Origin of the sequence: Streptomyces sp. NPDC088400, from assembly GCF_044753355.1 — a bacterium.
Lineage (GTDB): Bacteria > Actinomycetota > Actinomycetes > Streptomycetales > Streptomycetaceae > Streptomyces.
Window position 1 is genome coordinate 418,220 of the sequence record NZ_JBIVMZ010000005.1, and the last position, 114,724, is coordinate 532,943.

Here is a 114,724-nt window from a genome sequence, read left to right on the forward strand (position 1 = left end):
GCCCAGGCCCGCGCGGTCGAGAACCAGGCGTACGTCCTGGCCTGTTCCACCGCCGGTTCCCACGCGGGCGTGGAGCAGTCGGGACACAGCATCGTCGTCGATCCCTGGGGCGAGGTGCTCGCCGAGGCGGGGACGGACGAGGAAGTCCTCACGGTCGAACTCGACCCGGGGAAGGTCGCGGCGACGCGCGAGCAGTTCCCGGCGCTGAAGGACCGGCTGCTGGGGCTGGCGCCGCCGCCCGCCCGGTGACCATGCGGCACGGCTGTGAGGACCTGCCGGGAGTGGACCTGCCGGGAGTGGACCTGCCGGGAGTGGACCTGCCGGGAGTGGCCCCGCTGTGAGCGGACCTGCTGTGAGCGGACCTGCTGAGAGCGGCGTCGCTGTGATCCGTCCGCGTAGCTCCGGGCCGCCCCGCGTCACCGGACCGGGCGGATCCGGCCCGCATCAGTCGTCGTCCCGTTCCTTCTCCGCCATCCTGATCACGCACACCGCCACCGCGATCAGCAGCGCGTATTCGATGGCGGTACGGGCTTATGTGTACGCCTTCGGGTGCTGTGCGCGGCGCCGAGGATGGCACCCTTGAACCATGAACGACGCGACCCCCGCCCCCTCCCCCGAACCATCCCCGGCCTCGCCCCGCCGCGCCCGCGTCCGGGCTCCCGAGCTGGTCGGCAAGGGCGGCTGGCTCAATACGGGCGGCACCTCGTACACCCTCGCCGACCTGCGGGGACGCATCGTCATTCTCGATTTTTGGACATTTTGCTGCATCAACTGTCTGCATGTCCTCGACGAGCTGCGGGAGTTGGAGGAGAAGCACCGGGACACGGTGGTGATCATCGGCGTCCACTCGCCGAAGTTCGTGCACGAGGCCGAGCACCAGGCGGTGGTCGACGCCGTCGAGCGCTATGAGGTGCACCACCCCGTGCTCGACGATCCCGAGCTGGCGACCTGGAAGCAGTACGCCGTACGGGCCTGGCCCACGCTCGTCGTCATCGACCCCGAGGGGTACATCGTCGCCCAGCACGCGGGCGAGGGGCACGCGCACGCCATCGCGACGCTGGTCGGGGAGCTGGAGGCCGAGCACGCCGCGAAGGGGACGCTGCGGCGCGGGGACGGGCCGTACGTTCCGCCGGAGCCGGTCGCGACCGACCTGCGGTTCCCGGGCAAGGCGTTGGTGCTGCCCGGCGGGCACCTTCTCGTCTCGGACTCCACCCGCCATCAGCTGGTCGAGCTGGAGGCGGACGGCGAGAGCGTCGTGCGGCGGATCGGTTCCGGGGAGCGCGGGTTCGGGCCCGACTCGTTCAGCGAACCGCAGGGGCTCGCGCTGCTGCCCGACGGCACGGTGATCGTCGCGGACACCGTGAACCACGCGCTGCGGACGTACGACCCGGTCAGCGGCGCGATCGAGACCGTCGCCGGGACCGGCAGGCAGTGGTGGCAGGGTTCGCCGGCCTCGGGTCCCGCGCTGGAGGTGGATCTCTCCTCGCCGTGGGACGTCGCCTGGTGGGCGGACCGGGTGTGGATCGCGATGGCCGGTGTCCACCAGCTGTGGACGTACGACCCGGCCACCGGGACCGTCCAGGTCGCGGCCGGCACCACCAACGAGGGGCTGGTGGACGGGCCCGCCGCCGAGGCGTGGTTCGCCCAGCCGTCCGGGCTCGCGGCGGCCGGGGACCGGCTGTGGGTCGCCGATTCGGAGACCAGCGCGCTGCGGTACGTCGAGCGGGACGCCGAGGGGAACGGGGAGGGGTTCGTCGTCCGTACCGCCGTCGGAACCGGCCTCTTCGACTTCGGGCACCGCGACGGGGCGGCCGAACAGGCCCTGCTCCAGCACCCGTTGGGCGTCACCGCGCTGCCCGACGGCTCGGTCGCCGTCTGCGACACGTACAACCACGCCCTGCGCCGGTTCACTCCGCCGGTTCAGGAGGGCGGGAGCGGTGAAGTGACCACGCTCGCCACGGATCTGCGGGAGCCGAGCGACGCCGTGCTCGTCGGGGAGGACATCGTCGTGGTCGAGTCGGCGCGGCACCGGCTGACCCGGCTGCGGCTGCCCGACGAGGCGGTACGGGTCGAGGCCGTCGCCCACCGTACGCGGCGGGCCGCGACCGAGGTCGCCCCGGGCGCGCTGCGGCTGGACATCGTCTTCACGGCGCCGAGCGGCCAGAAGCTCGACACCCGATACGGCCCCTCGACCCGGCTGCTCGTTTCCGCCACCCCGCCCGGACTGCTGGCGGACGGCGGCGGATCCGGTACGGATCTGAGCCGTGATCTGGTGCTGGCCGACGGTGTCACGGAGGGCGTGCTGCACGTCTCCGCGATGGCGGCCTCGTGCGACGACGATCCTGCCAACGAGTACCCGGCCTGCCATGTCCATCAGCAGGACTGGGGCGTACCCGTCAGCGTGAGCGAGGAGGGGACGTCGAGGCTCGGTCTCGTACTCGCCGGGCTCGACGCGTAGGCCGCGCCGGTCGCGGCGTGTGGGGGGCGCCGGTCGCGGCGTGTACGTCGGGGTCGTCGAGTCGCGTACGCCGGACCTGAACAGGCATGCGGATGGCGGGAGTTCCGTACGTCCGGCCCTTCCCGGAGCGCTCAGCCCTTCCTGGAGCGGCCCGGCCCTTCCTGGGCGCTCAGCCCTCCAGGAAGGCCACCAGCGCGTTTGCCAGCAGGTACGGGTCGTCCGCGCCGCACAGTTCGCGCGCGCTGTGCATCGACAGGATCGCCACGCCGATGTCGACGGTCTGGATCCCGTGCCGGGCGGCGGTGATCGGGCCGATCGTCGTGCCGCAGGGCATCGCGTTGTTGGAGACGAATGTCTGCCAGGGCACGCCCGCCTTCTCGCAGGCCGTCGCGAACACGGCCCGGCCGCTGCCGTCCGTCGCGTACCGCATGTTGACGTTGACCTTGAGGATCGGGCCGCCGTTGGCGCGGGGGCGGTGCGTGGGGTCGTGGCGGTCGCTGTAGTTCGGGTGCACGGCGTGGCCGGTGTCGGACGACAGGCAGACCGTGCCGGCGAAGGCCCGCGCCCGGTCCTCGTACGTACCGCCGCGGGAGAGCACCGAGCGCTCCAGCACCGTACCGAGCAGAGGACCGTCCGCGCCGGTGTCCGACTGGGAGCCGTTCTCCTCGTGGTCGAAGGCGGCCAGCACCGGGATGTACGGGAGGGGTCTGGCCGCGACGGCCGCCAGCGCGGCCGTACCCGCGTGCACGGAGATGAGGTTGTCCATCCGGGGCCCGGCCACCAGCTCGCGGTCACGGCCGAGGTAGGCGGGCGGCTCGATGGCGTGCGGCATCAGGTCCCAGCCGGTGATGTCATCGGCCCGGACGCCCGCCTCCTCGGCGACGAAGCGGATCAGATCGCCCTCCTGGGGCTCTCCGAGGCCCCAGATCGGCTGCATGTGCCGCTGCCGGTCCAGCTTGAGACCGTCCGTGTTGACCGAGCGGTCCAGGTGCACGGCCAGCTGGGGGACGCGCAGCAGCGCGCGGTCGGCGTTGACCAGCCGGTGGGTGCCGTCGCGCAGGGTGATGCGGCCCGCGAGGCCGAGGTCGCGGTCGAGCCAGGTGTTGAGCAGCGTCCCGCCGTAGATCTCGACGGCGATCTGCCGCCACCCGTACGAACCGGTGTCCGGCAGCGGTTTCACCCGCAGGTTGGGGGAGTCCGTGTGCGCGCCGACGATCCGGAACGGGGTGTGCGGATCGGCACCTTCCGGCACGTACCAGGCGATGATCGCCCCGCCGCGCAGCACGAACCGCCCGCCCGCCGCCCCGTCCCAGGCGTCCGTCTCGCGCACCTGCCGGAAGCCCGCCTTCTCCAGGCGCTCGGCGGCATTCGCCACGGCGTGGTACGGCGACGGGCTGGCCGCGAGGAAGGACATCAGGTCGTCGGTGTGGCCGCGGTCGAAGCGGGCGGAAGTGCTCATGGGGTTCACCATAACGACGGGCCCCGCCCCCGGGCCCGGCACCGGTTGTCAGGCCGCGCGCCGGGGCGGGACAAGCTCCGCACATGGGTAGAACAGGCGCGGAAATCCGGGCGGAGAGTGGGGAGATGAAGGGGAGAGGGCGGTGGAGATCCGATGAGGAGCGGGTGAGAGCGCGGACGGGAGGAGGGCGTCGGCGGGGCTGAGACAGGCGGACGGAAAGCGGGCGGGAAGCGGGCGCCGAACGGGCCGATACGGGCCGACGCGGGCCGCCGGAGGGTCCGGCCAGGGTGTGGCTCCCGACGGACAGGACCGGACGGGACGGGACTGGACCGGACAGGACACGACCGGACTGGACAGGACGGGACTGGCTGGACAGGACACGACAGGGACGGGACCGGACAAGTCTGGACAGGGAGACACGGGGCGACGGAATGACAGGGTGACGGCATGACGTCGAAAAAGGCTCAGACAACGGTCCACGGCGCGGTCCACAGCGCCGTCCTCGGTGCGATCCACGGCGCGGTCCTCGGTGTCGACATCGGTACGTCGAGCAGCAAGGGCGTACTCGTCGACCCCGCCGACGGCACGGTGCTCGCGACCGCCGTCCGCCGGCACCCCGTCTCCCGGCCCGCGCCCGGGCACGCCGAGATGGACCCGGAGCTGTGGTGGGAGGAGTTCACCGGCATCACCGCCGAGCTGCTCTCCGGCCGTCCGGGCCCCGTGGCGGCGGTCGGCGTCAGCGGGATGGGCCCCTGCGTCGCGCTGACGGACGCCGACGACCTGCCCGTACGCCCGGCGATCCTGTACGGCGTCGATACGCGCGCCACCGACCAGATCGCCCGGATCGGCGCCGAGTTGGGCGTCGAGGAGATCCTGCGGCGGTGCGGCTCCGTCCTGTCGACGCAGGCCGTCGGGCCGAAGATCGCGTGGGTCGCCGAGCACGAGAGCGACGTCCGCGCGCGGGCCCGGCGGCTCTACATGCCCAGCTCGTGGCTGGTCAGGAAGCTGACCGGGGCGTACGTACTCGACCACCACTCGGCCAGTCAGTCGGCGCCGCTCTACGACTCGGCGGCCCAGGAGTGGTACGGCCCCTGGGCGGACCGGGTCGCGCCGGGCATCGAACTGCCGCCGCTGCGCTGGCCGGGAGAGATCGCCGGACGGGTGACGGCCGAGGCCGCCGCCGCGACCGGCCTGACCGCCGGGACCCCCGTGATCACGGGCACGGTCGACGCGTGGACCGAGGCGGTGAGCGTCGGCGCGCAGAACACCGGCGACCTCATGCTCATGTACGGCACCACCATGTTCCTGATCAACACGGTCGAACGGCGGCTGCTGGAACCGAGCCTGTGGAGCACCGTCGGGGCCTTCCCCGGCACCCGTAACCTCGCGGGCGGAATGGCCACGTCCGGGGCCGTCACCGAGTGGCTGCGCGCGCTCTTCGGCTCCCCGGGCCACGCCGAGCTGCTCGCCGAGGCCGACGCCTCCGGTCCGGGCGCCCAAGGGCTGCTGATGCTGCCGTACTTCGCCGGGGAGCGGACCCCGGTGGCCGATCCCCGGGCCCGTGGGGTGATCGCCGGCCTGACCGTCGAGCACACCCGTGGTGACCTCTACCGCGCCGCGCTGGAGGCGACCGCGTTCGGCGTGCGCCACAACGTCGCCGCGATGCGGGCCGCCGGTGGTGACGTCCGCCGGATCGTCGCCGTCGGCGGGGGCACCCAGGGCGAGTTGTGGACGCGGATCGTCTCCGATGTGACCGGGCTCGAACAGGAGATCCCGACCGTCACGATCGGAGCGTCCTACGGAGCGGCCTTCCTGGCGGCGAGTTCCGTCGGCGCCGCAAGCATCGAGGAGTGGAACCCGGTGCTGGAACGGCGAGTTCCGGACCCGGCGAACACCGCGCGTTACGACGAGCTGTACGGGCTCTACCGCGATCTCTACCCGGCCACCGCGAGGATCGCGCACACGCTCACGGACGCGCACACGCTCCGGGACGCGCACACGCTCCCGGACGCGGACGCGAACGGGCCACGGCGGCCGGGTTCCTGAACACCTGGTCGCCGTGGCCCTGTCCCTGCCCCGCCCCTTCAGGACGCCGCTGGAACGCCGCTGAACGCCGCTAGAACGCCGCTTCGTCCAGCTCCATCAGCGAGTTGTCGACCGTCTCCGCGAGCGCGCGCTGCGCCGAGACGTCCGGCAGTACGTTCGTGGCGAAGAACTTCGCGGCCGCGATCTTGCCCTGGTAGAACGCCACGTCCTTCGACGCGGCCGTCTCCAGCTTCTCGGCGGCCACGGCGGCGCCGCGCAGCAGCAGGTAGCCGACCACCACGTCGCCCGAAGCCATCAGCAGCCGCGTGGTGTTGAGGCCGACCTTGTAGATGTTCTTGACGTCCTCGCCGGTGGAGGTCAGGTCGGTCAGCATCTGTCCGACGATCGCCTCCAGGTCGACGGCCGCCTTGGCGAGCGCGTCGCGGGCCGGGGCCAGCTCCGTACCGCCGGTGCCGACCGCGAGGAACGTCTTGATCTCCTCGGCGAGCGTGTTCAGCGCCTGGCCCTGGTCACGGACGATCTTCCGGAAGAAGAAGTCCTGGCCCTGGATCGCCGTGGTGCCCTCGTAGAGGGTGTCGATCTTGGCGTCCCGGATGTACTGCTCGATCGGGTACTCCTGGAGATACCCGGAGCCGCCGAACGTCTGCAGGGACTGCGACAGTTGCTCGTACGACCGCTCCGAGCCGTAGCCCTTCACGATCGGCAGCAGCAGGTCGTTCAGCCCGTGCAGCGGCTTGGCGTTCTCGCCCTCCGCCTCCTTGACGGCTATGTCGTCCTGGACCGAGGCGGTGTACATGACGAGGGCGCGCATGCCCTCCGCGTACGCCTTCTGCGTCATCAGCGCGCGGCGCACATCGGGGTGGTGCGTGATGGTGACCTTGGGCGCGGCCTTGTCCATGAACTGCGCCAGATCCGGGCCCTGGACGCGCTCCTTGGCGTACTCCAGCGCGTTCAGATAACCGGTGGAGAGCGTGGCGATGGCCTTCGTGCCGACCATCATCCGGGCGAACTCGATGATCCGGAACATCTGCCGGATGCCCTCGTGCTTGTCACCGATCAGCCAGCCCTTGGCCGGGTGGCGGTCGCCGAAGGTCATCTCGCAGGTGTTGGAGGCCTTGAGGCCCATCTTGTGCTCGACGTTCGTGGCGTAGGCGCCGTTGCGCTCGCCCAACTCGCCGGTCTCCCAGTCGAACTCGTACTTCGGTACGAGGAAGAGGGACAGGCCCTTGGTGCCGGGGCCGGCACCCTCGGGGCGGGCGAGGACGTAGTGAAGGATGTTCTCCGACATGTCGTGCTCACCGGACGTGATGAAGCGCTTCACGCCCTCGATGTGCCAGCTGCCGTCCTCCTGCTCGACGGCCTTCGTGCGGCCCGCGCCGACGTCCGAGCCGGCGTCCGGCTCGGTGAGGACCATCGTGGAGCCCCACTGCTTCTCCACGGCGATCTCGGCGACCTTCTTCTGCGCCTCGTTGCCCTCCTCGAAGAGGATGCCGGCGAAGGCCGGGCCCGACGCGTACATCCACACGGCCGGGTTCGAGCCGAGCAGCAGCTCCGCGTACGCCCAGATCAGGGAGCGGGGCGAGGTCGTGCCGCCGATCTCCTCGGGCACGCCCAGACGCCAGTACTCGGAGTCCATGTAGGCCTGGTAGCTCTTCTTGAAGGCTTCGGGCACCGGTGCCGTGTTGGTCACGGGATCGAACACCGGGGGGTTGCGGTCGGCTTCCGCGAACGACTCCGCGAGGTCCGTCTCGGCGAGGCGCGTGACCTCTTCGAGGATGCTCTTGGCGGTCTCCACGTCCATCTCCGCGAATGGACCCGTGCCGTACAGCTTGTCGCGCCCGAGGACCTCGAAGAGGTTGAACTCGATGTCGCGGAGATTCGACTTGTAGTGCCCCATGGCGACGGCTCCGTAAGAATCGGGGAGGCAGATTCCTCATGTACTTACCAGCTGGTAGCTCCGATGATGCTACCCATCGGTAATAAGGCGCAACCCCCTGCTCGCATGTGTGACGAGGCTCCCCCGGGGCACTTTCCTCAGTACTCTTGCGGGCATGTACGGCTACGACCAGAATCCGGGCGCTCAGCAGCAGTACGCGCACCCGCCTCAGCCGCCGATGGGTGGCGCCGGCCCCGGCGGGTACGGCGAGCAGCCGCTGTATCCGGAACCGTCGCCCCCATCGCTCGGCGACGCCGTACGAGCGTTCACGACGGGGTCGCTGTCGGCCGAGGACTTCCAGCAGGTCTTCGCCACGTCGAAGGTCTACTGCCCCCGGGGCGACAACCCCGGTTTTCTGGCGCTGCACAACACGCAGCAGCCGGTGATCCCCATGTTCAGCACGCTCAAGGAGCTGCGCCGGTACGCGGGCAAGGAGTCCAAGTACTTCGTGATCACGGGCGCGGAGGTGATCGACCTGCTGCCGACGGGGTACGGCTTCGTGCTCGACATGGAGGGTGACCACCGGATGGTGTTCGACGCGAAGGCGGTCGAGCAGATGGTGGACTTCGCGATGCGCCGCATGTACGGCTGACCGCACGACGCCGCATGCGCGGCTGATCGCACGACTTCGCTGCCGCTGGGGCCCGTACCGGGATCGGTACGGGCCCCGTTTCTGTGCCCTGCTCCGGGCTTTCCGGGGCCCGGGAATGAAGGACGCCTTGCGAGATGTTCACTGTTCAACTAAATTGAACGTTGAAGAATCAAGGAGGTTCTCCCATGCCGGCTGTGACCGTCGAAAATCCGCTGACCCTGCCCCGAGTGGCGGCTCCGGCCGACGCCGTGGCCCGTCCCGTGCTCGCCGTCACGACCGCGCCCAGCGGTTTCGAGGGCGAGGGCTTCCCCGTTCGCCGAGCGTTCGCGGGGATCAACTACCAGCACCTCGACCCGTTCATCATGATGGATCAGATGGGCGAGGTGGACTACGCGCCGGGTGAGCCGAAGGGCACCCCCTGGCACCCGCACCGCGGCTTCGAGACCGTCACGTACCTGATCGACGGCAGCTTCATCCACCAGGACAGCAACGGTGGCGGCGGCACCATCCAGAACGGTGACACCCAGTGGATGACGGCGGGCTCCGGCCTGCTGCACATCGAGGCCCCGCCGGAGGCGCTGGTCATGTCCGGCGGCCTCTTCCACGGCCTCCAGCTGTGGGTGAACCTCCCGGCCGCCGACAAGATGATGAACCCCCGCTACCAGGACATCCGCGGCGGCCAGGTGCAGCTCCTGACGTCGCCGGACGGCGGTGCGCTGCTGCGGGTGATCGCGGGCGAGCTGGACGGGCACGAGGGCCCGGGCGTCACGCACACCCCGATCACGATGATCCACGCGACGCTGCGGCCGGGTGCGGAGGTGACGCTGCCGTGGCGCGAGGACTTCAACGGTCTCGCGTACGTACTGGCCGGGCGCGGCGCGGTCGGCACGGACCGGCGGCCGGTCCGCACGGGCCAGACCGCGGTGTTCGGCGCGGGCGGAACGCTGACGGTCCGCGCGGACGAGACCCAGGACTCGAACACGCCTGACCTGGAGATCGTCCTGCTGGGCGGGCGCCCGATCCGGGAGCCGATGGCGCACTACGGGCCGTTCGTGATGAACAGTCAGGCAGAGCTCAAGCAGGCGTTCGACGACTTCCAGGCGGGGCGTCTGGGGACGGCGCCGGTGGCCCACACGTAATCGACGCCGTCCGGGGGCGGGTGGGCTTTGTGGTGGGTGCGGGTGCCGGGGCCTCCGGAGGCGCATGTCCGGACTGCATGATTTACGCCGCGTGCGGGTTCGTTGTTCGGGTGCGGGTTCGTGAGCGGCACAAATCACGCTTTACGTCCGGCCACGTCACCTCCTGCGACCCCGACCCCCTCCCGCCGGTTCCCCGTCCGCGGCCCGGTGGGGGTACCCGCTCCGGCGCGCGCGGGTGGTCTGTGGCGGGCGGTGAAGGGGGTCGCGCAGGGGTCGTGTCCGGAACGTAAAGCGTGATTTGTGGCGCACGACAACCAGTACGCCGGGATCCGGTCCGCACGTGCCGTAAATCATGCAGTGCAGGACATGACCCCGGAGCGGCACCCGGCAACAACCCGCACCCGAGAACCGCCCCCCGCCCCAACGGCGCACAACGACCGCCCCCGCCGGACGGCACACCGCCGGACGGCGCACCCCGGGGGACACCCCCCGGCTCCCGTGGTCCGCTGGATCCGTGCAGATGTCCCCGGCTCCCCTCCTGCCCGAGAGCGCCCGCCGCCTCGCCGCCTGGTGTGGTGTGCTGCTGGTGGTCGCCGGGGTCGGGGCCGTCGCCGTCTGGCTGGTCGTCACCTTCAAGAGCGCCGTCACCCCCGTACTGCTCGCCGTCCTCGGTACCGCGCTGCTCGGGCCCCTGTACCGGCGGCTCGTCGCGATGAAGGTGAATCGGTCCCTCGCCGCCGCGCTGACCTGCGTCGCGGTCGTCGCCGTGGTCGGCGGGGCGGGATACATCGTCGTCAGCGCGCTGTTCCACACCGGCGACCAGATCGTCTCGTCCCTGCGGCAGGCGGCGAAGGACGTGACCGACCACTTCGGCGCCGCCGGGACCTCGCTGGACGATCTGCTGACGAACGCCAAGAAGCTGGTGGGGAAGTTCGGCGGCACCGCCGCGTCCGGTGTGCTCACCGGGATCGGCGTCGTCGGCGAGCTGATCGCCACCGCCGTGCTCGCGCTGCTGCTGATGTTCTTCTTCCTGCGGGACTCCGACAAGGCGCCCGGCGCGCTCAGGGCGATCGTGCCGCGAGCGGCCGGGGAGACCGTCGAGGCCATGGCCCGCCGGGCGTTCGAGGCGGTCGAGGGGTTTATGCGCGGAACGTCCGTCATCGCGCTGATCGACGCGGTCTGTATCACCGTCGGCCTGCTGATCCTGCGGGTGCCCGGCGCGGTCGGGCTCGGGGCGCTGGTGCTCGTCGGCGCGTACATCCCGTACCTCGGCGCCTTCATCTCCGGCGCCGTCGCCGTACTGGTCGCGCTCGCCGACCGTGGCTGGGTGATCGGTCTCTGGACGCTCGGGGTGGTCCTCGCCGTACAGGTGCTGGAGGGGCATGTGCTCCAGCCGATGATCCAGAGCCGTACGGTCCAGATGCACCCGGCCGTGGTGATGCTGGCGATCGCGGCGGGCGCCAGTGTCGCCGGGATTCTCGGCATGCTGCTGGCCGTGCCGCTGACGGCGGCGGCGTTCGGGGTGCTGTCCGAGCTGCGGGGCCGGCTTGCGCACCACGGCGCCGACGGCTCGGGGGACGGCCCCGGCCCTGGCTGAGCGGGGTGCTCAGCGGGCGAAGCGGCGCGCGATGCCCAGCGCGGCGAAGTCGACGATGGCGCCCGCGAGGCGGGCGCGGATGAGGACGCCGATGGTCCGCACGGTGATCATGGCCAGGACCATGAGGACGAACGCGGTGCCGTAGGTGGCGGCCGGGACCTGGTGCTGGATCGAGAACGTCGCCAGGTCATGGGTGAACCAGTGGGTCGAGCCGTAGGCGAAGCCCATGCGCAGGGCCATCGCGACCGTCCACAGTGCGGCGTAGGGCCAGCCCGCGACGGTGACCAGGCGGGAGTCGGCCGGGTCGCGGTGGACCTGGATCAGGGCGATCGAGGCCAGGCCGAACAGCAGGCCGGCCGCGAGCCCGGCCGCTTCGATCAGGTGGGCTGTGCTCCCGGACGGGATTTCCTTGAGGTACTTGAAGCCGACGCCCGCGACGATCGCGACGGGCAGTAGCAATCGCCTGGCGTCCGGGCGTCGTGTGCCGAGCTGGGTGGCGAGGATCGCGATGAACACGCCGGTGTAGAGCAGGTAGTCGCTGAGGCTCATGGTGTTTCTCCAGGTGGGTTCGGGCTTGCCGCCCGTCGACACCTCCAAGATGCATCTGTCTGGATGCATAATGAGAGATGTATCTTGGAGGGATGGAGATGAGTGACCTGTACCAGCTCGGCCGCCGCCTGGCCGAGATCGCGCTCGAGGACATGGGTGCCGGCGCACCCGATATCGCCCCCGGCGAGTTCCTGGTCCTTCAAGACCTCTTCCTGAACGGCCGCAGCGCCGTAGGCGACATCGCCAAGCGCACCGGCCTGGCCCAGAGTCGCGTCTCCACCGGCGTGCGGGCCCTGGCCGGCCGTAACTGGGTCGCCACCGCGGCCGACCCCGCCGACGGCCGCAAGACCCTGGTCGACCTCACCGAGGCCATCCGCGCCGCCAGTGAACAGCGCCGCGCCGGACGCGCCGACAAGGCCCTGACCGACGCTCTGGCCGGGGTGGACGACGAAGAGCGAGGCGCCCTCATCGCCGCACTCGCCCGGCTCCACCAACTCCTGGTCGCAGACCACGCCCCGCGTCGGTTCCCGGACACAGCCGCACCCCGAGCTGTCCGGTAGCCCCCATGGGCTGAGCCTCCATGGGCTGAGGAATTGGCCTGCGTCGCGATCGCGGCCAGGAGTCCCCGGTGCGCACTGTCCTACTTTGTGAATATGTGGTGACCTGTCGCCACCGGGAGTGCCGCCGGGGCTGGGCGGTAACCTGTTGTGTCGTACGGCTTGTGTCGTATGACTTGTGTCGTACGGCGCAACCGTTCCGACCTTCGGCCCCGGCCAACCCCGACTTGCTAAGACTGGATGAACGACGATGCATCGGTACAGGTCCCACACCTGCGGCGAGCTCCGCGCCTCTGACGTCGGTGCCGACGTCCGGCTGAGCGGCTGGCTGCACAATCGCCGAGACCTGGGCGGCATCCTCTTCATCGATCTGCGCGATCACTACGGTCTGGTCCAGCTGGTCGCCCGCCCCGGCACCGCCGCCAACGAGGAGCTGTCCAAGGTCACGAAGGAGACCGTCGTCCGTATCGACGGGACGGTCTCCGCGCGCGGTGCGGACAACGTGAACCCGGAGCTGCCGACCGGCGAGATCGAGATCGAGGTCTCGGAGGTCGAGATCCTGGGCGCGGCGGGTCCGCTGCCGTTCACGATCAACACCGAGGACGGCGTGAACGAGGAGCGGCGCCTGGAGTACCGCTTCCTCGACCTGCGCCGCGAGCGCATGCACCGCAACATCATGCTGCGTACGGCGGTCGTCTCCGCCATCCGGCACAAGATGACGGCGCTCGGCTTCAACGAGATGACCACCCCGATCCTCACCGCGACCTCCCCCGAGGGCGCCCGTGACTTCGTGGTCCCGTCCCGGCTGAACCCCGGCAAGTTCTACGCGCTGCCGCAGGCCCCGCAGCAGTTCAAGCAGCTGCTGATGATCTCGGGCTTCGACCGCTACTTCCAGATCGCGCCGTGCTTCCGCGACGAGGACGCCCGCGCCGACCGCTCGCCCGGCGAGTTCTACCAGCTCGACGTCGAGATGAGCTTCGTCGAGCAGGAGGATGTCTTCCGGCCGATCGAGAAGCTGATGACCGAGCTGTTCGAGGAGTTCGGCGGCGGCCGTCATGTCACCTCCCCCTTCCCTCGGATCCCGTTCCGCGAGTCGATGCTGAAGTACGGCAACGACAAGCCGGACCTGCGGGCCAAGCTGGAACTGGCCGACATCTCGGACGTCTTCGAGGGCTCCGAGTTCAAGGCGTTCGCCGGAAAGCACGTCCGCGCCCTGCCGGTGCCGGACACGGCGGGCCAGCCGCGCAAGTTCTTCGACGGGCTCGGGGACTTCGCCGTCGAGCAGGGCGCGAAGGGCCTGGCCTGGGTGCGGGTCGGCGAGGACGGGACGCTGAGCGGCCCGATCGCCAAGTTCCTCACCGAGGAGAACGTCAAGGTCCTCACCGAGCGCCTCGCGCTGGCCCCCGGCCACGCCATCTTCTTCGGCGCGGGCGAGTACGACGAGGTCTCCAAGATCATGAGCGCGGTCCGCGTCGAGGCCGCCAAGCGCGCCGGGCACTTCGAGGAGGGCGTCTTCCGGTTCTGCTGGATCGTCGACTTCCCGATGTACGAGAAGGACGAGGAGACCGGGAAGATCGACTTCTCGCACAACCCGTTCTCGATGCCCCAGGGCGGTCTGGAGGACCTGGAGTCCAAGGACCCGCTGGATATTCTGGCCTGGCAGTACGACATTGTCTGCAACGGCATCGAGCTGTCCTCGGGCGCGATCCGTAACCACGAGCCCGAGCTGATGCTCAAGGCGTTCGAGATCGCCGGGTACGACCGGGAGACCGTCGAGCACGAATTCGCGGGCATGCTGCGCGCGTTCCGCCTGGGCGCCCCGCCGCACGGTGGTATCGCGCCGGGCGTCGACCGCATCGTGATGCTGCTGGCCGACGAGCCGAACATCCGCGAGACGATCGCCTTCCCGCTCAACGGCAACGCGCAGGACCTGATGATGGGCGCGCCGACCGAGCTGGACGAGACGCGGCTGCGGGAGCTGAACATCGCGCTGCGCAAGCCGGTGGCCACCAAGTCGTCGACCGAGAAGTCGGGCGAGAAGTCCGGCGAATAGTCCGGCGGGTAGAGCGAAGCTCGTACTACGCGCGTCTGGGTCCGGAACCGCATGGTTCCGGGCCCAGACGCGTTTCCGTATGTGGCCGGTTTTCGGTCAACGGCCTTGAGTACAGGGGGAGTTCGGCACACGCGTTTCGCGAGTTCCCTGGCTTCCCGCCGATCACGCATGACAACCTTCGTTTGAACTTGATCGAATGTGATCGACTCTTGGAAGGGCTTCGCGCGTGATCCCTCTTCTGGCCGCCCGGCACAGACCCCGGCACAGACCCCCGCATGCGTCCACCTGGACGGCCGTGGCCATCGCCGCCGCCGTCACCGCCGGTCTGCTCGCCGCCGCGCCCTCGGCGAGTGCCGCTCCCGGCGCCGACCTCACGGACAACGGCGGGACCATCACCGCCCAGTACGAAGGCGGCAGCACCGCCGAGAACTATCCCAAGCTCATAGACAACGATGTCAGTACCAAGTACTTCACCGGCCGTCCCACCGGCTGGGTGCAGTACCGTTCCGCCGCGCCGGCCGTCGTCGACCGCTACACCATCACGTCGGCGAACGACGCCACCGACCGTGATCCGAAGGACTGGACGCTCCAGGGCTCGTCCGACGGCACGACCTGGACGACGCTGGACACCCGTACGGACCAGACGTTCGCCGGGCGCGGCAGGACGCGGGGGTTCGCGGTCGCGGGCGGCACCGCGTACAGCTACTACCGGCTGGCCGTCTCCAAGAACAACGGTGCCGGGCAACTCCAGTTCGCTGAGTGGGAGTTGTGGGCCGGGGGCGACGGGGTGCCGCAGGCGCCGAGCGGCCTCAGCGCGTCCGCCGTGAGCGCGAACGAGGTCGACCTGGCCTGGAGCGACAACTCCGGTGTCGACACCGGGTACACCGAGACCGGCTTCCGTATCGAGCGCTCCACCGACGGCACCACCTTCCGCCAGGTGGCCACCGCCGGAGCCGATGCCACCACGTACACGGACAGCGGGCTGACCGCCGGGACCACGTACCACTACCGGGTACGTGCGGCCGGAGCGGGCGAGGCCGTATCGGCCTGGTCCAACACCGCCAAGGCGGTGACCGCGGCCTCCGCCGATCCGATCGACATCACCGACCTGGCGGGCACGGTCACCGACAAGAACAACGTCTCCGGCGACGAGGGCCGGGACAAGGCGGTGGACAACACCCTCTACACGAAGTACCTGACCTACGACACCACCACCTGGCTCCAGTACGCGGCGGCGGCCCGGTCGACGGTCACCGGCTACACCCTCACCTCCGCCAACGACTCGGCCGCGCGTGATCCGAAGAACTGGACGCTTCAGGGCTCGTCCGACGGCACGGCCTGGACGACGCTGGACTCACGGACGGGCGAGACCTTCTCCGCCCGCTTCCAGAAGAAGGCGTACACCTTCACCAACAGCACCGCGTACCGCTACTTCCGCCTGAACATCACGGCCAACGCCGGGGACAGCCGGACCCAGCTCGCCGAGTGGCAGATCCTCGGCACCGGCTCCCTGGGCAGCACCCCGGCGCCCGAGGCGCCGACCGCCCTGACCGCGAAGGCGGTCACCGGCGACCAGACCGAGCTGTCCTGGAGCGACAACTCCCGCTGGGAGACGGCGTACCGCGTCGAGCGCTCGACCGACGGCACCACCTGGGGCTGGTCGCGGACCCTGCCGGCCGGCACGACCCGGTACCAGGATCTCGGGCTCACCGGCAGGACGACGTACCAGTACCGCGTACGCGCCGAGAACGGCACCGGCTCCTCCGCGTACACGAGCACCGCGAGCGCGACCACCGGCGACCCGGACCTGCCCGCCGTCTGGCAGGAACACTGGCTGGAGCACACCCAGTCGCTCAGCCGCGTGTACTACGACGGCGATGTCGGCATCTACTTCGACCCGGACGTCGACAAGTCGAAGACCTGGGTCCACGACTACGTCGCGAAGCTGTGGCGGTACACCAAGCAGAACTACGGAAGCTTCAGCAACCCGCGGCTGGCCGCGATCTTCCACCAGGGCAAGTACGGCGGCGGACACCCGGCGACCGTCTTCGACGCGGGCCACGACAACCGCAATGTGATCGACGTCGGCCTGGGGAGCTGGAACGAGAACGACGCCCAGGCCCGCGACATGACCGCGCACGAGATCGGGCATGTCGTGGAGTTCTCCGCGAAGGGCGTGAACGGTTCGCCGTCGTTCCCGCTCTGGGGCGACAGCAAGTGGGCCGAGATCTACCAGTACGACGCCTACCTGGGCACGGGCCTGACCGCCGACGCCGAGCGCTGGCACACCAGGATGCTGGCCAACAGGGACAACTTCCCCCGGGCCGACACGGCCTGGTACAAGGACTGGTTCTACCCGATCTGGCGCGACCACGGTAAGGGCGCCGTGCTGTCGAAGTACTTCCAGGTGCTGGCGGACAGCTACCAGAAGCACAACGGGAAGTACGCCCGGGACATGAACTACGGCGAGTTCGTGCACTTCTGGAGCGGCGCGGCGGGAGTGAACCTGAAGGCGCGGGCGACCACCGCGTTCGGCTGGCCGGCGGAGTACGAGCAGCAGTTCAAGCAGGCGCAGATCGACTTCCCGGACGTCACGTACCCGCGTACCTGACGCTCGCGGAGGCGGAAGCAGGGGAGGGCCCGCAGCACGTGCGCACATGCTGCGGGCCCTTCGCCGTGAGCGCTCCGCCGTCATGCGTCCCGTTCGCTCGTCAGGCATGGGCGACCTTCACCGCCGGGGTGAAGCACTCCACCTGAACGGGAATGCCCGTCCTGTGGCGCAGCCGGTGCGGGCCACCGCCTTTGCTTCCTTTCCGGATGCCTTTCGCAGTGTCCGCAGCGCTTCCCTCAACTGTGCCTTGTTCACTCTCCGTACGTGGCCCACCAGTTGGTGAAGGGTTCGGCTTCCGCCAGTGCGATGTCGCGATACGCGACGAAGTCCTGCGCTCGCTCGGCGTCCAGGACGTCGGAGCCGAGGAATCCGCCGGCCTCGTCGTAGCCCATGACCGCTGCCGCCGCCGAATCGAAGAGCCAGAAATCGGGTGCGGCCGGGAGGGGGTTGGGGCGGTCTGTCGTGTCGAGAATGAAGAACTCCTCCCCGCCGGTCATGTTTTTCCGGTAGCCCCAGCCGAGTTCGAACCGCAGATAGGGGCTCGCGGTCGGGACAGGACATGCACCCGGTACACGCGCTTTCCCGTGGACGTATGCGAGCGGAGTTCGTTCACCCAGGCGGTGTTGTAGTCGTTCGGCTGCTGCTTACCGGCCAGGAAGTCCTGATAGGCGGCAGCGTTCCCGGACCTGCTGTAGTCGCTCAGGGTCTCCAGGCGGAAGGCCTCCTGCTCGAAGGAGTCGAAGAGTTCTCCCAACGTCTTGGATGAGCTGCTCACGCATCACCTTTCGGATGCGTTCCATCGGAGTCTCCACGAGGGTTTCGTGGGCCGGGGTCTGGAGCCCGTGATCGGTCGGGGTTTCCTCTTGTGCCAACAACGTGTCCCGGTCGGTGGCGTACAGCGCCGGCCTGTGGAAGTCGGTCACATCACCGCGTCGGTCTGTAGTGGTCCTGCGGTGATGCGCAGTTCGCGGACGCGGATCTCCTCCTCGTCGGCGAGGTAGAAGATGTGCATGAACGGGGCGCGGACCACGCGGTCGGGTTCGGTCTTCTTGGCCATGGTGGCCTCTCCGCGCAGCAGGCGGACACCGTCGCCCGCGGCCCAGAATTCCAGGACCTCGTGGGCGATGATCAGCGGCTCGTCGATCTTGACGAAGAATGCCTTGATGGCTTCGACGCCGTGGATGTGTGCGGTGCCGAAGAACATGTCGGTGTCCTCGGTCAGCGGCGCGAAACCCTCATCGAACTCCAACGTGTCGATGGCGTCCATGAACTTCAGGACCCACTCGGGCGGGGGCGTCGCTTGTGCTGTGTGCGTCATGAGCTGTCCTCTCCATAGCCAGATACTAGTAGCGTACTGCTACTAGTTTCATATTGCTACGAGGGGTGTCGGGTCGCCCAGGATGAGAGCTCAGGGAGGTTACGGGCCCGGCTCCCGCGCACTGCGGAAGTCTTCTTGTGCCACTTCAGTCGTTCGCTGCGGTCTCATGGCCGACGCCGTCCCCCTGTGCGGGCATGGGGCGGAGTGTCGGGGCGTCGATCCGCTCGCGGCAGCTACTGCATGCGAGGTATGGATCGGTCGGGTTGCCGCACACCGTGTGGATCAGTGGGTGACGCGTGATGTCTCCGTCAGTCGCGTGGGTCTCGGCCCAGCGGGTGATCGCCGCGATGGCGGGGACGGCGAGTTCACGGGCGCTGTCGGTGAGCTGGTACTCGTACCACGGTTTGTCGGCCCGATAGGGGTGCTTGGAGAGTAGGCCCAGGTCCGTCAGGCTGGTCAGTCGTGCGGTGAGAATGTTCGCCGAGATGCCAAGCGTTCGCTTCAGCTCTCCGAATCGGCTGACCCCGAAGAAGACCTCCCGCAGGATCTGGTAGTTCCAGCGCTCTGAGATCGCACTCAAGAACTCCTGGCCATGCTGGAAGGTGACGTGGTCCGCGCGGTCGGACACGGCCTCTCCTCTCCGGTAGCTAATGGTTCAAAAACAGAAGTAGTTGCAACATGTTACCGATACCGCCGAGCAGGCCCGCTCCCGGTCAGGGCTGAGTGAAGGCCGTCTGGAGGAGGTCGGCGAGGAGGGCCGCGCAGGAGCCGTCCGGGTCGAGATCGGGGTCGTAGATGGTGAGGTTCAGGCCCACGCAGCGTTCCGAGCGCACCAAGGTCCGTAGCAGCGGGGCGAGTTCATCGGGCAGGAGGCCGTCGGGGTCGGGGCTGTCGACGGCGGGCATGACGGACGGGTCCAGCACGTCCGCGTCCAGATGTACCCAGAATCCCTCGGTCACGGGTGCTTCAAGAGTCCGTAGAACCGCGTGCGACAGCTTCTCTGCGCCCCACTCCCGGATCTCCCCGACCGTCGCGTTCGTGATCTTCAACTCGGTGAGTTCGGCCCGCTCTTCGTCGTAGTCGCGGATGCCGAGGACCCGTACGTCCTCGTCCCTGATGTACGGCCGCAGCCCTTCGAGGTCTGTCAGGTCCGCCTGGCCGCGGCCGGTGGCGATGGCCAGCTCTTCACCGCCCGCGGCACCGATACGGTCCGAGTTCCCGGGGTGCCGGAAGTCCGCGGACCCGTCGATGACGGCGAGTCCGTACCGTCCGATGCGGCGGAGGGCGAGTGAGGCACCGAGCTGGATGGAACAGTCCCCGCCCAGGACGACCGGGAAGTCCCCCGCCCGGACGTGGTGCTCGATGCGGTCGGCGAGCTTGGGGGTGTACGTGGCGATCGCCTCGGCGTTGAACACACCGTCGCCCTCACTCCAGCCACCGCGGTCGTAGCGGGGCGGTACGACGACTCCGCCCTCGTACGCTCCGAGCCGCCGCACCAGCCGCTGTTCACGCAGCGCGCCCGCCAGCTTGTAGCACCCGGGCACCGTGCCTTCGACGGGCGGCCGGAGGCCGAGGTTGGACGGGGCGTCAATGACGACGATGCGGCGCATCCGGCCATTCTGACCATGCGCGGCGGCGCGGGCCATGGTGTTTCGCCACCCGCAGAAGCGGAGCGGCCCATGGTGCGCGCGACGGACGCGCCTCGGGGCCGACCGGGTGCCCGCCGTGAGTGGCGCCGGACCGGGGTGTGGCACAAGGGTGACGCGGTGACGGCCCCGGTCCGGCTCGGCTCGTTCAGGTCGGCCGGGAAAGCGAAGGGGTGGGCCTCACTTGCGCAGCAGCAGCGTGACCCCCGCCAGCACCAGGCCGAGTACCAGGGCCGCGACGCCGTACGCGAGGCGGTGGGCCTTGACCCAGGGCAGGAAGCGGTCCGCCGCGATGCGGCCCGGGCCGGTGAGGGTGAGGGCCGCCGCGCCGGCGGTCAGGAGGAGTTCGTACTCGATCCCGGTCGGCGCGAAGAAGGCGCCGAACCCCTTCACCGCGAGGACGTTGACCATGGTGCCGACCAGCGCGGCGCCCGCGAGCGGGGTGAGGAGGCCGATGGCCAGGCCCAGGCCGCCGAGGGTCTCGGTGAGTCCGGCCACCACGGCCAGGGCCTTGCCGGACGGGTAGCCGCTCATGGTGAAGAACTCGCCCGTGCCGTCGAGGCCACCGCCGCCGAACCAGCCGAACAGCTTCTGGCTGCCGTGTGCGGCCATCGTCAGCCCGAGCGCGAGGCGCAACAGCAGCAGTCCGACGTCGTAGGCCTGCGGCGGGGCGGCGTGGTGTGTGCCGGTGCCGGAGGAGAGGGGAGCGAGGGAGCTGACGGAGGTGGAGGTGCTGGTGGGGGAGGGCATGAGCGCGTTCTCTCCTGGGTGAGGGGATGGAAGGTACGAGGGGCGTGGGGCCCACATGGTTGAAAGTTGAAGTATGGCTCGGTAGTGACCGTACACAGTGTTTCGAATTTGAACAACCGCACTCTAGGATGGCCGCCATGGATGAACCCCGGTGGTTGGACGAGGACGAGATGACCGCCTGGCGAAGCTTCATCGTGACGAGCACCCTCCTCGAACGCTGCCTCGACCAGCAGCTGAAGGAGGCAGCGGGACTCTCCCATCCCCAGTACGAGATATTGGCCCGCCTCTCCGACGCCCCCTGCGGCGAGCTGCGCATGAGCGACCTGGCCGATCTGCTCCTCACCTCCAAGAGCGGGCTGACGTACCAGATCGGCCGGCTGGAGAAGGCCGGGCTGGTCAGCCGCCGCACCTGTGACTCCGACGTACGCGGTGTCGTCGCCGCCCTCACCGACACCGGGCGCGAGCGGCTGCGCGGTGCGGCCCCCGGCCATGTCGCCCTGGTCCGCGAGCTGCTCATCGATGTGCTCGACCGCGACCAACTCGCCTCCCTGGCAGCCGGACTCGGGCAGGTCGGCAAGCGCCTGCGCCAGGATCTCCACGAGACGTCCGGTGCCGCGACCGGCGCTGAAATCCAGCTGCCGGAGGCAACCTGATCGGCACCCCATCGCGTTCCACAGTCGTGGGAGACCTAACGGAATGGCGAGGACAGGACAATGGACTCGGCGGATGGCGACTTCGAGGCATTCGTCGCCGCGCGGGGTCCGCGGCTGCTGCGCGTGGCCTGGCTGCTGACCGGCGACGCGCATCTGGCGGAGGACCTGCTGCAGAGCACCCTGGCGAAGGTGTGGCCGAAGTGGTCGCGCATCTCCGGGGGACATCCGGAAGCGTACGTACGCAAGACGCTGGTGCATCAGCACGCCTCCTGGTGGCGGCGGCGCTGGCGCGGGGAACTGCCGCACGGCGACGTCCCGGACGTGGTGGGTTCGGTCGACGCGTACGCGAGTGTGGACCTGGAGCAGTCGCTGGCCGCGGCCGTACGCTCCCTGCCGGTGCGGCAGCGCGCGGTGGTCGTCCTGCGCTACTTCGAGGACCTGAGCGTCGAGGACACCGCGGCCACGCTCGGCTGCTCCACCGGCACCGTCAAGAGCCAGTCCTCGCGGGCGCTGCGCACCCTGCGGGCCGCGCTGCCCGCGTCCGTGGGAGGTGGTGACCGCCTTGTGTGACCAGGGTGACCAGCGGTCGGTGGATGAGGGGCGGGAGCCGGAGAATCAGGACGCGCGGGAGGAGCAGGAGCTGCGTGTCCTGCTGGAACGGGCCGTGCCCCGGCTGCCCGCACCTGAGGGACGCCTGCTCCGGGTACGGGAACGGGCCGGCCGGATCCGCCGCCGGCGCCGGGCGACGGGGGCCGCCGCCCTGACCGTGACCGGACTCGTGCTGGCCGGTACGTTCCTTCCCGGCGCGCTGCGCGGCAGCGGACCGGATTCGGAACCCGTACTGCCCGCCGCTCCCGTGCCGTCGACCAGCTCGCGGGCTGTCGCGCACGACGGCCTGGTCCAGTTCCGGAATGTGGCGGGCCTGGTCCTGCGACTGCCGGAGGGGTGGCAGGCGCTGGAGGCGCCGCCCGGCTTCGGGTACGACGAGGCACCCGAAAGCGTCATTCCGCCGGACGCGTCGACGGCACCACCGGACGAGGCGACGACGGCTCCTCCGGACAAGGAGCAGGCTCCCCCCGGCGCGGTGAAGACGGCTCCCCCGGGCGGGACGACGGTGGCTCCCTCTGACGGGGCGAGCTCCGCCGGCGGGGCGCGGACGCGGGACTCCGATGCCGCCTACCGGGCGACCGCCCGCGGCTTCGCCTCCTCACAGAGCCTCACCTCGAACGCTCAGGACTGCGCCGAGAAGAGCGGGAGCACGTGCCTGCCGGTGAAGGAGCTCCGGCGCGGCGCGGCGCTGCTCGTCCTCGACCCGCAGACCGAGCGCGGCGCGTTTGGCAAGATCAAGGATCCGCCGGCGCTGTACGAGGCGGACGCCCCCTCGGTGACCTGCGAAGGCATCCGGGGCACCAGGGAGTACAACGGCCTGGTGGGTGGGGCCCCCGCCCCCTTTACGGCTGTCGCCGTGAGCCTCTGCGTATCCGGCGACGCGCCGTGGACCGTCGAGGCCGTCCGCTCGATGATCGCCGGAGCAGACTTCGACAAGGACCCCGGCGAGGACTCCCGCAAGGGAGCCGAACCGGTGCCCGTTCCCGCCGCCGAGCACCTGCGGAACAAGAAATGAGAGGCCCGCATATGTCGTCCGTCCGCTCTCTCCTCCCCGTCCGCAGGGGCCCCCGGCGCCCCCGGCTGGTTGCCGCGCTGCTGGCCACCGGCCTGCTGCTCACCGGCTGCGCGGGCGCCGAGGACACCGCGGACAACGTGGGATCCGCACCGGGCGGCCCGAAGGCGAGCGGCGCGGATTCCGGTGCCGGGAGGGCGGATTCCGGTGCCGGGAGGGCGGCCTCGGGTGGTTCGGACTCCGGTGGTCCGCGTTCCGGCGGTGCGGAGTCCGGCGGCGGGAGGTCGGGCAAGCCGGTCCTGGAGGCGCAGACCGTCGAGCCCGAGGAGATCCCCGGCCTCGGCCCGGCGACCCGCGCCAAGATCTCCGACGAGACCACCCAGGCCGTGGTGGTGACCGGTTCCGGCCGGGAGTCCGACCGCTCCACCGTCATGGTCCACGAGCGCGACCCGGTCACCGGCTGGCAGCCCGCCTCCGGCGTATGGCCCGCGCACAACGCCGTACGCGGCTGGACCGACGACCACGTCCAGGGTGACCTGCGTTCGCCCATTGGGGTGTTCGGTCTCACCGACGCGGGCGGCAAGCTGCCCGATCCGGGCTCGAAGCTCCCGTACGACCGCGGGCCGGCCTTCGAGGCGACGGGCGACGGCGTCGAGGGTGAGCCGCTCGAAGGGTCCTTCGACTATGTGGTCGCGATCAACTACAACCGCATGGCCGGTACCTCGCCCCTCGACTGGACCCGCCCGCTCGGCGACGAGAAGGGCGGCGGCATCTGGCTCCATGTGGACCACGGCGGCCCCACCCAGGGCTGTGTCTCGCTGCCGCGCGGGCAGATGAAGGAACTGCTGCGCGCGCTGGACCCGCGGAAGCGGCCGGTCGTGGTGATGGGCGACGCGGACTCGCTGAGCCGCTGATCCGGTACGGGACGGCGGACTCGCCGAGCGGCTGATCGGACACGGGACGGCGGACCCGCCGAGCGGCTGATCCGGTACGGGACGCAGGCGGTCCTTGACCTGATTCACAGCAATGCACAGCTTGCACTCACGCCCCTGCCAGCTTCGGACCCTACGCTCCCCTCTCATGACAGGGACTCAGGAACCTTTAGCCGAACGGGACATGACCCGCAGAAGGGCCCTCATCGCGGGCGGCGCGGTGGTCGCCGCCGCAGGTATAGGGGCCGCCGCCGTGACCTCCGCGGCGGCCGACGAGGACACGGGCGCGACGGCTGCCACCGACGCGCGCGCAGAGGAGTGCTACCAGCTCACCTCGACGTACACCGAGGGTCCGTACTACATCGACGCCGACAAGATCCGCGCGGACATCACCGAGGACCGCGAGGGCATCCCGATGACCCTCAAGCTCAAGGTGATCGACTCGGTCACCTGTGAGCCGCTGCGCTTCGCGTGCGTCGACATCTGGCACTGCGACGCCGGAGGCGTCTACTCCGGCTACGAGGACGCGGGATCCGGCGATGGCGGTGGCGGTACCCCGCCGCCCACCGACGCCCCCACCGGAGCCCCGACCGGCTCACCCCCGCCCGGCGGTGGCGGCGGCCACCAGGAGCCCACCGACGACGAGCGCTACCTGCGGGGTACGCAGCTCACCGACAAGAAGGGGTTCGTCACCTTCAAGACGATCTTCCCCGGCTGGTACCAGGGCCGTGCCCTGCACATCCACACCAAGGTGCACGTCGACGGCGAGATGACCGACTCCGGCTACGAGGGGGGCACCACCTGCCACACCGGCCAGTTCTTCTTCGACGAGGTCGCGGCCGTCGAGTCGGAGAAGGTCGAGCCGTACGCGTCCAACACGGCGACGCGGACGACCCTCACCGAGGACGGCATCTACGACCAGAGCGGCGTCCAGGGCGGGCTGCTCAAGCTCAAGTACGCCCCGGGGCACATCGCGCGCGGTGTCACCGGCTCCATCACCATGGGCGTCGACCCGGACGCGGTCGAAAGCTGACGGTCGAAGTCGACAGCTGACGGCCGAAAGCTGAGGCCAACAGGCCTACAGGCCAAGGGAAGCGGCCCGGGACCATCGGAGACCCACAAGGTCTCATCAGGTCCCGGGCCGCTTCCTGCGCGTCGTACGGACAGTGGCTTCGTACGGTGCTTCGTGCCGTACGGCGGGCGGTGCCTTACGCGGCCGTCTCCTCGCCGCCGAAGCGCTCCCGGTACGCCGCCAGGTCCTCTTCGGTGATCTTCGCGAACAGCACCGGCGGAACCGTGAAGGCCGTGCCCGCCGGGACCGCTGCCAGCGCCTTCGCCTCGTCGGCAGTGACCCACCGCGCCGTGTCGTCGGCCAGCGCGAACGCCGCCCGCATGGCCTTGGCCGAGGCCGGGATGAACGGCTCGGAGATCACCGCGTAGAGGTGGATGAGGTTCATCGCCGTCCGCAGGGTCAGCGCCGCACCCTCCTCGTCGGTCTTGATCTCCAGCCAGGGGGCCTTCTCCTCCAGGTAGGAGTTGCCCGCCGACCACAGGGCGCGCAGCGCGGCCGCCGCCTTGCGGAACTGGAGCGTCTCCATGTGGCCCTCGTACTCCGCGAGAAGCTCCGCGATCTGCGCGCCGAGCTTCTCCTCCGCCTCCCCGGCCGGCCGGCCCGCCGGTACGGCGTCGCCGAAGCGCTTGCGCGAGAAGGACAGGACGCGGTTGACGAAGTTGCCGAGAGTGTCGGCGAGGTCCTTGTTGACCGTCGCCGTGAAGTGCTCCCAGGAGAAGGACGTGTCGTCCGACTCCGGCGCGTTCGCCATCAGGAAGTAGCGCCAGTAGTCGGCGGGGAGCAACTCCAGCGCGGCGTCGGTGAAGACGCCCCGCTTCTGGGACGTGGAGAACTTGCCGCCGTAGTAGTTCAGCCAGTTGAAGGCCTTGACGTAGTCGACCTTCTTCCACGGCTCGCGGGTGCCGAGCTGGGTGGCCGGGAACATCACCGTGTGGAACGGGACGTTGTCCTTGGCCATGAACTCGGTGTAGCGGACGGTGTCGTCGGCCTCGTACCACCACGACTTCCAGTCGCGGTTCGCCGGATCGGCGTCCGCCCACTCCTTGGTCGCGCCGATGTACTCGATCGGTGCGTCGAACCAGACGTAGAAGACCTTGCCCTCGGCCGCCAACTCCGGCCATGTGTCGGCCGGGACCGGCACGCCCCAGTCCAGGTCGCGGGTGATCGCCCGGTCGTGCAGGCCCTCGGTCAGCCACTTGCGGGCGATGGAGGAGGCGAGCTGCGGCCACTCCGTGCCGACCGCGTCGATCCAGGTCTCCACCTCGCCGGCCAGCTTCGACTGGAGGAGGAAGAGGTGCTTGGTCTCGCGGACCTCCAGCTCGCTGCTGCCGCTGATCGCGGAGCGCGCGTCGATCAGGTCGGTGGGGTCCAGGACACGGGTGCAGTTCTCGCACTGGTCGCCGCGCGCCTTGTCGTAACCGCAGTGCGGGCAGGTGCCGACGATGTAGCGGTCCGGGAGGAAGCGGTCGTCGGCGATCGAGAAGACCTGGCGGATCGCCCGCTCCTCGATGAAGCCGTTTTCCTTCAGCCGGCGCGCGAAGTGCTGGGTGATCTCGCGGTTCTCGGCGGAGGAACTGCGGCCGAAGTAGTCGAAGGCCAGCTCGAAGCCGTCGTAGATCGCCTTCTGCGCGTCGTGCTGCTCGGCGCAGAAGGCGTCGACCGGTACGCCCGCTTCCTTGGCGGCGAGCTCGGCGGGGGTGCCGTGCTCGTCGGTGGCGCAGATGTACAGGACGTCGTGGTCGCGCTGGCGGAGGTACCGGGCGTACACGTCCGCCGGGAGCATGGACCCCACCATGTTGCCCAGGTGCTTGATCCCGTTGATGTACGGAAGGGCGCTGGTGATGAGGTGTCGAGCCATTGCAGGCTGCTCCCAAGTCGCTACGCGGAGTGACCAATTGGTCTACGGATTGTCAATATCGTATCCGACCGATCGAGTGCGAGTCGCCCGCGTTTGTGGGGGGTGGTGGAGGTTGCAGGCGAGGGGGCGCACAGGGCGTGAGCAGGGGCGCGCGGGGAGAGCTTTGCGAAACACCCATTGCGGTAGACATGCCCATCCTGGGAGGGAAAGGGCATCATGTACGAGGCGGGACAGGGGCAGGGCCGGGGGACGGGACAGGGCCAGGGACAGGCGCGGGGGACCGGACACGAGGCGGAGTACGGGGCGACGTACCGGGCACGGAGCGGTGCACGGACCGGAGCGCGGGCCGGTGCCGGGGACGGGACAGGGGACGGGAGCATGCGGGTACTGGTCGCCGAGGACGAGCAGGTCCTGGCCGAGCTGGTCGCCACCGGGCTGCGGCGCGCGGGGTTCGCCGTCGACACCGTGTACAGCGGTGACGCCGCCCTCGCCTATCTGGGACTGCACGATTACGACGTCGTCGTCCTCGACCGCGATCTGCCACGGGTCCACGGCGACGAGGTGGCACGCAAGTTGGTCGCCGATTCGTCCCGTACGCGCATCCTGATGCTCACCGCGTCCGCCTCCATGGAGGACCGCGTCGAGGGCCTCGACCTGGGCGCCGACGACTATCTGGGCAAGCCCTTCGACTTCCCCGAGCTGGTCTCCCGGGTGCGCGCCCTGCGCCGGCGCAGCGCCAGGCCCGTACCGCCGCAGCTGGAGCGGCACGGCGTACGGCTCGACTCCGTACGGCGTGCCGCGTCGAGGGACGGGCGCGAGCTGGACCTCTCGCCCAAGGAGTTCTCGGTGCTCCAGATCCTGCTGGAGGCCGACGGGGCGCCGGTCTCGGCGGAGGAACTGCTGGAACGGGCGTGGGACGCGCACGCGGATCCGTTCACCGGCGCGGTCCGGGTGTGCCTGAGCAAGCTGCGGGCGAAGCTGGGTGATCCACCGCTGATCCGTACGGTGCAGGGCGTGGGATACGCGCTGTGAGCAGGCCTCGGATACCGCTCGCGGTGCGTCGTTCGGTGCGAAGGGGCACGAGCCTGGTGAGCCGGGAGGGCTGGGGCAGAGGTTTTTCCTGGGGCGCCGGCTCCATCTCCACCATCCGTACGCGCCTCGCACTCGTCTACGGCTGTGTCTTCCTCGTGCTCGGCGGCTGTCTGCTCGCCGTCGTGAACCTGCTCTCCAGCGCCGCCACGGAGAACGAGGCCCAGGAGATCGCGGCCCGCGTCGCGCCGGCCCAGGTGATGCCGACGCCCACGTCGGTGCGCGGGCTGATCGGCGAGCAGCAGATCGATCCGGTCAGCCCCTACCAGCTCACCGACACCGTTACGGATGTGGCCTCCGACGAGATGATGTTCTGGTCGGTCGTCGCGCTGCTGGTCATGGCGTTGTGCGCGGTGGGCGTCGGCTGGTGGACGGCGGGGCGGGTGCTGCGGCCGGTCCACGCGATGACGGCGAAGGCGCGCCGGCTCTCCGAGCGCAACCTCCACGAGCGGATCGGGGCGGACGGCCCCGACGACGAGCTGAAGGAGCTGAGCGACACCCTGGACGCGCTGCTGGGGCGGCTTCAGAAGGCCTTCGACAGCCAGCGCCGGTTCATCGCGAACGCCTCGCACGAGCTGCGGACACCGCTGGCGACCCAGCGGACCGCGATCCAGGTCGGGCTGGACGAGCCTTGCTCGCCGGACCAGTTGGCCCGTACGAAGGAGACCCTGCTCGACAACAACCGGCGCAGCGAGCGGCTCATCGAGGGGCTGCTGGTCCTGGCGCGCAGCGAGCGGGAGGTCGAGGACCAGGACCTGGTCGATCTGGGGGAGGCGGTGACCGAGGAGGCGGTACGGCACGGCCTGGACAGGTCCGTGTCCGTCGTGGACTCCGAGGTGGTGTGCGGAAACCAGTTGCTGCTCGGGCAGTTGGTGGGAAACCTGCTGGCCAACGCGGTGACGTACAACGTGCCCGGCGGGACGGTGGACATCGAGGTCTACGGCTGTGTGCTGGTGGTACGGAACACCGGCCCGGTCATAGCGGCGGCGGACGTTCCCGCGCTGTTCGAACCGTTCCGGCGGGGGGAGGGCCGCGACCGGATGGGCCGAGGCGCGGGCCTGGGCCTTTCCATCGTCCGCTCGATCGCGGTGGCGCACCGGGGGACGGTCACGGCGGAGCCGGGCGGGGACGGCGGGGGGCTGGTGGTGACGGTGACGCTGCCGCCTGCGGGGGCGCGCGTTGAGCGGGAGTGGGAGTGGGAGCGAGGGTGAGGGCCGGGGCGCCGGTGAGGGTAGGGGTGCGGGTGAGGGCCGGGGCGCCGGTGAGGGTGCGGGTGAGGGGTGCGTACGCCGCTCGGACGTCCTCGGAAACGCCGACTGCCGCCGGCCCGGGCGCGAGTGGCGCGGGTCGGCGGCAGTGGACGGTTCGGACGGTTCGGACGGGTCAGCTCTCGGAGGCGTCCTTCTGGCGCGGCTGCCAGGCGGCGAGCAGCTCGCGGTAGAACTCCGCGGCGGCCAGACCGCGCGGAGCCGGGCCCGCGTGGAAGAAGCCGACGTGGGCGGCGGACGGGTCGGCGCCGAGCTTCCGTACGAAGTCGAAGCCCTTGGCGTCCTCCTCACCGAACGCCACGAACTGCCAGAACAGCGGCAGGTTCGCGACGTCGGCCAGCGCCTTCTCGGCGGCCCGTACGGCGCTGGGCGCGCCGTCCGTCTGGAAGATCACCAGCGCGGGCCCGGTGGCCCCGGACTTCTCGTGGAGCGCCACGACCTCTTCGACGGCGAGGTGGTAGTTCGTACGCCCCATGCGCCCGGCGGACGCGTGCAGTTCGTCGATCTTCCCGTTGTACTCGGCGAGTTGAAGCTCGCCGGTCCCGTCGATCTCCGTGGAGAAGAGCACGACGGACACGGCCGCGCGCTCGTCCAGGTGCGCGGAGAGCGCGAGCACCTGCTCGCCGAGGTGCTGGGCGCTGCCGTCCTTGTAGTACGGACGCATCGAGGCGGACCGGTCGAGGACCAGGTAGACGGTGGCCCGCTCGCCGGTGAGCCCGTGCTTCCGGAGGGCGGCGCCGGCGGCCTTGTAGTGCTCGGCGAGCCCGGGGGCACGGGACTTGAGGCGGGCGGGGGAGAAGGCGGGCTTCCCGGTGGTGCTGGTGGCGGGTGCGGCGGTTGTGGGCTCGGGCTCGGCCTCGGCTGCGGCCTTGTGCTCGGTCAGGGCGACGAGCGTGTGCGTGGGCATAGGCGCGGGGGTGGGCGAGGGCGCGGGGGTGGGCGTGGGATCAGCCACGGCTTCCGGCTCCGGCTTCGGCTCGGGTTCCGGTTCGGCCTCGGCCTTGGGTTCGGGCTCCGGCTCGGGCGACGCCTCGGGCTCGGCCTTGACCTCGACTTCGGGCTCGGGCGTGACCTCGGCCTTGACCTCCGCCTCGGGCTCGGGCTTGGACTCGGGCTCGACCTCCGCCTCCGGCGCGGGCGTTGCCTCGGCCGCCGGAGCGACGGGGGCCATGACGGACGCGGGGACGACCGGATCGGCCACGGCCTGCGGGTCGTTCAAGGGCTCGGCGCTGAGCTCGTCGGCAACCGGCTTCTCCGGATCCGGAGTTGAAGCAGTCGCGTGCTCGGTCTCGACCGTGACTTCGGTCTCGACCGTGACTTCGGTCTCGGCCTTGACTGCGGTCTCGTCCTTCACCCTGGGCTCGGGCTTGATCTCCCGCTCCGCCGAGGCCTGCGCCGGGACCGTGGCCGTGACCTGGGCCTTGGCGGCCGACGGCTCCTCGTCCGTACGCTTCCGCGACGCCTGGGGCGGCACGCTGCGGTCGGAACGTTCCGACCGGTCCGACTCGGACGGGCGGGCCTTGTCGAACGCGGCGGCCACCAGGTCCGCCGCCCCCTCCGACTCGGGCGAGGTCCGGGCCTTCGGCGGCGCGGTCGTGCCCGTACCCGCCGGCTCCTCGGCGGCGACCCTCGAATCCCTGGACTCCCCCGACTCCGCAGATACCGCGGAATCCTTAGAGCTCTCAGATACCTCAGATGTCTCAGAGGACTTGGACTCCTTGAATTCCTTCGAATCCTTGGTGTCGGACCGGGCCTCCGCCCTGCCCGAGTCCTGAGTCTCTTTCTCTTCGTTCTTCTCGTTCTTCTCGTTCTCGATCTTGCTTTTGTCCTCGGCCGCGGTCGTCGGCTCCGCCGATTCCGTACGGGCGACCTGGGCCGGCACCGAGGCTGCCGCCGGCTCGTTGCGCTCCTCCGCACGATCGCGTCCGAACACCTTGCGCAGCAAGCTCCGAATGCCCATGGGCGAGGCCTTTCAGATGAGTTGGGTGCGGTGTCCGCCGCCGGGGAAACGCAGCATCCCTGGCCAGGGCGGATACGTAAGGTTAGCGGCCATTCGGAGTGATCCAGGGCAGGGGCGGTCACTGCGAGGTCAGGGTGGTACAGGACCGACGACCGCTCCGGTCTCCCGACCGTGACCACTCCGGTCCGGGGGCCCGCGACCACTCCGGTCTCCCGACTTCTCCCGACCGCGACCACTCCGGTCCGGGGGCCCGCGACCACTCCGGCCCCCGCCCGCTCTCAGGGGTTCTTACGGCACAGCCGCCCGGCATTCATGGTCCGTTCACCTTCACGCCGCCGTCCTGCTGGCATGCCCACCTAGCGTCGCGGCCGAGACATCCCGACACCCTGTCGGCGCGGGGCGCGCCGAATACCGCATCACCGGAGGCGAAAGTGCGCAACCTGCTGCCGCTGCTCAACACCCATCCTGGCGGACGTTCGGCCCTGACCTGTCGTTACCGCTGTGGCGACGCCTGTTTCCACGAGGTGCCCAACAAGAGCGACAACGAGTACGTCGGTGACGTCATCGCGGGCGCCATCTCCCGGCGTTCCATGGTGCGCGCCGCCGCCGTCGTGACGGTCGCCACCGCCGCCGGCAGCGCGATCGCCTTCGGCCCCGGCGGCTCCTCCGCCGTCGCCGGGCCGGTGAGCGGCGACGCCAACGGCCTCGGAAACGGCAGCGGCTCCAAGACGGACGGCGCCCGTGGCCTCCGTTTCACCCCCGTCGCCTCCAACACCGACGACCAGGTGACCATCCCCGCCGGCTACAGCCAGAACGTGGTCATCCGCTGGGGCGAGCCCATCCTGCGCGGTGCGCCGGCGTTCGACGAGGACAAGCAGACCGCCAAGGCGCAGGCCGGCCAGTTCGGTTACAACAACGACTTCCTGAGCCTGCTGCCCCTGAAGGGCGAGCGCGGCCGGCAGGTCCTCGTGGCCAACCACGAGTACACCGACGAAGTCCTCATGTTCAAGGGGTACAACCCCGAGAAGCCGACCCGCGAGCAGGTGGAGATCGCCTGGGCCGCCCACGGCTTCTCCGTCGTCGTGGTCGAGGAGGACCGCGGGCGCGGGCACGGGAGCGGCAAGCTCACCGCCGTCACCCGTCACCAGCTCAACCGCCGCATCACCGTCACCAGCGAGTTCCGCCTCACCGGCCCGGCCGCCGGCAGCGAGCTGCTGCGCACCTCGGCGGACCGTACGGGCACCAAGGTCTTCGGCACGCTCAACAACTGCGCCGGCGGCACCACCCCCTGGGGCACCACGCTGCACGGCGAGGAGAACTTCAACCAGTACTTCGCCAACGCGTCGAGCGACAAGGACCTGCGCTACGGCATCGGTACGGGCGCCACCGAGCGCAAGTGGGAGCTGTTCGACAAGCGCTTCGACGTGAAGCAGGAGCCCAACGAGTCGCACCGCTTCGGCTGGGTCGTCGAGCTGGACCCGTACGACCCGGACTCCACGCCCCGTAAGCGCACCGCCCTCGGCCGCTTCAAGCACGAGGCCGCGCAGCCGCGCCTCACCGCCGACGGCCGTCCCGTCGTCTACATGGGCGACGACGAGAAGTTCGACTACCTCTACAAGTTCGTCTCCTCGAAGCGGATGAAGAAGGGCGGCGGTCGCGCGGCCCACGAGCACAACCTCACGCTCCTCGACGAGGGCACGCTGTACGTCGCCAAGCTGACGGGCGACAGCCCGGCCGACGAGATCGACGGCAAGGGCACGCTGCCGAACGACGGTGAGTTCGACGGTTCCGGCCGCTGGATCCCGCTCGCCACCGGCGATGTCTCGCACGTTCCCGGCATGAGCGCCGACGAGGTGTACGTCTTCACGCGGCTCGCGGGCGACAAGGTCGGCGCCACCAAGATGGACCGCCCCGAGGACGTCGAGCCGTCGCCGCGCACCGGCCGCGTCTACGTCGCGCTGACGAACAACACCGACCGTGGCAAGGCGGGCAAGGCGGGCGCCGACGAGGCCAACCCCCGTAACGCCAACAAGCACGGCCACATCCTGGAGCTGGCGGAGCGCGGGGACGACCCGGCGGGCGACCGCTTCGCCTGGCGGCTCTTCCTGGTCGCGGGTGACCCCAAGGACCCCGCCACCTACTTCGCGGGCTTCCCGAAGGACAAGGTCAGCCCGATCTCCTGCCCGGACAACGTCGCCTTCGACCCGCACGGCAACCTGTGGATCTCGACGGACGGCAACGCGCTCGGCGTGCACGACGGCCTGTTCGGCGTCGCGACGCAGGGCGACCGGCGCGGTGAGCTGAAGCAGTTCCTGACCATGCCGAACGGCGCCGAGACCTGCGGCCCGATCATCCAGGACCGCCGGATCCTGGTCTCCGTGCAGCACCCGGGCGAGGTCGACGGCGCGTCGGTCGAGAAGCCGGCGAGCGCGTGGCCGGACGGACCGGGCAAGATCGTCCGCCCGTCGGTGATCTCCGTGTGGCGCAAGGACGGCAGCGACATCGGCGTCTGAGCCGTAGTCGCAGGCACAAGCACAAGCACAGGCACAGGCACGCGGGGTGGCGCCATGACCGGCGTCACCCCGTGCGTCGTTCCGCCGGTCTTCCCGTACGGCATAAGGGGCGGAAGCGCGGGCCGTCCCCGTCTACTCTCGATGTATGACTTCTGAGGGTGCGGGTGCGGGTGCGGGTTCGGCCGCGGGCGCGGGGGCCGGTTCGGGTGCGGAGACCGCGCGGGTCGACACCTGGATCTGGTCCGTACGGCTCACCAAGACGCGCTCCCAGGCGGCCTCGGCCTGCCGCGCGGGCCACGTCCGCGTCAACGGCGACCGGGTCAAGCCCGCGCACACACTCAAGCGGGGCGACGAGGTCCGGCTGCGCCACGCGGGCCGGGACAGGGTCGTGGTGGTCTCGCGGATCGTACGGAAGCGGGTCGGCCCTCCGGTGGCGGTCGAGTGCTACGTCGACAACAGCCCGCCGCCCCCGCCGCGTGAGATGGCCGTCCCCGTCGCCCTTCGCGACCGGGGAGCGGGCCGCCCGACGAAGCGGGACCGCAGGGAACTGGACCGGTTGCACGCGCAGATGCAGGGACAGGACCCGCAGGCCTGACCCGCAGACCCGACCCGGATGCCTGACCCGGATCGACCTCGGGACCGGGCCCGGATCCGGGGCGGATCTCAGGTCGGATTCCGGGGTGCTGAAAAAGTTTCGGACGTCGTCGGCCCGTGGCGCCGGGCCTCGCGAACCGTCAATTCTAACTGCGCACAGTCATCTCTGTTGTACGGAAAGTAAAACCCGCGCAGCAGGGAAGGTCCTTCCCATGACTTTCGACGGTGATCAGCGCGACCGGTACGACCAGCTCGTCCACTTCCGGCTTCCGAGCCATCCCCGCAGCGTAGGACGCGCGCGGGAGGTGCTTCGTACGAACGTCGGTCTGCCCGAAGAACCCGGTGAGACAGCTGCTCTTCTCCTGTCGGAACTCGTCACCAACGCCCTGCGCCACGGCAGTCCGCCGGGACGTGAGATCGCGGTCTCCCTGCACCGGTACGACGGGCTCCTGAGGATGGAGGTCGAGGACGCGGGCGACTTTCTGCCGCGACCACGTACCCCCGGGCTCGACGACGAATGCGGGCGGGGGCTCGCGCTGATCGCCGCGCTCTCCGACGACTGGGGGGTGGCGCCCCGGCAGGGGCCGGGGAAGCGGGTCTGGGTGACGTTGAAAGTGCCGGGCCGGTAGGACCGGCCCTTCGCGCCCCGGCGGGGCGGCCGTTGGGGGTCCGGCTCCGGCGAGTCAGCTCCGCGCGCGCAGTTCGAGCCGTACGAGCAGCGACCGGTGGTCCGTGTCCGCCAGATCCAGGAAGCGGGCGTCCCGGACCGAGAAGTCGTCGCTGATCAGCACATGGTCGATCTGCGCCCCCAGCGGCCGGGGGACGTCGGCCGGCCAGGACGGGGTACGGCCGGCGCCGCCCCTGACGGAGCTGTCGCGCAGCCTGCCCGCGTCCAGGATGTCCCGGAAGGCGGCGTGGTCCCGGGTGGCGTTGAAGTCGCCCGCCAGGATGAGCGGAGCGTCCTTGCGCCCGGCGGCGTACGTACGGATCACGCCCAGTTCGTCACGCCAGAGATCGACACCGCCGGGGAGGGGCGGCATCGGGTGGACGAGCTGGAGCTGGACCGTACGGCCGCCGATCACGGCCCGGGAACCCGGCATGCCGAGGGCGCCCTTGATGCCCTCCGTGTCGGTGAGCGGGAGGGCGGAGAGGATGACGGAGCCCTTCGCCTCACCGACTCCGGACGTGACGACGTTGCGGTACGGATAGTCGGCGTGCGGGATCCGGGCGGTGAGGAGCCGTACGCAGACGGAATCGCATTCCTGGACGAAGACGAGGTCGGGCTTCTCGCGGCGAATCGCCGTGACCAGCGCGGGCGTTGCCTGCCCGAACTCGACGTTGGAGGTCAGCACATCGATACGGGCGACGACGGGCCCGCGCGCACCGGCCCCCGATCCCGATCCCGTACCCGATCCTGATCCCGTACCCGTACTCGTCGTGGCCCCCATGGCCTCGGTCCCGTACGAGCCCGCGTCGTACGGCCGGACGAACCACCCTGTCGCGGCGAGCACGACGAGCCCCCAGACCACCCCGGTCCGCCAGCGGAGCAGCGCGGTGAGCACCAGGGCGGCGGCCGTGGGGACGAGGAGCCAGGGCAGGAAGGCGAGCAACTGCGGTACGGGGGTGACACCGTCGATGCCGAGCGCGCGACAGCCGACGATCACGGAGACGGCCGCGAGGCACACACCGGCGGCCCCGATCAGGAACCGCTGGAGCCCGGGGCGCGCGGCGGGCCCTGAGGCGGTCGGACGCGGGAAGAGGAGCATACGTACACGCATACGGGGACAGTAGTCGTGGCCACTGTCCTCGTATGCGCGTACGTGGTGCGGTTGTAGGGACGGTTGTAGGGACGGGGGTTGGGGTTGGTGGAGCTGTCGGGTTCCGGGGTTCTCGGGCCCGGGGTGTCAGGTTCTGGTGCCGGATCGAGCTCCGGCTCCGGCTCCCATACGGTCCGTCGCCAGCGCCCAGATCACAAAGGCCGAGAGAGCCATGTTCACGATCGCCCAGAACGGCTGGTAGGGCAGGTACATGAACTGCGATACGAGGACCAGCGCCGCGAGCGCTATGCCGACGTACCGGGCCGCCCGGACCCTCATGAGGAGCGCAAGCCCGGTGAGTGCCACCAGGATGCCGAGGGCCACGTGGATCCAGCCCCAGGAGGTCAGGTCGAAGGTGTAGGTGTAGCCGCTGACGTTGTTGAGGAACGTGTTCCTCCTGATCGCGGCTATTCCCTGAAGGATGTCCGTAGCCCCTATGACCACCATGAGGACACCGGCGAAGAAGCTGCCGCCAACTGCCCAGGCGGCCCTCCTTTCCGTATGGGCTCCGGTGCCCGCGCCGGTCCCCGTGCCTGCGCCGGTACCCATGCCCATGCCCGTGCCTGACCCGGTGCCGGTTCCTGTGCCGGTACCGATTCCGGTGGTGGGGGGTCGATGTGCTGTGTTCTGGCTCATAACCCCATGGTGCGCCGAACGGCACAAAAGGGACATTCGGTCGAGGGGAATCGGCATAAAGATTCAGTAAAGTCCTGAGAGTCGCGCGCGGACCAGCCGGTCGGGTCCGGTACGGCCCCGGTCAGGGGCGGCCCGGCGTGCCCGCCCCGGCGGGTACCGGGGTGCGCCGTGGGGGAGTTGGCGGCGGTCGCCGTGGCCGGCCCGTCAGCCAGGCGGCCACGGCGAGGACGAGCCCGGCGGCGACGACGGACCAGGCCGTCGTACGGAGCGAGGCGGTCAGCGCGTCGTACATCGCGGCGGCGGCCGACCGGTCACCGTCGTTCGGCAGGTCCTGGAGCACGGTCCCGCGCGCCACCGCCAGGGTGACGGCCAGCAACGCCCCGCCCGCCGCGTACGCGAGGCCGATACCGGTCAGCGCCCGCCGACGGCGTACGGCGAGCAGCACGGCCAGCCCCGTGAGGGCCACCGTCGCGACGGCCGGCCAGGTCCCGGCCGCCCGGAGCCCCTGGGCGACATCGCGCCAGACGCCGAGTCCGTTGGCCTGGAGGACGATGATCTCGTCGCGCCGTACGGGGATCCGGCCGGCGTACGGCACGCTGTCGTCCATCAACTGCTTCTTCACCCGCTGGGTGATCGGCGCCAGGTCGATGGTCACGTCGTTGCCGCGGCCACTGGTCAGAACCTGCACGACGGCGGTGTGGGCGGCGCGCGTCGCGGTGTTCCACGCGTTCTGGAAGGCCTCGGTGGTGGCGAAGGACAGCACCGCCTCGTGCAGCAGCCCGCGTACCCCCTCCTGGATCGGGCCCACGTCGATCTGCGTCATGACCTCATCGGTGATCCGGTCCGCGACGGCCTTCTGCACGGCGGGTTCGGTGGCGAGCGGCGCCATGGCGGCGACGAACCGGTCGTCGTCCCCGATCTCCAGATCGGCCCAGGCCGCGACCGCGCTCAACGGAATGAGGACCGCCAGCAGGACGGTCAGCACCGTGGAGAGGTAGGTCCGCACGCAAGTCCGCACGTAGGTCCGCACACCTCAAGGGAACGTGGAGCTGTCGGCGGGCGCGAGCGGTGCGCCGCCGACCTGGTGAGCGGTTGACGCGGGGGGTGGGCGGGTGTGCTCTGGAGAAGTGAAGCGGGGGGTGCGAGGGAAGGAGCTCCCTGCCATGGCCACACACGTGACGACGCCCGGCCGGCGCCAGGCCCGCCGCCCGCACACCCCGCCCCGCCGCCCGCCCTCCCCGCTCGCCGTGCGGATGTCCCTGTTCGTGGGTGTGGCCTACGGCGCGTACGCGTCGTTCATCGCACGCGGCGGCGGCGCCGCCAGCTTCGGGCAGCTGGCCCTGGCGCTGATCTCCGGGGTGGTCATGGCCGCGCTGGTCCTCGGCCTGGTACGGGTGCAGAACTCCCTGATGCGCGAACTGCGGGCCGGGGCCTGGGGCGTGCTGGTCGGCGGGTCCTTGGGCTTCCTCTACAGCCTCACCGGGCACAGCGTCCTGCTGTCTTCGGGGATCGGGCTGGCGATCGGTGCCGGTACGGTCATCGCGACGTTCTACGTGTACTACACGCGGGAGCCCTGACGCCGGCGGGCATGCGGGCGCTGAGCGTGCGGAGGGTGAGGAGGGTGCTGAGGGTGAGGATGCGGCACGCGGACACGGTCGACGCAGGCCCTTTCCGGTGGGGATGCCGACGGTGTCTCACTTCTTGATCTTGTCCAGCCAGGCCGGCAGGCGCGACTTCGCTTTGCTCGGGCCGCTGTCGAGCTGGTTCTCACTCTCGGGGGTCACCCAGCCCAGCGCCTTCCAGAACTCAAGGGCCTCCGGGGGGAACAGGTGCTGGAACTCGTCCTGGTTGATGGCCATGTCGGATGACTCGGGGGTGCTGTGCGCCTGTTCCATGACGCCGTGATGCCGGCCGGTGTACTGCTTGAGGATCTTCTCCACGAAGACGGGGCCGGAGATGTCGGGAGCCAGGCCTGCGAGATCCCCTTCGACGTGTTTGGAGCCGTACCGGTCTTTCAGATCGGTGAGATTTTGCGGGAGGTTCTTGAGGAGATCGTCCATGAACTCCGACCCGGGCGCCAGGATGAAGTTGTTGTTCAGAACTCCCTTGGAGTAGCGGGCGGTGGCCGCCGCGCTCAGGTCCTCCGGAGTCGGGTTCTGAGCCGATTCATTTTCCTTACGGCCCAACGCCGTGTGCACGCTCTTCTTGTCACGTAGTCGCGGGGCGAGAAGAGGAACGTCCCCGCTGTCCATCAGCACCTCGGGCGCCGACCTGAGCCGTACAGCGCCCGGCGCGACATCGACGTCCATGTACACGCCGCCGTATTCCTTCATCACGGTGTAGCGCAGGATGTCGGAGGCCAGGTTGTGGGCTTTGTTTTTCTTGGCGTCCTTGTAGACCTGATAATTGTCCGTGCCCGCCTTCTGCTTGACCAGGTTGTCGCTGTCGGCGCGGATCTCCAGATGGCTGCCAAAACTCTTCTTGAGGTCTTTGACTATCGAACTGCTCGCGTCGGTCCAGAGAGTCAGCGTCCAGTTGGTGTTCTCGGCGTTCTCCTTCCACGAGTTCAGGTTGGATATGACGGCGTCGCCGGGCTTGCCGCCCAGCCAGATGAAGTGCAGGACTCGCGGCACTGGGACGCGGCGCGCCGATCGCTGTTTGTCGGCCCCGCTCCACACCTGCTCGACGTTGCCGGCCTGGGCCGCGAACCCCTGGCTGCGCAGGCGGTTGAGCAGCAGGCGGTAGACATCCGATCGGTCGGTGGCTGCCAGGTGGCGCACGTACCTGGCGAGCCGATCGTCGTCGCCCGAGAAGAGTTCGGTGTTTTCGTGGTCGCGCAGCCGGAGACTCTCGCCGCGTGCCGACCCGCCGGTCTCCTGTACCGGTTCCCCGGGACGCTCCTCCGTCGCCGTCCCTTCCCCAGGGGCCCGCTGCACCGTCGTGGGGACGTGCGGCTCTCGCGCCGGGCTCCGTCCGGTCGCGATCCGTTGCACAGGCGCCGCCCCGCTCGCGGGCCGCTCGTGGCCGCCGCACCCCGGGCCGTGCTGATGCCGGTCGCCGGTCGCCGACTGGGTCCCGCCAGAGACGCGCTGGACGGGAGCAGGCGCGGACATGGCCCGGTCGGATGCGGCTTCCGCGAAGAGTTCGCCCCGGTCACGGGGATGCGATATGGCCAGTCCGGCACCGTTGTCCGTACCCAGAGCCGGTTCCGGGTCCAGCGTGTGGGCCAGCTCGTGCGCCCAGTCCCTTTTGCTCATCGCACCGCCGTCGACGATGTGCCCGTCGGCGGCGAACGCCTTGGCATCGATCAAGGCAGTCGCCTTGCGGGCGACGGTCCCGCCATGGACCTGCACGGCGCTGAAGTCCGCGCCGTCGTAGCGTGTTTCCATCTCCTGCCGCAGAGACGGCTCCAGCGGACGCGACGGTGATCGCAGGGCTTCGTCCACGGCCGTTCGCTGCACTTGCGCATGGTCGGCTTTCTCGTCCGGCGTGGGCCCGGCCGAAGCTCCGCCTCCTTCGGAAGCGACCCGCTGAAGGTGCCCCAGCCAGTGAGAATTCAGTCCGACAGCCTGGCTCGCACGGGACGATCCTGGCGCCCTTCGGCCGACTTGCCCTGCGTCCTTCTCGTGCGCATGCACGCGGGATACTCCTTCGCGCAAAGGGACACTGCGCGCCTGATTGTCCACGCCGCGGCGCGGCCTCATGAAGACCTCACGGGTGCAGACATATTGCCCTTTCGGGCAAGGGGGCCACCCTCATACGTCGTGGACGCCCGGTCACCGGCAACGTCGTGGACGCCCGGTCACCGGCCAGGCCGACCTTCGTCAGGGCCCGGCGCCGTGTCAGGGCCCGGCACCGTCCTCTTCGGCACGCAGCCATTTCGCCATGGCCGCGTTTCCCGCCGTGTGCTGCAGGAGTCTCAGACGTGCCAAGGTGCCGCTCTCGGGAGCAGACCGCGCGATCTTCCTGACCGCGCCCGCGAGTTCCGTGGTGGTCGTGCGCCTTTGCGCCTCCGCGGCGCCGTTCTGCCGTTCGCCGTCCATCCGCTTCCTCCTCGTCGATGGCCCAAGCCCGTCTACCGCCCACGAGTTGCTATCACGAGACCGCGTCGTCGTACCGAACGCCCGTCTGTGACCTACGCAGGCCTCGCGAGGTTCGCGAGGAGCTGCGCGAAGGGCACCACGTCGTCCACCGCATCGGCGTCAGCGGCGTCATCGGCCTCGTCCAGCTCGCCCGCCCCGCCCCTCGCCTGCCCGTCGGCCGCCGCCGCAGGCGTCCGGCCCCGCAGCAGACCGGCGAGTTCCCTGCCCGCCCGGTCGATCCGGGCCGGCAGCCCGCCCGCGTAGGCGTCGGCGCCCGTGCCCCAGTCGTCCGTCGCCGCGAAGACGGCGGTCGGCAGCGCCAGTGCGTGCAGGTACGCGAACAGCGGGCGCAGCGCGTGTTCCACGACGAGCGAGTGGCGCGCGGTGCCGCCGGTCGCGGCGAGCAGTACGGGCGTCCCGGTCAGCGCGTCCGGCTCGACCAGGTCGAAGAACGACTTGAACAGTCCGCTGTACGACGCCGCGAAGACCGGCGTCACCGCGATCAGGCCGTCCGCGCCGGTCACCGTGTCGAGTGCCGTGCGCAGCGCGGGTGAGGGGAAGCCGGTGACCAGGTTGTTCGCGATGTCGACGGCCAGATCGCGCAGTTCGACGACCGTGACCTCCACCTTGCGTTCCCCGGCGGCCAGTTCGCGGTCGGTCGTTTCCGCCAGCCGGTCGGCCAGCATCCGGGTCGAGGACGGCTTGCTGAGCCCGGCCGAGACGGCGACGAGCTTCAGCGGTGCGGTCGGTTCCGGGGTCGTGGTGGGCTCCAGCCGTGTCATCGGTTCCGGGGTCGTGGCCGGCTCCGGTCGAGCCGCCGGCTCCGGCCTCGTCGTCTCCTCCAGCCGCGTCGTCGGCTCCATGCTCAGGCCTCCTGCGTCGATGCCGATGAGGCGGCGGCCGGGTGCACCGGCCCTTCCGGGACCCCGGCGGGCCGCAGCGCCGCGAACTCCTTGCGCAGCACCGGTACGACCTCCTCGCCGAGCAGGTCCAGCTGTTCGAGCACCGTCTTCAGGGGAAGCCCCGCGTGGTCCATCAGGAACAGCTGCCGCTGGTAGTCGCCGAAGGAGTCGCGGAAGGTCAGCGTCTTCTCGATGACCTCCTGCGGGCTGCCCACGGTCAGCGGGGTCTGCTCGGTGAACTCCTCCAGCGAGGGCCCGTGCCCGTACACCGGCGCGTTGTCGAAGTACGGCCGGAACTCCCGTACCGCGTCCTGCGAGTTCCTCCGGATGAACGCCTGGCCGCCCAGGCCGACGATCGCCTGCTCCGGGGTGCCGTGCCCGTAGTGCGCGTACCGCTTGCGGTAGAGGCGGATCAGCTGCTGGAAGTGCTCCTTGGGCCAGAAGATGTTGTTGGCGAAGAAGCCGTCTCCGTAGAAGGCGGCCTGTTCGGCGATCTCGGGGGAGCGGATCGAGCCGTGCCAGACGAACGGCGGGGTGCCGTCCAGCGGCCGGGGCGTCGATGTGAAGCCCTGGAGGGGCGTACGGAACTTGCCCTCCCAGTCCACGATGTCCTCGCGCCACAGCCGGTGCAGCAGCGCGTACTTCTCGATCGCGAGCGGGATGCCCTGGCGGATGTCCTCGCCGAACCACGGATAGACCGGCCCGGTGTTGCCGCGCCCCATCATCAGGTCGACGCGCCCGTCGGCCAGGTGCTGGAGCATCGCGAAGTCCTCGGCGATCTTCACCGGGTCGTTCGTGGTGATCAGCGTGGTCGAGGTGGAGAGGATCAGCCGCTCGGTGGTGGCCGCGATGTGGCCGAGCATGGTGGTGGGGGAGGAGGGGACGAACGGCGGGTTGTGGTGCTCACCGGTGGCGAAGACGTCGAGACCGACCTCCTCGGCCTTCCGCGCGATGGCGACCATCGCCTTGATCCGCTCGTGCTCGGTCGGCGTACGTCCGGTGGTCGGGTCGGCCGTGACATCACCGACCGTGAAGATCCCGAACTGCATCGCGCTCACTCACCTCTCAGGCTCGAACCCGTCGAGGGACTCTCGACGGCCCATATAGTTGAATCTTAAACTGAAGCCTATAACGGTTGAGGGGTGGGTGGCTATTCCCGCGCCCGGGTGCCTCGGGCGGGTAGGGCCCGTCGCTGAAGGCCGTCGGTCCCCCAAAACTCATACAACTCGGGGACCACCCAGGGCTGTTGTGTCATTCCCAGGGCGGACGGAAGGTGCAGCCCGGCGGGGGATCCGCAGGCGTGGCGGTTCCTGAAAGATCTCTCCTGTCCGAACATGTGACCGGAAGGATCGAAATCGTGCGCAGAAGACGTCTCGCGCCCCTGTTGGCCGTGAGTGTCACGGCGACGCTGGCTCCCGCGCTCGCCACCTCGACGGCCACCGCCGCTCCGGCCGCCACCCCGTCGGCGGCCTCCTCACCCGTCTCCTCGCCCGCCGCCAAGGGCGCGCTGGACCGGTATGTGCAGCAGAAGCCGCAGTGGAAGCGGTGCGGTGCCGACTCTCCGGCGGAGTTCGAGTGCGCCACGATCAAGGTCCCGCTGGACTACCGGGCTCCCGAGGGCAAGCGGATCGACCTGGCCATATCCCGGATCAAGAGCACCGCGCCCGACAAGCGGCACGGGGTCCTGTTCTCCAACCCCGGCGGCCCCGGAGGGGCGGGCCTCTACATGCCGCTGGGGATGCGGGAGAGGCTCCCCGAGTCCGCACAGCAGAAGTACGACCTCATCGGCTTCGACCCGCGCGGTGTGGGAGAGAGCAGCCCGGTTTCCTGCGATCTGACGCCGGAGGAGGAGAACCCGCTGCGGCCGTACAAGGAGGAGACGTTCGACAAGGACGTCGCCTGGGCCCGCGACGTCGCGAACAAGTGCAAGGAGAAGTCGGGCGACACGCTCCCGCACATCACCACGCGCAACACCGCACGCGACATGGATCTGATCCGGGCGATCCTCGGCGAGAAGAAGATCTCGTACGTGGGTTACTCGTACGGCACCTACCTGGGTGCCGTCTACACCCAGCTCTTCCCGGGCCGGGCCGACCGGTTCGTGCTGGACAGCGCGGTCGACCCGGCACGCGCCTGGCGAGGGATGATCCAGTGGTGGGCGGAGGGCGCCGAGCCCGCGTTCGACCGGTGGACCGAGTGGACCGCCGAACGTTCCGAGAAGTACGGCCTCGGTGACACCCCGAAGAAGGTCGACCGGACCTTCTGGGACCTGGTCGCGCAGGCCGACGAGAAGCCCATCGAATTCGAGGGGCAGCCGGTCACCGGTGATGACATCCGCAGCGGTATGCGCGGGGCGATCTTCAGCCCGCAGTACGCCACCGAGGCGTTCGTGGAGCTGAAGAAGGCAGCGGAAGGCGAGCCTGCCTCCCTGAAGAAGCTCGCGCCGTTCGCCGGCTCCGAGAAGCCAGGTACGGCGGGCGCTGCCGCCGGTGCCGCCGAGGCGCCGGCCGACAACGGGACGGCGAGCTTCTGGACCGTGGTGTGCGGCGACAACTCGGCCGCGTGGTCCCGCGACCCCGAGAGCTACCGGCAGGACGCCATCGAGGACAAGGGCCGTTACCCGCTCTTCGGTGACTTCGCGTCCAGCATCAAGCCCTGCGCGTTCTGGGACAGGTCCGTGGAACCGGCGACCAAGGTCAACAACAAGGTCGGCGCCCTGGTCGTCCAGAACGAGTGGGACTCGCAGACCCCGCTGCCCAGCGGTCAGGCCCTGCACGCCGCCATGAAGGGCTCGAAGATGCTCACCGTCCTCGGCGGCGAGGGCCACGGCGTCTACCCGAACGGCAACGCGTGCACGGACGGCACGGTCACCGACTACCTGCTCACCGGCAAGCTCCCGGCGAAGGACGTGACCTGCGAGGCGACGGCCGACTCGAACGCGGAGGCACGGAAGAACCAGAAGCGGGACACGCTCCCCGGATCTCCGCTCCCGGAGCGCGCCCCGGACCGTTTCTGAGCCCGGTCACACGGCCCACTGCCGCATGACGCATTGCCGCAAGACCCGTTGAAGACGGGGCGGGACCTCCTGGCGGGGGCCCGCCCTGTCGTGCGCGCCGGAGTCGGAGGACTGGTGGAGCGCCTGCACCTTGCTGTCCCCCGCCTGCGGGTTTACCAGCAGGGAGCCCCGCATCTCGCCGCGCAGTGCCCCGAGGGCGAGGTCGCGATCGCCGCCGCGCTGCGGGAGTTGGAGACGCACGGCTATCTGGTGCGTACGCGGGAGCGCATCCCGGGTGGGCGCTGGGTGACGCGGACCGTCTCGTACGACATGCCACTGGCCGTGATGCCGACGTCGACGCCGACGGTGCCAACGCCGACGGTGCACGGACCGACGCCGAGACCCGAGCCCGTACGAACAGCCCCGGCCTCGCCGGAATCCGCGCCCGAACCCGAGCGTGCGCCCGAGTCCGCACCGGCAGTCGTCACCCCGCCCCCGCCTCCACCCCTTCCCGAGCCCGATCACCCCGATCTCACCCGTCACCGCACCGCCGCCGAACTGCTCGCCGGGCTTCGGCGGCACGAGCCGCGTCTGATCCTCTCCGCCCGTGACGTCGACCGTCTCGCGCCCGCCGTATCGGCCTGGCTGGAAAGGGGAGTTGAACCCGGTGCCGTGGAACTCGCCCTGACGGCTCTGCTGCCACCGGAGGGCGTCCGTCACCCGGCGGCGCTGCTCGGGCATCGGCTCACCGAACTGCTGCCGCCGCCCCTCCCGGCCGTACGGGCGGCACCGCGTGTCGATCCGCTGCAGAACTGCGACCGTTGCGATCGCGCCTTCCGCGCCCCCGAACCGGGCAACTGCCGCGCCTGCCGACCGGCGGACGACCCCCTGCGCGTCGCCGGGTGACGTTCAGCGGGTGTGGCGGCGGACCGCGTCGAGGAGCTGGTCGATGTCGTCGGCGCTGTGGGAGAAGGCGGTGACGAACCGGACGATCCCCGGTTCCCAGCGGTCGTGGTAGAAGGCGTAGCCCTCGGCGAGGAGTCCTTCGGTGACCTGCTGGGGCAGGCGGCAGAAGAGGATGTTGGCCTGTGGCGTGGCCAGCAGGCCGGTGCCGGGGATGGCCTTGAGGCCGTCGCCGAGCCGGGTGGCCATCGCGTTGGCCTGGCGGGCGTTGTGCAGCCACAGGCCGTCGGTGAGGTACGCGTCGATCTGGGCCGCGTGGAAGCGCATCTTGGAGGCGAGCTGGCCGGCGCGCTTGGCGCGGAAGGCGAGCTCGGTGGCGAGTGCGGGGTCGAAGGAGACGATGGCGTCGGCGGTCATCGCGCCGTTCTTGGTGGCGCCGAAGGACAGGACGTCGATGCCGGCCTTCCAGGTCATCTCGGCCGGGCCGACGCCGAGATGGTCCAGGGCGTTGGCGAAGCGCGCGCCGTCCATGTGGACGCGCAGTCCCGCGTCCTTGGCGATGGCGGAGAGGCGGCGGATCTCCTCCAGGGTGTAGACGCTGCCGCTTTCGGTGGCCTGGCTGATGCTCAGCGCGGACGGCTGCACGCTGTGCACGTCACCGGCCCGGCGGCGCACCGCCGCTTGTAGCGCTTCGGGGTCGATCTTGCTGTCGGGGCCCGGTACGCCGACGAGCTTGGCGCCGTTGGTGAAGAACTCCGGAGCGCCGCATTCGTCGTGGTTGATGTGGCTGTCGGGGTGAGAGAGCACGCTGCCCCACGGCGGGGTGACGGCGGCCAGGCTCAGGCCGTTGGCGGCGGACCCGGTGGAGACCGGGAAGACGTCGACGTCCCGCTCGAAGATCTCGCCGAGCCTGCGGCGGGCGCTGTCGGTGAAGGGGTCGTTGCCGTACGGCAGGACCTGCCCGGCGGCGGCGTCGGCGACGGCCTGGGCTATCCGCGGGGATGCCCCGGCCATGTTGTCGCTGATGAAGGCGCGACTGGAGGGGGTGATGGCGATGGTGGTGCTCATGAGGAGTCTTCCTTGGTCGCAGGTGCTTCGCAGGCTTGGCAGGCGTCTCCGGTGCTTCCTCCGGTGCTTCCTCTGGTACTTCTCAGGTGCTGATGGGGGAGGCGAAGACGACGGTGATGTCCACTTCCTGGGCGCCGGTGCGGTAGAAGTGCGGGGCGTCCCCGGCGAAGGCGAGCATGTCGCCGGGGCCCAGCTCCTGCGGGGCGTCGACGGGACCGGCGGTGACGTGCCCGGTGGCGATGAGCAGGTGCTCGATCGTGCCGGTGGCGTGCGGGACGCCGGGCAGCTCCGTCTCGGGCGGAATGCGCAGCCGCCAGATCTCCAGGCTGTTGCCGCTGCTGATGCGGCGCAGCAGTTCGCGGGAGACCTCGCCGGGCTCGATGTCCGTGCCCGGCCGGAAGACCGGCCCGGTGTCGGCGTCACGCGCCAGCAGGTCGGCGATCGGGATGCGCAGGGCGATCGCGATCGCGTCCAGGGTGTCGATCGTCGGATTGCCGTTGCCGGCCTCCAACTGCGACAGCGTGGCCTTGCTCAGCCCGGCGCGCCGGGCCATCTCCGCTGCGCTCATGCCGCGCTGCTGGCGGCGCAGCCGGATCTTCGCACCGACTGCGGCCGCCGTACTGCTCACCGGCCGGCGGCCGGACGGCGGGGGAGTCATCAGCGGCTCCTGTGCGTTGCGGTGCGGGAGTCGTCGAGGCAGGCGCCGGCCTGTGCGCCTACCCGGAGAGCATTGATTGAGTGAACCATGCGTTCACTATACCGAACCAATCAAGGTAGTGAACGTCTCGTTCGGTTTGGTGAACGTCCTGATCATGATCGAGCCTGATCGTGATCGTGATCGAGGGGAGGTGATTGCGCATGCTGCGCATCCAGGAAAGTGACAACTGCCGCAGCGGACGCCGGATTTACTGTGGCAGCGCCGAAATGCGCCCCTCGACGGCCCGCCGCCGGGTGACGGTGGCGACGGCTGGGTCAGCCATGATGCCCGTTCCTCAGCGCGCAGATATTCCAGTCGTAGCGGCGCGACCTGGCCTGTTCGACATGTGCGGCGGTGTCGCCGTAGGTGCCGTTGAGATGGCGCCCCAGGACTACGACGGCCACGCGGCTCGCTCCCGCTGACTTCAGAGCTGCGGCGGCGGACTGGGCGTGTCCGCCGGTGGTCCAGGTGTCATCGATGAGGAGCACCGTCTCGCGGTTACGCAGGGCTGCGGAGGTGTAGCGGGCGGGCGAGGCTTCGCGCCCGAGCGTGGCAGCGTTCGCCGTCGGGATGAGGAGGTCGCGGTAGCGGTTGCGGGTGGCACCGGACATCTCGGCCACTATGGCGCGCAGCGGGTGCTCGGTGCGGCCGCTGGTACTGGGCACGATGGTGACCGTATCGAAGCGTGGTACGGCGCTGTACGCGGCGATGCATGCCTCGTGGATGGCGAGGAACCGCCACAGCACGGCAGTCAGCCCCATGCGGAAGTGCTGCCGCTGAGGTCCCTGAGCGTTCTTGTACCGCCATAACTCGTTGGCGTACTGACCATGCTTGAGAGCGAGGCTGACCGGTACGACCACGTCCGCGACGCCGGGTCCGAGGGTCTTGGCGGCCTGTAAGCAGGGCCAGCAGGTGGGATATCCGGGGTTGGCGGGGCCATGGCATACCTGGCAGATGCACGGACCGGGTGCCAGGGGATGAATGAGGAAGTTGGAGTACCGGGCCGACAGCCCGACGACGGATACCACCGGGCGCCCGTTCTTATGCCCAGGTGAGCTCGCCCGCGGTGGGGACGAGCGAGCCGAGTTCGCTGAAGACGTCGTCGGGGCCGTCGATGATCGTGGTATTGGGCCGGGTCGCGTACTCCCGTGCCCATTCATGGACCATCAGCGACCGCATGAGGAAGACCCGCCGCCCGTGCTCCAGCGCCAGACGTGCCTGCATTCGGGCGCCGCTGCGGTAGGCCGCCTCCACCACGACGGTGGCCAGGCTGAAGCCGCTCATGACCGCATTCCGCATCGGAAATGACGTCTTGGAGGGTGGGGCGTCGGGCCAGAACTGTGAGAGCACGAGCCCGCGCTCGGCGATCTCCTGCTGGAGTCGGGCATTCTGTGCCGGGTACGAGCGGCGCAGGCCGGTCCCGATGACGGCTGCTGTCCGCCCGCCCACGGCCAGCGCTGTGCCATGCGCCGCCGTGTCGATGCCTGCGGCGAGGCCGCTGACGACGGTGACGCCTCGCTCGGCGAGCCCGCCCGCGATGGCTCGCGCGTGGGCGACGCCTTCAGGGGTGGGTGTGCGTGTGCCGACCACAGCCACCCGGAGCTCTTCCTCCACGGCCTCCACTGCGGCGCCTCGCAGGAACAGGAACGGTGGCCGCTGGTGCACCAGGCGCAGATAGAGCGGGTAGTCCTCGTCGAGGATCGTGACCAGCCGCATGCCCTCCCGCTCCCAGGCGGCGATCTCGGCGGCGACGGTGTCCAGGTCGGCTGTGGGACCGGTGTCGAACAAGGCTCCCTGCCCTGAGGCGTCGAGCGCGCTCTCCAGTACATCTCGGGCGCTGCCGACCGACTCGACCTGGTCTGTGATCTCCGGCCAAGAGCGCTCGCCTCGCCGAAGGAGGGTGACGAGCGCGGCTCGCTCAAGCTCTTGGTCCATCTGCTCAGTATAGGGAGAGGCCCACGTCCCGACCGGCGGAGCTTGTGGATCTCAAGCCCGGTGTGATCTCAAGCCTGGTGTTACGTGTCGTGGCAGATCAGGGCGCGGACCCTTGTCCGGGGCCCGTACCTGTGCTGCCTGTGCTGCTTGTGCTCGTACTGCCCGTGTCCGTACCGCTTCCGTGTTTGCCGTGGCTGTGGGTGGTGCGGTGGGCCCACGGGCTGCGGAATCGGAGGCGGTTCCAGTAGTGGCCGTGGCTTCCGTCCTGGTATGCGCGGTGCGCGCCGTGGGCGCGGTGGGCGCCGTGGGCGCGGTGGGCGCCGTGGTCCGGGGGTTCGCCGTGGAGGGCGCGGGCGGCGGCTCGGTTCTGGGGGTCCCAGAGGGTCCGGCCGTATGTGTGCGTGGCGATGCTCTGCCGGTGTTGCCCGTTGAGCATGTGGATCACTACGTATCCCGCCGCGATGAGAGCCACGATCACCACTGCGGTGAGTGCGTCGGTGAGTACGTTCTCCATGAAGGTCTGTGCCTCCTCCGTCGGTTCCGTCCCGCGTCCTGTTGTTCCCCGGACCTGCTCCTTACTCCTCGTTCTTCATCAGAGCGCTCGCCGTGAGCAGATTCGCCGGATCCGAGGCCGCCCTCATCAGCCGGGCCGCCGTGGCCGGTGCGGTCTCCGGGGGGATCACCAGCAGGTCCCAGCGGCCCTCGGAGTACGAGCGCAGAATCACCTTGTGCTGGTCCTGCTCGGCCATGAACCACCCCACATGCAGGACCCGCCCGGCCACGTGGACCTTGCGTGGAACGACCGGCCAGTGGGTGGGGTTGACCAGGGCGCGGGTGATCCGGCCCTGCGGTCCGTCCATGGCGGCGGTCAGCGCGGGGAGTTCCACCGCGAGGTCACGGGACCGGGGCCACCAGGCGCCGTCGAGCGCGCCCGTGCTCCGGCCGCCCGGTGCCAGCGTCAGGCGCGGCGGTTCCGCGGATACGTCCGGCCGGTCCGCCGACAGATCCGGCTGGGCGCGGACGGGGATCTTCGGGGCGTCCGGGCCCTCGTCCGAGTTGGTGAGGAGTGTGAGAGTGGTCGTCATCAGACTGACCCGCCTCCGGGCTCGACGCGATGGAGCCCGGTGTTGTGGAACTCCGGGAACGACACCGGCATGGCAGCGGGTGTACGAAATGCCCCTCGGTACGTCCAGGGTACGCCGACGGGGCCCCGGTGCGGCCGGAAAGTAACCGTGGGTATATCGGGCGCTTGGTGTCCACTCAGGAAATCATTAGGTTAGGCTTACCTAAGATTCTGGCGGTGCTGGCCAGGTTGTCGGTCGTGCCGTCCAGTCTGTCCAGTTGGAGGGGCTGTGTTGGAGGGGGCCGTGCCGATACCGAACATCACGACGGCGGCAGCGGTGACGGGGCCGGACCGGCGGTCACCGGCAACGAGACCGTGCTCGCCGCCCACATCGAATACGGGTTCGATCTCGCGGGTCGGGCGGCGCCGCGCCCCGGCCGGTGGGCGCGTCTGACGATCATGTGACCGTTCGGCACTGTCCGGCGCAGGTGCATCGGCCATTCGCCCGCTACGCGTCAACTCGGCATAGGTGCAAGCTGTTTGGCATGCCCCAGATCTGTGCCGCCCCCTATTCCGAACCCCGTTCGGTGCCGCACGGCACTCCCTCTTCCGCTCACAGTCTTTCCGCCCGCCCCGTCGCCCACCGCAGTTCCGCCCACCACCCCGAGGTCGAACCAGCCGTGTCCGCCCACCTCCCGCCCTCCGCCGAGTCGCTCTCGAACCCGGAGTCCCGCGCAGCGGGCATTCTGGTACGACAGCACGCCCGGGAATCCTCGGCACGTACGTACGCCCGTTCCTTCCCGATCGTCCCGGCCCGCGCCGAGGGCATGACGGTCGAGGGGACCGACGGCCGCCGCTATCTCGACTGCCTCTCCGGCGCCGGGACGCTCGCCCTCGGGCACAACCATCCCGTCGTACTGGAGGCCGTCCGGCGCACGTTGGACAGCGGGGCGCCCCTGCACGTACTCGACCTGGCGACACCGGAGAAGGACGACTTCACCGACGCGCTCTTCGCGACCCTGCCGCCGGCCTTCGCGGACCGCGCCCGGATCCACTTCTGCGGACCCGCCGGTACGGACGCGGTGGAGGCGGCGTTGAAGCTGACGCAGACCGCGACCGGGCGCCGGGGGCTGCTCGCGTTCACCGGGGCGTACCACGGCATGACCGCCGGGGCGCTGGCCGCGACCGGTTCGGTCGCGGTCAAGGAGCCGGTTTTCGCGGGGAGTTCGGCCGAGGTGACCCGGCTGCCGTATCCGTACACGTACCGCTGCCCGTTCGGAGTCGGCGGCGAGCGTGGCGCCGAACTGTCCGCCACGTACACGGAACGGCTTCTCGACGATCCGTCGGGCGGTGTCGTACGGCCCGCCGCGATGATCCTCGAAGCGGTGCAGGGCGAGGGCGGCGCGGTGCCCGCACCGGACGGGTGGCTGCGCGAGATGCGGCGGATCACGAGCGAGCGGGAGATCCCGCTGATCGTGGACGAGGTGCAGACGGGCGTCGGGCGTACGGGCGCGTTCTGGGCGGTCGAACACAGCGGGATCGTGCCGGACGTGATGGTGATGTCGAAGGCCATCGGCGGGAGTCTGCCGCTGGCGGTGATCGTGTACGACGAGGAGTACGACGGCTGGCTGCCCGGCGCCCACACGGGCACGTTCCGGGGCAACACGCTGGCGATGGCCGCCGGTGCGGCGACGCTGCGGTACGTGGCCCGGGAGGGGCTGGCCGAGCGCGCCGCGATCGTCGGCGCGCGGATGACGGCGCGTCTGGAGGGGCTGCGCTCGCGGCTGCCGGTGATCGGCGATGTCCGGGGACGCGGCCTCATGATCGGAGTGGAACTAGTCGACCCGGAGGGCCCGGTGGACTCCTGCGGCGCCCATCCGTACGCCCCGGAACTCGCGGAACGGGTCCGCTCGGGCTGTCTCGACCGAGGCCTGATCGTCGAACTCGGCGGGCGCTTCGGTGCCACGGTCCGGCTGCTCCCGCCGCTCGTCATCACGGACGAACAGGCGGAAGCGGTGCTGGACCGGCTGACGGACGCGATCGCCGAGGCGCAGGGCCTGACGGATGGTCAGGGGCTGGGGCTGGGGCTGGGGCTGGGGCTGGGGCGGCGTGGTGGACGTGCGTGACGTGCGTGACGTGCGCGATGTGGTGGACGGGGGCGACCTGGTGGGCGTGAGCGGAGCAGCTGACGTGGGCAACGCAGTGGGCGAAACAGCGGACGGGTTGAATGGGATGGCTGAGTTGGCCGGGTTGGATGGTTTGGTTGGGGTAGATGAGTTGACCGGTGTAGATGGGACAGATGAGGTCATGAGCCAGGTGTTGCGGGAGATCGGCTCAATTCGTCCGGGACCAGGACCGGGATCTGGGCCGGGACCGGGATCTGGGCCGGGGGCTGGTGTGGGGGCCGGGCCGTTGGCGACCGAGCTGTCCGGCGGGGTCGACGGGCCCCACGCCCTGGAGCCCCTGATCGCCACGGTGCTGCACGCCCTGGCCAGGGGCGCCAAGCGACGCGGCGGCCCCATCGCCGACGGGCAGCCGGAGGAGATCGCGGCGGCCGTCGCGGAGGTGTTCGGCGGGTCGACTGCTGTCGGCGGGTCGTCCGCTGCTGCCGGTTCATTCGCTGCCGGTTCGTCCGCTGCCACCGGGGCGACTGCCGTCACCGGTTCCTCCGCCGCCACCGGGGCGTCCGCCCTGGACCGGCTCACCGAACTCCTCGCCCACGGCAGCGCCGACCCCGCCGACGCGGCCTGCGCCGCCCATCTGCACTGCCCGCCCCTCGCGGTCGCCGTCGCCGCCGATCTCGCGGTCTCCGCGCTCAACCCGTCCCAGGACTCCTGGGACCAGGCCCCCGCCGCCACGGCTCTGGAGACCATGCTGCTCCGGGAGTTGGCGGAGCTCGTCGGGTACGACCCCGACCGGGCCGCCGGCGTGCTGACCTCCGGCGGTACGGAGTCGAACCTGATGGGCCTGATGCTCGCCAGGGACCGGGTCCTCGGCGCGGCTACGGGACAGCAGATCGAGCTGAGCGGCATGCCGGACGCGGCACCGGGCGCCGGCACGTTCCATGCGGGCCGCCCGAGCCCCCGTCCCCGTATCCTCGCCTCCGCCGCCGCCCACTTCTCCGTACAGCGCGCCGCCGCCCTCCTCGGGCTCGGCGAGGACGCGGTACTGCCGGTCCCCGTCGACCACGAACAGCGCATGGAACCGGACGCGTTGGCCGCCGTCCTCGACGGCTGCGCCGAGCGCGGGGAGCTGCCGGTCGCGATCGTCGCCACGGCCGGCACCACCGACACCGGAGCCATCGACCCGCTGCGCGCCTGCGCGGCGCTGGCCGCCGAGCACGGCGCCTGGCTGCATGTGGACGCGGCGTATGGCGGCGGCGCCCTGCTCTCCGACCAGCTCGCACCGCTCCTGGACGGCCTCGAACTCGCCGACTCCGTCTCCCTCGACTGGCACAAACTCGGCTGGCAGCCCGCCGCCGCCGGCATCTTCCTGGTGCGGCACTCGGAGACGTACGCCTCACTCGCGCGGCGGGCCGTCTACCTGAACCCCGCCGACGACGAGGAGGCCGGTTACCCGAGCCTGCTCGGCCTGTCGCTGCGTACGACGCGCCGCGCCGACGCCTTCAAGATCGCGGTGACGCTGCGGACGCTGGGCAAGGAGGGGCTGGGCCGGCTGGTCGACGCCTGCCGTGACCTGGCGGTGTCGGGCGCCCGGACCGTACGGGAACACCCCCGGCTGGAACTGCACTGCGAACCGGTCCTGACGGCCTTCCTGTTCCGCTACCTGCCCGACGACGCGTCGCGCGCCGACGAGATCAACGCAGCGCTGCGCCGACGGCTGCTGCGCGAGGGCCGCGCCGTCGTCGGGCGTACGGAACTCCCCGGCGAGGGCCCGGGGCGCGTACGCCTGAAGCTCACCCTCCTCAATCCGCACACCACGCGGGACGAGGTGGAGCGGCTGCTGCTCGCGGTCGTGTCGGCGGGCCACGCGGAGGAGGCAGGCACGCCGTGAACCCGCACGAGGCCGGTCGGGCCGGTGTCTCGCATGCTTCCGACATCTCCGATGGCGTGGATGTCCCTGCCCAGTCCGTGTCCGGCCACATGGATGTTCCCAACCCCCTCGCGGAGGACCAGCGGTGACGACCGAACACCAGCGAACGCACCAGCGGCCGCCGGCGCACGAGCACGAGATCTATGACGTGGTGGGCGTCGGCATCGGGCCGTTCAACCTCTCGCTGGCCGCGCTCTCCGACGGGGCGCCCGACCTCCGTACCCTCTTCCTCGACGCCAAGCCGGCCTTCTCCTGGCACCCGGGACTGCTCCTTGAAGGAACGGTCCTGCAAGTGCCCTTCCTCGCCGACCTGGTGACGATGGCGGACCCGACCAGCCGCTGGTCGTACCTCAACTACCTGCGGGAACACGACCGGATGTTCCCGTTCTTCTTCTCGGAGCGGTTCCACATACCGCGCCGCGAATACGACCACTACTGCCGCTGGGTCGCCGAGCGGCTGCCGTCCTGCCGCTTCGACGCGCGGGTCACGGAGCTGGAGTGGGACGCGAGCGCCGACGCGTTCGCCGTCACCCACCGCTCGGCGGACGGCACCACCGTGTCGCGCGTGCTGGCGCGGCAGATCGTCCTCGGTGTCGGTACGAGCCCGGTCGTGCCGGAACCGCTGCGCCCGCTGCTCACCCCCGCGCACGCGGGGCGCGTCCTGCACAGCGCCGACTACCGCACCCACCGGGCGGGCCTCGCCGGCCTCGACGATGTCACGGTCCTGGGAGCCGGCCAGTCCGGCGCCGAGGTCGCGCTCGACCTGCTGCGCCACCAGGACGGCGGCGGCGAGGGCGGCCCGTACGTCCGCTGGCTGGCCCGTACGCCCGCCTTCGCGCCGATGGAGTACTCCAAGATCGGGCTGGAGCATTTCACGCCCGACTACATCCGGTACTTCCGCGCCCTGCCGGAGGAACGGCGCGAGCAGCTCGTACGGGAGCAGTGGCAGCTGTACAAGGGCGTCAGCGAGGAGACGCTGGGCGAGATACACGACGAGCTGTACGAGCGGACCATCGGCGGCACGGAGCCGCGCGCCGCGCTCCACCCGGGCGTGGCGGTCGAGCGAGTCGAGGTCCTTCCTGGCAGCGACAGCGGCAGCGGCAGCGGCAGCGGCAGCGACAACGGTGTTGGTGTTGGTGTTGGTGGCAGCGGCGGTTATCTGCTGACCTGCCGGCACACGCAACAGGACGAACTGTTCGAGGTCCGTACGTCCGCGATCGTCGCGGCCACGGGGTACGCGGCGGTGCGCCCGCCCTTCCTGGACCCCCTCGCGAAGCTGGTGGACTGGGACGACAAGGGCCGCTACCGGATCGACGGTGACTACCGGGTCGCGCTCGATCCGACGGTGTCCGGCGCGCTGTACGTCCAGAACGCCGAGCTGCACACCCACGGCGTCAGCGCCCCCGACCTCACGCTGGGCGCGTGGCGTGCCGCGACGATCCTGAACGCGGCGGCGGGGCGGACGGTGCTACGGGTGCCGGAACGCGCGGCATGGACGACGTTCGGTTCGCCGGCACTCCGAGGAGAGCCCCGATGAAGTACCCCACCCGCAACGCCCCTGACGCCCGCGACGCCTGTGTCGTCAGTGATACCTGGGCCCAGGCGGGCAGGCGCCTGCTGGTCAAGGCCGTTGAGGAGTTCGCGTACGAGGAGCTGCTCGTCCCTGTTCCGGACGTCCCTGTTCCGGACGTCCCCGTACCGGGCGGCCCCGTTGACCGTACCCCCGCTCCCCCTCCCCCCGTCCCCACCCCCAACCCCACCGCCCCCGCCTCCGCTGGCCCCGTCCCCTATCGGCTCGACCTCGGTGGCGGCGTCCGCTGGACCTTCCGCGCGACCCGTGGTCCCTTTGCCGCCTGGCGCGTCGAGCCCGGCTCCCTGCGGCGGCATCCCGATGCCCCGTACGGCCAGGAGGCCGGTCCCGAGCGGCTGTTGCTGGACGCCCGCGCGACCCTCGGCTGGGACGGGCCCACCACCGCCGAGGCGCTGCGCGAGCTGACCGCCACCCGGAGTGCCCAGGCCGAGGCGATCGGGCGCGCGCTGCCCGCCGCCGACCTCGCCGATCTCGGCCATCTCGACCTGGAGGCATACCAGGACGGCCATCCCGCGATGCTCCTGAACAAGGGCCGGCTAGGCTTCTCCGCGTCCGACGCCGCCGCGTACGCGCCCGAGTCCGCCCGTGCCATACGCCTGACATGGGTGGCCGTGCACACCGATCTCGCCGCCTACTCGGGGGTCCCGGGACTGGACGCCGAGCAGTTGCTGGCGGAGGAGTTGGACCTCCACACACGGATACGGTTCAGCGCGGCCCTCGACCAGGCCTGTGCGCACAGCGGGCTTCCCGCCGATGAATTCGTCTGGCTCCCTGTCCACCCCTTTCACTGGGACGAGGCCGTCGCTCCCCTGTTCGCGCCCTACATCGCCGACAGCCGCCTCGTGCTGCTCGGCCAGAGCGCCGACCGCTACCGCCCCCTTCAGTCCATCCGTACGCTCGCCAACCTGGACCATCCGCGCCGTCGCAACGTAAAGCTGCCCCTGCTCATCCGTAACACTCTGCGATGGCGTGGACTCGCCACCGAGGCGACCGAGGCCGCTCCCGATGTGAGTGCCTGGCTGCACGCGGTGCGCGACGGTGACCCGTACCTCCGTGACGAGTTGCGTTTCCATCCGCTCGGCGAGGTCGCCGCCGTCGCGGTCGGTCATCCGTTGTACGAGTCCGTCAAGGACGCGCCGTACCGCTACCACGAACTGCTCGGCGCGGTCTGGCGCGAGCCCGTCACCGCCCAGCTGCGTGAGCGTGAGCGGGCCCGCACGATGGCGTCGTTGCTCACGACCGGTTCCGACGGGCGCACGCTCACCGAGGAGTTGGTGGCGCGCTCGGGGCTGTCGGGCACCGCCTGGCTGAGCCGGTTCCTGGGCGCGCTGCTGCCCGGACTGCTGCACTACCTCTACCGGTACGGGGTCGCCTTCCGGCCGCACGGCGAGAACACCGTCGTCCTCTTCGACAGACGCGAGTTCCCGGTCGGTGTCGCTGTCAAGGACGTCGCGGAGGACGTGAGTCTCCTCCCCGGTACGTATCCCGAGCGCACGGGCCTGTCGGAGCGGGCGGACCGCGTACTGCCGCGCCGGCCGGCCCCCGAGCTGGCGCACTCGCTGCTCAGCGCGGTCTTCTCCGGGCACTTCCGGTTCTTCGCGCCGCTGGCCGCCGAGCATCTGGGCGTGCCGGAAGGGGAGTTCTGGGGCCTGGTGCGGGCCGAGGTCGAGCGTTACCACGGCCGTTTCCCCGAACTGGCGCACCGCATCGCGCCGTTCGGCCTGCTCGCCCCGTCCTTCCCTCGCGTCGCCCTCAACCGCGAGCAGCTGCTGGGCCGCGACTTCCACGACCGTACGGAGCGGGGACACGACCGTACGGAGCGGGGCCACGACGGTACGGCGCGAGGCCACGACCGTACGGAACAGGGCGAGGACTTCGGTGTCGTGCGCGGTACGGTCGCCAACCCGCTTGCCCGGCGGACCGCCCGCCCCGCTCGCTGAGTACCCGGCCGTCTCCGCGTTGGTGACCGTCGGGCTCAGACAGGCCCTACCGCGTGGCCGAGGTGTGGCTCTTCTCCACCGCGTCCAGGATCTTGCCCGCGCCGGTGTATCCGGTGCCGAGCATCCACAGGTTGTCGTCGACCTTGAAGGCCGTTCCCTTCTTCACCGCGTTCAGCTTCTTCCACAGCGGACCGCCCACCGTGTCGGTCTCCTTGGCCTTCTTCGCGTCGCCGTAGGTGGAGTAGAAGATGACGTCCGCGTCGGCCTTGTCGATCTGTTCCGGGCTGACGTCGAGTGAGAAGCCGGTCTTGTCCTGGTTGGCGGGCCGGCCGACCTGGAGGTCCTTGTAGATGGACCCGACGAACGTGTCGTTCAGGTAGAGGCGGGTGTCCGCGCCCTCCACGAACCGTACGAAGCCGAACGTGGTCTTCTTCGCCTCGGCGGGCCCGCCCAGCGCCTCGGTCACCCGCTTGACGTGCGCGCTGTAGTCGGAGACGACCTTCTTCGCCTCGGTCTTCCTGCCGAGGGCGTCGGCGTGCAGTTCGAAGTTGTCGCGCCAGGCCGGCCCGGTGGTGTCGGAGAAGACGGTCGGGGCGATCTCCGACAGCGCCGGGTAGCTCTTCGCGTCGCGGACCTTGCTGCTCAGGATCAGGTCCGGCTTCAGCGCGGCGATCGCTTCGAGATTCGGCTCGCCGATCAGCCCGACGGGCTTGATGCCCTTCAACTCGGCCTCGGGGAGGTACGTGGAGACGGGGGCCTTGTCGGCAACGGTGGTGGCGCCGACCGGCGTTACGCCGAGGGTGACGGCCGAGTCGAGCGCGTCGGTGTCGAGCACGACGACCCGCTTCGGCGCGTCCTGGACCTTCACCTCGCCCATGACCGTCTTGACCGTGTGGCTCGCGGCCCCGCCGACCGCCCCCTTGTCCGCGGCGTCTTCGCTGTCGCCGCCGCACGCGGTGAGGGAGAGGGTGAACGCGGTCGCCGCGGTCGCCAGGGTGATGCGGCGGGTGAAGGTACTGGACACGTGGAGAGGCCTCCCTGACGGCAGCCCGGATCTTCCGGGAGTAAGTAAGGCAAACCTAATCTTGTTGCTGCCTGGGCAACAAGTCACGTTCGGATTAAGGGGCGTGGGGAGGCGGGGCTGTGTGCGGGAGGTACGGGAGTGCGGAGTGCGGACCGGCTCAGACTCTGTGCCGGTCCGCGCCGTCGTACGCCGTCGTACGCCGTGCCCGTCATGTACGCCGTGCTCGTCACGTACTTCGCGTACGCGCTGTATGTCAGAGGCCGTAGCGGCTCTTGAGGTGGCGCCAGAAGTCCCGGTACATCCACTTGTCGAACTCGGTGATCTGGGTGGCGCTTCCCGCCTTCATGATGAAGCCGCCGACGCCGGTCGGCGACCAGTCGTAGAAGTCGTCCAGCCCGTAGGTGTGCCCGATCTCGTGCTCAAGGATGTGGATGTCCTCCTGGTTGCGCGCGCCGACCATGTACTCGCTGCCGATCCGCTGCCCCCAGTCACCGCCCGCGCCGCCCTGGAAGCCCTTGGTCAGCCACAGCGACTGGTCGTAGTGGCGGGCGGAACCGCCGGGACACTTGCTGTAGTTGCCGTCCTGGTGGAAGAAGCGCCCGCAGTCGGGGGCGCATTGAGGGGCGCCTCCGCCGTCGAGGTTGTTGGTGTAGACGTCGACCGAGTTGTCGGTCCACTGGAGGGTCGAGCGGTTCTTGACCGCCCAGCCGACGATATTGACCGGGACTTCCCTGTACGGGAAGCCGTCGAAGCCCGCGACCGTGTCGATCCACTTCTTGGACTGGCGCTTGAGGGCGGTGTGGATCTCGTCCCGCAACTGGGCGCTGACCGGTTGGTCGGACTCCCACCGGACGCAGTAGTTGAGGGTGCCCTTGTTGGCCATCAGCTGGTCCCAGCCGTAGTTCTTGAAGCCGTAGAGGTTGGGGTACGTCGACTCGACGTGCTTCCAGACCTCGTTCAGCGGCTGCACCAGATTGCTCGGCGGGTTCCAGACCTCGGCGGGGGCTGCCGCCGTCCGCGCCGAGGCGGGTACGGACGCGGCCGCCGTGGACGCGGCCGGTGCGGAGGTGGTGACCGGTGCGGAGGTGGCCGGCGCGGTGAAGCCGATGACGGACAGCGCTCCGGTCGCGGCGGCGATCACGGCCGTACGGAGCGGGCGTAAGGACAAGGACATGGCGACTCTGCTCTCTTCCGGGAGTGGGGGGTGCGAAGCGACACGTCGACCGACGTGCGATGTGTCGACCGACACATCGCCCGACACATCGACCGACACGTCGGCTCGCGACAGCAGGTCGCCGCCGCTCGCCGAAAGGTTGCCGTCCCGGCTGTCGCCGCCGCCCGCGATGAGGCAGAACCCGTCAGTCCTTGGGCGCGCCCAGGACCAGGATCTGAATGGCCAACACCGCCGCGCCTCGTGCCCAGTCGTTGAAGTCGGAGATCTTGGTCTCCATGGCGACCGGGTCGGCGAGCGGATGGCGGTTCGCGTGGAGGGCGGACCGGATGGCCGGGCCCGCCACGTCGACCAGGCCGACCCCCTCCCCGGCGAGGAGGATCTTCTCGGGCATCGCGAAGTTGGCGATCTGGGCCACGACGGTTCCCAGCGCGCGGCCCGCCTCCGCCACCACCCGGGCGGCCATCGGGTCGCCCGCGGCGGCGAGGGTGAGGATCTCGTCGTACGTGTGGTCACGGCCGGTGGCCGCCCGGACCTGGTAGCGGATGCTCGGGATGGCGAGCAGCGAGACGACGCTGCCCCGGTCGCCGTCCGGCGTGAGCGGGCCGTGGGGGTCGATGATCCAGCGCCGGCCGATGCCCCGGCTGTCGTCGGGCGTACGGACCAACTGGCCGCCGATGACCAGTCCGTACCCGATACCCGCACCGATGGTGAGGACGGCGAAGCGGTCGAGGCCGCGCCCGGCGCCGAACCAGGCCTCCGCCTCGACCAGCGCCGCGACATCGTTCTCGACCACGACGGGGAGGGCGGTGCGCTGTTCGAGGAGTTCGGCGAAGGGGACGTTCTCCCAGCCCAGGAAGGGGGAGGCGACGACTCCGGTACGGCCCTGGACATGGCCGCCCACGCCGACGCCGATGCCGGCCAGGCGGGGGAAGGAGAGGGCGAAGTCCTCGGTCATGGTGTGGAGGAGGGCGGCGACATCGTCCGGGACGTGGGTGTGGAGCGGCAGGGTCCGGGTGGCCACGATGTCGCTCTTGAGGGTCGTGACCACCCCGTACACCGCATCCTCGGTGATCTTGAAACCCACGAAATAGCGGGAGTCGGCGACGATGTCCAGCGGCTGCGACGGGCGGCCCTGGCGGGTGGTGACCGTGACCGGCGCCGGGTCCTCGACCAGCAGGCCGGACTCGATCAGCGGTTTGGTCAGCCGGGTGAGGCTGCCGGCCGACAGGTTCAGCTTTCTGGCGATCTCGGTGCGCGAGACCGGGCCATGGGTCAACACCTCGATGGCCACCGCGCGTTCGGCGGGGCTCAGCGGCGCCCAACTGGCAGCAAGCATGCTCACGTTCCCTGCCTCTACTTCTACCTCTGCCCCTGCCCCTGCCCCTGCCTCTGTCCCTGCGTCCATGGACATGACGGTGCTCCCCTGCATCGTATCCAGGGCTGGCCGACCACTTTATTTTATGGCAGAAGTAATGTCACTCCTTACCCGTGGTGACCGTCAGCAGGTCGATTGAGGCGCACTTGCCGGGAAAATCTCCGTAATCCCGATTGATCCGCGAACTTCTGGCAGTGAGTTCACTCTTCGTGATCGAAAGAGTTGAGAAGAGTTCGGGTGAGTGTGGAAGAGGTCGAATGTGTGCACATCTCTTGACGCGCCGATTCTTTCACGTCGAAAGTAAATGCACCCGAGGACGAGTCATGGACAAGGGAGTCTCATGATGACTGTCGCCTCAAGCAGTGCACCGTCGCGCCCACCCGCACCAGCGCCCGGCGCGAAGGCGAGTGCGAGAAGGGCGAGTAAGCGAACGGCGAGCGCGCGAACGGCGAAGAACGGACAGCGCGGAGCGGTCCGGGAACGTGACGGCGGCGGTCGCGGGGACGGCGCCCTGGCGGCGGTCTTCATCGCTCCGGCCATGCTCGGCTTCCTGGTGTTCCTGCTCTGGCCCACCCTGCGCGGTGTCTATCTCAGCTTCACCCGCTACAACCTGCTCACCCCTGCCGAGTGGGTGGGCCTGGACAACTACCGCCGGATGGTCCACGACCCCATCTTCTGGCGGGCGTTGCGCGTCACCGTCGAGTACGTCTTCATCAACATCGGCGTACAGACGGCGGCGGCCCTGTGCATCGCCGTACTGATGCAGCGGCTGACCAAGTCCTCCTTCCTGCGCGGTCTCGTGCTCACGCCGTACCTCGTCTCGAACGTTGTCGCGGGCGTGGTGTTCCTGTGGATCCTGGACACCCAGACGGGGATCGGCAACGAGATCATCGGTGCGCTGGGCTTCGACCGCATCGCCTTCCTGACCAGCGAGGAATGGGTCATCCCCAGCGTCGCGATGATCAACGTATGGCGGCACGTCGGCTACACGGCGCTGCTGCTCTTCGCCGGGCTCCAGGCGATACCGGGCGATGTGTACGAGGCGGCGCGCGTGGACGGGGCCGGTGAGCTGCGGACGTTCTGGCGGATCTCGCTGCCGCTGCTGAGGCCGGTGCTGGCGGTCGTACTGATCATGACGGTCATCGGGTCGTTCCAGGTCTTCGACACCGTGGCGGTGGCCACCACCGGCCCCGGCGGGCCGGCGAACGCCAGCAATGTGCTCCAGCTGTACATCTACGACTCGGCGTTCGGGCGGTTCCAGTTCGGCTACGCGTCCGCGATGTCCGTCGCGCTGCTGGCCGTGCTGAGCGTGATCACCATGATCCAGTACCGGGTCACCCGGGCCGGCGAAACGGACCTCGGCTGATGCGCGGGCAGGAGCGGGAGCCGGAGCAGGAACGGGAGCAGGAGTACGCGTACGAGTGCGAGTACCGCGAGCGGGAGTACGAGCAGACACGCGAGCAGCAGTACGAGCAGCAGTACGAACAGCCGCGCGAGTGGACGTACGACTGTGAGTTCAGGGACGAGCGGAAGCGCGAAGGAGCCGTGTCATGGCCGTACTGACCCCCGCGCGGGCCGACGACGACGCCCCCGCGCCCCCACCCGCCGTCGGCAGGCCGGTCCGGCGCCGCCCCTCGCCCGGCCGGGTGGTGGCCTGGGCGGTGATGACCGTGATCATCCTGATGACCCTGCTGCCCTTCTACTGGATCGTGCGTACCGCGCTGTCCTCCAACAACGCCCTCACCGCCGATCCGTCCTCCCCGCTGCCCGTCGACTTCGGCTGGGGCGGTTTCGAGCGGGTCTTCGGCATGCAGAGCACGGAAGAGGCCCTGGCCGAGGGCGGTTCGGGTGCCTCGATCGACTTCTGGCGTTATCTGATCAACTCGACGGTCGTCGCGACCATGGTGACGGTCTGTCAGATTCTGTTCTCCGCCATGGCCGCGTACGCCTTCGCCCGGCTGCGCTGGCGGGGCAGGGACCGGGTGTTCGGGCTCTTCCTCGCCGGACTGATGGTGCCGACGATCTTCACGCTGCTGCCGAACTTCGTCCTGATCAAGGAACTCGGCCTGGTGGACACCCTGGCCGGGATCGCCCTGCCAACCATGTTCATGACCCCGTTCGCGGTCTTCTTCCTCCGGCAGTTCTTCATGAACCTGCCCAGGGAGATGGAGGAGGCGGCCCTGCTGGACGGCGCGGGCAAGGTCCGGATCTTCTTCCGGCTCTCCCTGCCCATGGCGTCCGCGCCGGTCACCACCCTCGCCGTCCTCACGTACATCACGGCCTGGAACGACTACTTCTGGCCGCTCATGGTCTCGTACAGCGAGAGTTCCCGGGTGCTCACCGTGGCCCTGTCCATCTTCCGGTCGCAGACCCCGCAGGCCGGTACGGACTGGTCGGGGCTGATGGCCGCGACGCTGGTCGCCGCGCTGCCGATGCTCGCTCTCTTCGGCGTCTTCGCCCGGCGGATCGTCAACTCCATCGGCTTCAGCGGTCTCAAGTAGGAAGTGAGGAACGGTGCGGTGATACGTGGTGCGGTAATACGCGGTGCGGTAATACGCGGTGCGGTGATACGCGGCAGGATCTCCACCCGAGGCCTGGCCACGCTGGTCGGTGCCGTCTCGATGTCCCTCCTCGCCGTCGGCTGCGGGTCGCAGGGCTCGTCGTCCGTGGCGTCGTCCAGGACCGTCACGTACTGGCTCTGGGACTCCAACCAACTCCCGCTCTACGAGGAATGCGCCACGGGATTCGAGAAGCGGAACCCGGGCGTCAAGGTCAAGATCATCCAGAACGGCTGGGAGGACTACTGGAACAAGCTCACGGCCAGCATGATCGCGGGCACCGAACCGGACGTCTTCACCAACCACATCACGAAGTTCGCGCAGTTCGTCGGCCTGAACGCGCTCGCCCCGCTGGACGAACTGCCTGCGACCGAGGGGATCAGGGACGCCGACTACCAGGACGGCCTCGCGTCGTCCTGGATGGGCCAGGACGGCCACCGCTACGGCGCCCCGAAGGACTGGGACACCGTCGCCATGTTCTACAACAAGAAGATGGCGAAGGACGCGGGGGTCTCCGCCGGGACGCTCAACAGCCTCTCCTGGAACCCGTCCGACGGCGGCACCTTCGAGAAGACCCTCGCCCGGCTCACCGTCGACACCAAGGGGCGGCGGGGCGACGAGCCCGGCTTCGACAAGCACCACGTCAAGACGTACGGACTGGCCACCAACGACGCGGGTGAGGCCGACGGCCAGACCCAGTGGAGCGCCTTCACCGGCTCGGCGGGCTGGAAGTACACCGACAAGAAGGCGTGGGGGACGCACTACAACTACGACCAGAAGGCCTTCCAGTCCACGATCGAGTGGTACTACGGCCTTGCCGAGAAAGGCTATCTGGCCCCCTACGAGAACTTCTCCGAGTCCAACGGCCCCGAGACCCAACTCGGCTCCGGCCAGGCGGCGATCGGCCTGCAGGGCTCATGGATGACGAAGACCATCTACGGCATGAAGGGCCTCGACCCGGGCATCGCCCTGACCCCCGTCGGACCGTCCGGCCACCGCGCGACCATGATGAACGGCCTCGCCGACTCCCTCACCAAACGCGGCGCGAAGAAGGCCGCCGCCCAGAAGTGGGTGGCGTACCTGGCCTCCGACGCCTGTCAGACGAGCGTCGGCAAGCAGGGCATCGTCTTCCCCGCCTCGAAGGCCGGTACGGCCACGGCCATCGCCGCGTACAGGAAGGAGGGCATCGACGTCACGGCCTTCACCAAGCCCGTCGCCGACAGGACGACGTTCTCGTTTCCGATCACCAACTACGCGGCCGATGTGGCGGCGCTGATGAGGCCCGCGATGCAGGACGTGTATGCGAACGGCAAGCCGGTGGGCAGTCTCAGTACGACCAACCGGCAGATCAACCTCATTCTGTCCCAGGGCGATTGAGCGGAACACACGCCCGCACCGGCGTCAGCGTGGCCCCGCCGGACATCAGGCACCGCCCCCGTACCTCGTACCGCCCCCCCGTACCTCGTACCGCCCCCCCCGTACCTCGTACCGCCCACACGAAAGGTGTTCCATGTCCTTCTCCCTTGCCATCGTCGGTGCCGGGCAGTTCGCCGGGCAGTTCGCCAAGCTCTGGCGGCTCCACCCGGGCGTGGGCGACATCTTCGCCACCGACCTGCTCCCGGAGCGGGCCGACCGGCTCGCCGCCGACCACGACCTCGCGGGGACGCTCCCCTCCTTCGACGCCGTACTCGACTCCGATGTCGACGCGGTCGCCGTCTTCACCCAGCGCTGGACCCACGGGCCGCTCGTCGTCCGGGCCCTGCGCGCAGGGAAGCACGTGTACTCGGCGGTGCCGATGGCGGTCACCCGGGACGAGATCGCGGCCATCATCGAGGCCGTACGGGAGACCGGCCTGACGTACATGATGGGCGAGACCAGCCACTACAACCCGGCCACCGTCTACGCCCGAGACCAGATCGCCGCAGGTGCCTTCGGCCGGCTCTTCTACGCCGAGGGCGACTACGTCCACGACATGGACCTCGGCTTCTACGAGGCGTACCAGTACAGCGGCGGCGAGGCGTGGAAGTCCACCGCCAGCTATCCGCCCCTGCTCTACCCGACCCACTCGGTCGGCGGCGTGCTCGGCGCCTGGCAGACGCACGCGGTGAGCGTCTCCGCGATCGGGGTCAAGGACCAGCGGGGGGACGGGGTCTTCGACAAGGAAGTCAGCCAGTTCGACAACGACTTCTCCAACGCCACGGCGCTGTTCGAGGTCGCGGGCGGCGGATCGTTCCGTACGAACGAGTTCCGGCGGGTCGGTTACCCCTCGCAGATCCGGGAGTCGCGCTTCCGCTTCTTCGGTACGGAAGCGAGCTTCGAGCAGCTCGCCACCGTCAGCCACTGGCAGGACAAGGAGGGGGTCAAGGACGTCACCGAACACCTGGAGCCCAAGCGCGCTCTCTCCCCCGACGACCCGTCCCTGGCCCATGTGGCGCCCGCGCTGCGCGACGCCTTCACCTCCGGGTCGGCGCCGGTCCACGACCGCTCCCGGCTCCCCGAGGAGTTCAGGAACGTCACCAACGGCCACGAGGGCAGCCACCACTTCCTCGCCGACGACTTCGTGACGGCGGTCAACACGGGCACGCTGCCCCCGGTGAACGCCTGGCTCGCGGCCCGCTACACCCTGCCGGGCATCGTCGCGCACGAGTCCGCGCTGAAGGGCGGCGAACGTCTGGACATCCCGGACTTCGGGGATGCCCCGGCCTGAGGCCGGACCTGTCCGGCCCGTACTGCTCGCGGCGGCGCCTGCGTCGCGGCCCTCTGCTGTACTCCTGTACGAGGATTCCCATGTCACGGGAGTTCCGGTACGAGACGCCCGGGGAGCGAAGCGTGGGGCAGGGGCGCGGCCACGGGAACGGGCGCGGGCACGGACGGGAGCGGGCGTGACAGGGCACGGTCAGGGTCAGGGGAGCGGGCACGGTCAGGAGAGCGGGCACGGGATACCCGACGGGTATCTGGACGGGTACGCCCGCATACTCGCGGCGGTCGCCTCCACCGGCCGCCGGCTCACCCGGGAGGAACTGCTCGCCCGCCGCGAACTCGGTGAGCAGGCCGCCGAAGCCGGGTTCGGGCTGCGCGCGCTGGTCGGCGCGCATCTCGCCGGGGCCCGTGTCCACTGGCCCTCCGGCGCCTCCGGGGCCGACGCGGCCGACCGTGTGCTCGCCGCCGTCGAACAGGCCGTCGACGCGTTCGCCGAGGGGTACGAGCGGGCGCAGCGTCTCGCCGTACGCCAGGAGGCCGCCGCGCGGCGGGAGTTCATCGACGACCTGCTGTACGGGCGCAGTGATCCGGGGCGGCTGGCGGAGCGGGCCGAACGGTTCGGGCTGCGGCTCTCGTACGAGCACGCCGTGGCGGTCGCCGAGGGCACGGTCCCGTACGACGAGGAGGATGCCGTACCGCGGTCCGTGGAGCAGGCGCTGCTCGGCCGGTTCGGGGACCGCAGCGTTCTGCTCACCACGAAGGCCGGCCGGCTGGTGTGCGTCGCTCCGGGGGACCAGGGGGAGGTGCTGGCGTATTTCGCGAAGCGGGCGTTCGCGGCCACGGACGGCGGCCGGGTCGGCATCGGCCGCCCGCAGCCGGGACCTGGCGGGGTCGTGCGGTCGTACGAGGAGGCGCTGAACGTGCTCGACCTCGCCGAGCGGCTCGGCATGGACGAGCCCGTACTGCGCGCGGCGGACCTGCTCGTCTATCCGGTTCTCACCCGCGACCGGCACGCCATGACGGAACTCGTCCTGAGCACGCTCGGCCCGCTGGAGGCGGCGCGCGGCGGCGCCGTGCCGCTCATCGAGACGCTGACCGCGTATTTCGACGCGGGGTGTGTGGCGGCGGAGGCGGCGCGGCGGCTGTCGTTGAGCGTGCGGGCCCTGACGTACCGCCTGGAGCGGATCCACCGGCTCACCGGCGCGGACCCCGCCGATCCGGTGCACCGCTACACGCTGCAAACAGCCGTGATCGGGGCGAGGTTGCTGGACTGGCCGGAGAAGCCGTTCTGACGTGTGTGACGTGGGGGATTTCCGCCCTTCCGGGCGGTTGGGGGCGGATGGTGCCGATCGGGCATCAAGAACGCGTCAAGACTGCCGGGTTACGGCAATGTTCACTGTCGTAGGCGGGTGGCAGTATGGCTTCTGAGCGAGGAAGTCAGCGGCGACGGGGGAGGTTTGTCCGGTGACCTTGTTTCTTGGTGTCGGCATCGCGGGGATCGTGCTGCTCGTCCTGTCGCTGGTTTTCGACGGGGTGCTCGAAGGGCTTTTCGGCGGGGGCGGGGTGCTGGACGGGCTGTTCGACGGCCTGTTGTCACTGCCGGTGATCGCCGGGTTCGTGTCGATGCTCGGCTTCAGCGCCGCGATCGTCCTGGGCACCACGCGTCTCGGCACCGGCCCGGCCGTCGTCACGGGGGTGGCGGCCGGGCTCGGAGCGGGCTGGCTGACATGGAAGTTCAGCCGGATGCTGATGCGCGACCAGACGGTGGCCACCCCACGGGGGGATGACCTGGTGGGCACGGCGGGCACCGTGGTCACGGCGATACCGGCGTCCGGCTACGGCGAGGTGCTGCTGCGGCTGGGCGGCCAGCCGGTGAAGTACGCCGCGAAGAGCGCACAGCCGGTGGAGTACGGCGCGGAGATCTGGGTGGAGCGGACGCTGTCCGCCAGCTCGGTCTCGGTGCGCCTCGTCGAGCGCTGACCAGGGCTCGCCTGCTTGCCTGCTCGCGCGGTCGCACTTTCCGCACCTGGCCGTATGTGGCCGTATCTGCCGTGGGTGCGGACGGTCCCCGCTCACCACACGAACCGATTCGGGGAGAGAGCATATGAGTCCAGTAGTCATCGCCGTGCTGGGGGTCGTCGTCCTCGTCGTCCTGCTGGCGCTGGTCGTCGTCACGCGGTACAAGGTCGCGGGGCCCAGTGAGGCGTTCATCGTCACCGGACGGCGCGGCAAGCAGTCGACCGACCCGGACACCGGCCGGGTGTCCACCGACAACAGCGGCCAGAAGGTCGTGGTGGGTGGCGGCGTGTTCGTCGTCCCGTTCGTACAGCAGAAGTTCACGCTGGACCTGTCCAGCCGGCACATTCCGGTCGCCGTTCGGGGCGCGGTCACACTGCGCGGGGTGAAGGCCAACCTCGAAGGTGTCGCCATCGTCAAGGTCGGCGGTACGGAGGACTCGATCCGGGCCGCGGCGCAGCGGTTCCTCCAGCAGCAGGGCGGCATCGTCGGCTTCACCCAGGAAGTGCTGTCGGGCGCGCTGCGTTCCATCGTCGGCCGGATGTCGGTGGAGGACATCATCCGGGACCGCGCGGCCTTCGCCGGGCAGGTCGCGGAGGAGGCCGAGGCGAGCCTGTCCGGGCAGGGGCTGGTGCTGGACGCGTTCCAGATCCAGGACATCAGCACCGAGGGCTCGTACCTGGAGGACCTCGGGCGTCCCGAGGCCGCGCGGGCCAAGCAGGAGGCCGACATCGCGGAGGCGGTGGCGCGTCGCGCCGCCGAGCAGGCGCGGCTGAAGGCCGAGGAAGAGATCGCGATCGCGCAGCGGACCTTCAACCTGAAGCAGGCCGAGATCAAGGCCGAGACGGACAAGGCCGCGGCGGGCGCGGACGCCGCGGGCCCGCTGGCCCAGGCGGCGCGGGAGCAGGACGTCCTCAGCGAGCAGGAGAAGGTCGCCGAGCGCCGGGCCGCGCTGACGGACCGCGAACTGGACACGAAGGTCCGTAAGCCCGCCGACGCCGCCCGTTACCAGGCCGAGCAGGAGGCCGAAGCGCGGCGCATCGCCCTGGTCAAGCAGGCGGAGGCCGACGCCGAACGGGCCCGTCTCACCGGTGAGGGCGAGAAGGCGCACCGCGCCGCGCTCGCCGAGGCCGTACGGATCGAGGGCGAGGCGGAGGCCGACGCGATCGGCGCGAAGGGTGCCGCGGAGGCGGACGCGATGCACAAGAAGGCCGACGCGTTCGCGCGCTACGGCGACGCGGCCGTCCTCCAGATGCTGGTCGAGGTGCTGCCGTCGGTCGTGGCGAAGGCGTCCGAGCCGTTGAGCGCGGTGGACAAGATGACGGTGATCTCCACGGACGGCGCCGGGCAGTTGGCACGTACGGTCGCCGACAATGTCGCCCAGGGGGTCGAACTGCTCAGCTCCACAACGGGAGTTGACCTCGCCGAACTGCTGAAGGGCATGACGGCGGGCAAGACGGGCGGGGTCAGTGCCTCCGGCGGGTCCGGCGCTGCGGCTGTTCCGGCCCCGGCGGCGAATGCCGACGCGGGCGCGGGCACAGGCGCGGGCGCCAACTCCGGTGCGTCCAACGGTCGCATCGAGGTCACGGACTGATCCGCTGAAGTGAGCAGTTGAAGCGAGCAGTTGAAGCGAGCAACGGCGCGTGGGGCCGGGTCGGTGGAGAACCGACCCGGCCCCACGTGTGTTGTCCGCTGTTGTCCGCGATGACGGACTGTCCCGTACGGCTCTCATTTCGCGGAAGCGCTCCCAGAACGCTCGATGACCTGCCGGGCTATGGGGTTCGACCGGTAACGGGACAGCAGGGAAGGAATCCTGGCGATCTGTTGGTCGATCTGACCGGAATGCATTCCTGGATAAGCATCCAGCGCCTTGTCCCACGAGGCGCAAGCCGCCTCCAGATGTCCCACTTCCAGTTGCCGTTCGGCCAGCATCGCGCCGAACTTGATTTCCGACCTCCTGCTGTCGGTGGAGTCCCGCAGGGGAAAATGGTCCTGAAGGGATTCGACGCTCCCCTTCACATCGCCCAGCGCGTGCCGGACTTCCGATGTGGCATACGCCAACGTCGCTGAGCTGAACCCGCCGAATGTCCCGAGTCCGCTTTCCGCCTGGTTCACCGCGCGTTCCGCCTCGCGCAGACTGGTCAGGGCGTTTGCCCGCTCACCTGCCAGGGCGTACGCGTGTGCCTGCTGCCCGGCAAGAAACGCGCGCATGCGGGGGCTGGACTCGGGGGATGCTTCCGCCGCGGCGTTCGCGAGCCGTACCGCCGGGGTGCCGTGGCCAAGATTCGCGGCCTGTACCGACATGCCCCGTAGGACACGGCAGTAGGTCAGCTGGTCGCCACTCGCCCCCGCGAGCTCCAGACTCTTTGCGTAATACTGTTGTGCTCGGCCGTGAACTCCTTCATCCACCGCCATCCATCCGGTCAGATAGCAGAGCAAGGAAGCGGCGGACATCATCGATGTGCGGGTTTCCCTTGACGCGCTTGCCTTCAAGTACGGGCTGACTGTGTTGACGAGGAAAGCGGCGGCCATCGGGTGGGCATACCGGCCGCCGAATTCGTCATCGAGGTCTGAGAGGCGATCGGTCATCGCCGAAACTGCCTGAACCTCGGCCTGGCCGATGCGTCTGTGCGGGTCGGCCCTGATCGCTTCCATTTTGCCGACCACATCAGGCCATTCAGGGATCGTGAGCGCCACGGAGAACAACCCCGCTCCGAGCACGCCGCGACGGGACGGATCCATACCAAGCCTTCCCGGATCGATCAGATTTTCCACGGGTACCGGCGGGTTGTCTCAACTGATCGGGGAGCGACGGGAGGCCCGCCTCGCTCCGCGCGAGTGTACTGCTTTGAGTGACCATTCGGTTGCCCAGTGCGAATGCGGCGGCTTCGAGGACGGGCCCTGTCCGTGCCCGCACCGTGATAGGTGTGTGGTGATCGCGTAACCGATGGGGAGGGGCTGCGATGCAGCGGAAAGCGAAAACGTGGCTCGGGATAGTCGCGGGGCTGGTCGCGCTCGGCGGTGTCGTCAACCTGTTTGAGGGCGGTGCGGACAAGGCGACGGCGGACAACGCCAAACCATCCGTGACCACGTCGGCGTCTGTGGCCGATCCGGCCGAGGGGTCTGCGGAGGAGCCGACCGAGGAAGCGTCGAACGATACTTCCGGGATTCCCCCGCTCGATCCCGTGCAACGTGAGGCCCTGCTACGCGCGTTGCGTTCCATCGAGCCGGCGCTTGTGGCCGACGAGGACAGAGCCGTCGACCGGTCCCGGAACGTGTGCCTGGATCTGCGCGGCGGGAAGGCCGCCGCCACCGTTCAGATCAACGCCAAGTCCCGGTTCGAGGGCGGTACGGTCCCGACCCTCACCGAGGACCAGGCCGCGAGCGTCGTGACCGCCGTACGGTCGTCGTTCTGCGAGTGATCCGGACGGCGGACCGTCCCCGGAAAGGGCGATGGCCCGGCGGACGGTTCGTCCGCCGGGCCACCACCCCGGAACTCTGCACACACGGCCACCTCTGACGAAAGGGCTGTACGGCGCGCTCATCGTTTGAATACGCCCTTGACCTGGCCGGTCTTCGCGGACGTCTTCCTGTCGGCGGTCATGGTCGCGCTCCTCGCTGTCGAGCCGTTTCCCTGACAACGGCCCGCCTTCCCGGGTGTTCGCCACACAAACACCCGCGTGCCGCACGGGACGGCCGGCTCGTTCGCGCGTTTCAGCGGACGCGGGCCACTCCTACGTAGAAGGAGCTGTACGCATCCTCCTGCGGGGCCGGGGGCTCCATGTGCCAGTGGGGCGCCGTCACCAGCCCGGGGTCGACGAGATCGAGGCCGTCGAAGAACCGCCCGACCTCGGCGCGGCCGCGCAGACGCAGCGGGATGCCGCCCTTGTCGTACAGGCCGGTGGCCCGGTCGATCACATCCCCCGGCAGGAAGTCGGCGGTGCCGTGCGAGAGCAGCAGCAGGCTGCCGGGCGACAGGGCGTCCACCAGGGTGCGGGTGATGCCGTACGGGTCGTCCTCGTCCGGTATGAAGTGCATGAGGGCGATGAGGGAGAGGGCGACGGGCCGGCCGAAGTCCAGCAGGCCGGTGGCGTTTTCGAGGATCTCCGTGGGTGCGCGGACATCCGCCTGGACGTAGTCGGTGGCACCCTCCGGGGCGCTGACCAGCAGGGCTTCCGCGTGCCGCAGAACAATGGGGTCGTTGTCGGTGTAGACGACGCGGGACGTCGGGGTGATCTCCTGGACGACCTGGTGCAGATTCGGCTCGGTGGGGATTCCCGTACCGATGTCGAGGTACTGGTCGATGCCGCTGCGGGCCACCCAGGCGATGGCGCGCCGCATGAAGGCCCGGTTCAGCCGGGCGTCGACCTTCGAGGCGGCCGGGAGTTGTTCGCCTATCTCCCGGTCGACCGCGTAGTTGTCCCTGCCGCCGAGAAGATAGTCGTACACGCGCGCGGGATGGGGCTTGCCCGTATCGATCCGGGGGGTGGAACGAGGGGCGGATCGAGGGGCGTTCATTCACAGCTCCCTGGGACGTTCATTCACAGCTCCGCGCGGAAGGCGGCGAGGATTTCCTTGGTACGGCTCACCGACTCCGCCTGCACGACCATACGGTCCATGGCCTCCATGTGCCCCGAGACCTCGGAGGGACCGTCGAGGTAGAGGGCGCCCGTCAGATACTCGATGTAGACGATGTCCGGCATCTCGGGGATGGCGAAGCGGAACAGGACGAACGGGCTGTACGTGCCGGGGTGGTGGCCGGAGGCGAACTCCGCGATCTGGAGCGTCACGTTCGGCATCTCCGCCGCTTCCAGCAGCCGGTCGAGCTGCGCCCGCATGATGTCGGGCGAGCCGACGGGGCGGTGCAGGACGGTCTCGTCCATGACGACCCAGAAGGCCGGGGCGCCGGGCCGGGTGAGCAGCTCCTGGCGCGCCATGCGCAGCGCGACATGGCGTTCGATCCGGGCGGGGTCGGACCGGCCGACCGCGCCGTAGGTCAGGATCGTGCGCGCGTAGTCCTCGGTCTGGAGCAGTCCGGGCACGTAGTGCGGCTCGTAGCACCGGATGGTCCTGGCGGCCTCCTCAAGGCTGACGTGCCCGCCGAACCAGTCGGGAAGTACATCGTGGAAGCGCTGCCACCAGCCGGGCCGGTTGGCCTCGTCGGCCAGTTGGAGGAAGGTGACCACCTCGTCGTCGGGGACGCCGTACGCGGGCAGCAGGATCTGGATGTACGGGATCCTGAGCCCGACCTCGGCCAGCTCCATCCGGCGGATGGTGGCGGAGGCGACCCGGAGCAGCCTGGCAGCCTGATCACGACTCAGGCCCGCGCGCTCACGGAGGGCCTGGAGCTGCTTGCTGAGGACGAGTTGCCCGATTGTCGGGGCAGAGCGTGGCTCGCTCACTCAGCATCACCGAGCATAAGCATGCAGGCATTTTGCCACAATGGCACGATCATGAACATGGCGCTGTCAATGCCATTCTCGGACTGTTCGCCGGTGCGGTGATCGGTTTTGTGGCCCTGTCGTTGTCCTTCTTGTCCCCGGTGCGGCGGTACGGCTGTTTCTGTGGGACGCCGAGGTGAACCGGCGTCGTCGGCAGAGGTACCTTCCGGTGGCCGGAGGATGGCCACCGCCGGATAGCATCGATGAATCGATGCTCCCGCAGCATCCCTCATCCTCGTCCCTCTGCCTCTTCCGTCCCGCCTCTTCCGTCCCGCCTCTTCCGTCCTGTCTCTTCCTCCCTTCCCATCCTTCTTCCTTCCGACTTCGAGAACTGGAGTGATCCGGACGTGTCCCGACCCCGTGTAGGTGTGGCCGTGCTGACCATGGGGACGCGTCCCGTCGAGCTGCGCGCTCTGCTGGACTCCGTGGCCAAGCAGCAGGAGGCCGCGGCGCGGGTCGTGGTCGTCGGCAACGGGGCGCCGCTGCCCGGACTGCCCGACGGGGTCATCGGGGTCGAACTGGAGAAGAACCTCGGTGTCTCCGGTGGCCGCAATGTCGCCATGGAGAAGCTCCGCGAGTTCGGTGACGTGGACGTTCTCGTGGACCTGGACGATGACGGCCTGCTGATCGAGGCCGATGTGATCAGCAGGGTCGCCGATCTCTACGAGGCGGATCCCCGGCTCGGCATCGTCAGCTTCCGTATCGCGGACGAGACCGGCTTCACCCAGCGGCGGCATGTGCCCCGGCTGCGGGTCGACGACCCGATGCGGGCCGGTGAGGTGACCACGTTCCTCGGCGGCGGGCACGCGCTGTCCATGCCGATGCTGGAGGAGACCGGCGGCTGGCCCGACGAGTTCTTCTTCACCCACGAGGAGACCGACCTCGCGTGGCGTGCGCTGGACGCGGGGTGGACGATCCGTTACGAGCCGGAGCTGGTCCTCCAGCACCCCCGGACCTCACCCGCCCGGCACGCCGAGTACTACCGGATGACCGCCCGCAACCGGGTGTGGCTGGCCCGCCGCCATCTGCCCGCGCTGCTGGTGCCCGTCTACCTCGGTACGTGGATTCTGCTGACCGTGGCCCGGACGCGTTCGCTGAGCGGGCTGCGCGCGTGGTTCGGCGGGTTCTTCGAGGGCGTGCGGACGGCGTGCGGGGTGCGGCGGCCGATGGGCTGGCGGACCGTGTGGCGCATGACCGCGCTCGGCCGGCCGCCCGTCATCTGAACCCGCCTGCGGCCCGCCTGCGAGCCCTTTACGGGGCCGCGGAAGGGGCGGTCCTTTACGGGCTTTCCTGGGGCTCCGGCAGGGCCGGGGCCGCCGGGACCGCTGGTGCCGGTGAGGCCGGTACGGGGCTCTGGGTGCGGGAGACCGACGGGCCCGGCCGATCGGCCGGACCTTCCTGCCGGGGCTCACCCGGTACGAGCAGGACGGCCGCCACCGCGGCGGCCAGACCGAGCAGCGCCAGCGCGGTGCCACGGACCGGCAGGCGCAGGATCCTGGTGGCGGACACGGACGGCGGGGACGCGTGCCGCAGGTCGCCGAAGCCGACCGTACGGGCCTGGGCGTCCAGGGCGGCTCGCAGCCGGTGTTCGAGCGGTTCCCGGTCGGGTTCGGGGTGCCGTCCCGCGCTGAACAGTCTCCTCGGCGATCTCATCGGGGGGCCTCCATATGCCTGCCCAGGGCGTCCAGCGCCCGGCTCGCGGTGGACTTGACCGTGCCGCGCGACAGCCCGAGGGTGTCGGCGATCTGGGCTTCGGTGAGATTCGACCAGTAACGCAGGACCAGCACCTCGCGCTGGCGCCTGGTGAGGTGGCGCAGCGCGTCGAGCACCTCGCGGTGCTCCTCGCGGAGCAGTACGTGCTCCTCGGGCGGCGGGGCGTGCCCCTCCCGTTCGGGCACGTGCGCGCGTACGGTCCGGCGGCGGCGCAGTACGGACCGGGCGCGGTTGACCACACTCGTACGGATATACGCCTCCGGGTCGTCCAGCCCCGTCAGCCGCTCACCGTGTCTGTGGAACAGCGCGGCGAAGGCGTCCTGTACGACGTCCTCGGCGGTGGGCAGGTCGTCCACGAGCAGCAGCGCGAGGCGGACGAGCGGGAGCCGGCGATGGAGATAGAGATCGTCGATGGCTTTGATGGCCGACCGCGCTCCGGCGGGGGCCGCCGCCGGCTGACCGCGTCTCTCGGAGAGGCTGCGGAACAGCCGCTGCCATGCCCGCCGCAGTGCGCCCGGGTGGCCCGTACGGACCAGAACGGCCGACAGGGCCGGGCCTGCCGGGTACGTCGCGGTCGCTGCCGTCGCGGTCGCTGCCGTCAGCGCTGCCGTTGTCGCCGTGGCTGTCGCGGTCGCTGTCCTCATGAGGTTCCGTCTCCGTCCCCGTTTCCGCTCCCCGTCTCCGTTTCCTGGACGGGAAGCGGAGACGGGGAGCGGGGCTGCCGGGTGTTCAACCCGGCAGCCCCTCAACGGTGTTGTTACTTCGGCGACACCGTGGCGGACTCGGTGGGAAGGGCGGGTGTCGCGGGGACGGCGTCCTCGGCCGGGACGGGCGCGGGCTCGGCCGGGACCGGCTCCGGGTCGGCCGGGACAGGCTCCGGCTCCGCCGGTACGGGCGCGGGCTCCGCGGGGACCGGCTCCGGCTCCGCCGGGACCGGTGCGGGTTCCGCCGGGACGGGCTCCGGGTCGGCCGGGACCGGTGCGGGCTCCGCCGGGACGGGCTCCGTGGTGGGAGGCGTGGGCTTGGCCGGCGCGGGCTCGGCCGGAACCGCCGACGCGGTCTTCGACGGAGCCGACGAGTCGGCCTGGGCACCCAGCGCGCCGCCGACGGTCAGCGCGGCGACGGCCGCGGACACCCCCAGGACCGAGAGCAACCGGCCCCGGAGGGCGCGGCGTACGGCGGAATGACGTACTGCTGTGGACATACCGTTCCTCGGATTCACTTCGGTCGTGCTGGACGGACAGAACAGTGGAGGCGCCTCCACCTCGACAGACGTGCGACCCCCATGGGGGTTGCGGGTCGGGGAAGAGTTTCTGGCAGCCTTCGAGTGACCTGTGTCACGTCAGCAGACCGGGCGCTCAGGCCCTCGGGCCCTCGGGCCCTCAGGCGAATCAGGCGCTCAGGCGAATCAGGCGCCCAGGCGAATCAGGCGCTCAGACGAAGAGGAACGCGGTCGCCGTGGCCGCGCCGAGCGACGCCCCGGCGACGGTCTGCGCGACGGTGTGGTGGCCCAGGGCCACGCGGGACCAGCACACGGCGATGGTCAGCGCGTAGGCCGACAGCCACCAGGGGGAGTGCGCGGCGGCGAGCAGTGCCACGACCGCCGACGCGACCGCGGAGTCGACCGATATCTTCCAGGCGGTGTTGACGGTCAGGATGACTACGGTCATGGCCCAGAGCGCGAGCATCGTGACGAGGACGCCGGTGGGGGCGTGGCCGAGGGCCATGATCACGGAGCCGGTGCCGATGGAGCCGAGGATGACGAAGAAGACGGGCGCCCGCTTCGTACGGTCGAGCACATGCCGGTCGTCCCATGTGCCGCGCTTGCGTTCCCATTCGATGTAGCCGGCGGGTATGAGCCCCGCGCACAGGGCGGCGAGCAGACCCCACGGTAGGCCGGTCCAGTCGCCCGCGGCGGCCAGGCCGACGCCGAGCATGCCGGCCAGCAGGGTGTTCCGGGGCTGGAAGGCGTCGGTGACGACGCGGGCGGTCGCTGTGGTGCGGCCCTTCGCTGTCGTCGTGATGCCGTCAGTCGTCGTGGTGCGGGCCGTCTTCGGGTCGCCGCCCGTGCGGTCCCGTACGCCGTTGTCCATTCAGGCCCCCCACGCTCACGTTTGCCGACACTCTACGTAACCGCCGACACGTAACCGTCGCCCCGCGAAAACACGGGCGGGAAGCCGCGCCGGGGGCCTCCCGCCCGTGTCAGGGCAAGGGTGTAGCCCTTCGCGACGGGGGATGCACGAAGGGCTACCCGTACATTATGACACCTTGTCAGTGAACTTTCGACACTCGACCCGTCAGATGGTGGCCGGGAGTTGGCGATCAGGGGTCGCGATCAGGGGTCGGCGCGGTATCGGTAGGGGGTCGGCGCGGTGTCGATGACGGCCTGATCGGCGGTGAATACGGCTCAGGCAGACCGGTCTATTCGGCGGCGAATTGGGTGAGCCAGGCCAGCGGGGCGTTCCAGTTCACGGCCACTTCGTTGGTCGAGTACGAGCCGATGTCGTCGATGTAGCAGGCGGCGGGCGCGCATCCGGACAGGTGTTCCTGGGCGACCGGGTCCTGAAGCGAGGCGTTCGGGCCGCCGGCGAGGGATCCGGCGGGCGGGCTGGGGAGCGAGGCGTCGAGTTGGTGTGCCCAGAACCGGTGGTGCTGGTTGTGGGACGGCTGTTCTCCGTAACCGCTGATGTACGACTGGCCCAGGGCGTTGCGGCCGAGCAGATAGTCCAGGGACTCCAACGCCCCGGCGCGGTAGCGCTGTTGGCCGGTCAGGCCGTAGGCGGTGGCCATCACGATGGCGTTGTTCGCCACCTGGCCGTTGGAGCCCCATACGTACCCGGAGGCGGGGAGCGGCGTCGCGTATCCCTGGCCGGACATGGTCGCCAGGTGCCGGTCGGCCGCGGTGGTCACCGAGGTGCGCAGGCGGGCGGTTTCGGCGGCGGGCAGGCCGGTGGGGGCGGTGGCCAGGGTGAGCCGGCCGAGGGCGGCGGTGTCGGCCCAGCCGAACCCGAAGGAGGAGAGGGCGTCGGCGGAGGTGTGCCAGGGGGAGGAGGTGGCCGCGTCACGGTAGGCGGCCTGGCCGGTCGTCGCGTACAACTCCGAGGCGGCCCAGTAGAACTCGTCGCTGACCGTGGCGTCGCTGTACGCACCGCCGCCCGTGCCGTCGGAGTCCGGGGCGAGCAGGCTCGGATTGGCCCGCGCCGCCGTCCAGGCGCGGCGGGCGGAGTCCAGGCAGCGGGCGGCGAACGCGGCATCGTACGGGGCGAACACCCGGGCGCACTGTGCGGCGGCGGCCGCGAGGTTGAGGGTCGCGGCGGTCGACGGGCGGTGCAACTCGCGCTGCTGCGCGTCCTGTTCGGGCCGGGTCGGAATCGCCGTCCAGGCCGCGTCGTGCATCTTGTGGAACGCCGTCCCGGCGAGCGGCTTGCCCTCCGGGACCTGCATCCGCATCAGGAAGTCCAGCTCCCAGCGCGCCTCGTCCAGTACGTCGGGGACGCGGTTGCCGCGCTCGGGAACCCTCAGGGTGGAGTCGCCGAGGGCCGCGTCCGTACCGGCGCGGCGGGCGCGTTCGAAGGAGTTGACCAGCAGCCAGGTGGAAATGCCGCCGTTGACGACGTACTTGCCGTGGTCGCCCGCGTCGTACCAGCCGCCCCGTACGTCACGGCTGTAGTCGCAGACCCCTGCCTGGCAGGGGACGCTGGTGTCGCCCTTGTTGGGCGCCACCCCGAGATGGCCCGCGGGGCGCGCGTAGGCCGCGCCCGCCAGCGATGCCTCGATCGGGATGCCGCTGCGCTGCTGGTAGAAGAACGACATGGCGTCCGAGCGCAGGCCGCCGTAGAGCTGGGTCCCGGTCTTGATGTCGAAGGGGTGGCTGGTCCGGCCGTCGGCGGCCAGCGTGTAACCGGAACCGGTGCCCGTGTACGAGGAGAAGTCGGCGAGCTGGGTGGTGTCGCGCGAGGCCGCGTCGGTGCCCCGGACGGTGGTGGAGCCGGAGGCGACCACGGTGCCCGAGGCGTTCCGCAGCTGCCAGTTGAGCGGGCTGGTGGACGGGCTGACCAGGGTGGCGCGTTTGGGGCCGTCGGGCAGGTAGCCGAGCTGGTTGGTCCGGATCGCGGAAGTGGCGGCGGTCGCGGAGGCGGTGCCGGTGGTTTCCGCGGTGGCGGGGGTGGTCAACAGGCCGGTGACGAGGAGGGCCGCCGAGGCGAGGGTGGCGGCGGCGGTGAAGGGTAACGCGTGCACGGGCATCGGGGGACCTTTCGCGGGCGACGGCACGGTGGAGGTGCGGGCGTTGGGCGAACGGAGCGTGCGGGTGCGTGCGGGTACGGACGGAGCGTGCGGGTGCGGACGAGTGCGGACGGAGCATGCGGGTGCGGACGGGTAAGCGTGGACCGGGCGGACTGGGGGCGCTTATGGGAGCGCTCCCAGTCACTCCTCACCGGAGAATTGCATGGTCACGTCAAGCGGTCAATGGATGGGTGGTGATCAGCCGTTGACCATACGGAAGGTGGAGTCCGCCCGGTAGAGGGCGGTGCGCTGGTACGGGTCGAGCCGCAGCTGGAATTCGCGGTGCCGGACGAAGCGTCCCGGGTAGTTGTACGACTCCAGCATCACGGTGCCGTCGGCCGCGCCCGACCGGGGGCAGAAGGTGGCGTCCCGCTTGAAGAGGGCGCTGTGGTCGTTGGTGTCGGCGCGCAGGCGGAAGGACAAGTGGCGCAGGTAACGCCCCTTGCCGAGGGAGAAGGAGTAGCAGTCGGAGTCGGCGAGCCCGGCCGTGACGGTGAAGGTGGCCGCGCTTCGGGCGACGGTGTCGAGGAAGACGGTGCCGGTGTGGTGGCCGCCGCGCACATTCCAGTAGCGGTCCGGGTAGTTGACGGCTTGAATCGCGCGCTGGCGGGAGGGGGCGGAGGGGGGTGTGCCGGCCGAGCCGCCGCCCGCGCCTGAGCGGGATCCCGCGCCGGTTCCGGACTCGCCGGAGTCCTGGCCGTCGTCCTTGCCCTTGCCCGTACCGCTGTTGCCGTCGCCCGGAACCTTGCTCGGTTCGTGGGTCGTCGTTCCCGGCCGGTGTTCGTTCCCGGCGGTGCGCTGTTCGAGTTCCTGGGAGCTGGTGCCGTCACCTGGCCGGGGCGTCTCGGGGATCGCGAACCCGTCCTCACCGCTGCCGGCTCCGGGCCCGGCGGGGAGCGCGGGCACCGCGGGCCTGACGGAGTCCGCGACGGGCGCGGAGGCTGTCCGGGGCCCCGACTCCGACCGGACGGCGACGATCATGATCGCGACTCCGCAGGCGACTGCGGCCGCCCCGGTCAGCGCCAGGAGCCGGGTACGGCGTGGCCGGGGCGCGGGGAGGAGGGCCGGCGTCCGGCGGCCTGCGCCGTGTGTGCCGCTGGGGCCGCCCGCGCTTCCTCTGCCGCCGCCCGTACCGCCTGCCTCGCCCGTACTGCCTGCCTCGCCCGTGCCGCCGGACCTGTCAGGGCGTGCGGAGCCGGGGGCGTCCGCGAAGAGCAGCAGGTCCGACGGGTTCGGGATCGTGTACGAGCCGGGGCGGTCCACGGGTACGACCGCGGTCCCCGGCAGGCCGGGACGTTTCATCGGCACCGGAAGCCGGTTCGGCGCTGGACCGGAAAACCCGTCCAGCTCTGCACGCCGCGTGGGTTCGGTACCGGGTGTCTCTGGCATGCGCAGCTCGCCTCCAGCGCCGCCTGTCGGCGGTACGCGGATCCGTGACCGGAGACTCCGGATCCGGGATCGGGGATCCGGGATCGGGGATCTGTCCCGGCGAGAGAATGTGTGGGGTGGGGTGCAGGGGCGCACGTGGCCCGTCGCGGCCAGGGGCGCCGGTTGACGCGACAGGTGATGAGAGTAGTGGACCAAGTGGCTCTCCTGTGAAGGTTCTGACGCCTTGAAACGCGAAACTCCGCCACGATGTGAACACGTCCGCGGTCCATTCCGGACGAAGTCGGTACGCCTGCCGACCATCCGCCGAGAAGGCGTCAATGGAGCCATAGCTATACACAACAGGCCACATCCGTAAGGGAGTTGCCTCAGTCGATCGGGTTCGGCGACGGGAAGTTCGAGCCCACTTCGGACTTTGTGCTCACGGACCCGCACTTGCGGGGTCTCTCTTACGTACTACCTGCGCAAGGTGCCATGCGTTTCAACGGCTGTCGCGCGACGGCGCGACCGCGCGGAGGAAAGGTGGGATCCCGAATGCAGGTGCTGCTGGTCGAGGACGATGTCTCCATCGCCGAACCCCTGAGGGACGGCCTGGCCCGGTACGGATTCACGGCGCACTGGGTCCGTACCGGCGCCGCCGCACTCGACGCCCCACCCGGCGAGATGGTCCTCCTCGACCTGGGACTGCCCGACATGGACGGGATCGATGTCTGCCGGCGGCTGAGGCAGGTCTCCGACGTGCCCATCATCATGCTCACGGCGCGCGGTACGGAGGCCGACCGTGTGGTCGGGCTCGAACTCGGCGCGGACGACTACCTGGCGAAACCGTTCAGCCTGCGGGAACTGGTCGCCCGGATACGCGCGGTGACCCGGCGTACCGTCGCCGTCTCCGTCACGGATCCCGACCGGGCGGCTCTCGGCGCGGCGCCCGAGGACGCGGTCCAGGTGCTCGGCGATCTGCGGATCGACCGGCGGACCCGGCAGGTCCAGCTGGGCGGCAAGCCCATCACGCTCGCGCCCAAGGAGTTCGACCTGCTCGCGCTGCTCGCCGAGGATCCGGGCGCGGTGTGCTCGCGGCAGCAGATCCTCGGCAGCGTATGGGATCCGAACTTCTTCGGCCCGACCAAGACGCTGGACGTGCATATCGCGGCGCTGCGCCGCAAGCTCGGCGATCCCGGCCGGATCGAGACGCTGCGCCGCGTGGGATTCCGGCTCAGGACGGCGCCGGGACACGCGGCTTCGGCGTCCGGGCAGGCATCCGGGCAGATGACTGCGGCGCCGGGTCCTGCGGCCCGGACGTCGCATCGCAAGGTCACGGGTCACACGATGTTGTGATCGGGGGGTACGGAATTGCGAGGTTCCGGGGTTACGGCGGTACGGGCTACGAGCTACGCCGAAGCCCTTTCCGCCAAGCGCCTGTCGGCTTCGGCGGGCCGGAGCTGGACGACGGCGTCGAGACCACCTCCCGGGGCATCCCGGAGCGAGATCTCGCCGCCGCCGGCGTGTACGAGTTGCTGGACGATGGCCAGCCCCAGCCCGGACCCCTCATGGACGGAGTCCGGGGCACGCCAGAACCGGTCGAACGCGCGACCGCGTTGCTCCTCGCTCATGCCGGGCCCCTGGTCGATCACATGGAACTCGACCAGGGCCTCCTCGTCTCCGTACGGCCTCTTCCTCTGCTCACCGTGGCCGTGCCCCTGCCCCTGCCCCTGGCCGTGAGCGGAGGCGGTGGTCAGGGTGATCGTGCTGCCCGGCGGGGCGAATTGCAGCGCGTTGGCCAGCAGGTTGTCGACGATCTGCTCCAGGGCGCCCGGTATCGCCCGTACCTGCCCGGCCCGCGGCCCCGAGACCCCGATGGTGATGTGCTGCTCGGCGGCGAACCCCACCCATGTCTCCGCCCGGTCCCGCAGGACCTCGTCCAGGTCGACGGTCTCGGGCTCGGTCGCCGAGTCCTCCATACGGGCGAGGGCCAGCAGGCCCTGCACCATGCGCGTGAGCCGGTCGATCTCGGCGACGGCCGCGTCCAGGCCCGCGTGGGCCCGGGCGTCGAGGTCGAATTCCAGGGTCTCGACCCGCAGGCGCAGCGCGGCGAGCGGAGTCTTGAGCTGGTGCGACGCCTCGGCGGCGAACGAACGCTGGGCGCGCAGCAGCCGTTGCAGCCGGGTGGCCGTACGGTTGAACGACGCGGCCAGGCGCCGCAGTTCGGGCGGTCCCAGGTCGGCCGGCGGCAGGTCGGCCAGCGAGCCGTTCGCCAGTTGCGTGGTGGCCCGCTCCAGCGCGCGCACCGGCCGGGTGATCCAGCGGGCCAGCGCGAATCCGACCAGCGCCACCACGACGAGGACGCCCACGCCGATCCCGGCCAGCAGCAGCCAGGCCAGCTGGGTGCGGGCGTTGGTGTCCGCGGTCGTCGAGGTGACCCACACCGCGCCGCGCACCTGCGAAGCCACGGTCACGGGCTCGGCGACCGAGACGAGGGCGTCGTTTCCCGCGTGGTCGCGGAGCATGCCGACCGAACTGCGGTTGCGCAGCGCGGCGGCGAGGGCGCGGCTGACCGCCGCCTTGTCGGCGGCCGTCACGGGGGCGACGGCACCGGACGCGGAGGCGGAGCCGGTGCCGGAGGCGCGCGGGGAGCTGGTGCCGGAGGTGGGGCTGTTGCCCAAGCGGTACTTGGCCGCGGGGCCCGAGCCGGGGTCGGGGTAGGTGCCGGAGTCGGTGAGGAGTCTTCCCCCTCGGTCGAAGACGACCACCCGGCCGCCCATGCACTGCGCGTAGTGGGCGACGAAGGCCGTCAGGGCCGGTGTCTTCCCCGCCTGGATGTCCTCCTCGACCAGTTCGGCGACCATGACGGAGTTGCGCTCGACGGTTCTGGACAGGTCGGAGAGTTCGCCGTGTGCGTAGAGGGTGCCGAGCGGCACCTCAAGCCCCACGAGGACCAGTAACGCCAGGGTCAGGTAGCTGAGCAGCAGCCGTCGAGTCATCGTGCGGGCCCCTTCGTACGGTTTCCGGTCGTACGGTGTTCCGGCACGTCGGCGCCCTGAGCGCTGTTCACGAGCCGTCGGTCCGGCACTCCTCCAGCATGTGGAGGAAGCCGCGTACCTCGGCGATGTCCCCGGGGTCGAGGTCGACCAGGAGGAGTTCTTCCCGCGTGGTCTCCGCGCGGCCGACCGTCCGGCCGTCGGGCCCGTGGAGCGCGGTGCCGCCCGCGCACGGGCGGTGCGGCGGGCCGCCCACGGGGTTGGCGAACAGCGCGTACACCGTGTTCTCCAGTGCGCGGGCGGCGAGGTAGACGGCCGCCCGGTGCTCGTTTCCGGCGGCGAACGCGCTGGGGCACACATAGACATGGGCTCCGGCGAGGGCGGCGGCCCGGCCGTGTTCGGGGAAGGACATGTCGTAACAGATCCCGAGGCCCAGCCTCCAGCCGCCGACGGACAGGACCGACGCCCGGGAGCCCTGAGTTCCCCGCGCTGCCCGCGATCCCCGCTCTCCCGGGGTGAACAGGCCGCGCTCGTCGGCGTGCCACAGGTGCTGTTTGTCGTATGCCACGGTGGCCGAGGCCGAGGCCGAGGCCGTGTTCTTGGTCTCGGCCTTGGTCTCGGCCTCGGTACCGAACGCCACAACCGAGTTGGTGCGGGTGCCGTCGTACCGCCGTACCGCCGCGCCGGTCAGTACGGTCACGGCGTGATCCGCCGCGGCCTCGGCGAGCGGGTCCAGACGGGCGTCCGTCACCCTTCCGCGCGCGTCGGCGGGCACTTCACAACGGTCGGGTACGGCGGCGAGCAGGGCCAAGTCGTAACCGCACAAGTGGAGTTCGGGGAACACGATCACCCGGGCGCCCCGCTCGGCGGCGCGCGCCGTCAGGGCGGCGGCGCGGCGGGCGTTGCCCGCCACGTCCCCGGGTACGGCTTCCGCCTGCGCCGCCGCCACGCGGAGCGGGGACGTGGGGAGCGCGAGGGCCGACGGGCTCATTCGCGTACTCCGGGCGGGGGAGGCGCCCCGGTGATTCCGCCGATTCCGGTGACGTCGGCGTATCCGGTGGTGGCGCCGTCCCGTTCGACCCTCACCCGGCAGCCGCTCAACCGTTCCACCGGCAGGTGGGCCGGTACGGGCAGATCGACGAGGAAGTCGCCGTACGCGCCGGCGGGATGGTCGCCGAGCGGTTCGGTCACACCGTCGGCCGTCAGCAGGCTCACCCGCCACCGGCCGTCCTCCTCGCCGACCGGTCCCGTGGCGGCGATCCGCAGGAGTCCGCCGGGCAGCGACTGCGCGGTGGCGACCACCGCCGTACGCCGTACCGGGGCGCCGAGGGCGTGCATCGCGCCGTGCTTGACCAGCGGCCGGGGCGCGTTCGCGGGCAGGTGCGCCGCGACGACCTCGCCCACGTACATGGTGTGCACGGGAAAGCCGACGGTCTGCCGCAGCACGCATTCGACCGCCACCAGACCCCCGGTCACCCAGGGCGAACCGGTCGCCTCGGGCTCGCCGAACCCGATCAGCTCGCTGCCGCTCTTGTCGACGTCGGCCACGGAGAAACTGCCGGCGAAGTCGGCCACCTCCGCCTGGTCCTCCGCGCACAGCGTCAGCGAGAACTCCCCGGCCTCGGTGATCAGCGCACCGGTGGCGGCACGCGGTCCGAGCACCACGGCGGCGTACAGCGGCGCCTTGTTGACGAAGTAGGACCACTCCGCGGCCATCACGTTCGTGCCGGCGCCATGCCGTACGGAGACCAGCCCCACGGTGCTCGTCAGCTTCTTCCACAGGTTGTCCGGCAGGTCCGGCAGGTCCGGCAGATCTGGCAGGTCCGGCGTCACGCGGCGCTCCCCTTCGGCCGGGTGCCGGTGGCGAGCCGGAAACCCACGGGGTAGAGCGGGCTGGGGAACGCGCCGTGGCGGCGCCGGGTACGGGCGAGGTCACCGAAGCGGGAGAAGCTGCCCCCGCGCGCCACCCGGTACCCCTCGTACACCCCGTTCTCCTCGTTCCGTGCGTCGTCCCCGACCAGATCGTCCGCGACGAACGGGCCTCCCGGGTAAGGGCGGTAGCCGTCCGCGACGAACTCCTCGACGTTTCCGCCCATGTCGAAGACACCGAACGGTGAGCGGCCCGCCGGGAACGCGCCCACCGGTGTGGTGGTGTGGATGCCGGTCTCCCGTGTGTTGACGGCGTCCGTGTCGAAGGTGTCGCCCCACGGGAACTCCAGGCCCGACGGCCCCTTCGCCGCGTACTCCCACTCGGCCTCACCGGGCAGCCGCCACGGATGACCGGTGCGCTCCGACAGCCATGCCGCGTAGGCGTCGGCGTCCTCGGGCCGCACCCCGGCGACCGGGTGGTTGGCCCGGTCGTACGGGTAGGCACCCAGGTACCAGGTGGTGGGCCGGTCCTGGCGGCCGGTGTCCGCCAGGAAGTTCCGGTACTCCGCGTTGGTGACCGGATAGGCGGCGATCCAGTAGTCGGCCAGTTCGACCATGTGCGTCGGTGTCTCCTTGTCGATCCACGCCTTCTCCACGCCCACATGCGCCCACGCGTCGACCACCGACGCGACGCGATCCGGTGCCAGCCCGGTCTGTACGACGGCGCCCGGCACGCGCACGGCCCTCGGCACCGGGCCGATACGGGGGTCGCCCAGCAGCGCGAGCAGCCCGCCGGCGGCCAGGCGTACGGCGAGGGGTTCGCCCGGGTTCTCGACGGCCGACGCCAGCTCCGCCGGGGTGAACGCGGTGAGCCGGGCGGCGACGGCGCCGGCGGCGGGCCGCAGCGCCCGGGGGTCGGCCAGCTCGGCATGCTCCTCGAAGTGCGGCGAGGCGGCCGTGTCCGGCGGGGTCATGTCCGTACTCCGTGCGCCGCGTGGTAACCGGCGTTGTCGTCGGTCAGGTACAGCTGAGCCCGTACGGTCGAGGCCGCCGCTGTCGGCAGCGTGCCGCGCGGTGCTCAATTCGCCACCCGCTCGTACTCGCGCACGGGCGGATCCGCCCGTTCGACCAGGTCGCCGACCTCCCACGACCGCAGCGCGCGGACCGTACCGTCTCCGTCCTGTCCCACGATCAGCAGCCGCCCGTCCCAGCCCGCCACCGCCACGCGCCGGTCGTCCAACTGGACCATGCAGGACAGGCCTTGCCGGAATTCGGCGAGGAGGCGGCCGGACCCCAGTGTGGCCGCGCCGTCCGCCCAGTCGACGTCCCAGGCGTAGAGGCCGAAGTCGTAGGAACCGGCGAGTACGACCGGGGCGTCCGGGTCGCCGAGCAGGCTCACGCACTTGACGGACTCGTCGGGTCCCAGGAGCGTCTGTGTCTCCTTCATCCGCCGGCTCCCCTGCTTCGTATGGGCGAGCGGGTGGTCAGTGGGCGCCAGCAGGCCGACCTTTACGGTGTGGTCCCGCGACGCGGACGCGACGACCTGTCCGCGCAGCCCGGCCACCGCGTTGACCAGGTTCCCGTGCTGCCAGAGCGTGACGCGGTCGTGCAGGGGGCCGGCGTCGACCGTCCGGTCCGTCGCGGCGGAGAGGAAACCGCCGTCGAACGCGGACAGCGACTTCACCGATCCGCCGTGCGGACGGCCACGGTCCACCTCGTCGAGCGTCACCGGGTCCAGCGCGATCAGCTCGCCGTTGTACGTACCGGCGACGAGGTGGTCCCCGACGGGGCAGAGCGACGGCACGGGAGCGCCGAGCCCCTCGCTGAACGAGAGGTCCTCAAGGAGCCCCTCGCCCTGCGACGGGGCTCCGCCACGGCGGATCACGTGCCCCGAGTACGTCCCGGCGAAGACGGCGCCGTCCCGGACCGCGAGCGACAGGACCGGACTGTCCGACATCTCCAGCACACGCACCGGCGGCGGCCCGACCGGTGCCTCCGGCCCGCTTACCCCTACGGCGAGCACCACCCCCGAATCGCAGCCGATGAGCAGCTCGTCCCCGAGCACCGCGAGTGCGTTCGCCCCGTGTCCGGGCCGTTCCGGAGCGGCGAGTTCGGCACCGGTGGCGAAGTCCAGCAGGTGCGGCCCGTTCCAGAAGCTGCCGGCGGCGATCATGCCCCGGGCCGCCGTCACCGACCGGGGCCACAGTCGGGCGTCGCGCACCTGCCGGACGGGTTCCCCGGTGATGTCGAAGTGGTGCAGCGAACCGTCGTAGGCGCCGACGACGAAGGAGCTGTCGTCGTCGGCCCACGCGACAGCGCGCGCCGCCGAGGTCGAGACGGTCACCGTACGCAGGCAATCGAGCTGCGGTGTCAGCAGGTTGACCACACCGTCGTCGCGGGCGACGGCCAGCATCGTCCCGGAGTGGGACCAGGCGCAGCCCTCGACGGAGGACGCGTAGTGGCGTATCACCGCGTGGGCCGGGCGGGCCGGTTCGCCGACCGTGACCATGCCGTCCTCGCCGACCGTGGCCACGAGGCCGTCGCAGCTGACCGAGACCATCATGCAGTGGGCCGCGTGGGTGCCGATCTCGGCGAGGAAGGCGCCGGTCGGGGTGTCCCACATGGTCGCCCGGCCGTCCTCGGAGACACAGATCAGCCGCCGGCCGTCGGGCATCCAGGCCACCGAGTTGATGTCGTCGGTGTGCCGGGCCAGCACGGTGACCAGACGGTGCTGCCCGTGCTCCGGGATCCGCCACACCGCGACCGTCTTGTCCGCCGACGCCGTTGCCAGCAGGGCGGGTTCGGTCGGATTCCACGCGGCGGCGTTGACGAGGCGGCGGTGGCGCAGCCGGGTCAGCGGGACGGGGCGGGCCGGTTCGGTGGTGTCCCAGATCAGCACGGTCCCGTCGTACGAGCAGCTCGCGAGCCGCTTGCCGTCGTCCCGGAAGGTCACATGGGTGATCGGGGCGGCGTGGCCCGTGGGGTCGGGCCGCAGATCTATCGCGCGCACGGTGCTTCCCTTCTGGCGGTGGTGGTGACGGTGACGGCGACGGCCTGGTCGTCGGTGTGGTCGTCGGTGTGGTTGTGGTCGTGGTCGTGGTGTTTCAGGGTGTAGGCGGCCGGGTGCCGGGACAGCCAGTGGTCGCGCAGTTTGCGGAACCGCAGCTTCTTGGGGCGCCGTTCCAGCTGGAAGAGCGACAGGATTCCCGTACGGCAGCCCACGAGGAGGTGCGGCACCCCGGCGGCGTCGTGGATCATCGACAGCGCCTTGGGGTAGTCCGGGAGGTCCTCGACGAGCCCGAGGAACGCTCCGGTGGTGTAGTCGTAACCGGCCAGCTGCATCCCGTACGAGCTCGCACACACCAGGCCGTCGCTCACGACGGCGTTCTCGATGGTGTTGGAGAGCAGCTTCGACCAGCGGGCCACCACACCGCCGCCGACGGCGAGTTCCTTCACCCCGCCGTCTCCGGTGATGTACGCCCGGCCGTTCTGGACCCACAGGCGTTTGGGGTATTCGCCCTGGTCGAGCCGCCACCGTACGGTCGCGTCCGCACGGTCGAGAACGACGATCACACCGTTCCTGGTGATCAGGAGGCGGTCCCCGTCGGGCAGATAGGTGGCGGCCCAGACCGGCAGTCCGTCCACATCGAACAGGTCGAGCCGCCGCCCGTCGGCGATGTCCAGTTCGACGGCGCCCGCGTTGGTCGCCACCAGGGCTCGGGCGCCGTCCGGGCTGACGGCGACCGTGTGCGGCAGGGCGGGCAGTTCGTCGCTCCACCGGAGCGTGCCGTCGTGGTCGGCACGGAAGGCCCGGTGGTCGCGGGTGATGCCCAGCCAGCCGGACCGTACGGGGGCCACCCGCCGGGTGAAGCCGAAGCCGGTGGTGTGTTCCGCCTCCACGCGCAGCATGGGTCCGGCGGCGGAGTCCCGTACGTGGACGACGGCCACGCCGGTGTCGGTGGCGCAGTACAGCGTGCGGGGGTCCTCGGCGGACGGCTGGATGTCCCACACGGCCTGGCGCCGGAAGCCCGCCGCCCGGACGAACTCGCCCTCGGCGTCGAGCTGGATGATCTCGCCGTCCTGGCACAGCACGTACACGTCGGCGCCCGTACCCACATCAGTACCGGTACCGGCGCCCACGGTCAGGTCGGAGAGCTGGTGCGGGAATCCGGTCACCGTGCGCGCGATCCGCAGTTCCCGGGTGGTGTTGTCGAAGATGTGGAGCTCGCCGTCGAACCCGCCCGCGTAGGCGCGGAGATGGTCGGGGGAGAAGGTGACGAACTCGACGTCGTCGCGCGCGAAGAGGCACTCGTCCTCCTTCTCGCCCGACGCGCTGACGATCACGACACCGTTGGCGATGTCGGCGTTCTCGCCGGCGCCGAAGTCCTGGGTGGCCCAGAACCGGTCGTGGCGGGCGTCGTAGCGCACCCGGTGGATATTGCCGTCGTCCAGCTTCACCAGGTCGGGGAACTCGGCGTCGGTGAACGAACCGAACCGCAGGTTCCCCTTCTTGTCGGACACGGCGTGCCGGGTCGGATGGTCGGTGCAGGCCCACTCCATGGGGCTCTCACCACAGATGTTCGGCCGCACCTCCAGCACCTCGAAGGTGTGCAGGTCCAGTACGAGCATCTGCCGGTGGTAGCCGCTGGAGACGAAGACCCGGCCGTCCCAGATCCCGATCCCGCGCGAACTCACCGGGGACGGATGCTCCCTGGGGATGAGCGTGGACGGGTCGCAGACGGTCGCGGGGTCCAGCCGGTCCACCAGTTCCAGTGTGTCCAGGGACCACCGGAATATCGCGCCCATCCGGTCCTTGCCGATGATCCAGCCCTCGGCGGCGGCGAGACCGTAGAGCGGCCGGCCCTGCTGTACGAAGGAGGACGACCTCACGACTCTCAACTGAGCGTCGAGAAGGTGGACTCGCCCGTGGATGTCGGAGGCGAGCAGCCCCGTGCCGTCCACGTACACGATCCTGACGATGCGGTCTGGCAGCTCCACGATGACGGTTCCCTGATGTGTGGGTGTGGGAGGAGGAGGCAGGGGCCATCCGGTCGGCGATCCGGTTCGGATACCGCCGACCGGGGACGGACCGGGGCCGGGCCGGGGACGGACCAAGGGCCGGGGATGGACCAAGGGCCGGGGCCGAGTCCGGTCCGGCTCCGTGGCCAGGCGTAACGCGGCGTCCGGACCGGCTACTTGTTGCCTTCGACGCCCTGGCGCTCGCCGCCGTCGTCATCGTCATCGTCATCGTCATCGTCGTCGTCATCGATGTCGCCGACGCCATCCGCGTCGTCGTCGTCCTCGCAGGCCGTGTCGTCGTCGAGGACGCCACTTCCGCTGTCGGCCGCGAGGGCGGGATCCGCTGCCGTCTCCTGGACGACCTGCGTGAGGGCGTCCACCTGGGCCCCGCGTTGGCCGGCCCCGTCGACGAAGACGACCTTCCAGACCGCGCGGCCGTTCTCCTCCGACAGCCCCACGCCGGTGACCCGGCCACCACCCACCTCCCGCAGCACCAGATCCGCGGCCTGAGCGGCGTTGGTGACCTGAGGCGCGGCGGCCTGTCCGGCCGCCTTGGTCTGCACCGTGGTGCCCGAACCGTTCTGCGCGGGGGATTCCTCGCCCGCGGTCGCGAGTCCCGTCCCGGCGATCGCCAGGCCGCCGGCAGCGACGAAAGCGATGAGCGATTTCCGCATGAGTGCCTCCAGTTGTCGAGTGCTCATGACGGGTATAGGAGACGCGGAGGGCCGATCACCAGGGCTTTGTCCGAGCCTTGTCCGCCCGCTGTCCGGTTGATGTCCGGGGCTTCACCCTGGGAGCGTGCCGGTGGGACGGACGGACCGTTCGGCGGCGGGGGAACGCCGCCGAACGGCCTGTTGTGCGGGGTACGGCGAACGGTAACGGTTCAACTGGCCTTCGACGGAGTCTGCTTCATGCCGTCGACAATGGACCGGTTCATGATGGCGCTGGTGTAGGTCACGGTGCCGGGCTTGATGAGTCCGGCGTCGCCACCGTTCTCCCGCACCTGGACGGTGCGCTCGCCCAGGTAGACATGGGTCTTCTTGTCGAAGATCCATTCCATGCGTTCGCCGCTGAGCTCGTCCATCCGGGCCACCGCCACCCCGTGCCGGCCCGCCGCGTCCTCGGAGTCCTGCACCACGACCACACCCGGGATCTTCGCGGCGGTCTTGAACAGCGCGGAGTAGAGCGCGGCCGGCGGGTAACTCTCGCTCAGCAGGTCGCCGATGGTGGTGAAGGCCTGCTGGTCGGGGTTGTTGCCCTGGCCCTTGGTCTCCTTGTAGATCTTCTTCAGCAACTGGTCGGGGTCGGTCGTCAGCTTGGCCAGGTAGTCGTACGACGGCCCGCCCAGATGGGCCACCGGGGTGTTGCCCTGCTCGTCGGGGAGGGACAGCGTCTCGCCTTCGGGGCTCTCGTTGACGGACGGATCGATCAGCCAGCCCTTGACGCCGTCGGCGGACATCCAGGTCTGGCGCGTATGCAGCTTGTTCGAGACCAGCGTGGTCTTGTCGTCGACGGTGCGCTCGTGGGTGTCGGCCTGCTTCGACTCGATGTAGATGTACTGGCCGGGCTTGACGGTGGGGTTGGTGCCGTCGGCCGCCGCCAGCGAGAGCTGGTCGAGCAACTGGGGCACGCCCTTGGTCGTAGCGGCGCCGACCTGGGTGGTCAGGGCCGGTCCGGTGGCGACGCCGCTGCCCGAACCGCCGCCCGCACCACCCGAGTTGACCACCGTCGCGCCGAGGGCGACAGCCCCGACCAGGGTGAACGCCAGCGCTGTCCCGAGCACCGCGCGGCGCGGCATCGGGAACCGCCGGTTCCGTACGGCACCCGCTGCCGCCGTACGACGGCCCTCCGCGGCCTGGTTGTTCTGCTCGTTGTGCTGATCCTGCTGAATGCGGGCCATCAGACGCTCCTTGTGGAACAGGTGGCGGCCCGCCGGCAGGTCACGCTCCGTCGGTGGCAGGAGCTGGGCGCTCTCCTCCCACTCGGCCGGACTCTGCCGGGACGGGTTCACGTTCATCGGATTCCTTCCTGTGCGGACCGGATCGCGGTGTTGCGATCGCCTCTTACCTGTCCGGGACGCCGAGCGGGTTCCCGATTTCCGTTCGCCGGTCTGGTCGCCGGTCCGTTCGCGGGGTTCGCGGGGCCGGTCAGTTCGTCGTCGGCGAGCTTCCGCAGCTTCGCGCGGGCCCGGGAGAGCCGGGAGCGGACCGTACCGACCGGGATCCCGAGCACCTCGGCGGCGGCCGTGTACTCCAGGCCCTCCCACAGGCAGAGCGTCAGAACCTCGCGCTCCGGTCTGCGCAGCGCGGCCAGCGCGGTGAGCGCGGCCGCCAGCCGCCGACGGTCGTCGAGCCGCCCGGCCACCTCCTCGGCATGGTCGGGTACGGCGGTCTCGGCACGGGCGGCGGCGACGGCGGCCGCCCGGTACCGCCGGTTGCTCCGGGTCTGGTTACGGGCGACGTTGGTGGCGATGCCCAGCAGCCACAGCCGTAGCGAACCCCCTTCGGGATCGACCTTGGCGCGCAGCCGCCAGGCCTCCATGAAGGTCGCGCCCATCACGTCCTCGGCCGTTGCCCAGTTGGCTGTCAGCCGGAACGCGTGGTTGTAGACCGTGCGGGCATAGCTGTCGAACAGCTCCGCGAAGGCGCTCGAATCCCCGGCCCGAACCCGGGTACGCATATCTGTGTTCATCTCCCTGAGCTGTCCGGCTCCACGTACCGGGTTCCCGTGACCCGCGTCACACTCCGGGAAGCCCTTCGTGGCGTCACGCGATGGGCCCCTTCACCCGGCTCACCCGGCCGGCATGAAGGTATGACTCCGCGTCAGGTCTGAGCGCCCACCCGGGTGAAAAACCCGCACGTCGAGCCCGCTAGGCACACCGAAAACCATATTGGCGGGTTACTTAGTGCGTGCTTATCGGCCGTGGCGAGCACTGCGCCACGGCATTGCCGGAGCACAGTGGAGGAAAAACCGTCATGCCGTCCTCATCCTTCGTCAAGCGGTCCGTCGAGACGTTCCTGGCCATGCTGCTTGCCCCCCTGCTGATCCCGCTGAGCGTGCTCGGCCTCGCGGGCCAGAGCGCAGCGGCGGTCGTCAAGCCATCGCTCACGAACGGGACCGACTGGAACCGAATCGCCGCCTGTGAAAGCGGCGGCCGTTGGCATATCAACACAGGCAACGGGTACCACGGCGGTCTTCAGATCGCCCCGTCCACCTGGCGTGCCTATGGAGGCCATCGTTACGCCCCCCGTGCCGATCTCGCCTCGCAGTCCGAACAGATCGCCGTCGGTGAACGCATCGTCCAGGCCCGCGGCCTGTCCCCGTGGCCCCATTGCGGGCGCAACGCCTCGACCAGCTCCGGAAGCACTTACTCCGGAAGCTCCGGGTCGGGAAGCGGCCAGTCCGGAAGCAGTCAGTCGGGAAGCAGTCAGTCCGGAAGCAGCCAGTCCGGCAGCTCCGGGTCCGGCAGCGTGACGCAGCAGCGCCAGTCGGCGCCCTCCACATCGGCGCGACGCTCCCACAGCGGCTCCGCCTCCTCGCGCTCCGGTTCGCACTCCGCCCGCCCGATCTCGCCCAACGCCCGCACCTACGTCGTGCGGTCGGGCGACTGCCTCTCCGTCATCGCGCACCGTGCCGATGTCGACGGCGGGACCAAGGCCCTGTACAGACTGAACAAGCGCACCCTCGACAAGGGCCCGGACCACATCTACCCGGGACAGCGCCTGCGCCTGCGCGCCTGAGACACGGACTCCCCGGACAACACCGAGGCCCCACCGGCCCACCGCTCCTCCCGGCATCGACCGAGGGGACGGACCGGTGGGGCCTCGCCGTGTGCGGGGCCCCGGCGTTCCGGCGGCGCGGAAGCCGACCGTACGAGCACGGGCTGCGCGGAAGCCGACCGTACGAGCACGCGGTCCAGCGGTCCACGTAGGAAATCGAACCGTACGAAATGAACGGGGCGGTGAACCCGACGCCGTGGCGCTACGTATGGGAGGAGGGCCCATCGATGACCGGGCTCCGGGCTGGAGACGTCGTACAGGACGACCTGGGAGCCACGGATGAAGCACGGACGGCGTACCCTCCGGCGGATCACACGGCTGGCGGCCGTCGGTGGGCTGATCTGCGGCGGGTTGATGGTCTCGAACGCCATGGCCGGTGAACCGGCCGGCGAAGGAGCGGGCACCGGTGGTGTCGTCGCGGCCGGCGATGTGGGCGCGAGTCTGGTCAAGCGGCTCGGCACCGAGCGTACGGCGGGCAGTTGGATCGGTTCCGACGGGCGGCCCGTCGTCGCGGTGACCGACGAGGAAGCGGCGGCCGAGGTCCGGCGGGCGGGCGCACAGCCCAAGGCCATGCGCTACAGCATGCGTGACCTGCGCTCGGCCACCGAGACCCTGGGCGAGGCCCCCCGGGTGGCCGGCACCGCGTGGGCGGTGGACTACGCGTCGAACAAGGTCGTCGTACGGGCGGACAGCACCGTCTCCGCCGCCGACTGGTCAGAGTTGTCCGAGGTCGCCGAGGGGATCGGCGGCTTCGTACAGATGGAACGGACCGCGGGTTCCTTCACCCCGAGGCTGAACGGCGCCTCCGCCATCTTCAGCGGCAGCGGCCGCTGCTCGGCGGGGTTCAACGTGACCAACGGCCAGGACAACTTCGTGCTCACGGCGGGGCATTGCGGCGCCGTCGGCACCACGTGGTTCCAGAACGAGCAGGGCGGCGGCCAGGTCGGCACCACCGTTGCCGGCAGCTTCCCCGGGGATGACTTCTCCCTCGTCCAGTACGGGGACGGCGACGCCTTCGACGGGACCAACGCGGTGGACATCGGCGGCGGCCAGGAGGTACGGGTCATAGGCGCCGCCAACCCTGTGGTCGGCCAGCAGGTCTTCCGCAGCGGCAGTACCACCGGGCTGCGCTCCGGGCGGGTCACGGCGTTGAACGCGACGGTGAACTACCGCGAGGGTACGGTCAGCGGCCTGATCGAGACCACGGTCTGCGCCGAATCCGGCGACAGCGGGGGCCCGTTGCTCGCGGAGGGGCTGGCGCTCGGGGTGACCTCGGGCGGCAACGGGGACTGCACCACCGGGGGTACGACGTTCTTCCAGCCGGTGACCACGGCGATGAACGTCCTCGGAGTGAGCCTCGTGGGCGACGACGCGCGGACGGGCGACGGCACCGCCGCGAGCTCCGCCGCCCCGGCCCCGGCCGCGACGGCCTCGGCACCGGCCGCCGCCCAGCCCGTCGAACCCGTCGCACCGGGCGGACCGGGCGCCGGACGGCAGACGGCGGTCACCGGGATCGTGGACGTCCGGACCTTCGTTCCGGGGCTGGCGATCATCGGCATCAGCCTGATCGGGCTGCTGTTCGCCCACAGGTATCTGTCGGAGCAGGCCGACCGCAGGAGCTATCGGAGCCAGTACTCGCAGAGTTGGGGCTGACCGGACCCGTACGGGGATGCCTTGTACGGAGATGCCTTGTACGGAGATGCCTCGTACGGGGAAGTCTCGTGCGGGGAAGTCTCGTGCGGGGATGTCTCGTACAGGGATGCCTCGTACGGAGCTGCCCCGTACGGGAGTTACGCCGCACACCGGCAGCTTCTGTGCGCAGGCTCCCCCGTCTGGCCGAAGTCCCGTCTTGGGTGAACCGGTGAATTCACACGGCCGAGAGGCCGCTCGTATCGGCCGTGTGAACAACCCCCGCGCCCATGCACCGCTTCCTCAGGGCTGGTCAGCCACGCGGTCCAAGTGCGGGAGGTGATGGTCGAAGCGTTCCCGCTTGGTCCGCAGGTAGGAAATGTTCTCTTCGTGCGGAGGTATCAGCAGCGGGACCTGTTCGGTGATTTTGATCCCGTGCCGCAGGAGCGCCTCGCGCTTGAGGGGGTTGTTGGACAGCAGGCGTACGGCTCGCACTCCGAGGTCGTGCAGCATATCCGCCGCCACCTGGTAGTCCCGGGCATCGGCCGGGAATCCGAGCGCGAGATTCGCCTCGACCGTGTCCAGGCCGCCGGCCTGGAGTTTCATCGCCTGGAGTTTGGCCAACAGTCCTATGCCCCGGCCCTCATGGCCTCGAAGATAGAGGAGAATTCCCCGCCCTTCTCTTGTGATGGCACTCAGTGCTGCGGACAGCTGATCGCCGCAGTCGCAATGCCTGGACCCGAAGGCATCTCCGGTCAGACACTCCGAATGCACACGGACAAGCGGATCTTCCCCCTCGATATCGCCATACACCAGGGCCATTTGTTCGTCCGCGCGAGTACGGTCCAGGTAGCCGACAGCGAGAAAATCGCCGTGTACGGTGGCCAGTCGGAGATCCACCACTCGTTCGACAACCGATGGGCCGACAGTGTCGCCGGACATGCCATCACTTTCTGTCATGCTCAGATCTTATCGGGCGGATAGCCGTCGGTGAGTGCGAAAAAGAAAATGGGACATCAATCATTGTCCTGGATCGCCATGTTCGACCACGGGACGCACCAATGCCGCGTAACCTGACCTTCCGTCGGGTCGCGTGCTGCCGTGCAGTTCAGGGAGTTCTGGTGGTCCCAGCGATCCCGGTGGTCCCGGGAGTCCCGGCAATCCTGGGAGTCCCGGACGTTCCGGCAGCTCCGGAAGTCCCGTAGAACGAAAGGCTGGAGAGATGAGCAGCGCTGGAATACCATCGACGGCCTCCGGCCTCCTGCCGTTGGACACCACCGTGGATGTGGGGGAGCGGCGGCCCGAAGTCGCCGTCCTTCCCATCGGGAGTTTCGAGCAACACGGAGCATTTCTCCCTCTCGTGACCGACACGGTCATCGCTTGCGCCATCGCCCGGGAGATCGCGGCAGCGTATCCGGTGCACCATCTCCCGCCGGTGACGATCTCCTGCTCGCACGAGCACGCGGCCTGGCCGGGAACCGTCAGTATTTCCGCCGCGACCCTCTACGCCGTCGTGCGGGACATCGCCGAATCACTCCGCCGCTCCGGTATCAATACGCTTGTTCTGATCAACGGGCACGGCGGAAACTACGTACTGCGCAACGTGGTTCAGGAGTCCGCCGGAAGCGGCACGCGCATGGCGCTTTTCCCGGGCTCGGCCGACTGGGACGCGGCACGGAACAGAGCCGGTGTGCAGACGTCGTCGCACAGCGACATGCACGCGGGGGAAGTAGAGACATCCATCCTGCTGCATTCCCATCCGGAACTGATCCGCCCCGGCTATGAGACGTCCGACCATCTCGCCGACGGACGGAAGCATTTGCTCACTCTCGGTATGGAGGCCTACACGGAATCCGGCGTCATCGGGTGCCCCTCCAAGGCGTCGGCCGGTAAGGGGAAAGAGCTGCTGGCCGGTCTCGTCGAATCCTTCGCCGAATATCTCTCGCTGCTCTCGCCGCACTCGCTGCACTCGCTGCCGGAAACCGAAGGGCCCTCGTCCGGGCTGCCCGATGATGCGGCCCACACCTCTCGGAGGACCCGATGACCGGCCGCGTCGCTGAGCACCGTAGGGACATGCTCGACGTCTCGGAAGCCTGGGAACTCCTGCGCGGTATCCGGTCCGAGGCGGACGCCGAGGCCGCCGGGCTTCTCCGTACCGGCGAAGGCGACACGGACGGGGACTCGGACGTGGAAGGGGGCGCGCACGTGGTCGGGGACTCGGACGGGGACGCGCACCGGCGCCAGTGGACGTGGAAGTCGGGGAGCATCTCGCCCGAGGCGGATGTCCTCCTCGACCGCTATCTGCCGCTGTGCCTGGCCGGCCCCCATGTCGCGTTCGCGCAGCTGGGACAGAGTCTGGACGGCTTCATCGCGACCCGTACCGGCGACGCCGACTACGTCACGGGCGAGGAGGACCGGGCCCATCTGCACCGCCTGCGCGCGCTCGCCGACGCGGTGGTCGTCGGGGCCGGTACCGCCGTCGCGGACGACCCCCAACTCACCGTACGTGCCTGCTCGGGGGCGAACCCGGTGCGTGTCGTCCTGGATCCGCACGGCCGAGTCCCGCTGCGGCACGGTGTGTTCACCGATGGGTCAGCTCCCACTCTGTGGGTGGTGGGCGCGGGCCACGAGAACGGGCGGGCCGTTCCGGACGGCATCGACGTCCTGTCCCTGCCGGACAGCGACGCGTTCGCGCCTCGGAGCCTGCTGCGTACGCTCGCGCGGCGCGGCCTGGGCCGGGTGCTGATCGAGGGCGGTGGCATCACCGTGTCGCGCTTCCTCCACGAGCGGGCGCTGCACCGGCTGTACGTCACCGTGGCACCGGTCCTGCTCGGCGACGGCATCCCGGGGATCCGCTTCGCCGGCCCGGAGCTGATGCGGGACGCGCTGCGTCCGCGCGTACGACGTTCCGTCCTCGGCGAGGACACCCTCTTCGACCTCGACCTCGGCCTTGATGTCGGCCTCGATGTCGATCTCGCCGCAGACTCCGGGAGCGGCCGTCGTACGACGCCGTCCGGCGAACGACTGGCCGACGAGCACAGCGATACCGGGCAGGCTCGCGGCGAAGGCGAGCACTCCGTACACCACGGAGACGGTCAGTCCCAGTGACGCGCCCAGTCCCGCGGAGCCGAAGGCCCACGCGGTGACGCCTTCCCGGGGGCCCCAGCCGCCGATGTTCAGCGGCAGCGCCATGGCGAGCAACGCGAGCAGCATCAGGGGCAACAGCTCGGCCGACGACGCTGTTGCCCCCGCGACCCGAGCGGCCAGCAGGAACATGGCGAGATGCCCCGCCAGCACCGCGACGGAAGAGAACACCACTCCCGGCCAGCTCCCGCGAGCGAGCAGCACCAGGCGTGCTTCGGTGAGCTCGCCCCGGAGCGCGTGGAGGGCCCGGCGAACGCGGTGCGCCTGGTGGGCGGGGGTCTCCCGCGATACGAGAGGTGTCGCCCGGGTCATACGTGTCTGTGTCGCACGTGTCGCACGGAGCCGTCGTCGTCGCCGTACGACGGCCGCGATCACGAGAGCACACGCCACGGCGACGAGCACGGCGAGGGCCACAGCGGCGCCCGGCGTGCCGAAGAGGCGGTGGGCGAGATCGCGGCCGAGGCGGGCGGTCTCCGCGCCCAGAACCCCGGAGGGCTGGGCGAGCAGCACCGTCACCCCGACCACGATGAGGACCACCTGGCCGGCGGTGCGTTCGAGGACGACGGCGCGGACGCCCCGGCCGATGTCGCCGACGTGCTGCCCGTGCCGTACGGCACGGTGCACATCGCCGAGAACGCTGCCGGGCAGCGCCGCGTTCAGGAACAGGGCCCGGTAGTACGAGGCGACCGCGCCGCCCAGCGGCAGCCGGATACCCAGCGCGCGGGCCACCAGGCACCAGCGCCAGGCGCTGAGCACGGTGGTGAACAGGCCGATGCCGAGCGCGGCCAGCAGGGTGAGGCCGTCGATCCTGCCGAGCCCGTCCAGGAACGCGCCGGTGCCCAGCCGCCAGAGCAGCACCGCGAGGAGACCCGCTCCGGCGACCATGCCGAGGCGGTTCCGCAGCGCGCGCGGGATCACACGTGGGATGGTCACGCGCGGGATCACGAGGCGTCTCCGTCGCTCCTGACCGTGGGGGAGTACGGGGTCCTCGCCGCGCCCGCCGGGGAGCACGGAGACGGAGACGGAGTCGTGCCCGTGCCCGTCTCCGTGTCCGTGTCCGTGGAGGAGCGCGGTGTCCTTCCCCAGGCCCTGTCCGGCCGGGAGCACGGAGTCGCGCCCGTGCCCGCGCGGGATCACCGGGTCTCTCCCGTGAGCCGGGGCAGCGCCAGCAGATCGCTGTGGTGCACCACCACTCGCAACTCACCTGCCTCGCACGTCGCCAGACGGCGCGTCAGATATGTCTCGGCGAGCGGCGTGAGCTCCGGCCGCTGCTCCTGGGCCGCGCCTACCCAGCCGTGCAGCCACTGCGCCGTCAGTTCGGACTCTTCGGCGCCGAGCCGCCACGGGCTGGCGTACGTCCGTACGGTCCCGTCCTGCCGGTTGAACGTCTCCCGGGCCACCGTGATCGCGTCGGGCCCCAGCAGGCCGCGGCCGTGATCGACGCGGCGCTGGTGGGCGTTGAAGGCTCTGCCGATCTCGGCGTCCAGCGGATCGGCCGGTGTGAGCTCGACCAGGCCCGCCACGGAGAGCGTCAGCAGCGCCGGACAGCCGGCCCCGGCGCAGGCCTCGGCGAGGCCGTTCAACTCGTCCCGGGTGAGCAGGTCCAGCAGCGCGGAAGCCGTCACCAGGGAAGTTCCGGCGAGGTCGGCCGCGGTCAGACCGGCGATGTCGCCCTGCTCCGTCGCGACCGTGACGGGGCTGCCGTCGGCTGCCGCACGGGGCATCCGCGCGACGGCCCGGTCGAGCAGGTCGGGGTCCCGGTCGTGCAGGATCCAGTGCTGGGGGCCGTTCAGCCGGGGGGCGAGCCAGCGGCCCATGGAACCGGTGCCGCAGCCGAGATCACGGATCACCAACTCACCTGTTCTATCAGCCAGGTGGTCTCGCAGGTGGTCTCGCAGCGGGTCGAGGAAGTCGCGTGCGCGGGCGGTGGCGTCGGCGCCTTCCCGCAGCTCCAGCCACTGAGGGGTGTAGCGGGTTTCGTCGGTCGTGTTCACGCGATCCTCCGGGGTTCTTGCCGGAGCTGTTCCAGCGCATCGGCCAGGCTCCGTGAGGTTGTATCCCAGCCGGTCAGAGCGGTACGGCGGTGGAGCGCCGCCGCTTTCGAGCGACGGCGTACGTCGGGTTCACCCAGCCAGCGGCGCAGCGCGGCGGTGAGAGCCGTCGGCGGTTGTTCCGGGTCGGCCGCCGGTTCCGACGACGGCTTCTCCGGTCGTGTCTCCGGCGGTACGAGGATGCCCGGCACGGTGCCGTCGGGCGTGTGCCCGACCGCCTCCGGGAGTCCGCCCACGGCCGTCGCCAGTACGGGAACGCCTCGCGCGAGCGCCTCGGTCACGGCCATGCCGTACGTCTCGGCGTACGAGGCGAGCACCAGGAGGTCCGTGGAGGCGTAGCTCGCCTCCAGCTCCGGGCCGGTCCGAGGGCCGACGAGACGCACCCGGTCGCCGAGGCCGGACGCCTCGGTCAACTCCCGTACCCGGGCGACATAGTCGGGGGCCTGGCCCAGTCCGCCGACGCAGACACAGCTCCAGGGCAGGTCGGAGACGGCCGCGAGGGCCCGTACCAGCCGGTGCTGTCCTTTGCGCGGGGTCACCGAGGCGACGCACAGCAGGCGCGGGGCGTTGCCGGTGCCGGGCGCCGTACCGTCTGCCGTACCGGAGGCCAGGGGCGCGATGTCGGCTCCCGGGGCGGCGACGTGGACCCGGCCGGGGTCGAGCCCGTGGTGGTCCACGAGCCTGCGTGCCGCCCAGTGGCTGGTGGCCACGACCGCCGGAACGGCCCGCAGCGTCCTGCGTTCACCGGCGTCCAACTCCGCTGCCAGGACCGGGTCGAGGCCGGTTTCGTCGGCCAGTGGCAGGTGCACCAGCACCGCCAGGCGCAGCCGCCCGGCCTCGGGGACGACGATGTCCGGGGCGGCGCAGGCGATGAGGCCGTCGAGGAGGAGGACGGTGCCGTCGGCCGACTCCGCGAGCAGCCGGGCCAGTTCGGCGCGGGCGGCGGCTCCGGGCTGTGGCCAGCTGCCCGCGACGGTGTGTTCGTGGACCTGCCAGCCGACGTGCGGCAGTTCCGCGCACACCCGCCGGTCGTAGATGTTGCCGCCGCTCGGCGCGGCCGGATCGTCGATGCCACCGGGCAGTACCGCGTGCACTTCCCGTACGGCGTGCACTTTCTGTACGACGGGCACTTCCCGTACGGCAGGCACCGATCCATGGGACATCGTGGTGGCGCCAATATCGGTATCGGCGCCGGTCACAGGGTCCGCTCGTAACTCGCCCACGCGATATGCGATTCGTGCAGGGTGACCGTAATGCCGGTCAGGCCCCGGGCGCCCTCGCCCAGCGCGCCCGCCTCCACCCGGTCGGCGAGGCGGTCGGCGATGACCTTGGCCAGGAACTCCGTCGAGGTGTTGATGCCGGCGAACTCGGGTTCGTCGTCGAGATTGCGATAGCTGAACTTGCCCACCACTTCACCCAGTTCACGAGTGGCGAGTCCGATGTCGACGACGATGTTGTCGGCGTCCAACTCGGGTCGGCGGAAGGTGGCGTCCACGAGGAACGTCGCTCCGTGCAGGCGCTGCGCCGGCCCGAAGACCTCTCCACGGAAGCTGTGAGCGATCATGAGGTGCTCGCGGACAGTGACGCTGAACAACGGATGTGTCCCTTCAGGTCAGGTCAGATCAGGTCAGATCGGGTCAGACGCATTCGGCCGTCTGGCGGGCCGTAGACGAGTACGGGCGGAGCCCGTCGCTTGTTCACATGCTCGTGTTCACATGCTCGCTGTTCGCGTGTCCCAGGTCCGGGCCGCGAGGTTCAGGCGGAACCCGCGGCGGGGACGTCTTCGTACAGGACGCGGTGGCACAGCCCGGGAAGGTCACCGGCGGCGATCCTGGGCAGCTCGCGCGGCAGTTCCTCGAAGGCGCATTCGCCCGTGATCAACGCGTCGAAGGCGGGGTCCGCGAGCAGATCGAGCGAGAGCGCGAGCCGGTCGGCGAAGGTCCGGCTGGAGCGCCGGGCCGCGGATACCGCCCCGACCTGGCTGGCGCGCAGGACCAGGCGGCGGGAGTGGAAGGCCTCGCCGAGCGGCAGGCTGATCCGCCGGTCGCCGTACCAGCTCAGTTCCAGGACCGTCCCCTCCGGAGCGAGGAGTTCCAGCGAGCGCGCCAGTCCCTGCTCGGTGGCGCTGGCGTGGACGACGAGGTCGCAGTCGCCCAGGGCATCCTCGGGAAGCGCGAAGTCGACGCCCAGTTTCCCGGCGATGGCGGCACGGCTCGGCTCGGAGTCGACCAACTGGACCCGTACGGACGGATATTTGGCGAGTACTGCGGCGACCGAGCAGCCGATCATGCCGGCTCCGACGACGGCGATCCGGTCGCCGATCAGCGGTGCGGCGTCCCATACGGCGTTCACCGCGGTCTCCACCGTCCCCGCCAGCACGGCCCGCCCGGCGGGGACACCGTCCGGCACCGGGGTCACGGCGCTCGCCGGGACGACGTACCGGCTCTGGTGCGGGTAGAGGCAGAAGACCGTACGGCCGAGGAGGTGGCGCGGTCCTTCCTCGACGAGGCCGACGTTGAGATAGCCGTACTTGACGGGTCCGGGGAAGTCACCGTCCTGGAACGGTGCCCGCATCGCGGAGTGCTGGCTTTCCGGCACGCCTCCCCGGAAGACGAGGGTCTCCGTCCCACGGCTCACACCGGAACACAGCGCGCGCACGACGACGTCGTCGTCACCTGGTGCGGGCAGGGAAACGTCCCGTATCTCGCCGTGTCCGGGTGAGCGGAGCCAGAATGCGCGGGCGACGCGCTCCATGAAGGTCCTCCTGAACGCTGGGGCGACGGCTCACGTAGTTGCTGGGTACGAGGCCGCGATCACCGTACGCGGCACGCATCGACTCAGCCATCGACTCAGCTAGACAGCCGGGGTGAACCGTGAGCCTGTACGAGTACGAGTACGTGTACGAGATCACGGCGGGCGTACGCAAGACCAGAGCGGGCCGACGCGGGACCCCCGCGAAACGGCGCCAGAACACCGCGAATCGGCGCGAGACCCGAGGCGCTCCCGGCCCGTCCGAACCCTTCGAACCGTTCGAACCCTTCGAACCTTCCGGCGCTTCCGGCACGTACGGGACGAAGCCGCTGAGGTGGACGAAGCCACTGAAGTGGGAGACGGCCGCAGGACTGGGTGCTCAGGGCCTCCTGCTGCTTCTGCTCAGTACGGAGATCGGTCTGGGGCCCGCGGGATGGCTGACGGGGGCGGCGGTCGGGATCGCCATGTGGGCCGTACTCACTCGCGCCCTCCACCGGTCGTGGGCCCGCCCCTTCGGCCCGGCCAATCACGTCACACTGGCCCGTGCGACGCTCGTCGGCGGTGTGGCCGCGCTGGTCGCGGATTCCTTTGTGAACCCGCCGCAGATCCCGGCCCTGGTCGCGCTCGCCACGGTGGCGCTGATCCTCGACGCGGTCGACGGCCAGGTCGCACGCCGCACCGGGACGACGTCCACCCTGGGGGCGCGCTTCGACATGGAGGTCGACGCTTTCCTCATCCTCGTGCTCAGTGTCTTCGTCGCCGCGTCGCTGGGCGCGTGGGTGCTGCTGATCGGCGCCATGCGGTACGCGTTCGTCGCGGCGGCCCGCGTACTGCCGTGGCTGAACGGCTCACTGCCGCCGAGCATGGCCCGCAAGACGGTGGCGGCACTGCAAGGGATCGTCCTCCTCACGGCGTCCGCCGGAATCCTGCCGCCCGTGACCGTGCTGGCGGTGGTCCTCGTGGCGCTCGCGCTGCTGATCTGGTCCTTCGCGCGTGACATCTTGTGGCTGTGGGACGTGGAGATGAGTGGCGGCGTCGCGGTGACCCGTGGCGCGACGCACGAGAGCGTCTGACTCACCCACCACCTACCCGCTTGGGCATTGCCCGAAATTGAATTCAGACCCGATGCCGGGCAGTTGAGCAGCAGCGTACATTTGCTCCCGCCCCTTCCCGATCTCTTATCGCATCCTGTCCCCTACCATCCTCTCCCGCATCCTCTCGACCATTTCCGTTCGGTTCTTTCCGAGGGGTTGGCTCCCCGGCTTCAGGGAAAATGCCTTGGAAGGAAGGTGCACGGAAACGCGGAGGGGAAACGTGTCCGACCAGGGAGGATGGCCAGTCACGGATGGATTGTTCGGAAACCACAGAACCTTCATCCTGGGCATACTGGGATCCATCGTCGGCCTGACGGGCGTCATCGGCTGGATTTCCAGGGGTGCCGGAATCCTCGAAATCCTGGCGCTGGCCGGGATCGGTATTCTGGGCCTGTTTCTCACCGTGGGGTACATCCTTGTCCAGGCGAAGAAGCCGCGCAGGGCGCCGAAGCGACCTCGCTGACCCTCCTCGTCCCCTGCTCCGTACCCGCGAGCGGACCCGTCTCAGCCCCTGCTCCGTACCCGTAACTCGGCGTAACTCGGGGCGACTTCACCGAGGGGCGTGGCGGGTCCTCGCGAGTGTGTTGTCGCGAGGTGCGTACGAAGTCCCCTTGGAGGCAGGGCCGTTGCCATTGCAGCGGTCTTCCTCGTTCCCACTCGCCGAGGCTGAGCGGGAACGAGGAAGACCGCCGGCCTCAACGCCGGGCGCTGTTGCCCACCCCCGTGGGGCAGCGGCGCCCAGCGCCTGTGGAACCGGGCGCTTCTGCGGAACGGCCGTGAGGCGCGTCCGCCAGCGTGGTCGATCCTGGACTTAAGGCGAGCGTAAGTCAACTATTGTTGATTGAACGATGAACCATTCCCATTGATTCCGTCACTCTCGCGCCTTTTGTCCGGAATATTCGCAACGATCGTGTGAATCGCCACGCAGGCGTGAGCCCCGCTGAAGGGCGAAGAGTTCTATGATCCGGCTCATGGCCACCGATTCTCCACACTCAGAAGCGTCGGCTCATCAACCTGGCGAAGGTGAGGAGACGACGGACTCCACGGACTTCGCAGCCCGCTTCCGGCGTGTGATCTCGGTGATCTACCCGAAGGACCTGGGCCGTCCCTGGCGCGATTCGGAGATCGCCGAAGGTACCGGTCTGAGCGGCACCTACATCGGCAACCTCCGCAGGGGAAGTCAGAAGCCCAGCCTGGAGAACGCGGTCAAGATCGCCAGGTTCTTCGGCATCCCGCTGGACTACTTCAGCGACTCGGCCACCGCGCAGGCCGTCGAGCGGGACCTGCGGAAGATCGAGGCGCTGCGGGACGCCCGGGTGGAGCGCATCGCGATGCGGGCGGCGGGCCTGCCCCCCGAAATGCAGGACGCCGCCCTTACTGTTGTGGAACAACTGAGAAAGGCGGTCGGACTGCCCGACGGCCGCCCCGAGACGTGACCGACTACCAGCAGACGCCGTTGGGGCACTGGCGGCTGGTTGATGGGGATGACGTGCGAGATCTTGGACGTACCCGCCGACGGATGCGGGCCATGGTCAGAGAACTGGATCTGCCGCGGATGAGCACGGTCGAGGAGTTGCGCGCGGCGGTCGCCGACCGGACCGGGCGTCCCGTACGACTGGTGCCGCGGCGGATGCGGGTGGGCGAGCCGTCGGGATTCGTCGAACGCCTCGCGGACGCAGACGTCATCCACTTCGAGCAGGAGACCTCCGGCCTGCATCAGGCCCACATCATCTGCCACGAGTTCGCGCACCTCCTGTGCGGGCACCTGGGCGAGGCCCCGGCCGCGGACGAGGAGACGGCCCAGGTGGAATTGCCCACCATCGACTCCGACATGATCCGGCTGGTCCTCGGGCGCTCCCACTACGATGGCGCGGCGGAAGAGGAAGCGGAGATCCTGGGGGCCGAGTTGACGCGCAGCCTGGTGCTGGCGCCCGGGGCCGGGACCACGTCCCAACTGGCACCCGCGCTGGAACACCGTAAAGGGCAGCATGTCTGAGACGAGCAGGACGAGCAGAAGGCGGCGGCCGGAGATTCGTGAAGGACAGCATGTCTGAGATACCCGACACGCCGTTCAACATCGTCTACCTCGGCATCGGCGCAGCGTCCTGGATCGTGGCCGGCCTCAAGATCCGGGCGTGGCGCCGGGATCCGTCCCACGGCCTGCTCGTCGTCGCCCTGACGATCGCCGCCCCCGCGACCTCGTTCGTGGTGGCGGCCCCGGTGCTGTACCGGCTGATCGACCGGATCGCCAACCGCGGCAACCTGTCAACTCTGCTTGTGTACCTGGGTATTACGGGTTTCTCCGCCGCCGCCGTGGTGCTGTCGCGGATGTGGACCCCGCCGAAGGAACGCGCCAACTCGCAGGTGTGGGACGCGGCCACCGAGGCCACCTGGCGCGAGGTACGGCGGCGCCTCGCGGTGTTCGCCGTACTGGTCCCGGTGATGATCGTCCTGTTCTTCACGGGGGGAGCCGGCAGCCCGGAGACACCTCTCACGTTCGACACCACCTTCGCGACGATTCCGCAGATCGCGGTATTCCTGGTCCTGTACCAGGCGCTGTTCGGCTTCGCGCTGATCGACATCAGCCGGGTGTGCCTCGGCCACGCCTCCCGGCTGCCGCTCGGGTGGCTGCGTCAGGGCATCCGGCTGATCGCTCTCGGCGGGATCGTCGCTTGCGGCTACGTCGTGTGCAAACTCATCGCGATCGGTACGGCCTTCGCCGGGGTCACCGGGACGGAGTGGCTGAGCACCGCTCTGGGCCCCGCGTTCGCCGCGCTCGGAGCCATGTTGATCACGGCCGGTTTCGCCGGACCGGCCGTCGCCGCCTGGACCCGTCGGCGCCGCGACTATCAGGCCCTGCGCCCGCTGTGGGACCTGGTGTACCGGGCGGACCAGCGCCTGGCCCTGGAAGCGCCCCCGTCGGCCTGGACCGAGCGGCTGGCGGTCCGGGACCTGGAGTGGCGTACCGCCCGGCGTGGACTGGAGATCCGCGACGGCCAGCTGACACTCCGCCCGTGGGTCGATCCCGCGGTGGTCACCGCCGCGACCCAGGTCGCCGGACGGGAGGGCCTGGACGACGGGGACCGGGCGGCACTGATCGTGGCCGCCGCGCTGCGCTTCGCCGTCGAGGCGCTGAACACCGGAACCCCGCCGCGCCCGCGCGAGGACCACGCCCCGCTGCCCGGCCTGGACGCGGAACCGGCGGAGGAACGGGCACACCTGGTGCGGGCCGCCCACTACTTGTACGCGCCCCTGACCGGCGAGGCTCTGGCCGTCGCCACCACGACAGGATGACCGCCGGGATGTACGACCCGCAGGGCGCCTTCGCCCGCCTCGTCCTGGAGACGATGCCGGAGGAGTCCCGGGTCGGACTCACCCTGGGCTTCGTCCGGACCTTCGGCATTCCGGCGATCGCCCACGTACTGGGCTCCACCGGCCGGATGACCAACGAGCCGCGCAGCAGGGCCAAGGCGACCGGGGTGGCCATGTTCGGCCTGATCGGACAGGGGCTGGAGAGCGCCGAGGGCCGGCGGATCGTCGAGGACCTGCGCCGGGTCCACGACCGCCCCGACATCACGCCCGAGCTGATGCGGTACGTCCTGGCGTGCTTCACCGTGTGCCCGCTGCGGTTCATCGACCGCCACGGGCATCGGTCGGTCACGGCCGAGGAACGGGACGCGGCGTACACCTTCCACCTCAGCCTGTCGGACGCCCTCGGCCTGCCGGACTCGACGGACGGCCAACTGGACGGCGTGGAAAGCTGGATGAGCGAGTACGAGAGCCGTCACTTCGCGCCCAGCGAGGCGGCCCGCACCCTCTGGGAGGCCACCAGCAGGGGCCTGCTGGCAGCCCGCCTGCCCGCTCCCCTGGCCGGGCTCGCTCCGGCGGTGGCCGCGTCGCTCCTGGACGAACCGCTGCGTACGGCCCTGGAAGTACGCCGCCCACCCGCGCCCGTTCGAACTCTGGTGACGTACGCGCTACGCGCCCGGGCGCGCTCCCGGCGGAACGCTTCCTGAGGCCGGCCACACGCGGCTGGGTGCGGTGCGGTGCGGTGCGGTGGCGGGTGAGGTGTTCGGCTGCGTGTATGTCCGCCGCGCCGGGCTGTGTTAACCGTTCCGGGGTGTAAGCGCCTTTGTGCCAGACTCTGTTCACGCAGGCATTCAGCGAACGTGTGTGTGTTTACGGGGGTTGGGGCTGTGGCTGTCACGGTGCCGGATTGGGCTGACACGCTGCTGGATGTGATCGGTGTGTCGTGGCCGAACGTGGATGAGGACGCGTATCGGGACATGGCGGATGCTCTGCGGGAGTTCGCGGAGGATCTGGAGGATGACGGTCAGCTGGCGAACAATCATGTGCAGCGTTTGTTGTCGTCGGGGCATGGTGAGGCTCTTGATGCTCTGAACGGGCATTGGGGCAAGGTCAAGGACAAGCACATCAAGGACATCGCGTCGGCGGCGCGGACGATCGCGGGTGCGTTGGACACGGCGGCTGTGGCGATCGAGGCGATGAAGGGTGCGGCGCTGGTCCAGTTGGGGTATCTGGCGGGCGAGGTGGGGGTCTCGCTGGCGTTGATTCCGGTGACCGGCGGTCTGTCGGCGCTGCTGGGGGCAGGGGCGATCCGGGCGACACAGGAGGTCGTCAAGCGGCTGATCAAGGAGGGTGCGGAGGAGGCGGTCGGCTATATCGTCTCGGCGATGACCGAGCCGGCCGTGGCCGCTCTGGAGAATCTCGCCGCTGATCTCGTGGTCCAACTCGGTGCCACGGCCATGGGGGTGCAGGACGGTGTGGACCTGGACCAGGCCAAGAAGGCCGGCACGGACGGGTTCAAGGAAGGCGTCCAGGGCTCGAAGGACGCCATGAACCTCGCGTCTGCCAACGGCGGTGGTGCAAACGGCGGCGCCGGTGGGAAGGGCGGACCCGGCAAGGGCTTCCATATCGAGCACGCCGAGCACGACTTCGCCGGCACGATGCTCAACGGCGTCAGTGTGGGCATGCACGGCAAGACGGCGGGCAAGCTGACCAAGGCGAAGACGGCTCACGGTCGTACGCGTGGTCGTGACTCCATAGCCGAGGTCATCGATCCGGTGGCGGACAAGGCGATGGATGCGCTGGAGAAGGCCGTCAAGACGATGGGTGACCACGTCGGCACGACCCTGCCCAAGACCGTCAAGCAGATATCCAAGGACCACAAGAACAACGACGACGAAATCCGCGCCCGCCTCGCCAAAGAACGCGGTGAGGACCGCGACGGCGGCGGGCGTGGTGGCAACGGGAGCGGTGGCAACGGAGGAGGCGGCCATAACGGTGACCCCGGCCGTCGCCCCATGGAACCGCAACCCTCCTGGCACGGTCGCAGCGCGGGAAGGATGCGCCACCACCGGCGCGACGCTCTCCACGTCGATCATTTGGATGACCAGGCGCGGCGGCGTCTTCTGGAGTCGGAGGCACGAGCCCTGGCCGACGACACTCAGAAGGCCAAGGGATCGGTGGTCGAGGGCAAGGACGGGATGAAATCGGGCTGCGCGGGAGCCCTCATCCACGATGGTGTTCTCACCACGCATACGAGTACCCAAGCGCGCCACGGACAGAAGAAGCCGGAGGCCCACCCGGTCGTCCAGGACGTCTATGACGACATCGCGGCACGCGGTGAGGCCGGTGAGATCCTGGTCGGACGCGGACACGGTAAATGTGCGGAAGTAGCATTGGTGTCCGACCGGTTGCATCAGCTGGAAGCCTCGGGCGTAAAAGTGTCGACACTCGAGGACGCCAAGAAGGCTCTGTCTGGAAGTGTTATCCACACTGTCGTGGTGGGCGATCAATTCGGCAGCAAGGGGGCGAAGATGGGTCATGGCGACTACTTCCCTCCATGCGACAGTTGCACTCACGCCCTTCCGGCGCTCGGTGTATCACCGCACCGGTGAAGTCCGACTCGAGAGTGCGTCCGCAGCCGGTCCGCAGCCCGTTTGTCGTCCGTTCGAAGCCAGTTCGCAATGTCAGCAGTCCGTCCGTAGTTCACTCGGGAAAGAGATGAGGAACATGAGATCGCCCGCCCCCGCGGAAGACGTGGATCGCTGGCTCCGGGCCGGTGGTTGGTTCCCCGGCCGTGAGGACGCCGCCGAGGCGGACCGGCTTGTCCAGTGGAGGGTGGACAACTCCGCACTTCAGGGCTTTCCGCTGGTGCCGTGGGACGCGGCAGTCCATTTCGTCCGCTCCTACGCCTCGCTGGATTTTCCCGTACCCAAATCCAGGGACAGGGTATTTCGGGCGGATCCGTCGTTCGGATACGAGGGTGATGCGGAAGATATCTCCGAGCTCGCCGACAATCTGGGCCGTCGGCTCTTTCCCGTGGGATATGAAGCCGGCGAGAACGGAATTGTACTGATGGACGACTCGGGCCGTTTCTTCTACCTCCATCACACCGGCCCGTATTTCCTCGGCGAGAACGAGTCGCAGGCTCTGTCCAGCCTTATGACGGGCGACCAGGACGATGCGGAGGATTACTTTGTCTGAGCTCGTGCCGGGTGTCGCCGCCTCCCTTCTCGTCCAGGGAAGGGTGCTCAGTCACACCAACCTCGCCGGTGACGAACGCCCCCATCTCCATCCTGCCGTTGACGGATTCCTCGCCGGTCTCCCCGTCGAGCAGCGTGAGCCGTACACGGGTTTCTGCGCTGAATCCGCGCTGGTTTCCGACCAGCTGTGGGCGCTGGACCAGCAGCGCACCGACGGCCGGTCGACCACGCTCGACGAGGCGGTGCCGCACTTCCTCGGTGCCGCACTGGTCGCCAAGAAGATCCGGTCGCACGGGGACCCCGAGCACGGCACGCCCGCGCCCGTGTGCCGTTCGTGCTCGGCGCTGCTCGACCGGCTCGGTGTCGACATCATCGGCGTATGACGGCCGGCCTCGGGGTACTCACCGATGCCGGCTGGCACGAGGGGCGTGACGCCGGGAACGCTGCCATGCTCAGGATCCTTGAGGCGGCCGCGGTGTCCGAGCCCCTGATCGAGGGCGCGCGTTGGGAGCTCTTTCCCGCCGCGGAACGGGCGGTGCGGGAGTTCCACGGCCTCAGTGTCCGGCCGCGCGGCCCGGGGCGCGACGTCGCCGGCACCGGATGTGTCGTGGACCCGGTGGAGGCACGCCACGCTCTGCGGACGTTCGCCAGGCTGGGCGAGACGATCGGATCCCGCCTCTTCCCGTTCGGGCGCACGGACGCGGACGGCCTGCTCGCCGTGGACGAGGAGGGCAGGCTGCTCGGCGTCGACCACGGTGGAGGCTGGCTGCTGGGCGATTCGGTGGCGGCCGGACTGGTCGCTCTCGCCGAGGGACGGCAGCCCCGCAGGATCGAACGCCGCACCTGGAGCTGGTCGTTCGACGGGATGGGCCACGACCGGGCGGCGGCTGTGGGAGAAGCGGTCAAGGCGGTCATGGTCGCCATTTACGTACTGCACAACAACGGGGTGTTCAGTGCGCGCAAGGTGAGACTGCGTGTCACCACACTCCGCGGTGTCGGTGCGCTCGTGTTCGACCGGACGTACCGGCTGCGCGGGGACTCCCTGGGGGGCAGCGCGGAGCCCTTGGTGGAGGACATGGAGCGGGCCATCGCCGAACAGGGAGTGACCACCCAGGGTGCTGAACTTCTGTTTTCCCTCCCCGTGCCGCGCGAGACACGGGGTCCCCTGACGACGGTCGACTGTTCCGTCATGCTGGGCAGTTCACCCACGGCCGACATGGCCGTACTGACCCTGGCCGCCGGGGCAGGCGCGTCCATAGGCCGGCCGGCGCACGCCCTTGCCCTGTGCGCCGCGGAACTTGGCCGGTATGCCGACCGGTGGTCCGGCCGTCGGTCGGGGTGACCCTGGGCGAGACCGGCAGCACGTTGGAGGAGGCCGTCGCGCTGGTTGTCGACCACCTTCCACCCGAGCGGGGCCCCGCCGTCGACGGGGCTGCGCTGGACCTCTGACGTCCTCCGCGTCGGTGAAATGGCCGAAAATGATGGCAACTTCCTCGGAACGTACTGAATGGGGCAACCGAGGACGGAGAGGATGAGTCCTTGCCCGTGAAGCTGCCACCGGGGGAGGTGGCGCGCGGGAGCCAACGGGGGGTTGGGTCGTGTCCGACATCATCAGTGCGTCTGCCGAGCAGGCGCAGAACCACAGCACCGACAGCACTGAAGGCATCAACAGCACCGAAGGCATCAACAGCACTGAAAGCAGCGACAGTACGGTCGGCAAGGAGCCTGAAGCGGGCGGCCTGACGCCCTACCTGGACCGGCTGCGCGTACCGGAAACACTGCGTCCGGGCAGCGGCCCGGAGAAGATCGAGCTGAAGTCGACCTGGGTACGGCTGCATTCGCAGATGGCGCCCACTCATGTCTGGGCCTACAACGGGCAGTTCCCGGGCCCCACCATCGACGTACGCAGCGGGCAGCGGATCCAGATCGACTGGAACAATCGCATCAAGAGCGGCCCGTACCCGGTCGCGGCGGGCGAGACGCCTGCCGTCAACGGCGCCCCGGCACCCAACGCGCAGCCCGGCCGGGGCGAGGGGTTCGTGGAGATCAAGGAGGTGGCCGACCTCCCCGCCTGGTCCGTGACACATCTGCACGGTGCGGAAACCGGCGGCGGTAACGACGGCTGGGCGGAGAACGCGGTCGCGTACAAGGACACGCAGCTCTCCGAGTATCCGAACAACCAGCCGGCCACCACCCTTTGGTACCACGACCACGCCATGAACATCACCCGGTGGAATGTCTACGCCGGCCTGGTCGGGATGTACGTGATCCGTGACGAGG

Annotated in this window: 99 protein-coding genes and 4 pseudogenes (2 of these 103 cut by a window edge); 53 read left to right on the forward strand and 50 right to left on the reverse strand. The window is 70.0% G+C overall.

Annotation, left to right across the window (positions count from 1 at the left end; translation table 11 throughout):
* Both ACIQD6_RS15955 and ACIQD6_RS15960 read left to right on the forward strand, forming a co-directional pair.
* A protein-coding gene (locus ACIQD6_RS15955) for a carbon-nitrogen family hydrolase (protein ID WP_401882614.1) crosses the window boundary here: on the forward strand, positions 1-249 show its end. The gene continues 549 nt to the left of window position 1, outside the view; the window shows 249 of its 798 coding nt (coding positions 550-798); its start codon lies off the left edge, out of view; the stop codon is at positions 247-249.
* A 337-nt stretch (positions 250-586) separates the two neighbouring features.
* Entirely contained in the window at positions 587-2,458 is a 1,872-nt protein-coding gene (locus ACIQD6_RS15960; RefSeq protein ID WP_401882617.1) for an NHL domain-containing thioredoxin family protein, read from the forward strand.
* 169 nt (positions 2,459-2,627) lie between these two features.
* On the opposite strand, the gene ACIQD6_RS15965 is transcribed toward ACIQD6_RS15960, so the two are convergent.
* Positions 2,628-3,917 carry a M18 family aminopeptidase gene (locus ACIQD6_RS15965; protein WP_401882619.1) on the reverse strand — a complete coding sequence of 430 codons (1,290 nt, stop codon included), beginning with the start codon at positions 3,915-3,917 and terminating at the stop codon, positions 2,628-2,630.
* A 447-nt stretch (positions 3,918-4,364) separates the two neighbouring features.
* Here ACIQD6_RS15965 and ACIQD6_RS15970 point away from each other — a divergent pair, with 447 nt between their 5' ends.
* On the forward strand, positions 4,365-5,963 hold the full coding sequence (locus ACIQD6_RS15970) for an FGGY-family carbohydrate kinase (RefSeq protein ID WP_401882621.1): 1,599 nt from the start codon (positions 4,365-4,367) through the stop codon (positions 5,961-5,963).
* A gap of 70 nt (positions 5,964-6,033) precedes the next feature.
* On the opposite strand, the gene ACIQD6_RS15975 is transcribed toward ACIQD6_RS15970, so the two are convergent.
* Positions 6,034-7,860: an acyl-CoA dehydrogenase gene (locus tag ACIQD6_RS15975; RefSeq protein WP_401882623.1), complete on the reverse strand. Its 1,827-nt coding sequence runs from the start codon at positions 7,858-7,860 to the stop codon at positions 6,034-6,036.
* 154 nt (positions 7,861-8,014) lie between these two features.
* Here ACIQD6_RS15975 and ACIQD6_RS15980 point away from each other — a divergent pair, with 154 nt between their 5' ends.
* The 3 genes from ACIQD6_RS15980 to ACIQD6_RS15990 all read left to right on the forward strand — a co-directional run bounded on the left by ACIQD6_RS15980 (position 8,015) and on the right by ACIQD6_RS15990 (position 11,227).
* Positions 8,015-8,491, forward strand: a complete 477-nt coding sequence (locus ACIQD6_RS15980; protein WP_401882625.1) for an SseB family protein — start codon at positions 8,015-8,017, stop codon at positions 8,489-8,491.
* Positions 8,492-8,676: 185 nt separating this feature from the next.
* Entirely contained in the window at positions 8,677-9,630 is a 954-nt protein-coding gene (locus tag ACIQD6_RS15985; protein WP_401882628.1) for a pirin family protein, read from the forward strand.
* A 520-nt stretch (positions 9,631-10,150) separates the two neighbouring features.
* Positions 10,151-11,227, forward strand: a complete 1,077-nt coding sequence (locus ACIQD6_RS15990; protein WP_401882630.1) for an AI-2E family transporter — start codon at positions 10,151-10,153, stop codon at positions 11,225-11,227.
* 9 nt (positions 11,228-11,236) lie between these two features.
* On the opposite strand, the gene ACIQD6_RS15995 is transcribed toward ACIQD6_RS15990, so the two are convergent.
* The gene (locus ACIQD6_RS15995) at positions 11,237-11,776 is read right to left on the reverse strand and encodes a hypothetical protein (protein ID WP_401882632.1); all 540 of its coding nucleotides are present in this window, start codon (positions 11,774-11,776) and stop codon (positions 11,237-11,239) included.
* Between the two features lie 92 nt (positions 11,777-11,868).
* Between ACIQD6_RS15995 and ACIQD6_RS16000 the strand changes: the two genes are divergently transcribed.
* From ACIQD6_RS16000 to ACIQD6_RS16010, 3 genes are all read left to right on the forward strand, one after another.
* Positions 11,869-12,336 carry a MarR family winged helix-turn-helix transcriptional regulator gene (locus tag ACIQD6_RS16000; protein WP_401882635.1) on the forward strand — a complete coding sequence of 156 codons (468 nt, stop codon included), beginning with the start codon at positions 11,869-11,871 and terminating at the stop codon, positions 12,334-12,336.
* Positions 12,337-12,583: 247 nt separating this feature from the next.
* Positions 12,584-14,386, forward strand: coding sequence for an aspartate--tRNA ligase (gene aspS / locus ACIQD6_RS16005; RefSeq protein WP_401882638.1), 1,803 nt, complete (start codon positions 12,584-12,586; stop codon positions 14,384-14,386).
* Positions 14,387-14,612: 226 nt separating this feature from the next.
* Positions 14,613-16,997 (forward strand): discoidin domain-containing protein, encoded by a 2,385-nt coding sequence (locus ACIQD6_RS16010; protein WP_401882640.1) that lies wholly within the window; start codon positions 14,613-14,615, stop codon positions 16,995-16,997.
* A gap of 251 nt (positions 16,998-17,248) precedes the next feature.
* On the opposite strand, the pseudogene ACIQD6_RS16015 reads toward ACIQD6_RS16010, so the two are convergent.
* From ACIQD6_RS16015 to ACIQD6_RS16035, 5 genes and pseudogenes are all read right to left on the reverse strand, one after another.
* Positions 17,249-17,772 (reverse strand): annotated as a pseudogene (locus ACIQD6_RS16015) (DUF6879 family protein).
* 144 nt (positions 17,773-17,916) lie between these two features.
* The gene (locus ACIQD6_RS16020; protein WP_401882643.1) at positions 17,917-18,315 is read right to left on the reverse strand and encodes a nuclear transport factor 2 family protein; all 399 of its coding nucleotides are present in this window, start codon (positions 18,313-18,315) and stop codon (positions 17,917-17,919) included.
* A 145-nt stretch (positions 18,316-18,460) separates the two neighbouring features.
* Positions 18,461-18,943, reverse strand: a complete 483-nt coding sequence (locus ACIQD6_RS16025) for a winged helix-turn-helix transcriptional regulator (RefSeq protein WP_401882645.1) — start codon at positions 18,941-18,943, stop codon at positions 18,461-18,463.
* Positions 18,944-19,028: 85 nt separating this feature from the next.
* Entirely contained in the window at positions 19,029-19,925 is an 897-nt protein-coding gene (locus tag ACIQD6_RS16030; RefSeq protein ID WP_401882647.1) for an arginase family protein, read from the reverse strand.
* Between the two features lie 216 nt (positions 19,926-20,141).
* A complete protein-coding gene (locus ACIQD6_RS16035) occupies positions 20,142-20,711 on the reverse strand; it encodes a DoxX family membrane protein (RefSeq protein ID WP_401882650.1) in 570 nt (189 codons plus the stop codon).
* A 137-nt stretch (positions 20,712-20,848) separates the two neighbouring features.
* Here ACIQD6_RS16035 and ACIQD6_RS16040 point away from each other — a divergent pair, with 137 nt between their 5' ends.
* The 5 genes from ACIQD6_RS16040 (at position 20,849) to ACIQD6_RS16060 (ending at position 24,950) form a co-directional block, all read left to right on the forward strand.
* Complete coding sequence (locus tag ACIQD6_RS16040) at positions 20,849-21,364, forward strand: MarR family winged helix-turn-helix transcriptional regulator (RefSeq protein WP_401882652.1); 516 nt, start codon at positions 20,849-20,851, stop codon at positions 21,362-21,364.
* 60 nt (positions 21,365-21,424) lie between these two features.
* The gene (locus tag ACIQD6_RS16045) at positions 21,425-21,934 is read left to right on the forward strand and encodes a SigE family RNA polymerase sigma factor (protein WP_401882654.1); all 510 of its coding nucleotides are present in this window, start codon (positions 21,425-21,427) and stop codon (positions 21,932-21,934) included.
* Entirely contained in the window at positions 21,927-22,988 is a 1,062-nt protein-coding gene (locus tag ACIQD6_RS16050; protein ID WP_401882657.1) for a hypothetical protein, read from the forward strand. The genes ACIQD6_RS16045 and ACIQD6_RS16050 overlap by 8 nt, the downstream gene beginning before the upstream one ends.
* A gap of 11 nt (positions 22,989-22,999) precedes the next feature.
* Entirely contained in the window at positions 23,000-23,899 is a 900-nt protein-coding gene (locus tag ACIQD6_RS16055; RefSeq protein ID WP_401882658.1) for a L,D-transpeptidase family protein, read from the forward strand.
* 166 nt (positions 23,900-24,065) lie between these two features.
* The gene (locus ACIQD6_RS16060) at positions 24,066-24,950 is read left to right on the forward strand and encodes an intradiol ring-cleavage dioxygenase (RefSeq protein ID WP_401882661.1); all 885 of its coding nucleotides are present in this window, start codon (positions 24,066-24,068) and stop codon (positions 24,948-24,950) included.
* 175 nt (positions 24,951-25,125) lie between these two features.
* On the opposite strand, the gene metG is transcribed toward ACIQD6_RS16060, so the two are convergent.
* Positions 25,126-26,847, reverse strand: coding sequence for a methionine--tRNA ligase (gene metG, locus ACIQD6_RS16065; protein WP_401882663.1), 1,722 nt, complete (start codon positions 26,845-26,847; stop codon positions 25,126-25,128).
* 378 nt (positions 26,848-27,225) lie between these two features.
* Between metG and ACIQD6_RS16070 the strand changes: the two genes are divergently transcribed.
* Together ACIQD6_RS16070 and ACIQD6_RS16075 are read left to right on the forward strand one after the other, a co-directional pair.
* A complete protein-coding gene (locus ACIQD6_RS16070) occupies positions 27,226-27,879 on the forward strand; it encodes a response regulator transcription factor (protein WP_401882900.1) in 654 nt (217 codons plus the stop codon).
* A gap of 56 nt (positions 27,880-27,935) precedes the next feature.
* Positions 27,936-29,147 (forward strand): ATP-binding protein, encoded by a 1,212-nt coding sequence (locus tag ACIQD6_RS16075; RefSeq protein WP_401882666.1) that lies wholly within the window; start codon positions 27,936-27,938, stop codon positions 29,145-29,147.
* Positions 29,148-29,319: 172 nt separating this feature from the next.
* Here the strand turns inward: ACIQD6_RS16075 and ACIQD6_RS16080 are convergent, their stop codons facing one another.
* Positions 29,320-31,164, reverse strand: coding sequence for a VWA domain-containing protein (locus tag ACIQD6_RS16080; RefSeq protein WP_401882669.1), 1,845 nt, complete (start codon positions 31,162-31,164; stop codon positions 29,320-29,322).
* Between the two features lie 431 nt (positions 31,165-31,595).
* On the opposite strand from ACIQD6_RS16080, the gene ACIQD6_RS16085 reads away from it, so the two are divergent.
* The 3 genes from ACIQD6_RS16085 to ACIQD6_RS16095 all read left to right on the forward strand — a co-directional run bounded on the left by ACIQD6_RS16085 (position 31,596) and on the right by ACIQD6_RS16095 (position 34,900).
* A complete protein-coding gene (locus tag ACIQD6_RS16085; protein WP_401882672.1) occupies positions 31,596-33,677 on the forward strand; it encodes a PhoX family protein in 2,082 nt (693 codons plus the stop codon).
* Positions 33,678-33,822: 145 nt separating this feature from the next.
* Entirely contained in the window at positions 33,823-34,272 is a 450-nt protein-coding gene (locus ACIQD6_RS16090; RefSeq protein WP_401882675.1) for an RNA-binding S4 domain-containing protein, read from the forward strand.
* A gap of 211 nt (positions 34,273-34,483) precedes the next feature.
* On the forward strand, positions 34,484-34,900 hold the full coding sequence (locus ACIQD6_RS16095) for an ATP-binding protein (protein ID WP_401882677.1): 417 nt from the start codon (positions 34,484-34,486) through the stop codon (positions 34,898-34,900).
* Positions 34,901-34,954: 54 nt separating this feature from the next.
* Here ACIQD6_RS16095 and ACIQD6_RS16100 read toward each other — a convergent pair whose 3' ends face one another.
* From ACIQD6_RS16100 to ACIQD6_RS16110, 3 genes are all read right to left on the reverse strand, one after another.
* Positions 34,955-36,049, reverse strand: a complete 1,095-nt coding sequence (locus ACIQD6_RS16100) for an endonuclease/exonuclease/phosphatase family protein (RefSeq protein WP_401882679.1) — start codon at positions 36,047-36,049, stop codon at positions 34,955-34,957.
* A 126-nt stretch (positions 36,050-36,175) separates the two neighbouring features.
* Positions 36,176-36,637, reverse strand: coding sequence for a hypothetical protein (locus tag ACIQD6_RS16105; RefSeq protein WP_401882682.1), 462 nt, complete (start codon positions 36,635-36,637; stop codon positions 36,176-36,178).
* A gap of 208 nt (positions 36,638-36,845) precedes the next feature.
* Positions 36,846-37,742 (reverse strand): hypothetical protein, encoded by an 897-nt coding sequence (locus ACIQD6_RS16110; protein ID WP_401882684.1) that lies wholly within the window; start codon positions 37,740-37,742, stop codon positions 36,846-36,848.
* A 145-nt stretch (positions 37,743-37,887) separates the two neighbouring features.
* Here ACIQD6_RS16110 and ACIQD6_RS16115 point away from each other — a divergent pair, with 145 nt between their 5' ends.
* A complete protein-coding gene (locus ACIQD6_RS16115; RefSeq protein WP_401882687.1) occupies positions 37,888-38,301 on the forward strand; it encodes a hypothetical protein in 414 nt (137 codons plus the stop codon).
* Positions 38,302-38,418: 117 nt separating this feature from the next.
* On the opposite strand, the gene ACIQD6_RS16120 is transcribed toward ACIQD6_RS16115, so the two are convergent.
* From ACIQD6_RS16120 to ACIQD6_RS16135, 4 genes are all read right to left on the reverse strand, one after another.
* Positions 38,419-40,185: a TcdA/TcdB catalytic glycosyltransferase domain-containing protein gene (locus tag ACIQD6_RS16120; protein ID WP_401882690.1), complete on the reverse strand. Its 1,767-nt coding sequence runs from the start codon at positions 40,183-40,185 to the stop codon at positions 38,419-38,421.
* A gap of 381 nt (positions 40,186-40,566) precedes the next feature.
* On the reverse strand, positions 40,567-40,767 hold the full coding sequence (locus ACIQD6_RS16125; RefSeq protein ID WP_401882693.1) for a hypothetical protein: 201 nt from the start codon (positions 40,765-40,767) through the stop codon (positions 40,567-40,569).
* A 92-nt stretch (positions 40,768-40,859) separates the two neighbouring features.
* The gene (locus tag ACIQD6_RS16130) at positions 40,860-41,588 is read right to left on the reverse strand and encodes an FMN reductase (RefSeq protein WP_401882902.1); all 729 of its coding nucleotides are present in this window, start codon (positions 41,586-41,588) and stop codon (positions 40,860-40,862) included.
* Between the two features lie 83 nt (positions 41,589-41,671).
* Positions 41,672-42,757, reverse strand: coding sequence for an LLM class flavin-dependent oxidoreductase (locus tag ACIQD6_RS16135; protein WP_401882695.1), 1,086 nt, complete (start codon positions 42,755-42,757; stop codon positions 41,672-41,674).
* A gap of 308 nt (positions 42,758-43,065) precedes the next feature.
* Between ACIQD6_RS16135 and ACIQD6_RS16140 the strand changes: the two genes are divergently transcribed.
* Complete coding sequence (locus ACIQD6_RS16140) at positions 43,066-44,724, forward strand: alpha/beta hydrolase (RefSeq protein WP_401882696.1); 1,659 nt, start codon at positions 43,066-43,068, stop codon at positions 44,722-44,724.
* Positions 44,725-44,838: 114 nt separating this feature from the next.
* Complete coding sequence (locus tag ACIQD6_RS16145) at positions 44,839-45,609, forward strand: helix-turn-helix domain-containing protein (protein ID WP_401882698.1); 771 nt, start codon at positions 44,839-44,841, stop codon at positions 45,607-45,609.
* Between the two features lie 3 nt (positions 45,610-45,612).
* Here ACIQD6_RS16145 and ACIQD6_RS16150 read toward each other — a convergent pair whose 3' ends face one another.
* The 6 genes from ACIQD6_RS16150 to ACIQD6_RS16175 form a co-directional block, all read right to left on the reverse strand.
* On the reverse strand, positions 45,613-46,674 hold the full coding sequence (locus ACIQD6_RS16150; RefSeq protein WP_401882700.1) for a threonine aldolase family protein: 1,062 nt from the start codon (positions 46,672-46,674) through the stop codon (positions 45,613-45,615).
* 82 nt (positions 46,675-46,756) lie between these two features.
* Entirely contained in the window at positions 46,757-47,332 is a 576-nt protein-coding gene (locus tag ACIQD6_RS16155; protein ID WP_401882702.1) for a helix-turn-helix domain-containing protein, read from the reverse strand.
* Between the two features lie 314 nt (positions 47,333-47,646).
* Positions 47,647-48,132, reverse strand: a complete 486-nt coding sequence (locus tag ACIQD6_RS16160) for a hypothetical protein (RefSeq protein WP_401882704.1) — start codon at positions 48,130-48,132, stop codon at positions 47,647-47,649.
* Positions 48,133-48,412: 280 nt separating this feature from the next.
* On the reverse strand, positions 48,413-49,306 hold the full coding sequence (locus ACIQD6_RS16165) for a DNA-processing protein DprA (RefSeq protein ID WP_401882705.1): 894 nt from the start codon (positions 49,304-49,306) through the stop codon (positions 48,413-48,415).
* A 97-nt stretch (positions 49,307-49,403) separates the two neighbouring features.
* Complete coding sequence (locus ACIQD6_RS16170; protein WP_401882707.1) at positions 49,404-49,820, reverse strand: hypothetical protein; 417 nt, start codon at positions 49,818-49,820, stop codon at positions 49,404-49,406.
* 61 nt (positions 49,821-49,881) lie between these two features.
* Entirely contained in the window at positions 49,882-50,391 is a 510-nt protein-coding gene (locus tag ACIQD6_RS16175) for a DUF5994 family protein (protein WP_401882709.1), read from the reverse strand.
* A 215-nt stretch (positions 50,392-50,606) separates the two neighbouring features.
* On the opposite strand from ACIQD6_RS16175, the gene ACIQD6_RS16180 reads away from it, so the two are divergent.
* The 5 genes from ACIQD6_RS16180 (at position 50,607) to ACIQD6_RS16200 (ending at position 57,953) form a co-directional block, all read left to right on the forward strand.
* The gene (locus tag ACIQD6_RS16180) at positions 50,607-50,834 is read left to right on the forward strand and encodes a hypothetical protein (RefSeq protein WP_401882711.1); all 228 of its coding nucleotides are present in this window, start codon (positions 50,607-50,609) and stop codon (positions 50,832-50,834) included.
* A gap of 80 nt (positions 50,835-50,914) precedes the next feature.
* Positions 50,915-52,495: a diaminobutyrate--2-oxoglutarate transaminase gene (locus tag ACIQD6_RS16185; protein ID WP_401882714.1), complete on the forward strand. Its 1,581-nt coding sequence runs from the start codon at positions 50,915-50,917 to the stop codon at positions 52,493-52,495.
* A 181-nt stretch (positions 52,496-52,676) separates the two neighbouring features.
* On the forward strand, positions 52,677-54,383 hold the full coding sequence (locus ACIQD6_RS16190; RefSeq protein ID WP_401882717.1) for a pyridoxal phosphate-dependent decarboxylase family protein: 1,707 nt from the start codon (positions 52,677-52,679) through the stop codon (positions 54,381-54,383).
* A gap of 124 nt (positions 54,384-54,507) precedes the next feature.
* Positions 54,508-55,959, forward strand: a complete 1,452-nt coding sequence (locus ACIQD6_RS16195) for a lysine N(6)-hydroxylase/L-ornithine N(5)-oxygenase family protein (RefSeq protein WP_401882720.1) — start codon at positions 54,508-54,510, stop codon at positions 55,957-55,959.
* A complete protein-coding gene (locus tag ACIQD6_RS16200; protein WP_401882723.1) occupies positions 55,956-57,953 on the forward strand; it encodes an IucA/IucC family protein in 1,998 nt (665 codons plus the stop codon). The genes ACIQD6_RS16195 and ACIQD6_RS16200 overlap by 4 nt, the downstream gene beginning before the upstream one ends.
* Positions 57,954-57,999: 46 nt before the next feature.
* Here ACIQD6_RS16200 and ACIQD6_RS16205 read toward each other — a convergent pair whose 3' ends face one another.
* From ACIQD6_RS16205 to ACIQD6_RS16215, 3 genes are all read right to left on the reverse strand, one after another.
* A complete protein-coding gene (locus tag ACIQD6_RS16205; protein ID WP_401882726.1) occupies positions 58,000-58,977 on the reverse strand; it encodes an ABC transporter substrate-binding protein in 978 nt (325 codons plus the stop codon).
* A 253-nt stretch (positions 58,978-59,230) separates the two neighbouring features.
* Positions 59,231-60,151, reverse strand: coding sequence for a hypothetical protein (locus tag ACIQD6_RS16210; protein WP_401882728.1), 921 nt, complete (start codon positions 60,149-60,151; stop codon positions 59,231-59,233).
* Between the two features lie 184 nt (positions 60,152-60,335).
* Positions 60,336-61,487: an ROK family protein gene (locus tag ACIQD6_RS16215; RefSeq protein ID WP_401882731.1), complete on the reverse strand. Its 1,152-nt coding sequence runs from the start codon at positions 61,485-61,487 to the stop codon at positions 60,336-60,338.
* 382 nt (positions 61,488-61,869) lie between these two features.
* Here ACIQD6_RS16215 and ACIQD6_RS16220 point away from each other — a divergent pair, with 382 nt between their 5' ends.
* The 8 genes from ACIQD6_RS16220 (at position 61,870) to ACIQD6_RS16255 (ending at position 70,394) form a co-directional block, all read left to right on the forward strand.
* Entirely contained in the window at positions 61,870-62,892 is a 1,023-nt protein-coding gene (locus tag ACIQD6_RS16220; protein ID WP_401882734.1) for a carbohydrate ABC transporter permease, read from the forward strand.
* Positions 62,892-63,089, forward strand: a complete 198-nt coding sequence (locus tag ACIQD6_RS16225; RefSeq protein WP_401882737.1) for a hypothetical protein — start codon at positions 62,892-62,894, stop codon at positions 63,087-63,089. The genes ACIQD6_RS16220 and ACIQD6_RS16225 overlap by 1 nt, the downstream gene beginning before the upstream one ends.
* A complete protein-coding gene (locus ACIQD6_RS16230) occupies positions 63,077-64,027 on the forward strand; it encodes a carbohydrate ABC transporter permease (RefSeq protein ID WP_401882740.1) in 951 nt (316 codons plus the stop codon). Before ACIQD6_RS16225 ends, ACIQD6_RS16230 begins: the two co-directional genes overlap by 13 nt.
* A 120-nt stretch (positions 64,028-64,147) precedes the next feature.
* Entirely contained in the window at positions 64,148-65,461 is a 1,314-nt protein-coding gene (locus tag ACIQD6_RS16235; protein ID WP_401882905.1) for an ABC transporter substrate-binding protein, read from the forward strand.
* A 133-nt stretch (positions 65,462-65,594) separates the two neighbouring features.
* Positions 65,595-66,791, forward strand: a complete 1,197-nt coding sequence (locus tag ACIQD6_RS16240; protein WP_401882743.1) for a Gfo/Idh/MocA family protein — start codon at positions 65,595-65,597, stop codon at positions 66,789-66,791.
* Positions 66,792-66,966: 175 nt separating this feature from the next.
* Positions 66,967-68,076: a PucR family transcriptional regulator gene (locus ACIQD6_RS16245; protein ID WP_401882745.1), complete on the forward strand. Its 1,110-nt coding sequence runs from the start codon at positions 66,967-66,969 to the stop codon at positions 68,074-68,076.
* A gap of 172 nt (positions 68,077-68,248) precedes the next feature.
* Positions 68,249-68,764, forward strand: a complete 516-nt coding sequence (locus tag ACIQD6_RS16250) for a hypothetical protein (RefSeq protein WP_401882747.1) — start codon at positions 68,249-68,251, stop codon at positions 68,762-68,764.
* A gap of 124 nt (positions 68,765-68,888) precedes the next feature.
* Entirely contained in the window at positions 68,889-70,394 is a 1,506-nt protein-coding gene (locus ACIQD6_RS16255) for a flotillin family protein (protein WP_401882749.1), read from the forward strand.
* Between the two features lie 134 nt (positions 70,395-70,528).
* On the opposite strand, the gene ACIQD6_RS16260 is transcribed toward ACIQD6_RS16255, so the two are convergent.
* Positions 70,529-71,575, reverse strand: a complete 1,047-nt coding sequence (locus ACIQD6_RS16260) for a transcriptional regulator (RefSeq protein WP_401882752.1) — start codon at positions 71,573-71,575, stop codon at positions 70,529-70,531.
* Between the two features lie 188 nt (positions 71,576-71,763).
* Between ACIQD6_RS16260 and ACIQD6_RS16265 the strand changes: the two genes are divergently transcribed.
* Positions 71,764-72,222 carry a DUF732 domain-containing protein gene (locus ACIQD6_RS16265; RefSeq protein ID WP_401882754.1) on the forward strand — a complete coding sequence of 153 codons (459 nt, stop codon included), beginning with the start codon at positions 71,764-71,766 and terminating at the stop codon, positions 72,220-72,222.
* A gap of 292 nt (positions 72,223-72,514) precedes the next feature.
* Here ACIQD6_RS16265 and ACIQD6_RS16270 read toward each other — a convergent pair whose 3' ends face one another.
* Both ACIQD6_RS16270 and ACIQD6_RS16275 read right to left on the reverse strand, forming a co-directional pair.
* Positions 72,515-73,318 (reverse strand): SAM-dependent methyltransferase, encoded by an 804-nt coding sequence (locus tag ACIQD6_RS16270; RefSeq protein ID WP_401882757.1) that lies wholly within the window; start codon positions 73,316-73,318, stop codon positions 72,515-72,517.
* Between the two features lie 23 nt (positions 73,319-73,341).
* Positions 73,342-74,202 (reverse strand): helix-turn-helix domain-containing protein, encoded by an 861-nt coding sequence (locus tag ACIQD6_RS16275; RefSeq protein WP_401882759.1) that lies wholly within the window; start codon positions 74,200-74,202, stop codon positions 73,342-73,344.
* Between the two features lie 386 nt (positions 74,203-74,588).
* On the opposite strand from ACIQD6_RS16275, the gene ACIQD6_RS16280 reads away from it, so the two are divergent.
* Positions 74,589-75,464: a glycosyltransferase family 2 protein gene (locus ACIQD6_RS16280; RefSeq protein ID WP_401882761.1), complete on the forward strand. Its 876-nt coding sequence runs from the start codon at positions 74,589-74,591 to the stop codon at positions 75,462-75,464.
* A gap of 55 nt (positions 75,465-75,519) precedes the next feature.
* On the opposite strand, the gene ACIQD6_RS16285 is transcribed toward ACIQD6_RS16280, so the two are convergent.
* The 6 genes from ACIQD6_RS16285 to ACIQD6_RS16310 form a co-directional block, all read right to left on the reverse strand.
* Positions 75,520-75,894: a hypothetical protein gene (locus ACIQD6_RS16285; protein ID WP_401882764.1), complete on the reverse strand. Its 375-nt coding sequence runs from the start codon at positions 75,892-75,894 to the stop codon at positions 75,520-75,522.
* Positions 75,891-76,598, reverse strand: coding sequence for a sigma-70 family RNA polymerase sigma factor (locus ACIQD6_RS16290; protein ID WP_401882767.1), 708 nt, complete (start codon positions 76,596-76,598; stop codon positions 75,891-75,893). Before ACIQD6_RS16290 ends, ACIQD6_RS16285 begins: the two co-directional genes overlap by 4 nt.
* A gap of 113 nt (positions 76,599-76,711) precedes the next feature.
* Positions 76,712-77,158 (reverse strand): hypothetical protein, encoded by a 447-nt coding sequence (locus tag ACIQD6_RS16295; protein WP_401882770.1) that lies wholly within the window; start codon positions 77,156-77,158, stop codon positions 76,712-76,714.
* A gap of 229 nt (positions 77,159-77,387) precedes the next feature.
* Positions 77,388-78,047, reverse strand: a complete 660-nt coding sequence (locus ACIQD6_RS16300; protein ID WP_401882771.1) for a hypothetical protein — start codon at positions 78,045-78,047, stop codon at positions 77,388-77,390.
* 328 nt (positions 78,048-78,375) lie between these two features.
* Positions 78,376-80,199, reverse strand: coding sequence for a glycoside hydrolase family 9 protein (locus tag ACIQD6_RS16305; RefSeq protein WP_401882774.1), 1,824 nt, complete (start codon positions 80,197-80,199; stop codon positions 78,376-78,378).
* Between the two features lie 237 nt (positions 80,200-80,436).
* Positions 80,437-81,540 (reverse strand): AbfB domain-containing protein, encoded by a 1,104-nt coding sequence (locus ACIQD6_RS16310; protein ID WP_401882776.1) that lies wholly within the window; start codon positions 81,538-81,540, stop codon positions 80,437-80,439.
* 618 nt (positions 81,541-82,158) lie between these two features.
* Between ACIQD6_RS16310 and ACIQD6_RS16315 the strand changes: the two genes are divergently transcribed.
* A complete protein-coding gene (locus tag ACIQD6_RS16315) occupies positions 82,159-82,959 on the forward strand; it encodes a response regulator transcription factor (protein ID WP_401882906.1) in 801 nt (266 codons plus the stop codon).
* A 53-nt stretch (positions 82,960-83,012) separates the two neighbouring features.
* Here the strand turns inward: ACIQD6_RS16315 and ACIQD6_RS16320 are convergent, their stop codons facing one another.
* The 9 genes from ACIQD6_RS16320 to ACIQD6_RS16360 form a co-directional block, all read right to left on the reverse strand.
* On the reverse strand, positions 83,013-84,602 hold the full coding sequence (locus tag ACIQD6_RS16320; RefSeq protein WP_401882779.1) for a sensor histidine kinase: 1,590 nt from the start codon (positions 84,600-84,602) through the stop codon (positions 83,013-83,015).
* Positions 84,603-84,669: 67 nt separating this feature from the next.
* A complete protein-coding gene (locus ACIQD6_RS16325) occupies positions 84,670-85,590 on the reverse strand; it encodes a carbon-nitrogen hydrolase family protein (RefSeq protein WP_401882782.1) in 921 nt (306 codons plus the stop codon).
* Complete coding sequence (locus tag ACIQD6_RS16330) at positions 85,587-86,432, reverse strand: flavin reductase family protein (RefSeq protein ID WP_401882785.1); 846 nt, start codon at positions 86,430-86,432, stop codon at positions 85,587-85,589. The genes ACIQD6_RS16325 and ACIQD6_RS16330 overlap by 4 nt, the downstream gene beginning before the upstream one ends.
* On the reverse strand, positions 86,429-87,442 hold the full coding sequence (locus ACIQD6_RS16335) for a formylglycine-generating enzyme family protein (protein WP_401882788.1): 1,014 nt from the start codon (positions 87,440-87,442) through the stop codon (positions 86,429-86,431). Before ACIQD6_RS16335 ends, ACIQD6_RS16330 begins: the two co-directional genes overlap by 4 nt.
* Before the next feature lie 104 nt (positions 87,443-87,546).
* Positions 87,547-89,478, reverse strand: a complete 1,932-nt coding sequence (locus ACIQD6_RS16340; protein WP_401882791.1) for a WD40 repeat domain-containing protein — start codon at positions 89,476-89,478, stop codon at positions 87,547-87,549.
* Positions 89,466-91,466: a WD40 repeat domain-containing protein gene (locus ACIQD6_RS16345; RefSeq protein ID WP_401882793.1), complete on the reverse strand. Its 2,001-nt coding sequence runs from the start codon at positions 91,464-91,466 to the stop codon at positions 89,466-89,468. The genes ACIQD6_RS16340 and ACIQD6_RS16345 overlap by 13 nt, the downstream gene beginning before the upstream one ends.
* 194 nt (positions 91,467-91,660) lie before the next feature.
* Positions 91,661-92,188 carry a hypothetical protein gene (locus ACIQD6_RS16350; protein ID WP_401882796.1) on the reverse strand — a complete coding sequence of 176 codons (528 nt, stop codon included), beginning with the start codon at positions 92,186-92,188 and terminating at the stop codon, positions 91,661-91,663.
* A 182-nt stretch (positions 92,189-92,370) separates the two neighbouring features.
* Complete coding sequence (locus ACIQD6_RS16355) at positions 92,371-93,504, reverse strand: CU044_5270 family protein (RefSeq protein WP_401882798.1); 1,134 nt, start codon at positions 93,502-93,504, stop codon at positions 92,371-92,373.
* Positions 93,501-94,178, reverse strand: a complete 678-nt coding sequence (locus ACIQD6_RS16360; RefSeq protein WP_401882801.1) for an RNA polymerase sigma factor — start codon at positions 94,176-94,178, stop codon at positions 93,501-93,503. Before ACIQD6_RS16360 ends, ACIQD6_RS16355 begins: the two co-directional genes overlap by 4 nt.
* Positions 94,179-94,462: 284 nt before the next feature.
* Between ACIQD6_RS16360 and ACIQD6_RS16365 the strand changes: the two genes are divergently transcribed.
* Together ACIQD6_RS16365 and ACIQD6_RS16370 are read left to right on the forward strand one after the other, a co-directional pair.
* Positions 94,463-95,227 carry a transglycosylase family protein gene (locus tag ACIQD6_RS16365; protein WP_401882803.1) on the forward strand — a complete coding sequence of 255 codons (765 nt, stop codon included), beginning with the start codon at positions 94,463-94,465 and terminating at the stop codon, positions 95,225-95,227.
* Positions 95,228-95,545: 318 nt separating this feature from the next.
* Positions 95,546-96,919, forward strand: coding sequence for a S1 family peptidase (locus ACIQD6_RS16370; RefSeq protein WP_401882805.1), 1,374 nt, complete (start codon positions 95,546-95,548; stop codon positions 96,917-96,919).
* 279 nt (positions 96,920-97,198) lie between these two features.
* Here the strand turns inward: ACIQD6_RS16370 and ribA are convergent, their stop codons facing one another.
* The gene (ribA, locus tag ACIQD6_RS16375) at positions 97,199-97,855 is read right to left on the reverse strand and encodes a GTP cyclohydrolase II (protein ID WP_401882808.1); all 657 of its coding nucleotides are present in this window, start codon (positions 97,853-97,855) and stop codon (positions 97,199-97,201) included.
* Positions 97,856-98,117: 262 nt separating this feature from the next.
* On the opposite strand from ribA, the gene ACIQD6_RS16380 reads away from it, so the two are divergent.
* Positions 98,118-98,939, forward strand: a complete 822-nt coding sequence (locus tag ACIQD6_RS16380) for a creatininase family protein (RefSeq protein ID WP_401882810.1) — start codon at positions 98,118-98,120, stop codon at positions 98,937-98,939.
* A gap of 29 nt (positions 98,940-98,968) precedes the next feature.
* A pseudogene (locus ACIQD6_RS16385) lies at positions 98,969-99,673 on the forward strand (RibD family protein); the annotation flags it as partial.
* Between the two features lie 207 nt (positions 99,674-99,880).
* On the opposite strand, the pseudogene ACIQD6_RS16390 reads toward ACIQD6_RS16385, so the two are convergent.
* The 5 genes and pseudogenes from ACIQD6_RS16390 to ACIQD6_RS16410 form a co-directional block, all read right to left on the reverse strand.
* A pseudogene (locus ACIQD6_RS16390) lies at positions 99,881-100,924 on the reverse strand (lysylphosphatidylglycerol synthase transmembrane domain-containing protein); the annotation flags it as partial.
* A gap of 248 nt (positions 100,925-101,172) precedes the next feature.
* Positions 101,173-102,033: a class I SAM-dependent methyltransferase gene (locus ACIQD6_RS16395; RefSeq protein WP_401882812.1), complete on the reverse strand. Its 861-nt coding sequence runs from the start codon at positions 102,031-102,033 to the stop codon at positions 101,173-101,175.
* Positions 102,030-103,253, reverse strand: coding sequence for a glycosyltransferase family 4 protein (locus ACIQD6_RS16400; protein ID WP_401882908.1), 1,224 nt, complete (start codon positions 103,251-103,253; stop codon positions 102,030-102,032). The genes ACIQD6_RS16395 and ACIQD6_RS16400 overlap by 4 nt, the downstream gene beginning before the upstream one ends.
* Positions 103,254-103,285: 32 nt before the next feature.
* Positions 103,286-103,684 carry a 6-pyruvoyl trahydropterin synthase family protein gene (locus ACIQD6_RS16405; RefSeq protein WP_401882815.1) on the reverse strand — a complete coding sequence of 133 codons (399 nt, stop codon included), beginning with the start codon at positions 103,682-103,684 and terminating at the stop codon, positions 103,286-103,288.
* 161 nt (positions 103,685-103,845) lie between these two features.
* The gene (locus ACIQD6_RS16410) at positions 103,846-104,844 is read right to left on the reverse strand and encodes a zinc-binding alcohol dehydrogenase (RefSeq protein WP_401882818.1); all 999 of its coding nucleotides are present in this window, start codon (positions 104,842-104,844) and stop codon (positions 103,846-103,848) included.
* A 326-nt stretch (positions 104,845-105,170) separates the two neighbouring features.
* Here ACIQD6_RS16410 and ACIQD6_RS16415 point away from each other — a divergent pair, with 326 nt between their 5' ends.
* The 11 genes and pseudogenes from ACIQD6_RS16415 to ACIQD6_RS16465 all read left to right on the forward strand — a co-directional run.
* A complete protein-coding gene (locus ACIQD6_RS16415; RefSeq protein ID WP_401882910.1) occupies positions 105,171-105,914 on the forward strand; it encodes a CDP-alcohol phosphatidyltransferase family protein in 744 nt (247 codons plus the stop codon).
* A gap of 241 nt (positions 105,915-106,155) precedes the next feature.
* Positions 106,156-106,398 (forward strand): hypothetical protein, encoded by a 243-nt coding sequence (locus tag ACIQD6_RS16420; protein ID WP_401882821.1) that lies wholly within the window; start codon positions 106,156-106,158, stop codon positions 106,396-106,398.
* 508 nt (positions 106,399-106,906) lie between these two features.
* Positions 106,907-107,371, forward strand: a complete 465-nt coding sequence (locus ACIQD6_RS16425) for a helix-turn-helix domain-containing protein (protein ID WP_401882824.1) — start codon at positions 106,907-106,909, stop codon at positions 107,369-107,371.
* 92 nt (positions 107,372-107,463) lie between these two features.
* Positions 107,464-107,931 carry a ParH-like protein gene (locus ACIQD6_RS16430; protein ID WP_401882826.1) on the forward strand — a complete coding sequence of 156 codons (468 nt, stop codon included), beginning with the start codon at positions 107,464-107,466 and terminating at the stop codon, positions 107,929-107,931.
* A gap of 50 nt (positions 107,932-107,981) precedes the next feature.
* Positions 107,982-109,229 carry an MAB_1171c family putative transporter gene (locus ACIQD6_RS16435; protein ID WP_401882828.1) on the forward strand — a complete coding sequence of 416 codons (1,248 nt, stop codon included), beginning with the start codon at positions 107,982-107,984 and terminating at the stop codon, positions 109,227-109,229.
* The gene (locus tag ACIQD6_RS16440) at positions 109,226-109,951 is read left to right on the forward strand and encodes an oxygenase MpaB family protein (RefSeq protein WP_401882831.1); all 726 of its coding nucleotides are present in this window, start codon (positions 109,226-109,228) and stop codon (positions 109,949-109,951) included. The genes ACIQD6_RS16435 and ACIQD6_RS16440 overlap by 4 nt, the downstream gene beginning before the upstream one ends.
* Positions 109,952-110,131: 180 nt before the next feature.
* Positions 110,132-111,823 (forward strand): annotated as a pseudogene (locus tag ACIQD6_RS16445) (YwqJ-related putative deaminase); the annotation flags it as partial.
* A 148-nt stretch (positions 111,824-111,971) separates the two neighbouring features.
* Positions 111,972-112,445, forward strand: a complete 474-nt coding sequence (locus tag ACIQD6_RS16450; RefSeq protein WP_401882834.1) for an SUKH-3 domain-containing protein — start codon at positions 111,972-111,974, stop codon at positions 112,443-112,445.
* Positions 112,438-112,827 carry a YwqJ-related putative deaminase gene (locus tag ACIQD6_RS16455; protein WP_401882837.1) on the forward strand — a complete coding sequence of 130 codons (390 nt, stop codon included), beginning with the start codon at positions 112,438-112,440 and terminating at the stop codon, positions 112,825-112,827. The genes ACIQD6_RS16450 and ACIQD6_RS16455 overlap by 8 nt, the downstream gene beginning before the upstream one ends.
* Complete coding sequence (locus ACIQD6_RS16460) at positions 112,824-113,786, forward strand: SUKH-3 domain-containing protein (RefSeq protein ID WP_401882840.1); 963 nt, start codon at positions 112,824-112,826, stop codon at positions 113,784-113,786. Before ACIQD6_RS16455 ends, ACIQD6_RS16460 begins: the two co-directional genes overlap by 4 nt.
* A gap of 322 nt (positions 113,787-114,108) precedes the next feature.
* On the forward strand, positions 114,109-114,724 hold the 5' portion of the coding sequence (locus tag ACIQD6_RS16465) for a multicopper oxidase family protein (RefSeq protein WP_401882913.1). The gene runs 1,235 nt beyond the window's last position; 616 of the gene's 1,851 nt are visible here — the first part of the coding sequence; its start codon is at positions 114,109-114,111; the stop codon falls past the right edge of the window.

Coding starts and splice junctions, on each gene's coding strand:
- aspS (WP_401882638.1), top strand. CDS start 12,584: ATGCATCGGTACAGGTCCCACACCTGCGGCGAGCTCCGCGCCTCTGAC.
- ACIQD6_RS16090 (WP_401882675.1), top strand. CDS start 33,823: ATGACTTCTGAGGGTGCGGGTGCGGGTGCGGGTTCGGCCGCGGGCGCG.
- ACIQD6_RS16430 (WP_401882826.1), top strand. CDS start 107,464: ATGGTCAGAGAACTGGATCTGCCGCGGATGAGCACGGTCGAGGAGTTG.
- ACIQD6_RS16105 (WP_401882682.1), bottom strand. CDS start 36,637: ATGGGTACCGGCGCAGGCACGGGGACCGGCGCGGGCACCGGAGCCCAT.
- ACIQD6_RS16450 (WP_401882834.1), top strand. CDS start 111,972: ATGAGATCGCCCGCCCCCGCGGAAGACGTGGATCGCTGGCTCCGGGCC.
- ACIQD6_RS16170 (WP_401882707.1), bottom strand. CDS start 49,820: ATGGAGAACGTACTCACCGACGCACTCACCGCAGTGGTGATCGTGGCT.
- ACIQD6_RS16160 (WP_401882704.1), bottom strand. CDS start 48,132: ATGGGGCTGACTGCCGTGCTGTGGCGGTTCCTCGCCATCCACGAGGCA.
- ACIQD6_RS16070 (WP_401882900.1), top strand. CDS start 27,226: ATGCGGGTACTGGTCGCCGAGGACGAGCAGGTCCTGGCCGAGCTGGTC.
- ACIQD6_RS15975 (WP_401882623.1), bottom strand. CDS start 7,860: ATGGGGCACTACAAGTCGAATCTCCGCGACATCGAGTTCAACCTCTTC.
- ACIQD6_RS16240 (WP_401882743.1), top strand. CDS start 65,595: ATGTCCTTCTCCCTTGCCATCGTCGGTGCCGGGCAGTTCGCCGGGCAG.
- ACIQD6_RS16045 (WP_401882654.1), top strand. CDS start 21,425: ATGGACTCGGCGGATGGCGACTTCGAGGCATTCGTCGCCGCGCGGGGT.
- ACIQD6_RS16235 (WP_401882905.1), top strand. CDS start 64,148: ATGTCCCTCCTCGCCGTCGGCTGCGGGTCGCAGGGCTCGTCGTCCGTG.
- ACIQD6_RS16220 (WP_401882734.1), top strand. CDS start 61,870: ATGACTGTCGCCTCAAGCAGTGCACCGTCGCGCCCACCCGCACCAGCG.
- ACIQD6_RS16125 (WP_401882693.1), bottom strand. CDS start 40,767: ATGGACGGCGAACGGCAGAACGGCGCCGCGGAGGCGCAAAGGCGCACG.
- ACIQD6_RS16370 (WP_401882805.1), top strand. CDS start 95,546: ATGAAGCACGGACGGCGTACCCTCCGGCGGATCACACGGCTGGCGGCC.
- ACIQD6_RS16100 (WP_401882679.1), bottom strand. CDS start 36,049: ATGCGTGTACGTATGCTCCTCTTCCCGCGTCCGACCGCCTCAGGGCCC.
- ACIQD6_RS15995 (WP_401882632.1), bottom strand. CDS start 11,776: ATGAGCCTCAGCGACTACCTGCTCTACACCGGCGTGTTCATCGCGATC.
- ACIQD6_RS16315 (WP_401882906.1), top strand. CDS start 82,159: ATGCAGGTGCTGCTGGTCGAGGACGATGTCTCCATCGCCGAACCCCTG.
- ACIQD6_RS16135 (WP_401882695.1), bottom strand. CDS start 42,757: ATGCAGTTCGGGATCTTCACGGTCGGTGATGTCACGGCCGACCCGACC.
- ACIQD6_RS16080 (WP_401882669.1), bottom strand. CDS start 31,164: ATGGGCATTCGGAGCTTGCTGCGCAAGGTGTTCGGACGCGATCGTGCG.
- ACIQD6_RS16285 (WP_401882764.1), bottom strand. CDS start 75,894: ATGAGATCGCCGAGGAGACTGTTCAGCGCGGGACGGCACCCCGAACCC.
- ACIQD6_RS16355 (WP_401882798.1), bottom strand. CDS start 93,504: ATGAACGTGAACCCGTCCCGGCAGAGTCCGGCCGAGTGGGAGGAGAGC.
- ACIQD6_RS16460 (WP_401882840.1), top strand. CDS start 112,824: ATGACGGCCGGCCTCGGGGTACTCACCGATGCCGGCTGGCACGAGGGG.
- ACIQD6_RS16055 (WP_401882658.1), top strand. CDS start 23,000: ATGTCGTCCGTCCGCTCTCTCCTCCCCGTCCGCAGGGGCCCCCGGCGC.
- ACIQD6_RS16000 (WP_401882635.1), top strand. CDS start 11,869: ATGGAGATGAGTGACCTGTACCAGCTCGGCCGCCGCCTGGCCGAGATC.
- ACIQD6_RS16435 (WP_401882828.1), top strand. CDS start 107,982: ATGTCTGAGATACCCGACACGCCGTTCAACATCGTCTACCTCGGCATC.
- ACIQD6_RS16290 (WP_401882767.1), bottom strand. CDS start 76,598: ATGAGGACAGCGACCGCGACAGCCACGGCGACAACGGCAGCGCTGACG.
- ACIQD6_RS16060 (WP_401882661.1), top strand. CDS start 24,066: ATGACAGGGACTCAGGAACCTTTAGCCGAACGGGACATGACCCGCAGA.
- ACIQD6_RS15990 (WP_401882630.1), top strand. CDS start 10,151: ATGTCCCCGGCTCCCCTCCTGCCCGAGAGCGCCCGCCGCCTCGCCGCC.
- ACIQD6_RS16270 (WP_401882757.1), bottom strand. CDS start 73,318: ATGAACGCCCCTCGATCCGCCCCTCGTTCCACCCCCCGGATCGATACG.
- ACIQD6_RS16130 (WP_401882902.1), bottom strand. CDS start 41,588: ATGACACGGCTGGAGCCCACCACGACCCCGGAACCGACCGCACCGCTG.
- ACIQD6_RS16320 (WP_401882779.1), bottom strand. CDS start 84,602: ATGACTCGACGGCTGCTGCTCAGCTACCTGACCCTGGCGTTACTGGTC.
- ACIQD6_RS16440 (WP_401882831.1), top strand. CDS start 109,226: ATGACCGCCGGGATGTACGACCCGCAGGGCGCCTTCGCCCGCCTCGTC.
- ACIQD6_RS16335 (WP_401882788.1), bottom strand. CDS start 87,442: ATGACCCCGCCGGACACGGCCGCCTCGCCGCACTTCGAGGAGCATGCC.
- ACIQD6_RS16265 (WP_401882754.1), top strand. CDS start 71,764: ATGCAGCGGAAAGCGAAAACGTGGCTCGGGATAGTCGCGGGGCTGGTC.
- ACIQD6_RS16350 (WP_401882796.1), bottom strand. CDS start 92,188: ATGAGCACTCGACAACTGGAGGCACTCATGCGGAAATCGCTCATCGCT.
- ACIQD6_RS16365 (WP_401882803.1), top strand. CDS start 94,463: ATGCCGTCCTCATCCTTCGTCAAGCGGTCCGTCGAGACGTTCCTGGCC.
- ribA (WP_401882808.1), bottom strand. CDS start 97,855: ATGACAGAAAGTGATGGCATGTCCGGCGACACTGTCGGCCCATCGGTT.
- ACIQD6_RS16185 (WP_401882714.1), top strand. CDS start 50,915: ATGCCCCAGATCTGTGCCGCCCCCTATTCCGAACCCCGTTCGGTGCCG.
- ACIQD6_RS16360 (WP_401882801.1), bottom strand. CDS start 94,178: ATGAACACAGATATGCGTACCCGGGTTCGGGCCGGGGATTCGAGCGCC.
- ACIQD6_RS16425 (WP_401882824.1), top strand. CDS start 106,907: ATGGCCACCGATTCTCCACACTCAGAAGCGTCGGCTCATCAACCTGGC.
- ACIQD6_RS16155 (WP_401882702.1), bottom strand. CDS start 47,332: ATGACTCCCCCGCCGTCCGGCCGCCGGCCGGTGAGCAGTACGGCGGCC.
- ACIQD6_RS16175 (WP_401882709.1), bottom strand. CDS start 50,391: ATGACGACCACTCTCACACTCCTCACCAACTCGGACGAGGGCCCGGAC.
- ACIQD6_RS16300 (WP_401882771.1), bottom strand. CDS start 78,047: ATGGACAACGGCGTACGGGACCGCACGGGCGGCGACCCGAAGACGGCC.
- ACIQD6_RS16095 (WP_401882677.1), top strand. CDS start 34,484: ATGACTTTCGACGGTGATCAGCGCGACCGGTACGACCAGCTCGTCCAC.
- ACIQD6_RS16295 (WP_401882770.1), bottom strand. CDS start 77,158: ATGTCCACAGCAGTACGTCATTCCGCCGTACGCCGCGCCCTCCGGGGC.
- ACIQD6_RS15970 (WP_401882621.1), top strand. CDS start 4,365: ATGACGTCGAAAAAGGCTCAGACAACGGTCCACGGCGCGGTCCACAGC.
- ACIQD6_RS16190 (WP_401882717.1), top strand. CDS start 52,677: ATGAGCCAGGTGTTGCGGGAGATCGGCTCAATTCGTCCGGGACCAGGA.
- ACIQD6_RS15965 (WP_401882619.1), bottom strand. CDS start 3,917: ATGAGCACTTCCGCCCGCTTCGACCGCGGCCACACCGACGACCTGATG.
- ACIQD6_RS16380 (WP_401882810.1), top strand. CDS start 98,118: ATGAGCAGCGCTGGAATACCATCGACGGCCTCCGGCCTCCTGCCGTTG.
- ACIQD6_RS16400 (WP_401882908.1), bottom strand. CDS start 103,253: ATGTCCCATGGATCGGTGCCTGCCGTACGGGAAGTGCCCGTCGTACAG.
- ACIQD6_RS16115 (WP_401882687.1), top strand. CDS start 37,888: ATGGCCACACACGTGACGACGCCCGGCCGGCGCCAGGCCCGCCGCCCG.
- ACIQD6_RS16030 (WP_401882647.1), bottom strand. CDS start 19,925: ATGCGCCGCATCGTCGTCATTGACGCCCCGTCCAACCTCGGCCTCCGG.
- ACIQD6_RS16410 (WP_401882818.1), bottom strand. CDS start 104,844: ATGGAGCGCGTCGCCCGCGCATTCTGGCTCCGCTCACCCGGACACGGC.
- ACIQD6_RS16040 (WP_401882652.1), top strand. CDS start 20,849: ATGGATGAACCCCGGTGGTTGGACGAGGACGAGATGACCGCCTGGCGA.
- ACIQD6_RS15985 (WP_401882628.1), top strand. CDS start 8,677: ATGCCGGCTGTGACCGTCGAAAATCCGCTGACCCTGCCCCGAGTGGCG.
- metG (WP_401882663.1), bottom strand. CDS start 26,847: ATGGCTCGACACCTCATCACCAGCGCCCTTCCGTACATCAACGGGATC.
- ACIQD6_RS16215 (WP_401882731.1), bottom strand. CDS start 61,487: ATGCTTGCTGCCAGTTGGGCGCCGCTGAGCCCCGCCGAACGCGCGGTG.
- ACIQD6_RS16210 (WP_401882728.1), bottom strand. CDS start 60,151: ATGTCCTTGTCCTTACGCCCGCTCCGTACGGCCGTGATCGCCGCCGCG.
- ACIQD6_RS16255 (WP_401882749.1), top strand. CDS start 68,889: ATGAGTCCAGTAGTCATCGCCGTGCTGGGGGTCGTCGTCCTCGTCGTC.
- ACIQD6_RS16225 (WP_401882737.1), top strand. CDS start 62,892: ATGCGCGGGCAGGAGCGGGAGCCGGAGCAGGAACGGGAGCAGGAGTAC.
- ACIQD6_RS15960 (WP_401882617.1), top strand. CDS start 587: ATGAACGACGCGACCCCCGCCCCCTCCCCCGAACCATCCCCGGCCTCG.
- ACIQD6_RS16200 (WP_401882723.1), top strand. CDS start 55,956: ATGAAGTACCCCACCCGCAACGCCCCTGACGCCCGCGACGCCTGTGTC.
- ACIQD6_RS16230 (WP_401882740.1), top strand. CDS start 63,077: ATGGCCGTACTGACCCCCGCGCGGGCCGACGACGACGCCCCCGCGCCC.
- ACIQD6_RS15980 (WP_401882625.1), top strand. CDS start 8,015: ATGTACGGCTACGACCAGAATCCGGGCGCTCAGCAGCAGTACGCGCAC.
- ACIQD6_RS16020 (WP_401882643.1), bottom strand. CDS start 18,315: ATGACGCACACAGCACAAGCGACGCCCCCGCCCGAGTGGGTCCTGAAG.
- ACIQD6_RS16165 (WP_401882705.1), bottom strand. CDS start 49,306: ATGGACCAAGAGCTTGAGCGAGCCGCGCTCGTCACCCTCCTTCGGCGA.
- ACIQD6_RS16305 (WP_401882774.1), bottom strand. CDS start 80,199: ATGCCCGTGCACGCGTTACCCTTCACCGCCGCCGCCACCCTCGCCTCG.
- ACIQD6_RS16150 (WP_401882700.1), bottom strand. CDS start 46,674: ATGAGCACCACCATCGCCATCACCCCCTCCAGTCGCGCCTTCATCAGC.
- ACIQD6_RS16310 (WP_401882776.1), bottom strand. CDS start 81,540: ATGAAACGTCCCGGCCTGCCGGGGACCGCGGTCGTACCCGTGGACCGC.
- ACIQD6_RS16035 (WP_401882650.1), bottom strand. CDS start 20,711: ATGCCCTCCCCCACCAGCACCTCCACCTCCGTCAGCTCCCTCGCTCCC.
- ACIQD6_RS16325 (WP_401882782.1), bottom strand. CDS start 85,590: ATGAGCCCGTCGGCCCTCGCGCTCCCCACGTCCCCGCTCCGCGTGGCG.